Annotated in this window: 98 protein-coding genes and 1 other RNA gene (1 of these 99 running past the window's edge); 34 read left to right on the plus strand and 65 right to left on the minus strand. The window is 71.6% G+C overall.

Annotation, left to right across the window (positions count from 1 at the left end):
* Positions 1 to 266: 266 nt before the first annotated feature.
* From EDF48_RS05765 to dut, 6 genes are all read right to left on the minus strand, one after another.
* Entirely contained in the window at positions 267 to 1,001 is a 735-nt protein-coding gene (locus tag EDF48_RS05765) for a hypothetical protein (protein ID WP_123938168.1), read from the minus strand.
* A 68-nt stretch (positions 1,002 to 1,069) separates the two neighbouring features.
* Positions 1,070 to 3,001, minus strand: coding sequence for a 1-deoxy-D-xylulose-5-phosphate synthase (gene dxs, locus EDF48_RS05770; protein ID WP_123938169.1), 1,932 nt, complete (start codon positions 2,999 to 3,001; stop codon positions 1,070 to 1,072).
* A 200-nt stretch (positions 3,002 to 3,201) separates the two neighbouring features.
* A complete protein-coding gene (gene acnA / locus EDF48_RS05775) occupies positions 3,202 to 6,018 on the minus strand; it encodes an aconitate hydratase AcnA (RefSeq protein ID WP_123292691.1) in 2,817 nt (938 codons plus the stop codon).
* Positions 6,019 to 6,147: 129 nt separating this feature from the next.
* Positions 6,148 to 6,939: a DUF3159 domain-containing protein gene (locus EDF48_RS05780; protein WP_131878731.1), complete on the minus strand. Its 792-nt coding sequence runs from the start codon at positions 6,937 to 6,939 to the stop codon at positions 6,148 to 6,150.
* Positions 6,940 to 6,964: 25 nt separating this feature from the next.
* Positions 6,965 to 7,702, minus strand: coding sequence for a DUF3710 domain-containing protein (locus EDF48_RS05785; RefSeq protein ID WP_243698048.1), 738 nt, complete (start codon positions 7,700 to 7,702; stop codon positions 6,965 to 6,967).
* Positions 7,699 to 8,190 carry a dUTP diphosphatase gene (gene dut, locus EDF48_RS05790; protein WP_111086382.1) on the minus strand — a complete coding sequence of 164 codons (492 nt, stop codon included), beginning with the start codon at positions 8,188 to 8,190 and terminating at the stop codon, positions 7,699 to 7,701. Before dut ends, EDF48_RS05785 begins: the two co-directional genes overlap by 4 nt.
* Positions 8,191 to 8,256: 66 nt before the next feature.
* Between dut and EDF48_RS05795 the strand changes: the two genes are divergently transcribed.
* Both EDF48_RS05795 and EDF48_RS05800 read left to right on the plus strand, forming a co-directional pair.
* Entirely contained in the window at positions 8,257 to 8,694 is a 438-nt protein-coding gene (locus EDF48_RS05795) for a DUF3093 domain-containing protein (protein ID WP_123938171.1), read from the plus strand.
* Positions 8,695 to 8,723: 29 nt separating this feature from the next.
* On the plus strand, positions 8,724 to 10,826 hold the full coding sequence (locus EDF48_RS05800; protein ID WP_131878733.1) for an acyltransferase family protein: 2,103 nt from the start codon (positions 8,724 to 8,726) through the stop codon (positions 10,824 to 10,826).
* 99 nt (positions 10,827 to 10,925) lie between these two features.
* Here EDF48_RS05800 and EDF48_RS05805 read toward each other — a convergent pair whose 3' ends face one another.
* Entirely contained in the window at positions 10,926 to 11,225 is a 300-nt protein-coding gene (locus EDF48_RS05805; RefSeq protein ID WP_031263038.1) for a DUF4193 domain-containing protein, read from the minus strand.
* Between the two features lie 267 nt (positions 11,226 to 11,492).
* Between EDF48_RS05805 and sepH the strand changes: the two genes are divergently transcribed.
* On the plus strand, positions 11,493 to 12,527 hold the full coding sequence (gene sepH, locus EDF48_RS05810) for a septation protein SepH (RefSeq protein WP_123292687.1): 1,035 nt from the start codon (positions 11,493 to 11,495) through the stop codon (positions 12,525 to 12,527).
* Between the two features lie 28 nt (positions 12,528 to 12,555).
* Here sepH and EDF48_RS05815 read toward each other — a convergent pair whose 3' ends face one another.
* Positions 12,556 to 13,722, minus strand: a complete 1,167-nt coding sequence (locus EDF48_RS05815; RefSeq protein WP_131878735.1) for a nucleotide pyrophosphatase/phosphodiesterase family protein — start codon at positions 13,720 to 13,722, stop codon at positions 12,556 to 12,558.
* Between the two features lie 26 nt (positions 13,723 to 13,748).
* Between EDF48_RS05815 and EDF48_RS05820 the strand changes: the two genes are divergently transcribed.
* A complete protein-coding gene (locus EDF48_RS05820) occupies positions 13,749 to 16,235 on the plus strand; it encodes a DNA topoisomerase (ATP-hydrolyzing) (protein WP_131878737.1) in 2,487 nt (828 codons plus the stop codon).
* A 224-nt stretch (positions 16,236 to 16,459) separates the two neighbouring features.
* Here the strand turns inward: EDF48_RS05820 and EDF48_RS05825 are convergent, their stop codons facing one another.
* Entirely contained in the window at positions 16,460 to 18,586 is a 2,127-nt protein-coding gene (locus EDF48_RS05825) for a DNA topoisomerase IV subunit B (RefSeq protein WP_131878738.1), read from the minus strand.
* Positions 18,587 to 18,754: 168 nt separating this feature from the next.
* On the opposite strand from EDF48_RS05825, the gene EDF48_RS05830 reads away from it, so the two are divergent.
* Entirely contained in the window at positions 18,755 to 18,979 is a 225-nt protein-coding gene (locus EDF48_RS05830) for a hypothetical protein (RefSeq protein WP_071255055.1), read from the plus strand.
* Positions 18,980 to 19,116: 137 nt separating this feature from the next.
* Here the strand turns inward: EDF48_RS05830 and EDF48_RS05835 are convergent, their stop codons facing one another.
* The 5 genes from EDF48_RS05835 to EDF48_RS05855 all read right to left on the minus strand — a co-directional run bounded on the left by EDF48_RS05835 (position 19,117) and on the right by EDF48_RS05855 (position 25,000).
* On the minus strand, positions 19,117 to 19,890 hold the full coding sequence (locus EDF48_RS05835) for a hypothetical protein (RefSeq protein WP_131878740.1): 774 nt from the start codon (positions 19,888 to 19,890) through the stop codon (positions 19,117 to 19,119).
* Entirely contained in the window at positions 19,887 to 21,146 is a 1,260-nt protein-coding gene (locus EDF48_RS05840; RefSeq protein WP_131878742.1) for a MurT ligase domain-containing protein, read from the minus strand. Before EDF48_RS05840 ends, EDF48_RS05835 begins: the two co-directional genes overlap by 4 nt.
* A 4-nt stretch (positions 21,147 to 21,150) precedes the next feature.
* Positions 21,151 to 22,401, minus strand: coding sequence for an RNA polymerase sigma factor (locus tag EDF48_RS05845; RefSeq protein ID WP_123292681.1), 1,251 nt, complete (start codon positions 22,399 to 22,401; stop codon positions 21,151 to 21,153).
* Between the two features lie 193 nt (positions 22,402 to 22,594).
* Positions 22,595 to 23,914, minus strand: coding sequence for an MFS transporter (locus EDF48_RS05850; RefSeq protein ID WP_131878744.1), 1,320 nt, complete (start codon positions 23,912 to 23,914; stop codon positions 22,595 to 22,597).
* A 156-nt stretch (positions 23,915 to 24,070) separates the two neighbouring features.
* Positions 24,071 to 25,000 (minus strand): PAC2 family protein, encoded by a 930-nt coding sequence (locus tag EDF48_RS05855; protein WP_131879155.1) that lies wholly within the window; start codon positions 24,998 to 25,000, stop codon positions 24,071 to 24,073.
* Positions 25,001 to 25,075: 75 nt separating this feature from the next.
* Here EDF48_RS05855 and EDF48_RS05860 point away from each other — a divergent pair, with 75 nt between their 5' ends.
* From EDF48_RS05860 to sucB, 3 genes are all read left to right on the plus strand, one after another.
* On the plus strand, positions 25,076 to 26,554 hold the full coding sequence (locus EDF48_RS05860) for a leucyl aminopeptidase (protein WP_131846138.1): 1,479 nt from the start codon (positions 25,076 to 25,078) through the stop codon (positions 26,552 to 26,554).
* 154 nt (positions 26,555 to 26,708) lie between these two features.
* Positions 26,709 to 28,082 carry a dihydrolipoyl dehydrogenase gene (gene lpdA, locus EDF48_RS05865; RefSeq protein ID WP_123292677.1) on the plus strand — a complete coding sequence of 458 codons (1,374 nt, stop codon included), beginning with the start codon at positions 26,709 to 26,711 and terminating at the stop codon, positions 28,080 to 28,082.
* Positions 28,083 to 28,155: 73 nt separating this feature from the next.
* The gene (gene sucB, locus EDF48_RS05870) at positions 28,156 to 29,655 is read left to right on the plus strand and encodes a 2-oxoglutarate dehydrogenase, E2 component, dihydrolipoamide succinyltransferase (RefSeq protein WP_131878746.1); all 1,500 of its coding nucleotides are present in this window, start codon (positions 28,156 to 28,158) and stop codon (positions 29,653 to 29,655) included.
* 110 nt (positions 29,656 to 29,765) lie between these two features.
* On the opposite strand, the gene EDF48_RS05875 is transcribed toward sucB, so the two are convergent.
* Complete coding sequence (locus EDF48_RS05875) at positions 29,766 to 30,596, minus strand: hypothetical protein (protein ID WP_131878748.1); 831 nt, start codon at positions 30,594 to 30,596, stop codon at positions 29,766 to 29,768.
* A gap of 128 nt (positions 30,597 to 30,724) precedes the next feature.
* Here EDF48_RS05875 and EDF48_RS05880 point away from each other — a divergent pair, with 128 nt between their 5' ends.
* Positions 30,725 to 31,438, plus strand: a complete 714-nt coding sequence (locus tag EDF48_RS05880; protein WP_111087017.1) for a DUF4191 domain-containing protein — start codon at positions 30,725 to 30,727, stop codon at positions 31,436 to 31,438.
* Positions 31,439 to 31,622: 184 nt separating this feature from the next.
* Here the strand turns inward: EDF48_RS05880 and EDF48_RS05885 are convergent, their stop codons facing one another.
* Positions 31,623 to 32,078 (minus strand): RDD family protein, encoded by a 456-nt coding sequence (locus tag EDF48_RS05885; protein WP_123292673.1) that lies wholly within the window; start codon positions 32,076 to 32,078, stop codon positions 31,623 to 31,625.
* 142 nt (positions 32,079 to 32,220) lie between these two features.
* Between EDF48_RS05885 and glnA (EDF48_RS05890) the strand changes: the two genes are divergently transcribed.
* Positions 32,221 to 33,645 (plus strand): type I glutamate--ammonia ligase, encoded by a 1,425-nt coding sequence (glnA, locus tag EDF48_RS05890; RefSeq protein ID WP_111087015.1) that lies wholly within the window; start codon positions 32,221 to 32,223, stop codon positions 33,643 to 33,645.
* 356 nt (positions 33,646 to 34,001) lie between these two features.
* Here glnA (EDF48_RS05890) and EDF48_RS05895 read toward each other — a convergent pair whose 3' ends face one another.
* The 6 genes from EDF48_RS05895 to EDF48_RS05920 all read right to left on the minus strand — a co-directional run bounded on the left by EDF48_RS05895 (position 34,002) and on the right by EDF48_RS05920 (position 43,745).
* Complete coding sequence (locus EDF48_RS05895) at positions 34,002 to 35,429, minus strand: UDP-glucose/GDP-mannose dehydrogenase family protein (RefSeq protein WP_131878750.1); 1,428 nt, start codon at positions 35,427 to 35,429, stop codon at positions 34,002 to 34,004.
* The gene (locus EDF48_RS05900) at positions 35,426 to 37,045 is read right to left on the minus strand and encodes a glycosyl hydrolase (RefSeq protein ID WP_131878752.1); all 1,620 of its coding nucleotides are present in this window, start codon (positions 37,043 to 37,045) and stop codon (positions 35,426 to 35,428) included. Before EDF48_RS05900 ends, EDF48_RS05895 begins: the two co-directional genes overlap by 4 nt.
* Positions 37,038 to 38,639, minus strand: coding sequence for a glycosyltransferase family 2 protein (locus EDF48_RS05905; protein WP_131878754.1), 1,602 nt, complete (start codon positions 38,637 to 38,639; stop codon positions 37,038 to 37,040). The genes EDF48_RS05900 and EDF48_RS05905 overlap by 8 nt, the downstream gene beginning before the upstream one ends.
* Positions 38,640 to 39,142: 503 nt before the next feature.
* Positions 39,143 to 42,094, minus strand: coding sequence for a bifunctional [glutamine synthetase] adenylyltransferase/[glutamine synthetase]-adenylyl-L-tyrosine phosphorylase (locus EDF48_RS05910; protein WP_131878756.1), 2,952 nt, complete (start codon positions 42,092 to 42,094; stop codon positions 39,143 to 39,145).
* A 13-nt stretch (positions 42,095 to 42,107) separates the two neighbouring features.
* On the minus strand, positions 42,108 to 43,445 hold the full coding sequence (gene glnA, locus EDF48_RS05915; RefSeq protein ID WP_111087010.1) for a type I glutamate--ammonia ligase: 1,338 nt from the start codon (positions 43,443 to 43,445) through the stop codon (positions 42,108 to 42,110).
* A gap of 120 nt (positions 43,446 to 43,565) precedes the next feature.
* A complete protein-coding gene (locus EDF48_RS05920; RefSeq protein WP_111087009.1) occupies positions 43,566 to 43,745 on the minus strand; it encodes an SPOR domain-containing protein in 180 nt (59 codons plus the stop codon).
* A 149-nt stretch (positions 43,746 to 43,894) separates the two neighbouring features.
* Between EDF48_RS05920 and map the strand changes: the two genes are divergently transcribed.
* From map to rnpB, 3 genes are all read left to right on the plus strand, one after another.
* Positions 43,895 to 44,758, plus strand: a complete 864-nt coding sequence (map, locus tag EDF48_RS05925) for a type I methionyl aminopeptidase (RefSeq protein WP_123292854.1) — start codon at positions 43,895 to 43,897, stop codon at positions 44,756 to 44,758.
* 58 nt (positions 44,759 to 44,816) lie between these two features.
* Complete coding sequence (gene ppgK, locus EDF48_RS05930; protein ID WP_111087008.1) at positions 44,817 to 45,566, plus strand: polyphosphate--glucose phosphotransferase; 750 nt, start codon at positions 44,817 to 44,819, stop codon at positions 45,564 to 45,566.
* Between the two features lie 258 nt (positions 45,567 to 45,824).
* An RNA gene (rnpB, locus tag EDF48_RS05935) (RNase P RNA component class A) lies at positions 45,825 to 46,185 on the plus strand.
* 297 nt (positions 46,186 to 46,482) lie between these two features.
* Here rnpB and EDF48_RS05940 read toward each other — a convergent pair.
* The 11 genes from EDF48_RS05940 to EDF48_RS05990 form a co-directional block, all read right to left on the minus strand.
* Positions 46,483 to 47,217: a hypothetical protein gene (locus EDF48_RS05940; RefSeq protein ID WP_123340505.1), complete on the minus strand. Its 735-nt coding sequence runs from the start codon at positions 47,215 to 47,217 to the stop codon at positions 46,483 to 46,485.
* Between the two features lie 2 nt (positions 47,218 to 47,219).
* Positions 47,220 to 48,065: a Nif3-like dinuclear metal center hexameric protein gene (locus tag EDF48_RS05945; RefSeq protein ID WP_123938187.1), complete on the minus strand. Its 846-nt coding sequence runs from the start codon at positions 48,063 to 48,065 to the stop codon at positions 47,220 to 47,222.
* 71 nt (positions 48,066 to 48,136) lie between these two features.
* Positions 48,137 to 49,237, minus strand: coding sequence for a hypothetical protein (locus EDF48_RS05950; protein ID WP_131878758.1), 1,101 nt, complete (start codon positions 49,235 to 49,237; stop codon positions 48,137 to 48,139).
* Positions 49,238 to 49,355: 118 nt separating this feature from the next.
* Positions 49,356 to 49,958 carry an alpha/beta hydrolase gene (locus EDF48_RS05955; protein ID WP_131878760.1) on the minus strand — a complete coding sequence of 201 codons (603 nt, stop codon included), beginning with the start codon at positions 49,956 to 49,958 and terminating at the stop codon, positions 49,356 to 49,358.
* Between the two features lie 29 nt (positions 49,959 to 49,987).
* On the minus strand, positions 49,988 to 50,947 hold the full coding sequence (locus EDF48_RS05960) for an AraC family transcriptional regulator (RefSeq protein ID WP_131846150.1): 960 nt from the start codon (positions 50,945 to 50,947) through the stop codon (positions 49,988 to 49,990).
* A gap of 113 nt (positions 50,948 to 51,060) precedes the next feature.
* The gene (locus EDF48_RS05965; RefSeq protein WP_131846151.1) at positions 51,061 to 51,474 is read right to left on the minus strand and encodes an ATP-binding protein; all 414 of its coding nucleotides are present in this window, start codon (positions 51,472 to 51,474) and stop codon (positions 51,061 to 51,063) included.
* Positions 51,474 to 51,809, minus strand: coding sequence for an STAS domain-containing protein (locus tag EDF48_RS05970; protein WP_123292661.1), 336 nt, complete (start codon positions 51,807 to 51,809; stop codon positions 51,474 to 51,476). The genes EDF48_RS05965 and EDF48_RS05970 overlap by 1 nt, the downstream gene beginning before the upstream one ends.
* 60 nt (positions 51,810 to 51,869) lie before the next feature.
* On the minus strand, positions 51,870 to 53,078 hold the full coding sequence (locus tag EDF48_RS05975) for a multidrug effflux MFS transporter (protein ID WP_243698049.1): 1,209 nt from the start codon (positions 53,076 to 53,078) through the stop codon (positions 51,870 to 51,872).
* A 324-nt stretch (positions 53,079 to 53,402) separates the two neighbouring features.
* Entirely contained in the window at positions 53,403 to 56,060 is a 2,658-nt protein-coding gene (locus EDF48_RS05980; protein ID WP_131878764.1) for a phosphoenolpyruvate carboxylase, read from the minus strand.
* Between the two features lie 267 nt (positions 56,061 to 56,327).
* Positions 56,328 to 56,621: a DUF2470 domain-containing protein gene (locus EDF48_RS05985; RefSeq protein WP_207906707.1), complete on the minus strand. Its 294-nt coding sequence runs from the start codon at positions 56,619 to 56,621 to the stop codon at positions 56,328 to 56,330.
* Complete coding sequence (locus EDF48_RS05990) at positions 56,618 to 57,301, minus strand: biliverdin-producing heme oxygenase (protein ID WP_131878766.1); 684 nt, start codon at positions 57,299 to 57,301, stop codon at positions 56,618 to 56,620. Before EDF48_RS05990 ends, EDF48_RS05985 begins: the two co-directional genes overlap by 4 nt.
* 58 nt (positions 57,302 to 57,359) lie before the next feature.
* Between EDF48_RS05990 and EDF48_RS05995 the strand changes: the two genes are divergently transcribed.
* Together EDF48_RS05995 and EDF48_RS06000 are read left to right on the plus strand one after the other, a co-directional pair.
* Positions 57,360 to 58,205 carry a siderophore-interacting protein gene (locus EDF48_RS05995; RefSeq protein WP_131878768.1) on the plus strand — a complete coding sequence of 282 codons (846 nt, stop codon included), beginning with the start codon at positions 57,360 to 57,362 and terminating at the stop codon, positions 58,203 to 58,205.
* A 324-nt stretch (positions 58,206 to 58,529) separates the two neighbouring features.
* A complete protein-coding gene (locus EDF48_RS06000) occupies positions 58,530 to 59,096 on the plus strand; it encodes a GIY-YIG nuclease family protein (protein WP_131878770.1) in 567 nt (188 codons plus the stop codon).
* Between the two features lie 80 nt (positions 59,097 to 59,176).
* Here EDF48_RS06000 and EDF48_RS06005 read toward each other — a convergent pair whose 3' ends face one another.
* The 4 genes from EDF48_RS06005 to EDF48_RS06020 form a co-directional block, all read right to left on the minus strand.
* Positions 59,177 to 60,727, minus strand: a complete 1,551-nt coding sequence (locus EDF48_RS06005; protein ID WP_131878772.1) for a GMC family oxidoreductase — start codon at positions 60,725 to 60,727, stop codon at positions 59,177 to 59,179.
* Entirely contained in the window at positions 60,724 to 62,142 is a 1,419-nt protein-coding gene (locus EDF48_RS06010; RefSeq protein ID WP_131878774.1) for an alpha/beta hydrolase, read from the minus strand. The genes EDF48_RS06005 and EDF48_RS06010 overlap by 4 nt, the downstream gene beginning before the upstream one ends.
* Before the next feature lie 76 nt (positions 62,143 to 62,218).
* Entirely contained in the window at positions 62,219 to 63,187 is a 969-nt protein-coding gene (locus EDF48_RS06015; protein WP_131878776.1) for a hypothetical protein, read from the minus strand.
* Between the two features lie 49 nt (positions 63,188 to 63,236).
* The gene (locus tag EDF48_RS06020; protein WP_131878778.1) at positions 63,237 to 63,488 is read right to left on the minus strand and encodes a DUF4287 domain-containing protein; all 252 of its coding nucleotides are present in this window, start codon (positions 63,486 to 63,488) and stop codon (positions 63,237 to 63,239) included.
* 131 nt (positions 63,489 to 63,619) lie between these two features.
* Between EDF48_RS06020 and EDF48_RS06025 the strand changes: the two genes are divergently transcribed.
* From EDF48_RS06025 to EDF48_RS06035, 3 genes are read left to right on the plus strand one after another with little or no spacing between them, the layout of a single operon-like run.
* Entirely contained in the window at positions 63,620 to 64,813 is a 1,194-nt protein-coding gene (locus EDF48_RS06025; RefSeq protein ID WP_131878780.1) for an amino acid ABC transporter permease, read from the plus strand.
* On the plus strand, positions 64,813 to 65,586 hold the full coding sequence (locus EDF48_RS06030; protein WP_131846160.1) for an amino acid ABC transporter ATP-binding protein: 774 nt from the start codon (positions 64,813 to 64,815) through the stop codon (positions 65,584 to 65,586). The genes EDF48_RS06025 and EDF48_RS06030 overlap by 1 nt, the downstream gene beginning before the upstream one ends.
* Before the next feature lie 52 nt (positions 65,587 to 65,638).
* A complete protein-coding gene (locus EDF48_RS06035; protein ID WP_131878782.1) occupies positions 65,639 to 66,676 on the plus strand; it encodes a transporter substrate-binding domain-containing protein in 1,038 nt (345 codons plus the stop codon).
* 444 nt (positions 66,677 to 67,120) lie between these two features.
* On the opposite strand, the gene EDF48_RS06040 is transcribed toward EDF48_RS06035, so the two are convergent.
* The 13 genes from EDF48_RS06040 to EDF48_RS06100 form a co-directional block, all read right to left on the minus strand.
* Entirely contained in the window at positions 67,121 to 68,344 is a 1,224-nt protein-coding gene (locus tag EDF48_RS06040; protein ID WP_131878784.1) for an LLM class flavin-dependent oxidoreductase, read from the minus strand.
* Positions 68,341 to 69,987, minus strand: coding sequence for an ABC transporter substrate-binding protein (locus EDF48_RS06045; RefSeq protein ID WP_131878786.1), 1,647 nt, complete (start codon positions 69,985 to 69,987; stop codon positions 68,341 to 68,343). Before EDF48_RS06045 ends, EDF48_RS06040 begins: the two co-directional genes overlap by 4 nt.
* Positions 69,984 to 71,621: an ABC transporter ATP-binding protein gene (locus tag EDF48_RS06050; protein WP_131878788.1), complete on the minus strand. Its 1,638-nt coding sequence runs from the start codon at positions 71,619 to 71,621 to the stop codon at positions 69,984 to 69,986. The genes EDF48_RS06045 and EDF48_RS06050 overlap by 4 nt, the downstream gene beginning before the upstream one ends.
* The gene (locus EDF48_RS06055) at positions 71,618 to 72,511 is read right to left on the minus strand and encodes an ABC transporter permease (RefSeq protein ID WP_131878790.1); all 894 of its coding nucleotides are present in this window, start codon (positions 72,509 to 72,511) and stop codon (positions 71,618 to 71,620) included. The genes EDF48_RS06050 and EDF48_RS06055 overlap by 4 nt, the downstream gene beginning before the upstream one ends.
* On the minus strand, positions 72,508 to 73,563 hold the full coding sequence (locus EDF48_RS06060) for an ABC transporter permease (protein ID WP_131878792.1): 1,056 nt from the start codon (positions 73,561 to 73,563) through the stop codon (positions 72,508 to 72,510). Before EDF48_RS06060 ends, EDF48_RS06055 begins: the two co-directional genes overlap by 4 nt.
* Positions 73,560 to 74,582 carry an LLM class flavin-dependent oxidoreductase gene (locus EDF48_RS06065; protein WP_131878794.1) on the minus strand — a complete coding sequence of 341 codons (1,023 nt, stop codon included), beginning with the start codon at positions 74,580 to 74,582 and terminating at the stop codon, positions 73,560 to 73,562. The genes EDF48_RS06060 and EDF48_RS06065 overlap by 4 nt, the downstream gene beginning before the upstream one ends.
* Entirely contained in the window at positions 74,579 to 76,015 is a 1,437-nt protein-coding gene (locus EDF48_RS06070) for an NtaA/DmoA family FMN-dependent monooxygenase (protein ID WP_131878796.1), read from the minus strand. The genes EDF48_RS06065 and EDF48_RS06070 overlap by 4 nt, the downstream gene beginning before the upstream one ends.
* Positions 76,012 to 77,217 (minus strand): LLM class flavin-dependent oxidoreductase, encoded by a 1,206-nt coding sequence (locus tag EDF48_RS06075; RefSeq protein ID WP_131878798.1) that lies wholly within the window; start codon positions 77,215 to 77,217, stop codon positions 76,012 to 76,014. The genes EDF48_RS06070 and EDF48_RS06075 overlap by 4 nt, the downstream gene beginning before the upstream one ends.
* Positions 77,218 to 77,227: 10 nt before the next feature.
* Positions 77,228 to 77,614: a carboxymuconolactone decarboxylase family protein gene (locus tag EDF48_RS06080; RefSeq protein WP_131878800.1), complete on the minus strand. Its 387-nt coding sequence runs from the start codon at positions 77,612 to 77,614 to the stop codon at positions 77,228 to 77,230.
* Positions 77,615 to 77,891: 277 nt separating this feature from the next.
* Positions 77,892 to 79,169, minus strand: coding sequence for an NtaA/DmoA family FMN-dependent monooxygenase (locus EDF48_RS06085; RefSeq protein WP_207913227.1), 1,278 nt, complete (start codon positions 79,167 to 79,169; stop codon positions 77,892 to 77,894).
* Positions 79,166 to 80,002 (minus strand): LLM class flavin-dependent oxidoreductase, encoded by an 837-nt coding sequence (locus EDF48_RS06090; protein WP_165932328.1) that lies wholly within the window; start codon positions 80,000 to 80,002, stop codon positions 79,166 to 79,168. The genes EDF48_RS06085 and EDF48_RS06090 overlap by 4 nt, the downstream gene beginning before the upstream one ends.
* Before the next feature lie 171 nt (positions 80,003 to 80,173).
* A complete protein-coding gene (locus EDF48_RS06095) occupies positions 80,174 to 81,394 on the minus strand; it encodes an acyl-CoA dehydrogenase family protein (protein WP_131878804.1) in 1,221 nt (406 codons plus the stop codon).
* Between the two features lie 95 nt (positions 81,395 to 81,489).
* The gene (locus EDF48_RS06100) at positions 81,490 to 82,974 is read right to left on the minus strand and encodes a reverse transcriptase family protein (protein WP_131878806.1); all 1,485 of its coding nucleotides are present in this window, start codon (positions 82,972 to 82,974) and stop codon (positions 81,490 to 81,492) included.
* 62 nt (positions 82,975 to 83,036) lie between these two features.
* Here EDF48_RS06100 and EDF48_RS06105 point away from each other — a divergent pair, with 62 nt between their 5' ends.
* The gene (locus tag EDF48_RS06105; protein WP_131878808.1) at positions 83,037 to 83,597 is read left to right on the plus strand and encodes a histidine phosphatase family protein; all 561 of its coding nucleotides are present in this window, start codon (positions 83,037 to 83,039) and stop codon (positions 83,595 to 83,597) included.
* A gap of 201 nt (positions 83,598 to 83,798) precedes the next feature.
* On the opposite strand, the gene EDF48_RS06110 is transcribed toward EDF48_RS06105, so the two are convergent.
* Positions 83,799 to 84,608 carry a DUF1684 domain-containing protein gene (locus EDF48_RS06110; protein WP_131878810.1) on the minus strand — a complete coding sequence of 270 codons (810 nt, stop codon included), beginning with the start codon at positions 84,606 to 84,608 and terminating at the stop codon, positions 83,799 to 83,801.
* Between the two features lie 93 nt (positions 84,609 to 84,701).
* Positions 84,702 to 85,982 (minus strand): ROK family transcriptional regulator, encoded by a 1,281-nt coding sequence (locus tag EDF48_RS06115; protein WP_165932329.1) that lies wholly within the window; start codon positions 85,980 to 85,982, stop codon positions 84,702 to 84,704.
* A gap of 134 nt (positions 85,983 to 86,116) precedes the next feature.
* Between EDF48_RS06115 and EDF48_RS06120 the strand changes: the two genes are divergently transcribed.
* The 5 genes from EDF48_RS06120 to EDF48_RS06140 are packed head-to-tail and all read left to right on the plus strand — an operon-like array spanning position 86,117 to position 91,567.
* Complete coding sequence (locus EDF48_RS06120) at positions 86,117 to 87,115, plus strand: sugar ABC transporter permease (RefSeq protein ID WP_111085648.1); 999 nt, start codon at positions 86,117 to 86,119, stop codon at positions 87,113 to 87,115.
* 3 nt (positions 87,116 to 87,118) lie between these two features.
* Positions 87,119 to 88,063, plus strand: coding sequence for a carbohydrate ABC transporter permease (locus EDF48_RS06125; protein ID WP_111085649.1), 945 nt, complete (start codon positions 87,119 to 87,121; stop codon positions 88,061 to 88,063).
* A complete protein-coding gene (locus EDF48_RS06130) occupies positions 88,060 to 89,451 on the plus strand; it encodes an ABC transporter substrate-binding protein (protein WP_165932330.1) in 1,392 nt (463 codons plus the stop codon). Before EDF48_RS06125 ends, EDF48_RS06130 begins: the two co-directional genes overlap by 4 nt.
* A gap of 44 nt (positions 89,452 to 89,495) precedes the next feature.
* A complete protein-coding gene (locus tag EDF48_RS06135) occupies positions 89,496 to 90,500 on the plus strand; it encodes a Gfo/Idh/MocA family oxidoreductase (RefSeq protein WP_131878816.1) in 1,005 nt (334 codons plus the stop codon).
* A 44-nt stretch (positions 90,501 to 90,544) separates the two neighbouring features.
* On the plus strand, positions 90,545 to 91,567 hold the full coding sequence (locus EDF48_RS06140) for a Gfo/Idh/MocA family oxidoreductase (RefSeq protein WP_131878818.1): 1,023 nt from the start codon (positions 90,545 to 90,547) through the stop codon (positions 91,565 to 91,567).
* Between the two features lie 113 nt (positions 91,568 to 91,680).
* Here the strand turns inward: EDF48_RS06140 and EDF48_RS06145 are convergent, their stop codons facing one another.
* The gene (locus tag EDF48_RS06145) at positions 91,681 to 92,688 is read right to left on the minus strand and encodes a transporter (RefSeq protein WP_131878820.1); all 1,008 of its coding nucleotides are present in this window, start codon (positions 92,686 to 92,688) and stop codon (positions 91,681 to 91,683) included.
* Positions 92,689 to 92,767: 79 nt separating this feature from the next.
* Here EDF48_RS06145 and EDF48_RS06150 point away from each other — a divergent pair, with 79 nt between their 5' ends.
* On the plus strand, positions 92,768 to 93,994 hold the full coding sequence (locus tag EDF48_RS06150; RefSeq protein WP_131878822.1) for a cobalamin-independent methionine synthase II family protein: 1,227 nt from the start codon (positions 92,768 to 92,770) through the stop codon (positions 93,992 to 93,994).
* Positions 93,995 to 94,115: 121 nt separating this feature from the next.
* On the opposite strand, the gene EDF48_RS06155 is transcribed toward EDF48_RS06150, so the two are convergent.
* Positions 94,116 to 95,078, minus strand: coding sequence for an SDR family NAD(P)-dependent oxidoreductase (locus EDF48_RS06155; RefSeq protein ID WP_165901398.1), 963 nt, complete (start codon positions 95,076 to 95,078; stop codon positions 94,116 to 94,118).
* Between the two features lie 76 nt (positions 95,079 to 95,154).
* Here EDF48_RS06155 and EDF48_RS19015 point away from each other — a divergent pair, with 76 nt between their 5' ends.
* Positions 95,155 to 95,418, plus strand: a complete 264-nt coding sequence (locus EDF48_RS19015) for a hypothetical protein (RefSeq protein ID WP_123672725.1) — start codon at positions 95,155 to 95,157, stop codon at positions 95,416 to 95,418.
* Between the two features lie 45 nt (positions 95,419 to 95,463).
* Here the strand turns inward: EDF48_RS19015 and EDF48_RS06160 are convergent, their stop codons facing one another.
* Positions 95,464 to 95,667: a hypothetical protein gene (locus EDF48_RS06160; RefSeq protein WP_111085656.1), complete on the minus strand. Its 204-nt coding sequence runs from the start codon at positions 95,665 to 95,667 to the stop codon at positions 95,464 to 95,466.
* Positions 95,668 to 95,811: 144 nt separating this feature from the next.
* On the opposite strand from EDF48_RS06160, the gene EDF48_RS06165 reads away from it, so the two are divergent.
* Positions 95,812 to 96,810: an alpha/beta hydrolase gene (locus tag EDF48_RS06165; RefSeq protein WP_131878827.1), complete on the plus strand. Its 999-nt coding sequence runs from the start codon at positions 95,812 to 95,814 to the stop codon at positions 96,808 to 96,810.
* Here EDF48_RS06165 and EDF48_RS06170 read toward each other — a convergent pair.
* Positions 96,804 to 97,058 carry a Rho termination factor N-terminal domain-containing protein gene (locus EDF48_RS06170; protein ID WP_131878829.1) on the minus strand — a complete coding sequence of 85 codons (255 nt, stop codon included), beginning with the start codon at positions 97,056 to 97,058 and terminating at the stop codon, positions 96,804 to 96,806. The two genes, EDF48_RS06165 and EDF48_RS06170, sit on opposite strands and share 7 nt — an antisense overlap.
* Positions 97,059 to 97,113: 55 nt before the next feature.
* Positions 97,114 to 97,452: a DUF3140 domain-containing protein gene (locus EDF48_RS06175; protein ID WP_131878831.1), complete on the minus strand. Its 339-nt coding sequence runs from the start codon at positions 97,450 to 97,452 to the stop codon at positions 97,114 to 97,116.
* A gap of 108 nt (positions 97,453 to 97,560) precedes the next feature.
* On the opposite strand from EDF48_RS06175, the gene EDF48_RS06180 reads away from it, so the two are divergent.
* Positions 97,561 to 98,460 carry an SDR family oxidoreductase gene (locus EDF48_RS06180; RefSeq protein ID WP_131878833.1) on the plus strand — a complete coding sequence of 300 codons (900 nt, stop codon included), beginning with the start codon at positions 97,561 to 97,563 and terminating at the stop codon, positions 98,458 to 98,460.
* On the opposite strand, the gene EDF48_RS06185 is transcribed toward EDF48_RS06180, so the two are convergent.
* A complete protein-coding gene (locus EDF48_RS06185) occupies positions 98,450 to 99,193 on the minus strand; it encodes an alpha/beta hydrolase (protein ID WP_131878835.1) in 744 nt (247 codons plus the stop codon). The genes EDF48_RS06180 and EDF48_RS06185 overlap by 11 nt on opposite strands.
* Positions 99,194 to 99,223: 30 nt before the next feature.
* Here EDF48_RS06185 and EDF48_RS06190 point away from each other — a divergent pair, with 30 nt between their 5' ends.
* Entirely contained in the window at positions 99,224 to 100,189 is a 966-nt protein-coding gene (locus EDF48_RS06190; protein ID WP_165932331.1) for an isoprenylcysteine carboxylmethyltransferase family protein, read from the plus strand.
* Here the strand turns inward: EDF48_RS06190 and EDF48_RS06195 are convergent.
* Both EDF48_RS06195 and EDF48_RS19365 read right to left on the minus strand, forming a co-directional pair.
* Positions 100,170 to 100,586, minus strand: coding sequence for a VOC family protein (locus EDF48_RS06195; RefSeq protein WP_131846189.1), 417 nt, complete (start codon positions 100,584 to 100,586; stop codon positions 100,170 to 100,172). The two genes, EDF48_RS06190 and EDF48_RS06195, sit on opposite strands and share 20 nt — an antisense overlap.
* 149 nt (positions 100,587 to 100,735) lie before the next feature.
* Entirely contained in the window at positions 100,736 to 101,329 is a 594-nt protein-coding gene (locus tag EDF48_RS19365) for a DapH/DapD/GlmU-related protein (RefSeq protein WP_131878837.1), read from the minus strand.
* 200 nt (positions 101,330 to 101,529) lie between these two features.
* On the opposite strand from EDF48_RS19365, the gene EDF48_RS06205 reads away from it, so the two are divergent.
* From EDF48_RS06205 to EDF48_RS06215, 3 genes are all read left to right on the plus strand, one after another.
* Positions 101,530 to 102,363, plus strand: coding sequence for a mechanosensitive ion channel domain-containing protein (locus EDF48_RS06205; RefSeq protein ID WP_131878839.1), 834 nt, complete (start codon positions 101,530 to 101,532; stop codon positions 102,361 to 102,363).
* Between the two features lie 129 nt (positions 102,364 to 102,492).
* The gene (locus EDF48_RS06210; protein ID WP_131878841.1) at positions 102,493 to 104,835 is read left to right on the plus strand and encodes an arylsulfatase; all 2,343 of its coding nucleotides are present in this window, start codon (positions 102,493 to 102,495) and stop codon (positions 104,833 to 104,835) included.
* A gap of 1 nt (position 104,836) precedes the next feature.
* Positions 104,837 to 106,519 carry a SulP family inorganic anion transporter gene (locus EDF48_RS06215; protein WP_131878843.1) on the plus strand — a complete coding sequence of 561 codons (1,683 nt, stop codon included), beginning with the start codon at positions 104,837 to 104,839 and terminating at the stop codon, positions 106,517 to 106,519.
* An 8-nt stretch (positions 106,520 to 106,527) separates the two neighbouring features.
* Here the strand turns inward: EDF48_RS06215 and EDF48_RS06220 are convergent, their stop codons facing one another.
* Complete coding sequence (locus EDF48_RS06220; protein WP_131878845.1) at positions 106,528 to 107,481, minus strand: formylglycine-generating enzyme family protein; 954 nt, start codon at positions 107,479 to 107,481, stop codon at positions 106,528 to 106,530.
* Positions 107,482 to 107,652: 171 nt separating this feature from the next.
* Here EDF48_RS06220 and EDF48_RS06225 point away from each other — a divergent pair, with 171 nt between their 5' ends.
* The gene (locus tag EDF48_RS06225; protein WP_131878847.1) at positions 107,653 to 110,208 is read left to right on the plus strand and encodes a LuxR C-terminal-related transcriptional regulator; all 2,556 of its coding nucleotides are present in this window, start codon (positions 107,653 to 107,655) and stop codon (positions 110,206 to 110,208) included.
* A gap of 144 nt (positions 110,209 to 110,352) precedes the next feature.
* Entirely contained in the window at positions 110,353 to 110,553 is a 201-nt protein-coding gene (locus EDF48_RS06230) for a hypothetical protein (RefSeq protein WP_123292622.1), read from the plus strand.
* A 58-nt stretch (positions 110,554 to 110,611) separates the two neighbouring features.
* Here EDF48_RS06230 and EDF48_RS06235 read toward each other — a convergent pair whose 3' ends face one another.
* The 4 genes in view from EDF48_RS06235 to EDF48_RS06250 are tightly spaced (at most 51 nt apart) and all read right to left on the minus strand, a layout consistent with a single transcriptional unit that may run on beyond the window.
* Positions 110,612 to 112,249 (minus strand): solute carrier family 23 protein, encoded by a 1,638-nt coding sequence (locus tag EDF48_RS06235; protein ID WP_243692467.1) that lies wholly within the window; start codon positions 112,247 to 112,249, stop codon positions 110,612 to 110,614.
* Entirely contained in the window at positions 112,249 to 112,926 is a 678-nt protein-coding gene (locus EDF48_RS06240) for a GAP family protein (RefSeq protein WP_131878849.1), read from the minus strand. Before EDF48_RS06240 ends, EDF48_RS06235 begins: the two co-directional genes overlap by 1 nt.
* Positions 112,923 to 114,134, minus strand: coding sequence for an AI-2E family transporter (locus EDF48_RS06245; RefSeq protein ID WP_131878851.1), 1,212 nt, complete (start codon positions 114,132 to 114,134; stop codon positions 112,923 to 112,925). Before EDF48_RS06245 ends, EDF48_RS06240 begins: the two co-directional genes overlap by 4 nt.
* A gap of 51 nt (positions 114,135 to 114,185) precedes the next feature.
* Positions 114,186 to 115,343, minus strand: the 3' portion of a protein-coding gene (locus tag EDF48_RS06250; RefSeq protein WP_131878853.1) for a hypothetical protein. The gene runs 201 nt beyond the window's last position; 1,158 of the gene's 1,359 nt are visible here — the last part of the coding sequence; the start codon falls outside the window, past its right edge — the gene reads right to left on this strand; its stop codon occupies positions 114,186 to 114,188.

Here is a 115,343-nt window from a genome sequence, read left to right on the forward strand (position 1 = left end):
TACCCGTTCCAGGCCGGTGGGATCAGCCCCTACCTCGACCGCAGTGGTGCGTCCGAGCGCGTGTTCGGTGGGAGCTTCCACGACCCACTGATCGTCGGCCCGGTTTCCCGGTAGCCGGCGCGAGTCCCCCCCCCCCCCCCCCGCACAACCGAAGTCACCCCGAACCGCAGATCGCCGTGGTTCGGGGTGACTTCGGTTGTGCGGCACTGATGCGGGCCGCCGCCGCCAGCATCCCCGACGTCCGCCGCCTCCGACAGCGCCCGCCGTCAACCACCGACGCAGTCGTTGCTGCCGCTGAAGCACGGCGGGACCGACGGCCGTGGTGCCGGCGGCTCGGGCGGCTCGTTGTCGTACGACGTGAAGTACGCGGCGCTGTGCGTCACGACGAGCACGTAGTCCGCCCCGCTCGCCCGGACCGCGTCGTCGCGTCCGTCGACGCCGAGACCCGGTGCGGACTGCACGACGGACGACCCCTCCGACTGCCACAGTCCGAGTGACCCGTCCCAACCGCGGACCCGCACGACCGCGAACCGGTCCTGCCCGAGGTCGTTGCCGAGTGCGATCGACTGCCGCCCACCGATGTCGACCAAGTACGGTGTCGAGCCGTCCGGCTGGATCGCCTGTGCCACGAGGTCCTCGTCGGTCAGGCCGCCCGTGCGCAGCGCCGGTCCGGCGATGCGCACCGCGTCGACCGGTGTGGTTGCACCGTCGATCGTGTACACCGCTCCGGCGTCGATCCGACACGTCGTGCCCGAAGCGGGCTGGAAGAACCCGGAGTTGCTCGCGTGGCCGCACGAGTCCGTCCAGGTGGCATCAACCCGGTGGACTGCGGCGGTGCCCTCCCAGTCGACCACACGGTGCATCGTCTGTCTGGCGCCGACCCGGGCATCTGCACCGAGCTCCGGCGTGACCGTGCCGTCGTTCATCGCTGCGCACCCTGAGGACAGCGCCACCACCGCGAGACCGATCGCCACCGCCGTCGTCCTGAACCCCCGTCGCATGCGGCGATCCTGCCAGACGTCCCCGAGGGACATGCCCCTGTCGGCATGCGTGACCCTCCGCGACCCGCCTAGCGGTCGGCGGACTCCCGCGACCGCGCGGGCTTCGCCTGCGGCAACTTCGTCCCGACGACCTGGTCGATCACGTCGCGGGCGATCGCCTGCGCCGTCAGTCCGACGTCGGCGAGGATCTGCGACCGGGTCGCGTGGTCGATGAACTCGTCGGGCAGCCCCAGCTCGTTCACGCCCGTGTCGACCCCGGCGGCCCGCAGGTCCTGCCGGAGTCGGGTCCCGACGCCACCGACGCGCACGCCGTCCTCGATCGTGATGACGAGCCGGTGCGTCCGCGACAGCTCGATGAGCGAGCCCGGGATCGGGACCACCCAGCGCGGGTCGACGACGGTGACGCCGATGCCCTGCGCCTCGAGCAGCGCCGCGGCCTCGAGCGCCGTCGGCACCATGGAGCCGACGGCCACGAAGAGCACGTCCTCGACGCCGTCCGCAGCGGCGTGCAGCACTTCCACACCATCGTGGAGGCGACGGACGGCGGGGATGTCGGGCCCGACCTGGCCCTTCGACCACCGGAGGACGGTGGGGGCGTCGTCGACGGCGATCGCCTCGCGGAACTCCTCGCGCAGGGTTGCTGCGTCACGCGGTGCGGCGATCCGGATGCCGGGCACGACCTGCAGCAACGCGAGGTCCCACATCCCGTGGTGCGATGGTCCGTCCGGTCCGGTGATGCCGGCACGGTCGAGCACGAACGTCACGCCGGCCTTGTGCAGCGCGACGTCCATCAGCACCTGGTCGAAGGCGCGGTTGAGGAAGGTCGCGTAGAGCGCCACCACGGGGTGCAGGCCGCCGTAGGCGAGACCGGCGGCGGTCGTCACGGCGTGCTGCTCGGCGATGCCGACGTCGTACACGCGGTCGGGGTGCTGCTCCTGGAACAGGTGCAGTCCGGTCGGTCGGAGCATCGCTGCCGTGATCGCGACGACACGGGGGTCCGAATCGCCCACAGAAGCCAGGGTCGACGCGAACACCGAGGTCCACGACGGACCCGACGCGGCGTCGAGCGACTCCCCCGTCTCCGGGTCGATGTGCCCGACGGCGTGGAACTGGTCGGCCTGGTCGCGCAGGGCGGGTTCGAACCCGTGGCCCTTCTCGGTGATCGCGTGCACGATCGTCGGGGCGCCGTAGGCCTTCGCCTGCCGGAGCGCTGCCTCCATCGCACGCTGGTCGTGTCCGTTGACCGGCCCGATGTACTTGATGTCGAGGTTCGAGTACAGCGCTTCGTTGTTCGTGAAGCGCGACAGGAACCCGTGCAGCCCCCCGCGCATCCCGCGGTACACGGCCCGGCCGGGAGCACCGAAGCGATCGGCCACGGCCCGGGAGGTCTCGTACAGCGCCCGGTACTCACGCCGCGTGCGCATGGAGCTGAGGAACCGCGCCATGCCGCCGATCGTCGGAGCGTACGAGCGGCCGTTGTCGTTGACGACGATGACCAGGCGGCGGTCGTTGTCGTCCGAGATGTTGTTGAGCGCCTCCCACGTCATCCCACCGGTGAGGGCGCCGTCACCGACCACCGCGACGACGGTGCGGTCGGTCTGTCCGGTCTGCCCGAACGCGCGGGAGATCCCGTCGGCCCAGGACAGGGACGACGACGCGTGCGAGGACTCCACGATGTCGTGCTCGGACTCGCTCCGCTGCGGGTAGCCGGCGATGCCGCCCCGCTCGCGGAGCTTCGAGAAGTCTTGCCGCCCGGTGACGAGCTTGTGCACGTACGACTGGTGCCCGGTGTCGAACACGAAGGGGTCGTTCGGGGAGTCGAACACCCGGTGCATCGCGAGCGTCAGCTCGACCACGCCGAGGTTGGGCCCGAGGTGCCCACCGGTCTTCGCGACCTCGGCCACCAGGAACCTGCGGATCTCGGCGGCGAGTTCGGTCATCTGCACGTCGGAGAGACGCTTCAGGTCGCGCGGCGACGTGATGCTGCTGAGCAGGCTCACGGGCGCTCCTTTCGTGGGGGCTGTCGGCCCACTCTATTCTCGTGGACTCCCATTCAACCGACCTCGCAGGCTCGGTCGGCGCTGGCGCCGCGCGCCGCTGGCGCGTCGCATCATGCGGAGCGCGCGGGAGGCCCGTGGCGGGTTCGCCACGGGCCTCCAGTCCGTCCTGTGGTCGCGTCAGCGACCCGTGCTCGGCTCGCTCAGACGAGCGACCGGAGCACGTACTGCAGGATGCCACCGTTGCGGTAGTAGTCGGCCTCACCCGGGGTGTCGATGCGGACGACCGCGTCGAACTCGACCGGCTGCTTGCCGGCGGGCGAGTGCTCGCTCGGCGTCGCGGTGACGTGCACGGTCTTCGGGGTCCGGCCTTCGTTGAGCTCGGTCAGGCCCGAGATCGAGACGACCTCGGTGCCGTCGAGCCCGAGGGACTCGACCGTCTCGCCCGCCGGGAACTGCAGCGGGACGACGCCCATGCCGATGAGGTTCGAGCGGTGGATCCGCTCGAAGCTCTCGGTGATGACGGCGCGGACGCCGAGCAGGTTCGTGCCCTTGGCCGCCCAGTCGCGCGACGAACCCGAGCCGTACTCCTTGCCACCGAAGATGACGAGCGGGATGCCCTGCTCCTGGTAGTGCTGCGAGGCGTCGTAGATGAACGACTGCTCGCCGTCGGCGGTCGTGAAGTCACGGGTGTAACCGCCCTCCACGCCGTCGAGCAGCTGGTTGCGCAGGCGGATGTTCGCGAACGTGCCGCGGATCATCACCTCGTGGTTGCCGCGACGCGAGCCGTAGGAGTTGAAGTCCTTGCGGTCCACGTCGTGCTCGGCCAGGTACTTGCCGGCCGGGCTGTCCGCCTTGATCGAGCCGGCGGGCGAGATGTGGTCGGTCGTGACCGAGTCACCGAGCTTCGCCAGCACGCGGGCGCCGGAGATGTCGGACACCGCGTCGGGCTGCATGGTCATGCCCTCGAAGTACGGGGGCTTCCGCACGTAGGTCGACTCCTGGTCCCACTCGAAGGTGTCGCCCGTGGGGGTCGGCAGGTTCTTCCAGCGGTCGTCGCCCTCGAACACGGAGCCGTACTCGTGGGTGAACATCTCGGTGTCGATCGACTCGTCGATGACCTGCTGCACCTCGGCCGCGTCGGGCCAGATGTCCTGCAGGTAGACGTCGTTGCCGTCCTGGTCCTTGCCGAGGGCGTCCTTGTCGAAGTCGAAGTGCATCGACCCGGCGAGGGCGTACGCGATGACCAGGGGCGGGGACGCCAGGTAGTTCATCTTGACGTCGGGGTTGATGCGCCCCTCGAAGTTGCGGTTGCCCGACAGGACGGCGGTGACGGCCAGGTCGTTGTCCTGCACGGCCTGCGAGATCTCCTCGGGCAGCGGGCCCGAGTTGCCGATGCAGGTGGTGCAGCCGTAGCCGACCGTGTAGAAGCCGAGCTGCTCGAGGTAGGTCGTGAGACCGGCCTTCTCGTAGTAGTCGGTGACGACCTTGGAACCGGGGGCGAGCGTCGTCTTGACCCACGGCTTCGAGGTGAGGCCCTTGGCGGCGGCGTTCCGCGCGAGGATGCCGGCCGCCATCATGACGGACGGGTTCGACGTGTTCGTGCACGAGGTGATCGCGGCGATCGCGACGGCACCGTGGTCGATCGTGAACGGGTCGGCCCCGTCCATCGCGACCTTCGTCGGGGCCGAGGCCGTCGACGGGGCGCTCGACACGTAGACGTGCTCGTGCAGGTTGGTGTCCTCGTTGGTCGAGCCCGCGGCGATCGGGTCGGAGGCCGGGAAGGTCTCCTCCACCGCGTCGTCGAGGTCGGTCTGCTCGCTCGGGGTCGTGTAGTTGTTCAGGTCGACCTCGAACTGGTCCTTCGCCTTGGACAGTTCGATGCGGTCCTGCGGACGCTTCGGCCCCGAGATCGACGGCACGACCGTGGAGAGGTCGAGTTCCATGTACTCGGAGTACGCCGGCTCGACCGAGGCGTCGTGCCACAAGCCCTGGGCCTTGGAGTACGCCTCGACCAGGGCGATCTGCGCCTCGTCGCGACCGGTCAGGCGCAGGTAGTCGAGCGTGACGTCGTCGACCGGGAAGATCGCTGCGGTCGAGCCGAACTCGGGCGACATGTTGCCGATGGTGGCGCGGTTCGCGAGCGGGACGGCGCTGACGCCCTCGCCGTAGAACTCGACGAACTTGCCGACGACACCGTGCTTGCGGAGTTCCTGCGTGATGGTGAGCACCACGTCGGTCGCGGTCACGCCGGCCGGGATCTCACCGGAGAGCTTGAAGCCGACGACCTTCGGGATGAGCATCGACACCGGCTGGCCGAGCATCGCTGCCTCGGCCTCGATGCCGCCGACGCCCCAGCCGAGCACGCCGAGCCCGTTCACCATCGTGGTGTGCGAGTCGGTGCCCACGAGGGTGTCCGGGTAGGCGTAGGTCTCGCCGTCGAAGTCACGCGTGTAGGTGACCTTCGCCAGGTACTCGATGTTGACCTGGTGCACGATGCCGGTGCCCGGCGGGACGACCTTGAAGTCCTCGAACGCGGTCTGGCCCCAGCGGAGGAACTGGTAGCGCTCCCCGTTCCGCTCGTACTCGAGGTCGGTGTTGCGCTGGAGTGCGTCCGTGCTGCCGAAGAGGTCGGCGATGACCGAGTGGTCGATGACCATCTCGGCCGGGGACAGCGGGTTGATCTTGTTCGGGTCGCCGCCGATGTCCGCCATCGCCTCGCGCATGGTGGCGAGGTCGACGATGCACGGCACGCCCGTGAAGTCCTGCATGACGACGCGCGCCGGCGAGAACTGGATCTCGGTGTCCGGGTCGGCATCGGGGCGCCAGGAGCCGAGCGCGCGGATCTGCGCCTCGGTGACGTTCTTGCCGTCCTCGGTGCGGAGGAGGTTCTCGAGCAGCACCTTCAGGCTGTACGGGAGCTTCTCGTGCCCGGGCACCGTGTCGATCCGGTGGATCGCGTAGTCGACACCCCCAACCGACAGTGTGTCCTTCGAGCCGAAGCTATTGACTGCAGCCACCGTGCCGCCTCCCTACTGATCGGTTTGCCCTCATCATCGCGGGCCGTGGTCCGTCCCACCAGCAAGGCAAACCTAATCCCGCTGACGCCGGAGCGCCGGACGGGAAAGTCTCTTGATGTCGAGACAACTCTACACCGTGGCGGCGTCGTCCCTCCGCACGAACACGGTGCGGACCAGCAGCCAGGTGACCCAGAGCACGGCGGCGTAGAGCGGGACGCCGAGGATGAGCTTGAGGCCGGCGAGCAGCTCGACCTGCGCGGTGAGGTAGAGCGGCACCTCGACGGCCAGGCGGAGGGCGAAGAGCCCGACCCAGATCCAGGTGGCGACCGTCAGCACACGGCGCTTGACCGGGTCGGCGCGCCAGTCGACGTGCGAGCCGTCCTCGTTCGCCGGCAGCAGGAACCCGACGACGAGACCGATGAGCGGCCAGCGGACGGCCAGCGACACCAGGAGCCCGACCAACCACACCGAGTTGATGATGATCCCCGGGATGAAGTTGCTCTCGGCGCGTCCGGTGATGAGGGCGAGGCCGGCCGACACCGCGACGCCGAGGATCCCGGCGAAGGACATCGTCAGCGACTGTCGCTGCACCAGGCGGAGCACGACGAACACCAGGCCGACGACCACCGGGATCACGACGCTCGGCACGAGCTCCTTCGTGATCGCGTAGACGACGAGGAACGCGAACCCGGGCAGCACCGACTCGGCGAGCCCGCGGATCCCGCCGACGGCTCCGAGCAGCGCACGCCCGGAGGGCGCCTCGCCAGGAGCGACGCGGGCGATGCCCGCGTTCTGCACCGCGTCGCGGAACTGCGAGGAGAACGACGGCGCAGCCGACGCAGCGTCAGGGGTCCCAGCGGACGCGGGCAGGGCTTCGGACCCGGTCGTCTCGGGTCGGTGGGTGTCGTCGTGTTCCGGCACCGTGCCTCCAGGGCGGGTCAGGTCGTCAGATCGCGGTCTGCGTCGACTTCGGCATGTGCAGCGGGATGAGGTCGCGCGGCGGCATCGGCGTCGTGCCGCGCACGACGACGACGCTGCGGAACAGCTCCTCGATCTCGCTCGCGTCGTCGGGCTGCTCAGCGGCCTTGCCGGCGATCACGCCGCGCAGGAACCAGCGCGGGCCGTCGACGCCGACGAAGCGGGCCGGCCGGACGCCGGCGGTGCCGCCGTCACCGTCGACCGCGACCGGCACGGACGCGCGGAGCTCGGGGCCGAACGGGCCGTCGACCTCGGTCACGACACCGCCCTGGCGCTCGATCTGCTCGGCGATCTGTGCGCGGATCTCGTGCCACAGCCCCGTCGAGCGGGGTGCGGCGAACGGCTGGACCTGCAGCGTCGAGTCGTCGTAGTCGAGCCCGACCGCGACGACGCGCTGCGAGCCTTCCTCGACCTCGAGGCGCAGGTGCAGGCCTTCGCGCGGCAGGACCTTCACGCCACCCAGGTCGACGTACGGACGGACCAGGTTCGCCTCGGTCTCGTCGTGCGGGCCGTTCTCGGCACGGTCCTCGGGGGCGGACTTGTCCGTCGGGGCGACCCCGTCGACCTCGTCGAGGTCCGCGTCGGCGTCCGTCGCGATGTCGACCTCGGGGGTCGTGTCCGCGATCTCGACCTCGTCGGCGACGGCCTCGGCCACCTCGACCTCGGCCGCCTCGCCCTCGTCACGCTTGCGTCGACCGAACTTCATGCGCGCGTTCCTTCCTGAACATCATCGGCGGCGCCGGTCACGGCACCGCTCCGGTCACCGTAGCCGGACGAGCCGAAGCCACCCTGGCCCCGGACGCTGTCGGGGAGTTCCTCGACGTGCGTGTACGTCACCCGCGGCACGGGCATGACGATCAGCTGTGCGATCCGGTCACCCACGTGCACCTCGTACGGCTCGGACCGGTCGGTGTTGAGCAGCGAGACCTTGATCTCACCGCGGTACCCGGAGTCGACCGTGCCCGGGCTGTTGACGATGGTGATGCCGTGCTTGGCGGCGAGCCCGCTGCGCGGGACCACGAACGCGGCGTACCCCTCGGGGAGCGCGATCCGCAGCCCGGTCGCGGCCAGGTGGCGCTCGCCCGGCTGCAGCACGAAGGCCTCGGTCGAGACGAGGTCGGCACCGGCGTCGCCGGGGTGGGCGTGTCCGGGGCGGTTCTCCCCGGTCCAGAGGACGTCGACTGGTTCGGTCACGTGTCGAGGGTAGTGCAGAGACGTGACCCGACCGTGACCTGCCCCGAGTCGTGGTCGAATGGACCCGTGACCCTGTACCGCGAACGACTCTGGGCCCCGCCCGCCCTGTACCTGGCGACGGCGCTCGTCATCCCCGCCACCCTGCTCGTGTTCCTGCCCATCAGCGTGCTCGCCGGTGTGCTCGTGGCGATCGGCATGGAGCTCGGCGTCCTCGTGCTCCTGTGGGCACTCGCACCCACCATCGAGGTCACGGACAGCGAGTTCCGCGCCGGCAAGGCGCACCTCCCCCGCGCACTCGTCGGCAGCGTTGAGGCGTTCGAAGGCGCCGAGGCGACCACGCAGCGCGGCCCGAAGCTCGACGCACGAGCGTGGACGCTCTTCCGCGGCTACGTGCGCGGGGTCGTCAAGGTCGAGGTCCGCGACGACGCCGACCCGACGCCCTACTGGCTGGTCAGCGTCCGGCAGCCCACCAAGGTGGTCGAGGCCATGCAACATACGCGCTGACCTGGTATCTCACATGCCAGTCTGGGGTGATGGATCGTTCTCCACCACCCCGTACGAAACCACCCCGTACGAAACCACCCAGTACGAAGCGGATCGATGTCGAGGCCCTGCGCGGCGTCGCGGTCGCCCTGGTGATCGCCGAACACGCCCTCGGCACCCCTGCCGGCGGGTGGCTCGGAGTCGACGTGTTCTTCGTCCTCTCCGGGTTCGTGATCACGCGGAGCCTGCTCGCTGAGCACGTCCGCACCGGCCGCATCGACCTCGTCGGGTTCGCGGTCCGTCGGATCCGGCGTCTCCTCCCCGCCGCGCTCGTGGTCGTCGTCGTCACCGTGTCGGTCGCGGCGGCGCTCTGGTTCCGGCCCAGGTTCGTGTCCGTGCTCGGCGACGCCCTCGCGGCGCTCGTCGGCACGATGAACTGGCATCTCGTCCGGCAGGATGCCGACTACTTCACCGAGACCGCGGCCTCGCCGCTCCGGCACTTCTGGTCGCTGGCCGTCGAGGAGCAGTTCTACGCCGTGTGGCCGGTGCTCCTGCTCGCCGTCCTGGCGGTCTGCGGACGTCGGCGCGCTCGTTTGGTCCCTGTTGTGGTCGCCGCGCTCACGGCCGTCGGGACCGTCGTCGCCGTCGGCGCCGGTCCCGTCACGGACTCTGCCTACTTCCAGACCTGGGCCCGGGCATGGGAGCTCCTCCTCGGAGCGACCGTGGCGACGCTGCCGACCGTGGCGACGCGGTCGACCGTGACCGCGCACCCGACGCCGCGGGCACTGCCGACAGCCGTCACCGTCGGGCTCGGATCGGTCGGCGCGGGTGGCGTCATCATCGGGGTGCTCCTCGCCCCCGTGTCGCCGTTCCCGACGGTCCCGGTCGTCGTCGGGACCGCATTGGTGCTCGTGGCCGGCGACCTGCAGCTCCGGCTCACCGCGGTGCGGTGGATGGTCCGGCCCGTGGTCGCGCTCGGTCGGGTCTCCTACTCGGCGTACCTCTGGCACTGGCCGCTCTTGGTGTTCGCCGCCGTCGTCGCCCCCGGGGCGATGGGTACGGCGGCTGCGGTGACGGTCACACTCGTGCTCGCCACCCTCTCGACGCGGTACGTCGAGGAGCCGCTCCGGACCCGACGTCCCGTCGGGCACCGGCCACGACACCGACAGCGCCTCCGACGGCTCCGACGGCTCCCACTGGTGGTCCCGGCGATCGTGGTCACACTGTCGGTCACCACGATGACCGTCGGGGATCCGGCCTCCGCGGCGCGGCTGCTCGAGCGACCACCCACGAACGCCCCCGAGCGACTCCCGTTCGCGGACGCTCGCGCACTCCGCACCGCCGTGGCCGTCGACGGGCACCCGGACGCCACAGCACTCGCCGCCGGTGCCACCCGCGCCTCCCTGCCGCCCGCCATGCGGGACGGCGGCTGCCTCGTCGGCGTCGGCGAGCCCCTCCGGACGTGCGGCACGACGACCGGGGCCGATGTGCTCGTGGTCGGCGACTCCACCACCGTCGCGTGGTCGCCGACCGTCGTCGGAGCGCTACCGACGGGTACCGCCATCGGCGTGACAGGCGTGGCGAGCTGCAGCGCCGTCATCCCGACACGCGCGGTGCGGCACCGGTGGTCCGATGCCTGTCTGACGGCCAAACGGGCCCTCCACCGGGCGGTCACAGCGGCTGACCCCCGACTCGTGGTCATCAGCGCCGTCACGGGCGAGTACCGGGAGCACCTCGGCGACCTCCCAGCGGGCCGTGCAGCCGCGCTCTGGGAACGGTCGATGGCCGAGACGATCCGCGCGTTCCGCCGCGACCACCGCCGCGTGCTCGTGCTCAGCGCACCCCAGTACGGTCCGGACACATCCACGTGCCCCGACCGGATCCACGGGTTCGGACCGTGCGCCGCTTCGGTCACCCCGGACGCCCGAGCGAAACGCACCTCGGAGGCCGCCGCGGTCCGCTCGAGCGGGCCGGGCGCGGCGTACGTCGACATGGCCGCGTGGTCGTGCAGCAGCGACGGCTCGTCGTGCCCCGCGGTGATCGACGACACGCTCGTCCGGGTCGACCAGGTGCACACCACGAGAGCGTTCGCGGACCGCCTGGTCCCGGTGCTGCGTCGCGCAGTCGACTGGGACGCGTTGCTGCGACGCTGACACGCACAGCTGACGGGAGGCCCGGCGCGCGTCCGCACCGCACCGTACGACGAAGGCCCCGCATCCTGGAGGATGCGGGGCCTTCGGTCATCGGTGCGTCTAGAGCGCTGCGCATTCCGCGCAGACCGGCCCGAGCTTCGACTCGTGGTCGAGCTGGGAGCGGTGCTTCACGAGGAAGCACTCGACGCAGGTGAACTCATCGACCTGCGGGGGCAGCACCACGACGTCGAGGTCGACGTCGCTCAGGTCCTGCCCGGCGAGTTCGAAGCTGCCGGGGTTGTCCGAATCATCGTCGACGACCCCCGACATCTTGTCGGGAACGCGCTCCTTGAGGGCCTCGATCGACTCCGAATCGGAGTTGTCATCGGTCTTCCGGGGGGCGTCGTAATCGGTGGCCATGCCCATCCATTTCTCGTATCGAGAGGTCGTCGCCGGGTGATCGGCGGCGACAGTTTGCACTACGTCCCGCCAGAGTGCAAACCGAGATCTGCGGCGGGTCGTCACGGCGCTGCAACCCGTGACCGGATCGGGACATTCCCGACACCCGTCGCCACTGATGCGCAGACTCCGCGGCACGCCCGTGCGCCTCCGTGGAAACCGTCCGCGACCACTGCATACTCACGGGGTACGACGCACGACCGTACGCGACGCTGGGAAGGCTGGACCATGCAAGACGTGAGAGTCATCGGAGTCGAGGCAGGCGCACTCCTCCTGGCGACCGACGGCGGTACCGAGTTCCGGTTGCCCGTCACGTCCTCGCTGCCGGGGCAGGTGCGTCAGGCCAACCCGGACGCCGGTCCGCAGAAGCGGGTCTCCCCCAAGGACGTCCAGGCCCGCATCCGTGGTGGTGCCGACGCCGCCGACGTCGCGGCCGCGCTCGACGTCGACGTCGAGTACGTCCGACGCTTCGAGGGCCCGGTGCTCGCCGAGCGCGCGTTCGTCCTCGACGCCTCGCACCGCGTCCCGGTGACCCCGGTCGACGACGAGGCCCCCGACACGTTCGGCGCGGCGATCACCGCGAAGCTCGAAGCCGGCGAGGCCACCGCGATCAGCTGGGGCTCGTGGAAGCACCCGGAGAGCGGCTGGCAGGTCCGGGTCCGCTACACCGCGGCCGAGGTCGAGCACGACGCCCAGTGGCGCTTCGACCCGAAGACCTCGACGCTCGTGCCCGACAACGGCGACGCGCACCGGCTCTCGCACACCGACGACGAGGGCATCGCGCCCCGCCTGCGCGCCGTGGAGTACGAGCAGCAGGACGACGACGGCACCCGCTTCGACTCCGGCGCCTTCCGCGTCGAGGAAGAGGACGAGGCCGTCACGAACCCCGACGTCCCCGACCGCGCACCGCTCCGTGCACCGCTGCCCCGCATCGGCCAGGCGGCCGTCGAGGAGCGCGCACCCGGCAACGAGACCGCCGACCTGCTCGAGGCGCTCCGCCGCCGCCGTGGGGAGCGCGAGGCCGCCTCGTTCGGCGAACAGCGTGACGAGCCGGCCCGCGGCACCTCGATCAGCGTCGTCGACATCCCGCTGCAGGGGTTCGAGGACGAGCCCGAGGGCGACACCGTCCCGCCGTCGGCCGACGCCCGTCCGGCATCGGCGCCCGAAGCCGAGGGCCGTGCGGAGCGCAAGAAGCGCAACCGCCGGTCCATGCCGAGCTGGGACGAGATCGTCTTCGGCACCCGCCCGGAGGACCCGGCCTGATCAGCTCGGACTGACCCGCGGCCGGCTGCTACTGCGCGAACGCCCCGGCAAGCCGAAGCGGGACGAACGTCTCCTCGTCGGTCATCGCGCCGTGCTGACCGATCATGCGCTTCGGTACCTCGCCGTCCCGCAGCGCGCGGTCGTCGTTGAACGCCCACGACCCGCGTGCCACGACGATCACGTCGCCGATGCGCGGAACGACCTGTGGCGCGACCGCACCGAACCACCCGGCGGCGATCGCCTCGTCGCGGCTCGCGACGTACGCCTTCTTGCCGTAGCGCGCCCGGAACGCCCCGACCAGCCCGCGCACGTCGGTGCCCGGCGCCACCGTGAGCTGGCGGCACCGCGGATCGCCCGCCACCCCGACGACGTCCGTCAACAGGAGCGGGTCGATGGCGATGTTCGCGTGGTCGGGCACGTCGAGCACACCGTGGTCCGCGGTGACGAGGACGCCGACGTCCGACGCACCGCGGGCGTCGAGGCGGGCGAGCTCGCCGTCGAGCAGCTCGAGCGTCGCCGTCCACCGGTCGGACTGCCACCCGGACTTGTGGCCGATCGAGTCGAGCTCCGGCACGTACAGGTACACGAGCGACCGACCGGTGGCGGTCTCGGCCAGGGCAGCGTCGATGCGCTCCGGGATCGTGTCCGCCGACACGTACCGCGCGCCGCCGAGGACGTTCGCGGTCATGCCCGACGCCCGGTACCGATCGGGGCCAATGACGACGGGGTCGACGCTGAGCTCCGCGGCGCGGGTGAAGAGCGTCTCGGTGAGGAACCAGTCCGCGGGGACCTCGGTGTCCCACCCGCCCAGGAGGTTCATCACGGCGCCGGTGTCCGGGTTCCAGCCGCTGTAGCCGACGACGCCGTGCGTGCCGGGCGACCGTCCGGTGGTCAGGGTGCTCAGCGCCGCGGCTGTCGTGGTCGGGAACCCGCTGCGTAGCTTCTTCGCGGTGCCGGACCCCTTGGCGGCCGTGAGCCAGCGGGCGTGTCCGGCGCGAGCCGACAGCGCGACGCTCCCGAGGCCGTCGACCAGGACGACGATCGCGGAACGGGCGGGACGGAGGGCGATCCGGGCCTCCAGGCCGTGGTCACGCGACCACGCGCCGTCCGCAGCCCCGAGCGCCACGAGGCAACTCGGGAAGACGTCGGCGAGGTTCGCGGCGGCGTCGGGGGCCGTCGGTACGCTTGTTCCCATTCCAACGAGTCTTCCAGAAAGGTGCCATGGCACGCACGGACGCAGTCGGCCTGCCCGACGGTGAGCGCATCGAGGACGTCGACGTCTCCGAGGAGATGCAGGGCTCCTTCCTCGAGTACGCGTACTCCGTCATCTACTCGCGGGCGCTGCCCGATGCGCGCGACGGCCTGAAGCCCGTCCAGCGGCGCATCCTGTACCAGATGGCCGAGATGGGCCTGCGGCCCGACCGGGGGCACGTCAAGAGTGCCCGCGTCACCGGCGAGGTGATGGGCAAGCTGCACCCGCACGGCGACGGCGCGATCTACGACGCGCTGGTGCGGATGGCGCAGCCGTTCACGATGCGCGTGCCGCTGGTCGACGGCCACGGCAACTTCGGGTCGCTCGACGACGGTCCCGCTGCCGCCCGGTACACCGAGGCCCGCCTGGCCGAACCGTCGATGGCGATGACCGAGGGCCTCGGCGAGGACGTCGTCGACTTCGTCCCGAACTACGACAACCAGATCATGCAGCCCGGCGTCCTGCCCGCGGCGTTCCCGAACCTGCTCGTCAACGGTGCGTCGGGCATCGCGGTCGGCATGGCCACGAACATGGCGCCGCACAACCTGGGCGAGGTGGTCGAGGCCGCGAAGCACCTGCTGATGAACCCGCAGGCGACCCTCGAAGAGCTGATGGAGTTCGTCCCGGGGCCGGACCTGCCCTCCGGTGGCACCATCGTCGGGCTCTCCGGGGTCCGCGACGCCTACGCCACCGGGCGCGGCACGTTCCGGACCCGCTCGAAGGTGAGCGTCGAGAACCTCACCCCGCGCAAGGTCGGGCTCGTCGTCACCGAACTGCCGTACCTGGTCGGCCCCGAGCGCGTCATCGAGAAGATCAAGGACGGCGTCCAGTCCAAGAAGCTCGTCGGCATCTCGGACGTCAACGACCTGACCGACCGCAACCACGGGCTCCGGCTCGTGATCGGCATCAAGAGCGGCTTCAACCCCACCGCGGTGCTCGAGCAGCTGTACAAGCACACCCCGCTCGAGGACGGCTTCGGCATCAACAACGTCGCGCTCGTCGGCGGGTCCCCGCGCACGCTCGGGCTGCGCGAGCTGCTCGACGTCTACGTGCAGCACCGGCTGTCGGTCGTCACCCGGCGGTCGGAGTACCGACTCGCGCGTCGTCGCGAGCGGCTGCACCTGGTCGAGGGCCTGCTCATCGCGATCCTCGACATCGACGAGGTCATCCAGGTCATCCGCACCTCGGACGACTCCGAAGCCGCACGGAGCCGGCTCCGTGACGTGTTCGACCTGTCCGAGGTGCAGGCCGAGTACATCCTCGAACTGCGGCTCCGACGCCTGACGAAGTTCTCGCGCATGGAGCTCGAAACCGAGCGTGACCAGCTGCTCGCCGACATCGCTGCCCTCGAGGAACTCCTGGCGTCCGACGAACGGCTCCGTGCCCAGGTCGCGCTCGAGCTCACCGAGGTCTCCGACAAGTTCGCCACCCCGCGCCGCACGCTGCTCACCGAGGCCGACGCCCCCGTCAAGGGCGGTCGCAAGGCCGCGGTCGACCCGGAGTCGCTCCAGGTCGCCGACTCGCCGTGCCGCGTGCTGCTCTCGACCACCGGACGGCTCATCCGCGTCGACATCCCGACGTCGGAGCTCAGCATCGTCCGCGTGCCGAAGCGCTCCAAGCACGACGCCGTCCGGTCCGCCGTGGTGAGCACCGTCCGGGGCCAGGTCGGCGCGCTGACCTCGACCGGGCGGGTCCTGCGGCTCTCCCCCGTCGACGTCCCGGCGGTGCCGCCCGCCGCGGTCCGGCTCGACGCCGGCGTACGGGTCACCGACTTCCTGGTGCTCACCAAGGGCGAGACGGTCGTTGCACTCGTCGACCTGTCCGGCGCGTCGTCGGACTCCCTCGCCATCGGTACCGCGCAGGGCGTCGTGAAGCGCGTCGTCCCCGGAGCCTGGCCCGACAAGCCCGAGTTCGTCGCCATCGGCCTGAAGCCCGGCGACGCGGTGGTCGGCGCTGCCCAGGCACCCGAGTCCGACGACCTGGTGTTCATCAGCTCGAACGCCCAGCTCCTGCGCTTCCCCGCGTCCGGCGTCCGTGCCCAGGGCTTGCCGGCCGGCGGTGTCGCGGGAATGGCGCTGGCGTCCGGGTCCTCGGTGATCTGGTTCGGGTCCGTCGCCCGGTCCGAAGACGCCGTGGTCGCCACCGTGTCCACGACCTCCACGGCACTGCCCGGAACGGACTCCGGTCGCGCCAAGGTCTCCGCCCTGTCCGAGTTCCCCGCCAAGGGCCGGGCGACCCAGGGTGTCCGGGCGCACGCGTTCCTGAAGGGCGAGGACGGGCTCACCGTGGGCTGGGCGGGCATCGCTCCCCCGCACGCGGTCGGCGCGGATGGCGCCGCGCGGACCCTGCCCGACTGGCTGTCGAAGCGTGACGGGTCGGGGGCGCCGCTCGAGGCGGTCATCGGCTCGATCGGTGGCAGTGCTGCGGCGCTCGACGGCACCGCTGGCGACGCGTAGCGCGCGGCAGCCCCTCCCCGCGAAAGCGACAGTGTCCCGCGAACAGTTCGCGGGACACTGTCGCTTCGGCGGCACGGACCGCGCACGGTGGCGGCACCGTGTCGCGCTGGCGGCACCGAGACTCGGGCTGAGCGACCGAACTCGGGGCCCGCAGCCCGAGACGAGTCGCTGAGGCCGAGACTCGGCCCAGCGCCGGCGAGACTCGTGCCAGCGCCGCCGCGCGGCTACGCGTCGATGCGGTCGCGGTCCAGACCCTCGCCGGCCAGGATGAACTCCTTGCGCGGGGCGACGTCGTTGCCCATCAGCAGCTCGAACACCTTCGCCGCGCTCTCGGCGTGCGTGATGTTCACCCGCCGCAGGGTCCGGTGCGCGCGGTCCATGGTGGTCTCGGCGAGCTGGTCGGCATCCATCTCGCCCAGGCCCTTGTACCGCTGGATCGGCTCCTGGTACTTCTTGCCGGTCTTCTCGAGCTTCTTCAGCACGGTCTGCAGTTCCTGCTCGGAGTACGTGTAGAGCGTGTCGTTCGGCTTGCCGCGGTTCACCACGACCACCCGGTGCAGCGGCGGCACGGCGGCGAACACCCGGCCCTGCTCGATCATGGGTCGCATGTACCGGAAGAACAGGGTCAGCAGCAGCGTGCGGATGTGGGCGCCGTCGACGTCGGCGTCGGACATGATGATGACCTTGCCGTAGCGTGCTTGGTCGATCTCGAACGTCCGGCCGGAGCCGGCACCGATGACCTGGATGATCGACGCGCACTCGACGTTCGACAGCATGTCCGACACGGACGCCTTCTGCACGTTCAGGATCTTGCCGCGGATCGGCAGCAGCGCCTGGTACTCGCTGTTGCGGGCGAGCTTCGCAGTCCCCAGGGCCGAGTCGCCCTCGACGATGAAGAGCTCGGTGCCCTCGGTCTCCTGCGACCGGCAGTCCGCGAGCTTCGTCGGCAACGAGGAGTTCTCGAGCGCGTTCTTCCGGCGCTGCGTTTCCTTGTGGGCGCGGGCCGAGATGCGGGTCTTCATCTCGGCGACGACCTTCTCGAGCAGGGTCGCGACCTGGGCCTTCTCGGTGCGTTGCGTCGACGTCAGGATCTCGGTGATGCGCTTCGACACGACCTGGTCGACGATCTTGCGCACCGCCGGCGTGCCGAGGATCTCCTTCGTCTGCCCCTCGAACTGCGGCTCGGGCAGTCGGACGGTCAGCACGGCGGTCATGCCGGCGAGCACGTCGTCCTTGTCGAGCTTGTCCTGCCCGACCTTGAGCTTGCGGGCGTTCGCCTCGACCTGTGCTCGGACGGCCTTGACCAGACCGGACTCGAAGCCGGCCTGGTGTGTGCCGCCCTTCGGCGTGGCGATGATGTTGACGAAGCTGCGGAACACCGTCTCGTAGCCGTCGCCCCACCGCAGCGCGAGGTCCACCTCGCAGGAGCGCTCGACCGAGGTCGACACCATGTGGCCCTTGTCGTCGAGCATCGGGACGGTCTCGGTGAAGGTCCCGGTGCCCTGCACGCGCCAGACGTCGGTGACGGCGGTGTCGGCCGCGAGGTGCTCGACGAACTCGCCGATGCCGCCCTCGTAGCGGAAGCGCTCGACGACCGGGCCGGCCTCGACGGCGGTCCCCGTCGCCTCGGCACGCGCAGCTGCGGCCTCGATCGAGGACACGCGCTCGTCGGTGATCGTGATGCCGAGTCCGGGCACCAGGAACGCCGTCTGCCGTGCCCGGGTGACCAGGTCGTCGGTGCTGAACCGCGCATCGGCGGTGAAGATCTGCCGGTCCGCCCAGTACCGGATCCGGGAGCCCGTGACGCCCTTCTTCACCTTGCCGACCACCCGAAGCTCGCTGCCCGAGGTGAACGGGCTGAACGGGGCGTCCGGACCGATGCCCTCGGCGTCGTCGAACGTGCCGGGCTCGCCGCGGTGGAACGACATGGCGTAGGTCCTGCCGCCGCGGTCGACCTCGACGTCGAGGCGCTCGGACAGGGCGTTGACCACCGAGGCACCGACGCCGTGCAGTCCGCCGGACGCCGCGTACGACCCCGACCCGAACTTGCCACCGGCGTGCAGCTTGGTGAACACGACCTCGACGCCGGTCAGTCCGGTCTTCGGTTCGACGTCCACCGGGATGCCACGAGCGGTGTCGCGGACCTCGACCGAACCGTCGGCGTGCAGCACGACGCCGATCTCGTCGCCGTGCCCCGCCAGGGCTTCGTCGACGGAGTTGTCGATGATCTCCCACAGGCAGTGCATGAGCCCACGGGAGTCGGTCGAGCCGATATACATCCCCGGACGCTTCCGGACCGCCTCGAGCCCTTCGAGGACGGAGAGATGGCGTGCGGAGTAGTCGGAGCTCACCGTCCGATGCTACCGAGCGGCACCGACACCCTCGGCGCGGACACTCGCACTGGGGACAACCGATCCGCGCTCAGCGAAACAGCGCTGCACAATGCATCGTTCTCAGGCATCACGTGTTGAAATGGTGCAACCACCCGGCACCACCTGCGATCCGTGAGGAGCACAGCAATGACCCAGACCGTGCAGGACCCCTCCATCGACGAAGTCAGCAACCACCAGCTGACCGCCGCCGACCGTTGCGACAGCTGCGGAGCGCAGGCCTACATCCGAGCCACCATGTCGAGCGGCGAGCTCTTCTTCTGCGCGCACCACGGCGCCGAGTTCAAGGACAAGCTCGCGGCGACCGCCATCGAGTGGCACGACGAGAGCAGCCGACTCTACGAGTCGAAGTAGCGCGCGAAGGCGCGAGCACAGCAAGACGGGAGGCCCGGTGCCAGCTGGCACCGGGCCTCCCGTCTGTCTGTTGCCCGTCTCAGAACGCGCGGAGACGACGAAGGCCGGGTCCCGTCGGGACCCGGCCTTCGTGAGCGTCACGCGATGCGCTTGAACGCCTTGTCGACGTAACGATCGACCGTCGCGCGCGCCTCGCGTGCGTAGCGGTCGATGGTCGCCGTCTGCTCCGGGTCCGGCGAGTACTCGCGGCCCAGCCGTGCGGCGGCCGCGGCGAGGACACCATCGGTCAGCTGCGGGTTGAGCGGCAGGATCGGACCCTGCGTGTGCGTGCCGAACGACGTGCCGACGATCGCACCCTCGACCGGGGCGCCCGCCTGGTTGCCGCCGCCGGACACGACGTCGGCGAAGGGGGTGACCCCGGCCGCGAGCTCGATCGTGGTGGCGTGGTCCTCGAAGCCGGCGAGCCGCTTCGACGCACCGGGGAGCAGCGGGTACCGGGTCTCGAGGACGAAGTAGTTGACCCGACGTTCGGCACCACGGACGGCTCGTGCGTCGAACACGCCGAACCCGGCGAGCGGAGCACCCTCGGTGGGCACGACCTCGTTCGTCGCCAGGTCGAACCCGCCGCCGACGGCGATGACCGGCACGCCGTCACTCGCGAACGAACGGAGCGGAGCACCGATGCGGGCGACGTCGGCACCGAGTGAACGCATCGCGCTGAGCGGACCGTTGCCGATGACCACGACGTCGGCCGCGGCGGGCAGGTCGTCGCCGGGCGCGTACTCGAGCACCTCGGTGTCGAGGCCGGCTGCGGCGGCACGGCGGACGAGGGCCGCGACGTTGCCGCGGTCCCCCGAGACGCCCATCTGCCGGGGGTAGACGTGCAGGATGGTCAGCCGATCGGCCGTCATGCGGTCTTCTCCATGTCCGGGTGGCCGAGGGCCCTGCGGGCGATCATCATGATCTCGTAGTTGACGATGAAGTTCTTCGTCCCGCTGGTCGTCGACCCGAGCTGCTCCATGTGCTTGATCGCGGCCTCGACGTCGGGGTCGACCCGGCCGATGCGGACACCGGCGTGCTCGAGGGCGATCGCGATCTGCCAGGCCTTGTCACCGGAGACGACGTCCACGTGGTCGAGCTTCGAGAAGTCGATGTCGTAGATCCAGGAGATGTCCGGCGTGCCCTCGTCGATCGCCATGAGGACCTGCTCGGGGCGGTCCGGCAGCGCGTCGAGGTTGAGCTGGAGGCTCGCGGCGTTCTTGAACATCGTGAACTCGGCGGACTCGCCGGCGATCGGGAGTCGCTCCCCGCGGCCGTACGCCGGCTTCATCGTGCCGAAGGCCTTCGTGACGGCGTCGGCGCGGAACTGCGTGCCGAGTGCCGCGCTGGCCGTGGCGGTGGCAGCAGCAGCGTCGACCGCGTAGTGCAGGCCGCGTGCGGGCAGGCGCACCGCGATGTCGGCACCGTCGAACCGGATCGTCGCACCGTCACCGGTGTTCACGACGACCTCTGATTCGGCGACGTTCGGCTGGGCGTCCTGCCGGTCGAAGTCGTCGGCGTTCTGCAGGCCGTTCGGTGCGGCGGCGACGACCTCGGCGCTCGCACCGAAGCGCAGCACCCGCTGGCCGGCCCGCGCTGCGTAGGCATCGAGGAACTGGTCGTCGCGGTTCGTGATCACGTTCGCCGTGGACAGTGCCGCGGTGTCGAGCATCATGTCGGCGACGCGCTCGGTCTCGAAGAACCGGTACAGCTGGTCGACCTGCACGTTGAGCATCGTCACCGTGGACGGCGACAGGATGCCGGCGAGCTCGACCGCGAAGGCCTCGTCGACCTCGAGGATGCCGATGTCCGCCTTCAGGCGACCAGTCAGCGACACCTCGGACAGCAACGCCGACGCGATGCCCTGCGGCAGGTTCGCCCCGGACGGGTTCGTGAAGACACGGAGCCCGTGCGCCCGGACGATGTCCGAGATCATGTGCGTGGTCGTCGACTTGCCGTTCGAGCCGAGCACGAAGACGACGCCGTTCGGGAACTGCTTCGTCACGTGCTGCAGGAAGTCCGGCACGAGCTTGAGCACGATGAAGCCGGGGTACGCGGATCCCCCGCCCCGCGCTCTGGCGAGGGCACGGAGGATCCGCCCGATCAGGATCGGGATGAAGAACCGCATCGGCCTACTCGAGGTAGTCGCGCAGCGACTGCGACCGCGACGGGTGGCGGAGCTTCGCCATCGTCTTGGACTCGATCTGACGGATGCGCTCACGCGTCACGCCGAACGTGTCACCGATCTGGTCGAGGGTCTTCGGCTGGCCGTCACCGAGGCCGAAGCGCATGCGGATGACGCCCGCTTCGCGCTCGGACAGGGAGTCGAGCAGGCTCTCGAGCTGCTTCTGCAGCATGGTGAAGCCCACTGCGTCAGCCGGCACGACCGCCTCGGTGTCCTCGATGAGGTCACCGAACTCGGAGTCGCCGTCCTCGCCCAGGGGCGTGTGCAGGGAGATCGGCTCGCGGCCGTACTTCTGCACCTCGACGACCTTCTCCGGGGTCATGTCGAGCTCGCGGGCGAGCTCTTCCGGAGTGGGTTCGCGACCGAGGTCCTGCAGCATCTGGCGCTGGACACGAGCGAGCTTGTTGATGACCTCGACCATGTGCACCGGGATGCGGATGGTGCGGGCCTGGTCGGCCATGGCGCGGGTGATCGCCTGGCGGATCCACCACGTCGCGTAGGTCGAGAACTTGAAGCCCTTGGTGTAGTCGAACTTCTCGACCGCACGGATCAGGCCCAGGTTGCCCTCCTGGATGAGGTCCAGGAACTGCATGCCACGGCCGGTGTAGCGCTTGGCGAGCGACACCACGAGGCGGAGGTTCGCGCCGAGCAGGTGCGACTTGGCGCGCTGGCCGTCGCGGGCGACCCAGCGCAGCTCACGCTCGGCCGGCTTGGTCAGCCCGGTCGAGTGCTGCAGCTTGTCCTCGGCGAACAGGCCGGCCTCGATGCGCATCGCGAGCTCGACCTCCTGCTCGGCGTTGAGCAGGGCGACCTTGCCGATCTGCTTGAGGTAGTCCTTCACCGGGTCGGCGGTCGCACCCGTGATGGTCGTGGAGTAGACCGGGGCTTCGTCGTCGTCGGTCTGCGAGATGACGAGCGCGCCAGCGGCGACCGCAGCGGCGGCGTCGGGCTTGATCGCCTTGTCGTCGGTGTCCTCGACGTCCTCGGTCGGCTCGTCGGTGGCTTCGTTCGCCTCGTCGACGGGGTCGACCTTCTTCGCCTTCGGGGCGGCCTTCTTGGCCGGGGCCTTCTTGGCGGGGGCCTTGGTGGCGCGCTTCTTCGGCGCGGCGGTTCCCTCGGCGTCCGTGGCGTCCTCTGCCACAGCACCTTCGGGCTGAGTGTCCTTCGTGGGATCGATCGTCGTGCTCCGGGCAGCCATGCGATCACCTCTCTCGTCGTGCCACGTTCGTGGGGTCGTGGCCTCCCTCGCCGCCCAGGGCCCGAGCCGCAGTCCCCCGCGTCGTCGAGTCCTACCGTTCCGGGCAGCACTAAGACCCATGTCAAGTCCCCCGGGTTGATCGGCGCTCCGAAGTGCTCCGACAGGATGGGGGTCCTGAGTGGGTCCGTGATCATTATTGCACGTGCCGCTTCCGCAGGCGCGCAACGAGTGCAACCCAGAGCGGTCCGACGCGTATTCCCTCCTCCGCGTGGAGCACCCGGCGCGTGCGGTGCCGGGCGTGCAGGAGCATCGCGACACCGAACCCGACCACCAGGTACTGCACCGTGAGGGCCACGCGGAAGTTGTCCCAGGCGAACACGGTCTCACCGGTGACGCGGGACATCACGTCGAGCAGCAGCCCGATCAGGTACATCATCACGAAGGCCGCCAGGAACCCGCCGACGTTGACGACGCCGTTCGCGGACCCGAGGGAACCCACGGGGTTGAACGTCCGGGCGAAGTCGAACCCGATCAGCGAACCGGGGCCGCCGATGCCCATCGCCACGACGAGGAGCACGAGCAGCCAGGTCGGCGGGTGGCCGGGCCAGAGCAGGATCGCGGTCCACACCACGGCGAGCAGCACGACCACGCCGAGCACGAGGTTCGAGCGGCGCATCGGGAACCGCGCGCACAGCAGCCCGAGCACCGGCCCGGCCACGAAGCCCACGGCGACGATGATCGTCAGGAAGCCGGCGGCCTCGGCGGGGCCGTACCCGAGCCCGCGGAGCATCGGGACGCCCCACAGCAGCGAGAACACCGTGCCGGACGACTGCGTCACGTAGTGGGACCAGAACCCGAGCTGCGTGCCCGGCCGACGCAACGCGTGCCCGAACGTCCGGAACGCGGCGCCCCACGAGTGCGGCAGCGGGATCGTCCCGGTCCGCACGACCACGGGGCCGTTGCGGACGAAGACGAACGCCAGGACGAGCCCGACGGCACTCGCGGCGGCGGCGACCCCGAACGCGGGCGTCCACCCCGCGGCGTGCAGGAGCACGGCGAACGGGAACGCCGACAGGATCTGGCCGATCTGCCCGAGGTTGCCCGTCCACTGCGAGATCTGCGGCAGGATCCGGCCGCTGAACCACATCGGCACCAGGCGGATCACCGAGATGAACGTCATCGCGTCGCCGGCGCCCACGAGCACCCGGCCCGCGATCGCCGGGCCGATCGTCGGCGAGAAGGCCACGACGGCCTGGCCGACCACGAGCAGCGCGGCGCCGAGCAGGACGAGCTTGCGCGGCCCCACCCGGTCGAGCGCGACGCCCACCGGGATCTGGAGTCCGGCGTACACGGCGATCTGCACGACCGCGAGCGTGGACAACACCGCCGCCGAGACGGCGAACCGGTCCTGCGCGTCCACCCCGGACACCCCGAGCGAGGACCGCTGCACGACCGCCAGGACGTAGGCGAGCACCGCGATGCCCCAGATCAGGTAGGCGCGACGGGAGTTCACCCCGACAGGCTACCGATCCGGCGGAGCCGGATACGCGACGTGTGTCGCCGACGCAGGTGACGGCCTGGTCGCGACCGGACGACCGACGGGAGGGACGGTGCGGGCCCGCCCCGGGCCTCCAGGCCGCCGTTCCGGACCGTCCAGGGCCCGACCCGGCTACTCGCCGCCGTCACCCTGGGTGCGACGATCCGCCAGGAAGCGCTCGAGCTCGGCCGCGATCGCGTCCGCGGTCGGCACCTCGCCGTCGACGTCCGTGAGCGGCGACGCGACCGGGTTGCCCTCCATGTACGTGTCGTGGCGTTCCTCGAGCACACCGACGAGTCGCTGCAGCTCGGCGTTGCCGGCGACCTGCTCCTCGACCCGGGTGAGGAACTCGCGACCCGCCTCGCGCAGGGCGTCCGTCGGGAAGATGAGGCCGGTGGCCGCGGCGATGCCGGACAGGGCCGCGACGGCCGCGTCCGGGAACTCGGTGTCCGACAGGTAGTGCGGGACGAGCAGGACGAGCCCGGTGACCTGCGCACCGGAGGTCGCGAGCCGGTGCTCGACGAGGTGCAGGACGTTCGCCGGCGCCTGGGTCTCGGGCTTCCAGACGCTCATCTGCTCGACGAGGTCGGCGCGGGTGCCGGAGACGGTCAGGCTGATCGGGCGGGTGTGCGGGACCGGCATCGGGATCGACTGCACCCAGGTGGTGTCCGCGACCTGGAGCTGGGCGGCGAGCCCGGTGACGGCGTCCACGAACCGGTTCCACTGGAAGTCCGGCTCGTACCCGGACAGGAACAGGAACGGCTGGCCGATCTCGTCACGCACGAGGTGCAGCGCCAGCCGGGGCGGCTCGACGGCGGCGATGTGGTCGTGCTCGAAGGTGATGACGGGCCGGCGTGCACGCCAGTCGAGCAGCACGTCGGGGTCGAACTCGGCGACGAGCTGGGTGTCGAGGTCCTCGAGCACCGACGTCGTGACCTGGGCAACGGCCGAACCGGCGTCCGCGAAGCCGGTGAGCCCGGCGACCAGGTGCAGCCCGGCCGGGACGGTCGGGGCGGCCTCGTCGAACGTGTAGAGCTCCTCGGGGTGGTTCACCGTCCCCATGCTAGGCGGGGCCACCGACGCCCCCGCGCGGGACGACCACGCCGACAGCGAACAGTGCGTGGATAGGGTTGGAGCATGGTCCGACCGACGCTCTCCACCGACTCCTCCGCCCCCTCCTCGATCTCCGCCGACGTCCTCGTGGTCGGCGTCCGGCCCGGTGCCGACGGTGCCCCCGCGACGATCGCCCAGCCGGCCACGACACCGTTCTCCGCGCTCGACGACCTCGACCTCGCGGCGATCGGCGCGACGGGCGCCAAGGACCAGCTCGTGCGCATCCCGGCCGTCGGCGTCGACGCCGCGAGCATCGCGCTCATCGGGCTCGGCACCGGGACCGACGCGGCCGCGTACCGCTCGGCCGCCGGCAGCGCCGTCCGCCAGCTGCCGCACGCCGCGTCGATCGCCCTCGCGCTGCCGACCGACACCGACGCACTCGTCGAGGCAGCGCTCGAAGGCGCGGCGCTCGGTGCCTACGCCTTCACGCGGCACAAGGGTGCCGGCACGACCGGGCCGACGCGCGGCGACCAGCGCGTGACGGTCCTCGCGCCGTCCGCCGCGACGGACGCCGCGGTCCGTCCGGCGATCGTGGCCGACGCCGCGTCGCTGGTCCGCGACCTCGTGAACACCGCCGCCGGCGACCTGGGACCACAGGACGTCGCCGACGTGGCGACCGGGCTCGCCTCGGACCTCCCGCTCACCGTCGAGGTCCTCGACGAGCAGGCACTCGAGGAGCAGGGCTTCGGCGGCATCCTCGGCGTCGGCCGTGGTTCGGCGCGTCCCCCGCGCCTGGTCGTCGTCCGCTACGCACCGGAGTCCGCCACGAAGCACCTCGCCCTCGTCGGCAAGGGCATCACGTTCGACTCGGGCGGGCTCTCGCTCAAGCCGGCGGCGTCGATGCTCGGCATGAAGACCGACATGACCGGCGCCGCCACGGTGCTCGCCGCGACCGTCGCCGCCGCACGCCTGGGCCTCGACGTGCGCGTCACCGCCTGGCTCGCACTCGCCGAGAACATGCCGTCGGGCACGGCGACCCGCCCGGGTGACGTCCTCACCCTCAAGAACGGCAAGACCGTCGAGGTCACGAACACCGACGCCGAGGGCCGCCTGGTGCTCGGCGACGGCATGGCCGCTGCTTCGCTCGAGACGCCCGACGCCATCGTCGACGTGGCCACCCTGACCGGCGCGCAGGTCGTCGCGCTCGGCGACCGCACAACCGGCCTGATGGGCAGCGACGACCTCGTCGCGAAGCTCCGTGCCGTGGCCGAGGGTGTGTCGGAGCCGATCTGGCCGATGCCCCTGCCCGAGGAACTCGACGCCCGGCTCGCCAGCGACGTCGCCGACATGGTCAACGCCACGGTCGGCAACCCGGCCGGCGGCATGCTGCTCGCGGGCAAGTTCCTGGAGCGCTTCGTCGGCGAGGACATCCCGTGGGCGCACCTCGACATCGCCGGTCCGTCCGAGCACAAGGGCGGCGGCTACGGGTGGCTCGGCAAGGGCGCGACGGGTGTGATGGTCCGCACGCTCATCGCGCTCGCAGAAGACCTCCAGTCCGAGTAGTAGGTTTGGTACCGGTGGGACGGGGCATCGACGCGCCTCCCACCGGTACTGCACGGGACGGGACCGGAACCACGCGGTCCGACCGTCGGACGCCGCCCCCGCGGTGTCCACGTAGGGCCCGATCGGCCCGACACGCACGAGGGAGTTGCACCAGGTGACGGAACAGACTTACGACGTCGTGGTCCTCGGTGGCGGGAGCGGTGGCTACGCCGCTGCGCTCCGGGCCGCCGAACTCGGCATGAGCGTCGCGCTCATCGAGGGCGACAAGCTCGGAGGGACGTGCCTGCACCGTGGCTGCATCCCCACCAAGGCGCTGCTGCACGCGGCCGAGGTCGCCGACGCGACGCGCGACGCCGAGAAGTACGGCGTGATCGCGGAGTTCGCCGGTGTCGAGGTCCCGAAGGTCATCGAGTACCAGCAGGGCGTCATCACCTCGAAGTACAAGGGCCTGCAGGGCCTCATCAAGGCCCGCGGCATCACCGTCGTCGAGGGCTGGGGTCGACTCACCTCGCAGAACACCGTGCAGGTCGGCGACCAGAACATCGTCGGCAAGAACGTCGTGCTCGCGACCGGCTCCTACTCGAAGTCCCTGCCCGGGCTCGAGATCGGCGGCCGCGTCATCACCTCCGAGACCGCACTGCGCATGGACTACGTGCCGAACAAGGTCGTCATCCTGGGCGGCGGCGTCATCGGCGTCGAGTTCGCCAGCGTCTGGAAGTCCTTCGGCGCCGAGGTCACGATCGTCGAGGCGCTCCCCCACCTCGTCCCCGCTGAAGACGAGTCGATGTCGAAGCAGCTCGAGCGTGCCTTCCGCAAGCGCGGCATCGAGTTCTCGCTCGGTGTCCGGTTCCAGGGCGTCGAGCAGCACGAGAACGGCGTCGTCGTGACGCTCGAGGACGGCAAGACCTTCGACGGCGACGTCCTGCTGGTCGCGGTCGGTCGTGGCCCGGTCACGCAGAACGTCGGCTTCGACGAGGTCGGCGTCGCCATGGACCGCGGCTTCGTCACCACGAACGAGCGCCTCGCCACCAACCTGCCGAACGTCTACGCGGTCGGCGACATCGTCCCCGGCCTGCAGCTCGCACACCGCGGCTTCCAGCAGGGCATCTTCGTCGCCGAGGAGATCGCCGGCCTGAACCCGGTGATCATCGAGGACAAGAACATCCCGAAGATCACGTACTCCGACCCCGAGGTCGCCTCCGTCGGCCTGTCGCAGGCCAAGGCCGAGGCCGAGTACGGCGCCGACAAGGTGGACTCGTACGAGTACAACCTGGCCGGCAACGGCAAGAGCCACATCATCGGTACGTCCGGTTCGGTCAAGGTCGTCCGCGTCGTCGACGGCCCCGTCGTCGGCGTGAGCATGATCGGCGCCCGCGTCGGCGAGCTCATCGGTGAAGCCCAGCTCGCCGTGAACTGGGAGGCGTACCCGGAGGACATCGCTCCGCTCGTGCACGCGCACCCGACGCAGAACGAGGCCCTGGGCGAGGCGTTCATGCACCTCGCGGGCAAGCCGCTGCACGCGCTGTGACCCGCACGAGTCCGCGCCCTGTGACAATGACATCCACAACAACTGCAACCCCCCGCGAAGAGGAGTCCACCCGATGAGCGAATCCGTCAGCCTCCCGGCGCTCGGCGAGAGCGTCACCGAGGGCACGGTGACCCGATGGCTGAAGAACGTCGGTGACCGGGTCGAGGTCGACGAGCCGCTGCTCGAGGTCTCGACCGACAAGGTCGACACCGAGATCCCGTCGCCCGTCGCCGGCGTCATCGAGGAGATCCTCGTGCAGGAGGACGAGACCGTCGAGGTCGGCACCGCGCTGGTGAAGATCGGCGACGGCTCGTCCGACTCCGGTTCCTCCGACTCCGGTTCGTCCGACGAGTCCTCGAACGAAGCCGCTGCCGAGGCAGAGGCCCCCGAGGCCGAGCCGAGCACCGAGCAGGAGTCCGAGACCCCCGCCCCGGAGCCCACCGAGCCCGAGCCGGCCCCCGCCGGACAGACGCAGCCCGCGGCCCCGCAGGCCCCGTCCGCACCGCCCGCGGCCGCTCCGGTCCCGCAGGCCGCTCCGGTCCCGCCGCCCGCCGCCGCACCGCCGGCCGCCGTCCCGGCGCCGGCAGCTGCTGCACCCGCACCGGCCGCGCCGAGCGCGACCACCGCCGCCGCGGTGCCGAACCCGACGCAGGACGGCGCAGCCTCCGGCTACGTCACGCCGCTCGTCCGCAAGCTGGCGAACGAGCAGGGCGTCGACCTGTCCACCGTCACCGGTTCCGGTGTCGGCGGGCGCATCCGCAAGGAGGACGTGCTCGCGGCCGTCGCGAAGGCCCCGGCCGCCGGTGGTGCAGCTGCACCCGCCGCCGCGTCCGGTCCGTTCGTCGCCGAGGTCTCGCCGCTGCGCGGCACCCGCGAGAAGATGACCCGCCTGCGCAAGGTCGTGGCCGAGCGCGCCGTGCAGTCGATGACCTCGACCGCACAGCTGACGAGCGTCGTCGAGGTGGACGTCACGAAGGTGGCGCAGTTCCGCGACGCCCACAAGGCGGAGTTCCTCGAGAAGACCGGTTCGAAGCTCTCGTTCATGCCGTTCTTCGCCCTGGCGGCGTCCGAGGCGCTCAAGGCCCACCCGAAGATCAACTCGACCGTGGAGGGCGACGAGATCGTCTACCCGGAGTCCGAGAACGTCTCCATCGCGGTGGACACCGAGCGCGGCCTGCTGACCCCGGTCATCAAGGACGCAGCCTCGCTCGACCTGGCGCAGTTCTCGAAGTCCATCGCGGACCTGGCGGAGCGTACCCGGAACAACCAGCTCAAGCCCGACGAGCTCGCCGGCGGTACGTTCACGCTGACGAACACCGGTTCGCGTGGCGCGCTGTTCGACACCCCCGTGGTGTTCCTGCCGCAGTCGGCGATCCTCGGGACCGGCATCGTCACGAAGCGTCCCGCGGTCGTGAAGGTCGACGGCCAGGAAGCGATCGCGATCCGTTCGTTCGTGTACCTCGCGCTGTCGTACGACCACCGGATCATCGACGGTGCGGACGCCTCGCGCTACCTGGTCGCGGTCAAGAACCGCCTGGAAGCGGGCAACTTCGCGCCCAACCTCGGGTACTGACCCCAGCACCACGGCCGACGGCCCCCGTTCCCCCTCGTGGGGAGCCGGGGCCGTTCCCGTTCCCGCTCCGGTTCGTCGGCGTCCGGGGCGTCCGGGGGTGTCCGGGCGCGTCAGCCACCACCACCCGCACCGGTCCCGGTGTCCGTTCCGGCACCGAGCACGGACACCGCGGCGACGACCGTACCGATCGCGACGACGACACCGACCACGGCGCGGCGGAGCGGCAACCGCCGACCAGCACCGAGCGGGATGCCGCGCTCGACGACCTCGCGCAGTCGAGCCGCCGGGCCCGTCGTGTCGAGCGGCGGGTCCGCCTCGACGAACACCAGGTCGGCTGGCGGTGGGGCCCATCGGAACGGCCGCGGAGGCGCCGCACCCCGGACCGTGTCGAGCGCCGCGCACACGGTGCTGCGGTCGCCGTCGAGCGCCGCGAGGAGCGCAGCGTCCACCTCGTCGCGACTCGGATCGCGCGGGTCGACACGGTCCCAGACGACCCGGGCAGCGAGTACGAGGACCCGTGCAGCATCGTCACCGGGCAGCTCCGTGCCGTCGCGGACGGCTCCAGCCGGGCGATCGCACAGCACCACGGCGCCCGCGTCGTCCACCAGGACGTCGTCGATCCCGGCGACGCCGAGCCGCACCGCGCCGTCCACGGCCGCGACGAGGAGCTCGAGCAGCGGCACGCAGAGGGTCACCGCGACCCCGGTCGTCGGGGTGCCGAGACGGTCCAGCGCCACCGGGAGCGGCGTGCCGCGTGGGCGGTCGAGCAGGGTCACGAGCCCGCCGGCCCCGGTCCGGCCCACCGCCTCGACGGGCACCAGGTGCCGGTGTCCGGTGGCGCACCGGTCCGCGATCCAGGCCGCCACGGCAGCGTCGTCGGCCGGCGCGACCCAACGGTCGCTGCGGGCGTCGTCGACGCTCTGGTCGGTGCTCGGGTCCATGGTGACGAGCGTGGCGGAGGCGAGCCGGGCCTCCTGTCCGTCCTGCCCGGTCTGTGGACAACGCGTGTTCGCGCACAGCCGGACCGACTGCGGTCTCCCCCGGACCGCGGAGGCCGTATCCTGTCAGCATGGCACGCAGCACTTCCACAGACACGAAGGCGAAGGAGCCGGGGCGTCTCAAGCAGATGTTCCAGGTCTTCCAGATGACCCGACGGGCCGACCCGTCGTCCGTCTGGTGGTTCGCCCTCGCATTCGTCGGCCCCGTCGTCCTCGGCATCGTGCTGGCGCTGGTGCTCCCGGGCCAGAACTGGCTCGCGATGATCCTGTGGATCGTCGCCGGTGTCCTGATGGGCGTGCTGCTCTTCCTCATCGTCCTCGGCCGGCTGGCCGAGCGGGCGGCGTACTCGCAGATCGAGGGCCAGCCCGGCGCCGTCGGTGCGGTGCTCTCCAACTCGCTGCGTCGGCAGTGGCGCTCCAGCGAGATGCCCGTCGCCGTGCACGGTCGCTCGCAGTCCGCGGTCTACCGCGCGGTGGGGCGTCCCGGCGTCGTCCTCATCACCGAGGGCCAGCGCGGCAACCTGAAGCGTCAGGTCGACGAAGAGCGTCGCAAGGTGCAGCGCATCGTCCCGAACGTCGCGGTCCACGTGGTCAGCGTCGGTGACGGCGACGACACCCTCACGCTGCACAAGCTCCCCCGTGCCATGAACAAGTTCAAGAAGTCACTCAACCGCAACGAGGTCCTGGCCGTCGCGAACCGCCTCGACTCGCTCACGCAGAGCCCCGCCGCGGCGATCCCGAAGGGCATGGACCCGATGCGTGCCCGTGCCGGACGTCCGCGCTGACCCGTCCACGAACCACCACGCAGAACGCCCCCGACCGTGCCAGGTCGGGGGCGTTCTGCGTGCGTGCGTTGCGGTCGCTGGTGGCGGCAGGTGGTGCGAGGTTGTTCACTCGGTGCGAGGACGGAACGACGCACGGAGTGATCAACCTCGCACCGTGCGTGCGACCGGTGGCGCGGGGCGCCGGTCAGCGGCGGACGAGCACCGTGCCGGCGATGCGGTCGTGGGCACCGCGGCTGTCCCGGTCGATGATGAGCGCCGGCACCACCAGGCAGAGCAGGACGGTCCGGACGACCGGACGCCACACCCCCACGTAGCCCCCGCGCATCGGCACGACGCGCAGCCCGACGCAGATGTGCCCGAACGAGCCGGACAACAGGCAGATGAAGAGCACCTGGAGCGCGGCGAAGATCGCCAACTGCACCCACGAGTGCGCGATGTCCCCGGAACCGTTCACCGGCGACCAGACCCCGGTCACGTAGGCGATGAGGTCGGCGAGGGCACCGTCGATGAGCAGGGCGACGATCCGCCGTCCGATCCGCCCGACGCTGCGGGGTCCTTCCTCCGGCAGACCGAGGTCCTTGCCCGGCCAGCCGTCGGGGTGCTCGGAGGGCGCGGACGGACTGGAGGAGCTGCGGGCCATGCCCCCAAGCGTAGGCGACCTGCCGCCCGTAACACGCCCGAAACAATTCAGTCACGTCCGGGAAACCCCGTGTCAATAGCCTCGTCGGAGGTGCCTTGATCGGTACCTCCGACATCACCCAACCCATTGGAGATCGGCCCCCATGTTCAGCGATTCCTCCGAGGTCCTGGCCTTCATCAAGGACACCGACGTCAAGTTCCTCGACATCCGATTCACGGACCTGCCGGGTGTGCAGCAGCACTTCAACATCCCTGCCTCGACCGTCGACGAGGACTTCTTCTCGGTCGGCCAGCTCTTCGACGGCTCCTCGATCCGCGGGTTCGCGTCGATCCACGAGTCCGACATGCAGCTGATCCCCGATGTGACCACCGCCTACGTGGACCAGTTCCGCGCCGAGCGCACGCTCATCATGATCTTCGACATCTACAACCCGCGGAACGGCGAGATCTACGGCCGCGACCCGCGCCAGGTGGCGAAGAAGGCCGAGAAGTACCTCGCGTCGACGGGCATCGCGGACACCGCGTTCTTCGCCCCCGAGGCCGAGTTCTACATCTTCGACGACGTCCGCTACTCCGTCACCCAGAACGAGTCGTTCTACGCGGTCGACTCCGAAGAGGGCGCCTGGAACACCGGTCGTGACGAAGAGGGCGGCAACCTCGCCAACAAGACCCCGTACAAGGGCGGCTACTTCCCCGTGTCGCCGGTCGACAAGACCGCCGACCTGCGCGACGACATCACCCTCAAGCTGATCGACGCGGGCTTCGAGCTCGAGCGCTCGCACCACGAGGTGGGCACCGGCGGCCAGCAGGAGATCAACTACAAGTTCGACACGATGGTCCACGCCGCGGACGACATCCTGAAGTTCAAGTACATCGTCAAGAACACGGCGGACCAGTGGGGCAAGGTCGCCACGTTCATGCCGAAGCCGCTCTTCGGCGACAACGGCTCGGGCATGCACACCCACCAGTCGCTCTGGTCGGACGGCAAGCCGCTCTTCTACGACGAGAACGGCTACGGCGGCCTGTCCGACCTGGCCCGTTGGTACATCGGCGGTCTGCTGAAGCACGCTCCGGCGCTGCTCGCCTTCACCAACCCGTCGATCAACTCGTACCACCGCCTGGTCAAGGGCTTCGAGGCTCCGGTCAACCTGGTCTACTCGGCCGGTAACCGTTCGGCTGCGATCCGCATCCCGATCACGGGCACCAACCCGAAGGCCAAGCGCATCGAGTTCCGCGCGCCGGACGCCTCGGGCAACCCGTACCTCGCCTTCGCCGCGCAGCTGATGGCGGGCCTCGACGGCATCCAGAACCGCATCGAGCCGCACGAGCCCGTCGACAAGGACCTCTACGAGCTCCCGCCCGAGGAAGCAAAGGGCATCCCGCAGGTCCCCGGCTCCCTCGACGAGGCGCTCGACTTCCTCGAGGCGGACCACGAGTTCCTCACGAAGGGCAACGTCTTCACCGAGGACCTCATCCAGACCTGGATCGACTACAAGCGTGAGAACGAGATCCTCCCGCTGGCACAGCGCCCGCACCCGTTCGAGTACGAGCTGTACTTCGGCGTCTGATCCTCGCTGAGACACGAAGGCCCCGCACCGTCAGGTGCGGGGCCTTCGTGTGTGTGTCGCGACAGCGACAGTGTGCCGCAAACCATCCGCAGGATTGTGTCGCTTTGGCGGGGGGCGGACGCTACCGCCTGGAGGCCCGGTGCCGGTCCGGCGGGCCGGCACCGGGCCTCCCGGCTGGTCGCGACGCACGTTCCTTCCCATCGCACCCGGACTGGGAAGCCGAATCGGGCGTACCTGGTCGAAAGTTCCGACCAGGTACGCCCGTTTCGACCACCTGTGCTCGATCCGACCCGGCACCGCACACACGGGAACGGGGCCCGTGCCGCCCGGCACGGACCCCGCTTCGCGAACGGTGACTAGCGAGCCGTGGCCAACGAGTCGTTCGTCCCCGCTGCGACGCTCACGGGTGCACCCGTGACCGGCGTGGGCCGCCCCAGGGAACGGACGGTCCACCCCGCTTTGACCCAGTCGTGGACCGGGAGGCAGTTGCGCGCGTCGATCACGACGCGGCGACCGACGAGGTCACCGAGGACGACCGGGTCGGCGGTGATGATCTCGTCCCACTCGGTGAGCACCAGGACGACGTCGGCGCCCTCGATCGCGTCCGCCATCGACGCGGCGTAGCTCAGCGTCGGGAACGAGCGCTTCGCCGGCTCCATCGCCTCGGGGTCCCAGAGGGTGACCTGGGCGCCGCGCAGGTGGAGTGCAGCGGCCACGTTGAGCGCCGGGGAGTCCCGCACGTCGTCGGTCAGGGGCTTGAACGCGGCGCCGATCACGGCCACGCGACGGTTCAGCACCGATCCCCCGGCCGAGTAGATCGCCATGTCGATGACCCGCTGCCGCTGGCCCATGTTGATCTCGTCGACCTGCTGCATGAGGCCGACGACCTGGCCCGCGCCGATCTCGTTGGCGCGGTACATGAGCGCTCGGATGTCCTTCGGCAGGCACCCGCCGCCGAACCCGAGGCCGGCGTTCAGGAACTTCCGGCCGATGCGGGCGTCGTGCCCGAGGGCGTCGGCGAGCGTCGACACGTCGGCGCCGGTGATCGCGCACATCTCGGAGATCGCGTTGATGAACGAGATCTTCGTGGCGAGGAACGCGTTGGCGCTCACCTTGACGAGCTCCGCGGTGGCGAGGTCCGTGGTGATGACCGGTGTGCCCTCGCCGATCGGCGCGGCGTAGACCTCGCGGATGACGTCGTCGGCAGCTTCGGACGCGCCGCCCCAGACCAGCCGGTCCGGGTGCAGGGTGTCCTCGACGGCCTTGCCCTCGCGGAGGAACTCCGGGTTCCAGATGAGCTCGGCGTCGATCCCCGAGGGGGTGAACTCGCGGACGATGCCGCGCAGTCGCGCCGCGGTGCCGACCGGGACCGTCGACTTGCCGACGATGAGTCCCGGGTGGGTGAGGTTCTCGGCGACGCCGCGGGTGGCGCTCTCGACGTACGCCAGGTTGGCGGCGTGCGAGCCCGCCTTCTGCGGGGTGCCGACGCAGACGAAGTGGACGTCCGCGGCGGCGACGGCCGAGGCGATGTCCGCCGTGAACCGGAGCTTGCCGCTCGCGACGTGCTTCGTGATGAGCTCGGGCAGGCCGGGTTCGAAGAACGGGACCTCGCCGGCGGACAACGCGGCGAGCTTCGCCGGGTCGACGTCCACGCCGATGGTCTCGAAGCCCATCTCGGCCATGGCGGCCGCGTGGGTGGCACCGAGGTAGCCGGTGCCGATGACGCTGATGACGGGTGCGGGACGGGTGTCGGCCTGGTCGGGCGACTTCTTGGACGCGGTCATGGCGTGACCTCCTGCAGGTCGTAGTCGATGTCGTTGCGCTTGATGCCCTCGGCGAAGGCCGCCAGGGAGTCGGCTCGCGAGTTGAGTCGCCAGTCGTTCGTGGTGCGTGTGCCGTCGACGATCGTGGTCGCGGTCTCGCTGAAGTACGCGAAGCCGATGATGTCCGAGTTGGCGGGGTCGGCCAGGGCGTCGAAGAGCGAGTTGATCCACTGGGTCTTCTGGGGGTTCGAGACGCTGCCCCCGGTCTCGGTGGCCCCGATCTCGTTGAGCACGATGCCCTTGCCCGGCGCGACCTGCCGGATCTGGGCGAGCGTCGCACCGAAGGTGTTCTCGAAGGTCGGCTGCTCGGTGGCGTCACGGTAGTAGCCGCTCATGCCGACCCAGTCGACGTACTCGGCGCCCGGGTAGTAGTTCTGCATGTACTCGAGCGTCTGGTACTTCGCGTTGCCGAGCTTGTCGATGCGCGACGGCGACCAGTCCCAGATGGCGTACTGGTTCGCACCGTTGGCCTGGAAGACGTTCCAGACGTGCTGCCACATCGCGGTGTACGAGCCGGCGGCGTTCTGCTGCTTCGCCGATTCGGACCAGTTGTACCACTGGCCGTTCATCTCGTGGTCGAACCGGATGACGAGCGGCTGGCCGTTCGCCGCCAGGGACTTGGCGTACTGCGTCAGGTAGGCGTCGAACTTGCCGGAGATGACGTCCTCGTTGGTGTAGCCCTCGACGTACGGCTCGTCGTTGCCCGTCTTCGCGGGCACCGACTCCCACGTCATCATCGGCAGACGACCGTTCGCCCACGAGCGCTGGACCGCGTTCTGGTTGAAGTCCTGGTCGAAGCCCTGGAAGAAGCCGACCATGTTCGTCGCCTTCCCCACCTCTTGTGAGACCTGGTCGTACTCGGACCAGTTGAACGGGGACTGCGCCGTGTACAGGCCGTACCAGCGGGACTGCTGCGCGAGGATGTCCGCCTTGGTCGGGACCGCGACGGGCGTGGTACCCGGGTCGGTCGACGGGCCGGGGTTCGGGTTGGTGACCCCACCGGAACCACCACCCGAGCCGCCGGAGCCACCGGAACCCGACCCACCGGCCGAGGTGCCGCCGGAACCGGAGCCGGAACCCGACCCGTTGTCGGAGACAGCGGACCCGCCGGACCCGCCGGACCCGCCGGACCCGGAACCCGATCCGGAGCCCGAGGTGCCGGCCCCGTTCGCACCGGAACCCGACGCGTTCACGGAGGACGAGCCTCCCGAGCCCTTCGCGGAACCGAGCTGGGACTGGAGCGACGCGACCTGCGCCTTGAGCTCCGTGATCTGGTCGCCACGCGAGCCGGCCTGGGCGGTGCGGGAGTCGAGCTTGCCCTCGAGCGCCCAGATGCGGTCCTGGGCAGCGTCGAGCTGCGTCTGCAGTTCGGCGGCGGACACCTTCTTGGCCTTCGGGGCGGTGACCCCGAGGGCCTGGTGCACGGCGGTGGAGACGGGGCCGGCCGGGGAGACCCAGACCGACCAGGTGATGAGGGCGAGGGCGAGGACGATGGCGGTCGTGCCGACGGCCGTCCAGCGGGCGTGCTTGCTCGACTGCGCCCACCAGGTACTGGAGGAGCGGATGATGTCAGACAATGAGGAAGGCCTCCAGGACGAAGATCGCGATGCCGATGCAGTACGGGATCGCGGCGTACGGGTTGTACCGGCGGGCCTTCACGGGGGCGGTCCGTGGGGCTGTGGGCTGCACTGCTGCTGCGGCAGCGGCCTCGCGCCGGGTCGCGAGCACGGTCGTGGTGGAGTTGGTGGTGGCGTCGGCCCCGAAGAGCTCGTCGAACGCGCGGTCCACGGCCACCTGGTCACTCCCGAGCGGCACGCGTCCGTCGACGGCCCGGGCACGGTCCGCGGCGTCGATCGGGCTGACCGGGGTCTGGGTGCCGAAGAACGACGGCTGCGCGGCGTCGGACGGGTCCTCCTGCATCGGACCGCCGGCATAAGCGCCGGCGCGGGTCCCCCAGCCGGACGCGTGCGCCAGGCGGAAGAAGCCGATGAGCCGGATCGGCATGAGGAAGAACGTCGACACGATGATGAACATCGGCAGGCGGAAGAAGTCACTCGGCTTCTCGGCCAGGTGGCGCATCTGCCGGATGGCCATGCTGAGCACCGACGAGACGACCATCAGGGCGGCGACGTAGACGAAGCCCGTCGAGAAGCCGTACTGCGACAGGATGCCCTGGTACAGGTTCTCGCCCTGCCCGGTGAAGGCACGGTAGATCCAGCCGGCGATCACGCCGAAGAGCATGAACGGCAGGATGATGTCGGTGATGAAGAACGCCGCGAGCACCGGGGCGTGGCCGAGCATCCACGGCAGCATGCGCAGCGTGTTGTACTGCGAGCCACGGGCCCAGCGGAGCTGCTGCTTGAACAGCTTCTTCACCTGCAGCGGAGCGTCCGTGTAGACCAGCGAGGTGTACTGGTAGACGGTCCGGTACCCCTCCTTGAGCGTGAGGTTCGTGAGCGTGCGGTCGTCGGAGACCTCGAGGAACACACCCATGAACTTCTCGTGCATGAACTTGTCCATGACGCGCATCAGGATGCTCCGCCGGAAGGCGATCGTGCGCCCGGGCAGGCAGCCGATCTGCCCGAGGACGCTCTGCGCGGGCATCGAGTAGAGCGCTCGCGAGTTCTCGAGCCAGTCGGCCCAGCGGGTGATCCAGCTGCGCTCGGGTTCGAGGATGCGCTGCCGGGTCGTGACACCGCCGACAGACTCGTCGGCGAACGGCTTGAGGAGTTCCTCGAGCGCGCCGGGGGTCCAGACGGTGTCCGAGTCGACGAGCACCGTGATGTCGCCGTTGGACATCTCGGTGCCGACCTTGACGGCGTTGCGCTTGCCCGGGATGGGCGTGTGGGTCCAGCGGACGAGCGGGGCGAACTCGTCGCAGACGGCTTCGAGCGCCTCGTTGCGGGCGCCGTTGATGACGACGATGATCTCGCCGGGTCGCTGCTCGACCATGCGACCGATGACGTCGCGGAACAGGTCGAGCGGTTCGTCCACGACGGGGACGACGACGCTGGTGGTACCGACGAAGGTGCCGGTGAACGGGCGGTAGCGGGCGGAGATGACGACCTTGACCAACCAGAGCAACCAGATCACCGCGGAGTACACGGCGAACAGGTAGAACTCGGGGTGGCCTTCGACCATCTGCCTGATCTGCAGAATGAAGGTGAACACTGATCCCTGCTTCAACGTTCGAGGTGGAGATTCCGCGACGTTGGGGAATCAGGGTCGGTTCGGGTGACCCCATTGACGCAGAAACCTGAACCCCCGCGCAACGCGACCCCCGTCCGGGGGCGTTTCGAGCGCGTTACGGGGTACACACTTGTCCCCATCTCCACCGGGACCGGTGGTCCCCCCTCGTGCTGACAGCACTCCTGCGGACCGCGTTCACCCTGTCACTCACCTTGGTGGGCGGCGAACACTGCCGGGAGGCGCGGATCACCGCACCGGGAAACCCCTGTTCACGACAGGGTCACCGGGCGAGTCGGCGCGGACCTCTGGCACGTCTGCCGGCGGCCCGGGGCGTGGTGGTCACGGCGAAGTAACGACGGACCCGTCTGTCCGGATCGGGGTACAGTCCGAAACGAACGGGGGACGGTGCGCGACACGGGGAATTAACCTGCGACGACTCGTCATCTTCGCGTCCGGGGAGCACGCCCGGGCGTGTCGGTGCCGCGTCAGGCGCCGTAGAACTCGCGCTCGAAGACCTGCCGTGCACGTCGGGTGACGCCGAGGTAGTCCTCTTCGAGCTCGCTCGCCGAGCCGGGCGGGTACTCCATCAGCCGCGCGACGCCCTCGAGCTGGACTCGGTCGACGGGCAGGACGTCGGTGGTCTTCCCCGACCAGAGCACCAGCGCACTGCGCGTCCGCGAGGCGAAGCGCCAGGCAGCCCCGAGCCGCTCGCCGTCGTCGGCACTGACGAACCCGGCAGCTACGGCACCGTCGAGTGCCTCGAGCGTCGAGGTCGTGCGGAGCGCGGGGAACTCGAGGGCGTGCTGCAGCTGCAGGAGCTGGACGAACCACTCGACGTCGCTGAGCGATCCGCGCCCGAGCTTCAGGTGGCGAGCCGGATCGGCCCCACGTGGCAGTCGCTCGGACTCGACACGGGCCTTGATGCGTCGGACCTCGCGCACCTCGTTCTCGTCGATCCGCTCCGGGTAGCGCGTCCGGTCGGCCAGGTGCTCGAAGTCCCGGAGCAGCTGGGCATCCCCCACGGCGCCACGGGCACGGAGCAGCGCCTGCGCCTCCCACGTCAGCGACCACCGGGCGTAGTAGGCGCCGTAGGACTCGAGCGTGCGCGCCACCGGGCCGTTCTTCCCCTCGGGGCGCAGGTCGATGTCGAGGTCGAGCGGGTGGACGGTGTCCTCGGTGAGCCGGTTCAGCTCGCGCACGATGGTCTGTGCCGTCCGGGAGGCCACCTCGGTCGCCAAGTCCGGCGCGCGGTACACGTAGAGGACGTCGGCGTCGGAGCCGAAGCCGAGCTCACGCCCGCCGTAGCGGCCCATCGCGATGATCCCGAACTCGAAGTCCGCGGGGGCGTCCCGCCGGGCGAGCGCGAGGGCCCCGGCGAGCGTCGCCTCGGTCACGTCGCTGAGTGCAGCACCCAGAGCGTCCACGTCGAGGTGGCCGAGCACCGCAGCCATGCCTAGGCGCAGGGTCTCGCGGCGGCGCGCCGAGCGCAGCAGGCTGGCCGCACCGTCGACGTCGTTGCCGTGCCGCGCGGTCGTCGCGGTCATCTCGGCGAGCAACGAGTCCATCGGGCGGGCACGCAGGAGCGACTCGGGCTCGTCGAGCCAGGCGACGGCCTCCGGGAACCGCTCGAGCAGACCGGACAAGAACGCCGACTCCGACAGCACGGTGGTCAGCGAGTGCGCAGCCCCGGACGAGTCGCGGAGCATCCGGAGGAACCAGCTGGACTCCCCCAGGGTGTCGCTGAGCCGTCGGAACGCCAGCAGGGCCCGGTCCGGCGCCGGCCCCTCGGCCATCCACCGCAGGAGCACCGGCAGCAGGTTGCGCTGGATCGCCGCACGCCGGCTCGTGCCCTGTGTGAGCGCCCGGATGTGCCGCAGCGCACCGGGCGGGTCGACGAACCCGATCGCGCCGAGCCGGTCGACGACCTGGTCGTCGGTCAGCACGATCTCACCCTCGGTCGTGGCGACGGCGGACAGCAGCGGACGGTAGAACAGCCGCTCGTGCAGGCCGCGGACCTCGAGCTTGACCGCACGCCACCGGGTCTCGAGGGCCGAGGCCGAGGTGGCCAGACCGCTCGACCGGGCGAGGACGCGGAGTTCTTCCTCGTCGGTCGGCATCAGGTGCGTCCGCTGCAGTCGGCGGAGCTGGATACGGTGCTCGAGGACCCGGAGCAGCGCGTAGTCCGGACCGAAGTGGGCGGCCTCGGCGCGTCCGACGTACCCGGCCGCGGTCAGGGCGTCCATCGCCTCGAGGGTGGAACGGACGCGCACGGACTCGTCGTCACGACCGTGCACGAGCTGCAGGAGCTGCACGGTGAACTCGACGTCGCGCAGGCCGCCCGGACCGAGCTTGAGCTGCCGGTCGACCTCGCCGTCGGGGATGTGGTCGGTGACGCGCTCGCGCATCCGCTGCACCGACTCGACGAACCCGGGGCGCGCCGACGAGCTCCAGACGAACGGTGCGACGGCCTCGGCGTAGCGCGCGCCGAGGTCGGCCGAGCCGGCGATCGGCCGGGCCTTGAGGAGCGCCTGGAACTCCCACGACTTCGCCCAGCGCTCGTAGTACGCGACGTGCGAGTCGAGCGTGCGGACGAGGGCACCGTCCTTGCCCTCCGGTCGCAGGTTCGCGTCGACCTCCCACAGACCGGGTTCGGCGGCCAGGTCGGTGATCGCGTGGGTCGCGGCGATCGCGATCCGCGTCGAGATGCGGACGGCACGGTCGGTGCCGATGTCGTCGGTGGCCTCGGTGACGAAGATGACGTCGACGTCGCTGACGTAGTTGAGCTCGCGTGCACCGGCCTTGCCCATCGCGATCACCGCGAGCGGGGTCGCAGCGACGTCGGCGGCCGGGAACGGCACCTCGCGCCGGGCGACGTCGACCGCGGCGTCGAGCGCTGCCCCGGCCAGGTCGGCCAGTCCGGCAGCGACGGCCGGGAACGCCTCGGTCGGCGACGAGTGCAGCACGTCGTACAGGGCGATCTGCGCGAGGTGCCGGCGGTACCGCACCCGCAGGCACATCCGTGCGTCCTCGCCGGTGGCGCCGTCGATCGCCTCGAGCAGGGACGCCGTGTACCGCTCCTGCGACCACGGCGCGACGACGGGCTCGAGCAGCAGTGCGAGTTCGGCAGGACGACGGTGCAGGAACTCGCCGAGGCCGACCGAGGCGCCGAGCAGGCGGATCAGCCGCTCCGTCGCCGCCTCGTCCGTCAGGACGGGGCGGAGCTCGTCCGGAGCACGCTCGAGCAGCCGTTCCAGCAGCCGCAGCGCGCCGTCGGGATCCGCGGTGATGCCCCAGAGCGCCGGGGTGCCGCTGACCGGCAGCGGCACGACGGAGCCGAACCGCGCCTCCAGGTCAGCGATCCGCTCCAGGCTCTCCGACAGCTCGGCGAAGCCCAGGCGGGCCAACTCGGAACGCGACGACGTCGTCCGACCGGTCATGTGGTGCGCTCGCTCAGAGGGCGCCGAGGTTGGTGTCGAGCTCGAACGGCGTGACCTGATCGCGGTAGCGCTTCCACTCCTGGCGCTTGTTGAGGAGCACGAAGTTGAACACGTGCTCGCCCAGCGTCTCGGCGACGAGCTCGGAGTCCTCCATCAGGCTGAGGGCGTGGTCGAGGCTCGACGGCAGCTGGCTGTACCCGAGGGCACGACGCTCGGCGTCGGTCAGGCTCCAGACGTCGTGCTCCGCCTCGGCCGGCAGCTCGTACTCTTCCTCGATGCCCTTGAGCCCCGCAGCGAGCAGCAGCGAGTACGCCAGGTACGGGTTCGCCGCCGAGTCGATGCCGCGGTACTCGATGCGCGAGGACTGCCCCTTGTTGGGCTTGTACAGCGGCACGCGCACGAGCGCCGAACGGTTGTTGTGGCCCCACGTCACGAAGGACGGGGCCTCGTCGCCGCCCCAGAGGCGCTTGTACGAGTTCACGAACTGGTTCGTCACCGCGGTGATCTCGGGTGCGTGCTTGAGCACACCGGCGATGAAGTGCTTGGCGGTTCGGGACAGCTGGTACTCGCCGCCGGCCTCGTAGAACGCGTTCTGGTCGCCCTCGAAGAGCGAGACGTGCGTGTGCATGCCCGAACCCGGCTGACCCGAGATCGGCTTCGGCATGAACGTCGCGTAGACGCCCTGCTCGATCGCGACCTCTTTCACGACCGTGCGGAAGGTCATGATGTTGTCCGCCATCGTCAGTGCGTCTGCGTAGCGGAGGTCGATCTCGTTCTGGCCAGGCCCGGCCTCGTGGTGGCTGAACTCCACCGAGATGCCGAGGTCCTCGAGCATCCGGACGGAACGGCGACGGAAGTCGTGGGCGCTGCCGCCGGGGACGTTGTCGAAGTAGCCGGCCTGGTCGACGGGCTGCGGCCCGCCGTCCTTCCACTCGCGGCTCTTGAGCAGGTAGAACTCGATCTCGGGGTGCGTGTAGAACGTGAAGCCACGCTCGCTCGCCCGGGCCAGCGTGCGCTTCAGCACGTTGCGCGGGTCGGCGACGGCGGGCTGGCCGTCCGGCGTCGTGATGTCGCAGAACATCCGCGCGGTCGGGTCGACCTCGCCGCGCCACGGCAGGATCTGGAACGTCGAGGGGTCCGGGTGCGCGAGCACGTCGGCCTCGTACGAGCGGGACAGGCCCTCGATCGCGGAACCGTCGAACCCGATGCCCTCGGCGAAGGCGCCCTCGACCTCGGCCGGGGCGATCGCCACCGACTTCAGCGTCCCGATGACGTCCGTGAACCAGAGTCGGATGAACTTGATGCCGCGCTCCTCGATGGTGCGGAGCACGAAGTCCGTCTGCTTGTCCATGCACGACCTTTCCGTGTATCGGGTGGCCGCGGGCGGGCCTCGTCCCAGGCTAGTGGTCCCGCGGCGTGCGCGGGGCCGTGCGACGCGTCAGTGGTCCGTCACCGTGCCGTCACCGGTGCGTCACTGGTCGTCGGCGTCCCACTTCTCGTTGTTCGCCGCGATCCGGTCGAGCGCGTGCTGCGCTTCCTCGCGCGTGTCGAACGGGCCGATGCGGTCGCGCTGCGGGGACTGCGGACCCTGCTCGACCTGGCCGGTCTTGTCGTTGAACCACCACTGGGACTCGATGCGTTCGTCGCTCATGTCGCCCACCGTACCCAGGTGACGGCCTGGAGGCCCGGTGCCGGCCCGGCGGACCGGCGCCGGGCCTCCAGACGGTCACGCCCACCCCGTCGGGCCGCACCGTGGGGCGGTTGCGCTCGGCGCGTCGCGCCGCGGCTAGAGTGGTCGGCATGCCCCGGGACGAACACGGACACCTGACCGCCGGCCGCGTCTCCCCGCTCCGGACCGTCCCGAAGGACATCGAACGCCCGGAGTACGTCGGCAAGGTCGAACCGCACGAGCACGGCCTCGGTGACACGTACTCCCCCGACGAGGTCGAGCGCATCCGCACCGCCGGCCGCATCGCGTCCCAGGCCATCGACGCCGTCGGCGCGGCGATCCGTCCCGGCGTGACCACCGACGAACTCGACCGCATCGGCCACGATTTCGTCGTCGCACACGGCGCCTACCCGTCGACGCTCGGGTACCGCGGGTACCCGAAGTCACTGTGCTCGAGCCTCAACGAGGTCATCTGCCACGGCATCCCGGACGACACCGTCCTGCAGGAGGGCGACCTCGTCAACATCGACATCACCGCCTACAAGGACGGGATGCACGGCGACACGAACCGCACGTTCATCGTCGGGCAGGCGTCGCAGGAGGTGTCGGACCTGGTGACGCGGACCGAAGAGGCGCTCCGACGCGGCATCAAGGCCGTCGCCCCCGGCCGGCAGGTGAACGTCATCGGCCGCGCCATCGAGGCGTACGCGAAGCGCTTCGGCTACGGAGTCGTCCGCGACTACACCGGCCACGGCGTCGGTCGTGCCTTCCACTCCGGCCTGATCATCCCGCACTACGACGCGCCGCAGTACGACGACGTCATCGAGCAGGGCATGGTGTTCACCATCGAGCCCATGTTGACCCTCGGCGGGATCGAGGCCGACATCTGGTCCGACGACTGGACGGTCTCGACGCGCGACAAGTCGTGGACCGCACAGTTCGAGCACACCCTCGTCGTCACCGAACGCGGCGCGGAGCTCCTCACCGTCTCCTGACCGGACACCCCTTCCTGACCGGGCACTCCGGCAGGCAACCGAAAGGCACGACAACCTCATGACCTCCCTCGCAGTCGGCGTCGACATCGGTGGTACGGGCATCAAGGGCGCGATCGTCGACGTCGCGTCCGGTGAACTGACCACGGACCGCATCAAGAAGGCCACCCCGGAAGGCGGGAAGCCCCACGACATCACCGCCGTCGTCGCCTCGATCCTCGACGAACTCGCACCCGCGGCCGACGTCCCCGTCGGCGTGTGCTTCCCCGCGATCGTGCGGGACGGCAAGACCATGTCGGCCGCGAACGTCTCGAAGAAGTGGATCGGCTTCGAGGCCGAAGCGCTGTTCGAGAAGGAGCTCGGCCGCGCGATCCACTTCGTCAACGACGCCGACGCCGCCGGGTTCGCCGAGCAGCAGTTCGGCGCGGCGAAGGGCAAGGACGGCCTGGTGATCGTCACGACGCTGGGCACCGGGATCGGCAGCGCGCTCATCAACGACGGCGTGCTCATCGTGAACTCGGAGCTCGGACACCTGGAGATCGACGGGCACGACGCCGAGTCGCGCGCGTCCTTCGCTGCCAAGGAGCGCGACGACCTGTCGTGGAAGCACTGGGCGAAGCGCCTGCAGACCTACTACTCGACGCTCGAGGCCCTGCTCTCCCCCGAGCTCTTCGTCGTCGGTGGCGGCGTGTCGAAGCAGTACGAGGAGTTCCTGCCGCTGCTCGACCTGCAGGCGGAGATCATCCCCGCGACGCTGCGCAACAACGCCGGCATCATCGGCGCCGCGACCCTGGCTGCCCGGAGCGCCTGACCCGGCGGTCGGACGGTCGGACGGTCGGACCTGCACTGGCCTGCACCGTGCGGCGCGGGAGGTGTTCGGTGCGGTTCGACGCGCCCGGCCGCTGGCGCCGAGGTTCCACGACTCGCCGTCTGCGGTGCGCCGAGGTTCGACGGAGCCCCCTCGTGCGCGCCGACATGCCGAGATTTCGGAACCTCGGGGCACGGGAACGGACACGGGCGCGGGTGGGGGCGGGCAGGGACGCGGGGCCGGTAGACTCGGACCTGCGAATGGGTCGGTGAGACGGTCGCGTCACTCCCCCGGGAGTGCCGAGGAACGTCCGGGCTCCACAGAGCAGGGCGGTGGGTAACACCCACCCGGAGCAATCCGCGAGACAGTGCCACAGAAAGCAGACCGCCGGCGGCAACGTCGGTAAGGGTGAAACGGTGGTGTAAGAGACCACCAGGGGTCCGGGTGACCGGATCCGCTCGGTAAACCTCGCCCGGAGCAAGGTCAGACAGAGGACGCTGAGGCTGCTCGCCGAGTCCTCGGGTAGACCGCTGGAGGCCGACGGCAACGTCGGTCCGAGAGAGATGGCCGTCACCGCCGTGCAAGCGGCGGGACAGAACCCGGCGTACGGCCGGCCCATTCGCCCCACGTGCAGCACTCGCGATCCCGTGCGAGGTTGACCACTCCGTGCGCCGCAACAACGCCGCACCGAGCGTGCAAGCTCGCACCAGGCGAGAGACCCCGCACCGTGCACCGCCACACCCCGAGCCCGCGCCTGCGCCGACAGACCCGCACGGTGCGACGTTCGCGACCCCGTGCGAGGTTAACCACTCGGTGCGCCGCAACAAGCTCGCACCGAGCGTGCAAGCTCGCACCAGGCGACAGACGGGAGGCGCGGTGCCAGCTGGCACCGCGCCTGCCGTCGACAGCGTGCGAGCGCCTACAGACCGGACTCGGCCGTGCGCACCAGGATCGCGTCGCTGTCCGGGCACAGCACCACGTCGTCCGGCGCGGCCCGGCGGATGTCCTGCAGGTCCGAGTTGTTCAGCGCCACGCCCGACGCCGTCGACACCCCACCCTGCAGCAGCGACGCACCGAAGCCGTAGCGGGCACGCTGCCGGTCGTAGAGCGCGAGCAGCTCGGCCGGCACCTTCGCGGCGACGTCGGCCCGGGCCTGCTCGGCAGAGGCGCGGTCGGACGACAGGCGCGCGATCTCGGCGTCACGTTCGGCGACCAGGCCGGAGCGCGCGGCTTCGACGTCGGCGAGCTGCGCCTCGATGTCGCCGACCCGGGCGCGGAGCCCGTCGAGGTTCTCCATGACCTCGAGCTCGGCGGTCTCGAGGCCACCGATGCGGCGCTGCAGCGACTCGAGCTCGTTCTGCAGGCCGGTCGCGTCCTTCGAGTTCGACACGTTCTGCAGCATCGTGGTGTCGCGCTCGACGCGGGCCTGCGCGGTGGCGGTGTCGGACTCCAGGCGGGCGAGTTCGCGTTCGGCGTCCTCGACCAGGCCGGTCGCGGCGACGAGTTCGCTGCGCAGTCCGGCGGCCTTGGTGCCGAGTCCGGTGAGCTGGTCGCCCTTCTGCAGCGACGTGATGCGGTGCGCGATGCGGGTGACGTCGTTGTCGAGTCGTTGGACGTCGAGGAGGATGACCTGGTCCTCGGGTGCTGCCTTCATGGTCAGACTCCTTCAGTGGGGGTGGTGGGTTCGGCCGCCGGCAGGACCGCGAAGTCCCACGGGTCGGTGCGGAGGTCGCTCACGGTGACCCGGACGCCCGCGGCCTGGCGCAGTTGCGCGGCCGCGACGTCGAGCCAGAGCCACTCGGTGGCCCAGTGCGAAGTGTCGATGAGGGCGGGACCGCCGCCGAGCAGTGCCTGTTCGCGGAACTCGGACGCCGGGTGGTGGCGGAGGTCGCTCGTGATGTACACGTCGGCAGCGAGGACGGCGGGGTGGCCGAGCAGCGAGTCCCCCGCGCCGGCGCACAGTGCCACGGTGCGGACGGGCTGGTCGAAGTCGCCGGACACCCGGACCCCGGTCGCGGTCGGTGGCAGCAGGTCGACGAGCTTCCGTGCCAGGGCGCCGAGGGTCGTGCCCTCGGCGAGGACCCCGACGCGGCCGATGCCCGTCGCGGGGTCGGTGCCGGCGTCGAGCGGTCGCTGGTCGGTCAGGCCGATCCGGTCGGCGAGCACGGCCGAGGTCCCCGTGGTGACGACGTCGGCGTTGGTGTGGGCCGCGATCAGGGCGCTGCCACCGCGCACGAGGGTCGCGAGGACGCTGCCCTTGTACGTCGACTCGGCGATCGTCGTGACGCCGCGCAGGAGCAGCGGGTGGTGCGTGAGCAGGAGCCCGGCACCGAGCTCGACCGCTTCACGTGCGGTCGCGGGGACGGCGTCGACGGCCAGGTGGACGTGCTCGACGGTGGCGTCCGGGTCGCCGGCGACCAGTCCGACGGCGTCCCACGACTCGGCTCCTGCGGCGGGCCACAGGTCTTCGATCACGGCCTGGAGTTCGCGGAGCGTCGGCATCCGGTCAGTCTACCGAGCCGACCGCGTCGGCACCGGCAGCCGGTCCGCGCAGGGTGATCCGAGCCTCCCGGTCAGCGGCGACCGAGCGCACGGAGCAGGCCGGCGACGAGTCGCGACCACCAGCCGGGCCGGGCCGGCTCGTCGGTGCCGGTTTCGGTGTCGGTGCCGGTTTCGGTGTCGACGCTCGCCGGGGCGGCCGTCGCGACGACGGGTACGGCGATCACGTCCGGCAGCACGACGGGCGTGCTCGCGGTCGTGCCCTGGTGGGCGGTGAGAGCGGCCGCGAACGCGGCACGGTCGATGACCGTCGGCCCGGTGGCGGGCTGGACGAGCGGCGTGGGTCGCGTGTTCGCGGACACCGGCGACACGGCCGGGAGGCCCAGCACCGGTCGCACGGGCTCGTCTCGTTCCGGGGCGACCAGCGCCACGGCCGGTGTCGCCGTGACGACGTCGGCTCCCGGTGCGGCTGCTGCCGCCGGTGCGGGGCGGACCACGGCCACCGTGGGAGCGGGGGCGACGCCGGTCACGACGGCGACCGGAGCGGTCGCGGCACGGCGGGCGGCTGCACGGTCGCGACGGTCCGACTCGGCGGCGGCGTCCTCGAGCAGGTCCGCGAAGACGGTCTGGGCGAAGGCGCGGGCTGCGGTGACCTCCGGGTCGTCCGCGCCGTCGACGGTGGCCTCCCAGGCGGCGAGGCGGGCGAGGTCCTCGTCGCGGCGACGGACCTCGTCCTCGAGCAGGACGATCCGCTCGATGGTGCTGCGACCGGTGGACGACGAGACCTGGATCGCGAGGTCCTCGATGCGCAGGGCGAGGCGCTCCGGCGGTTCGGGGAACGACGGTGCGCAGACGGCGGCGTGCCGGGCGCGGTCGCGGCGGAACGCGGGAGCTGCGGGCGCGGTGCTGGCTTCAGGCGCGGTGCTGGCTTCGGGCGCTGCGACTGCTGCAGCCGCGGTGCTGGCGTCCGGCGTCCGGACAGCGGTGGCGTCCGGCGTCTGGACAGCGGTGGCGTCGGCCACGGCGCCGGGGCGCTGCACCGGGCCGGTGACGGGCGGGACCACGAGGTCCGCCACGTACGGCGTGCGCGTCGCCGGGGCGTCGCGGAGCCACTCCTCGACCTCGCGACCGAACGGGTCGACGAGGGGGGTGCGTGCACCGGACTGGGTCTCCATGTCCGAAGGATAAATATCGCGCGCGCCGAAACTCGGGACATCCGCGGTGTGTCGCAGCAATCCCTGCCATATCGCCCCGAACGTGAACGGCGTGTCGCCCGTCGCCCCGGGGGTCGGGTCAGAGCGTCCGCTCGAACGCGCCGAGGAGCTCCCGACCGGCGGGCCAGGCGCCGACACCGCTGGCGACGTTGACGTGGCCGAGCGGGCCGACCCGGAGCACCGCGGCCCCCATCGTCTCCGCGAACGCCAGAGCACGGTCGGCGGTGCAGTACGGGTCGTCGTCGCTCACCACCAGGCGAGTCGGAACGCGGGCCGCTGCGGTGCCGGCCGGGATCGGGCGGGGCGCGGGGAACCCGGAGGCGGCCGCGGGGAAGCCCGGTGCCGCGGGGTCCGGCGGCGCGACGAGGAAGGCGCCGGCGGCGGTGGGGCCGGCGGCGCCCGCGACGGCTGCGGCGTCTGCAGCGTCTGCGGCGGCGGCGACGAGCCAGTCGGCGACGGCGAGCACGCCCAGGCTGTGCGCCACGAGCACCGGCGGTTCGGCGCACGACGCGACCGCGCGGGAGATGGCGTCTCGCCAGTCCCCCGGGTCCGGCTCACCCCACGACGCCGGTGCGATGCGGACGGCGTCGTCGCCGCGCTCCCGCTGCCAGACGGACTGCCAGTGCTCCGCGTCGGAGTTCCAGATCCCGGGCACGATCACCCACGGTCGAGGTCTGCTCACCCGGGCAGCGTAGCGAACCCCGGACGGACCTAGCGCTGCAGTGTGTCGCGCGGGTACTCGGAGAAGCGCGCTGCGTACGCCGCCGAGAACCGACCGAGGTGCGCGAAGCCCCACCGCATCGCCACGCTCGCCACGGTCAGGTCGCCCGTCGACGCACGGCGGAGCTCCTCGCGCACCCGGTCGAGACGGATCCCGCGGAGCATCGCGTTCGGGGCCGTGCCGACCTGCCGCTGGAACGCCTGCTGCAGGCCGCGGACGCTCAGCCCGACGTGCTCGGCGACGTCGGTGGTCGAGATCGGCGTGTGCGCGAAGGCGTGCATGTACTCGACGGCCTCGCGGACACGGCCCGTGGCGCCCTGCGGCAGGGGGACGTCCGGGGCCAGCAGCTTGTGCGGGAAGGTCCGGAGCAGGGACCGGGCGGTGTCCCGTGCGACCTCGGCCAGGGCGAGCGAACTGACCGACGCCCGACCGAGCACGACCGCCGCGGCACGCTGGACCTGCACGTTCCAGCCCCGCAGGTCGGCCGTGCGCGGCGTCGCCGTGTGGTCGAAGACGAGTGGGCCCGGCTGCGCACCGTGGACCTCGGCCGCGACGCGCTCCAGGGCGGTGCGGTCGAACTGCACCAGGCTCTGCCGGACGTCCTGCAGGTCGAAGGCGAAGGGACGGCCGGTCGGGAACATCATCGGGGTGGCGGGCGTGAACGCGACCTCTTGCCGGCCGATGTCGACGCGCCCGCCGCCGTCCGTGATCCACATGACGACGTACTCGTCGCGGACGTCCAGCTCACCCTGCATCCGCGCGTCGAACCGGGTCGACCGGAACGACATCACGTCGTCGCCGACGACGCGGAAACGGTACGCGAACGGACGCTCCGTGCGGGTCGCGGTGAAGCCCACACTGGCGTAGGCGTCCTCGTACATGTGCACGGCAGCGTCGAGATCGGCCCCCGACGTCTCGAAGCTGATCCTGGGATCCGGTTCGGCTGTCATCGCGCGAATCGTGACACGGCGGCCAGGAACCCCGGGAATCCCCCGCGGCACCTTGCGGATTGTGGCCCACGGAGTGCGCGAGACGGACGAAGCGACGGGTCGCGTGGTGGCGGTCAGTGACGGGCGCGCAGGACCGTCCACCGGTTCTCGTCGGCGACCCGCTCGTACCGCAGGTCGTCCACGACCATCCGGACCAGGGCGAGTCCGCGACCGCTCTCGGCGAGTCCGTCGGGCAACTCGGCCGACTCGGTGTCCACGGTGGCGGCGACGCCGTCATCGGAGAGCAGTGCGGCGAACCGGTCCGCTCCGATCTCGAGGCGCAGACGGCAGGAGACGCCCTCCGGGCGTGTCCCGTGCTCGATCACGTTCGAGGTGAGTTCGACGATCGCGAGCTCGAGGGCCATCCGGTCCTCGACGGAGACCGAGGGTTCGTGCTGCCACACGCCCGCCAGGAACTCGTGCACGGCGGACACGTCGTCCGGCGGGCACGACAACGCGAGCGTGTGCTCGGCGGCCGAGGCGGTCATCACCAGTCGGTGACCGCAGCGTCCCCGTCGGGGTACGTGCGGAGGATCTTGTCGATGTTGGAGAGCTGCAGGACCATCTGCACCTGCTCGGACGGCGCTGCGATGCGGAGGTCGCCGCCCGCCTGCCGCGCGGTCTTCAGGCTGCCGACCAGCGCGCCGAGCCCGGACGAGTCCATGAACTCGACACCGGAGAGCTCGACCACGACGCGGGCACGTCCGTTGTCGACGACCTTCGCGACCGCCTCGCGGAACTCGGGGGCGGACACCATGTTGAGGCGCCCGCTGCACTCGAGTACCGCGGTGTCGGGCTGCGCTTCGTGTACGACGATGTCCATGCCGGGTGGTCTCCTCTGATCGGTGCGCCTTGCAACCAGCAACCTACCGGCTCCGCCGCGTCAGGTCCCGCTGCGGTCCCGACGCGTCGCGGTGACCTGCACCACGACGGCTGCGGCCATGAGTGCCGCCATGACCCCGCCCATCGCCAGCGCGGTCCCGCCGAGCGCGCCGGCGAGCGGTGTCCCGAGGCCGCCGATCCCGAACGTCAGGCCGCCCTGCAGGGCCGCGGCCGTCCCCGGGTGCGCCGCCCCGACGTGCTGCGTCCGGGTCATCGCCGCGGGCAGCACGAAGCCCCACGCACCCGTGACGACCGCGAGGGCGCACCAGACCGGCACCGGACCGAGGTCGAGCAGCGCCGAGACGAGGACCGCCGCCGCGCCCGCGGTGCCGACGAGCAGTCCGACGGTGAGCAGGCAGTCCTCGGAGAACCGTCCGACGACCCGGCCGAACACCAACGTGGTGACGATCATCATCGAGGCGTTCGTGGCGAAGACCAGCGTGTACATTCCCTCGGAGAAGCCGAACTGGGTCTGGAACACGAACGAGCTGGTCGCGATGTACGCGAAGAACCCCACGGTGGACAGCACCCCGCTCAGCACGTAGGCCCGGAACCGCGGGATCGCCAGCAGTTCGCGGATGCGTCGACCGTTCGCGGCGAAGCCCACGCCCCCGCGTCGCTCCGGCGGCAGGGTCTCGCGGAACCGCAGCACCACCATCGCGAAGAACAGCGCGCCGAGCACCGCGAGCACGACGAACATGATCCGCCACGTGCCGAACGTCAGTACGGCCCCTCCGGCCAGCGGTGCCACGACGGGGCCGATCGCGTTGATCGCGGCGAGCGTGCCGAAGACCTTCGCCATCCGGGTCCCGCTCGCCACGTCCGACACCATCGCCCGGCCGGCGACCGCTCCGGCCGCCCCGCCGAGCCCCTGGGCGATGCGGGCGAGGACGAGCGTGACGACGTCCGGCGCGAGGGCGCACCCGACCGAGGCGAGCGCGAACACCGCGGTGCCGACGACGAGCATCGGCCGCCGACCGACCCCGTCGCTGACGGGTCCGACGAGCAACTGCCCGACCGCGAAGGCGACGAGGAACGCCGTGAGCGACAGCTGCACGGCACCGGGGGTCGTGCCGAGGTCGCGGGCGATCTGCGGCAGCGCAGGGATGTACATGTCGGTGGCGAACGGCGACACCCCGACGATCAGGGCCAGCGGCACGATCGGCGGCAGGGTGGTCGTGGTCGGTTTCCGGGTGCGCTCCGTCGTCACGACCGACACGCTACGCGCACCCGAATCGATTCGACGGGCCCTGCGCGCCGCTCACGTCCGCCGACTGGTCGCGAACCGTCGCGCGGCGACCGGGCAGCCGACGTCGCGTGACCGCTCGACGGTGCAGCCCTGGACGTGCGCGGTGGCGGACGGGAGGCCCGGGACAGCGCCGCCACGGGCCTCCCGTCCGCCACCGCGAGCGGTCACGGCGCGCCGCTCACGTCCGCCGAGTGGTCGCGAACCGTCGCGCGGCGACGACGGAGCCGACGGTTCGTGACCACTCAGCGGTGCGGAGCCGGGCCGGCCGGGGCGGACCGTCCGGCGTCAGCCGGTGTTCTGCAGGCCGGCGGCGATCCCGTTCACGGTGAGCAGGAGCAGACGGTGGTCGGCGTCCGTCGGGTCGGTGCTGCCCGTCGTCCGGATGGACCGGAGCGCGCGGAGCTGCAGGTGCGACAGGGCGTCGACGTAGGGGCTGCGCAGGCGCACGGCCCGGGCCAGGACCGGACGGTCCTCGAGCACGTCGCTGCCACCCGAGATCCGGAGCACCCAGTCACGGGTCCGCGTCATCTCGTCGAGCACCTTGGCGGCGAGGTCGTCGCGGTCCGCGAGCTCGAGGTACCGGCGGGCGATGTGCTCGTCGGTCTTCGCGAGCGACATCTCGACGTTCTTGATCATCGCGCCGAACAGCGGCCACTCGGCGTAGGCGGCACGCAGGACGTCGACGTCACCGACCGCCTCGAGCGCGGAGCCGAGCCCGTACCAACCGGCCAGGTTGATCCGCGCCTGGGTCCACGAGAACACCCACGGGATCGCCCGGAGGTCCTCGAGCGACTCGACCGACAGCCCGCGGCGGGCCGGGCGGGAGCCGAGCGGGAGCAGCCCGATCTCCTCCATCGGGGTGACCCGAGCGAACCACGGAGCGAAGCCGTCCGCCTTGACCAGGTCGTAGAACGCGACGCGCGAGACGTCGTCCAGCTGCTGCGCGAGGTCGGCGAACCGGGTGGCCGCAGCGGCCGTGCGCGCCTCGTTGGACGGCGATGACGCGAACAGGGTGGCCGAGGCCATCTGCTCGAGGTGGCGGGCCGCGATGTCCTGGTCGCCGTACTGCGCGAAGATGACCTCGCCCTGTTCGGTGAGCTTCAGGCGACCGTCGATCGATCCCGGCGGCTGCGCGAGGACGGCCTCGTTGGCCGGCCCGCCACCGCGACCGAGCGAACCGCCGCGGCCGTGGAACAGGGTGAGCTCGACCTCGTTGTCCCGCGCCCAGTCGGCGATGCGCGCCTGGGCGTCGTAGAGCGCCAGGTTCGCGGAGACAGGACCGACGTCCTTCGACGAGTCCGAGTAGCCGAGCATGACCTCGAGCCGACGGCCGGTCGCGGCCAGGCGACGCTGGAACGTCTCGGTGCGGACGGCCTCGTCGAGGATGTCGACGCTGGCGTGCAGGTCGGCGAAGGTCTCGAACAGCGGGATGACGTCGAGCACCGGCGCGGCCTCGGGCGAGCCGAGTGCGGCGACGGCGAGCTCGTGCACGTTCGCCAGGTCCGCCGCCGACTGCGTGAAGGACACGATGTACCGGCTGGCGGCGCGGACGCCGTAGCGGTCCTGCAGGTCGGCGATGGTCCGGAAGACCGCGAGGACCTCTTCGGTGGTCTCGCTCAGCGCGCCGCCGGCCCGGATCTCCGCCAGGGCCGTGCGGTGCACCTGCGAGTGCTGCCGGACCTCGAGCTCGGCCAGGTGGAACCCGAAGGTCTCGACCTGCCAGATGAGGTTCTGCAGCTCACCGTTCGCCGGCCGGATCGCGCCGGCGGCGACGAGCGACGCCTGGATCGTCCGGAGGTCGGCGAGCAGGGCGTCCGGGCCGTCGTACGCGAGCGGCGTCGTGCCCTGGCGGGTGGCCTCGATGCGCGCGGCGGTGAACAGGAGCGCGCGACGGTGGGTCTCGTTCGGGGCGCGGACGCCGATGCGCTCGGCGATGCCCGGGTCGAGCGACTCCTGCGCCGCCACGAGCGCGGCGAGCCCGGCGTCGGCCGGGGTGTCGCTCGCGTCGAGGGTCAGGGCGCTACCGATGCGGGTGGTGGCGCGGGTGAGCCCGATCAGGATGTGCTCGGCCGCGATCTCCGCAGCCTGGCGCGTGATGTCGGCGGTCACGTGCGGGTTGCCGTCGCGGTCGCCACCGATCCAGGTGCCGAACCGCACGAACGCGGGTGCCGTCACCGGTGCGCGACCGGCGTCGTCGCCCTGCAGCCGGTCGTCGAGCAGGCGGTAGACCTGCGGGACGATCTCGAACAGCGTCTGGTCGAAGACGCTCATGGCGGTGCGGACCTCGTCGAGCGGGGTCGGACGGGTCGTGCGGAGCGGCGAGGTGCGCAGGAGCGTCGTGATCTCCTCGAGCAGCCGTCGCTCGTTCTCGGCACGTGCCGTGGCGTTCTTCGAGCGGTCGCGCTCGTCGATGAGGTCCGTGATGCGCCGCACGCCCGTGGTGACCGCACGACGGCGGGCCTCGGTCGGGTGTGCGGTCAGCACCGGGTGGAACCGCAGCGTCCGGAGTCGCTCGGCCGCCTCGGCCTCGCCGACCTCGGCCACGAGTTCCGCGTAGGTCGCGGGGAACGAGTCACCGGCCAGGCCGCCGTCGTCGCCGCGCTGCCGGAGCACCCGCACGCGGTGGTGCTCCTCGGCCAGGTTCGTGAGGTGGAAGTACGTCGTGAAGGCCTGCGCCACCGCTTCGGCGCGCTCGGCCGACATCGCGGACACGAGGGTCTGCGCGCGGGCAGCACCCTCGGCGTGGTCGCCCTCGTAGGCGTCGATCACGGCCGCACGCAGCGACTCCACGTCACGCAGCAGCTCGTCGCCACCGTTCTCGCGCAGCACCCGGCCGAGCAGGTTGCCGAGGTAGCGCACGTCGGCGCGCAGGTCACTGTCGACCGCGCCGCTGACGTCGTCCCGAGCGCGCTCATGGCGCGCCGATCCGTCGATCGCCGTCATGGGGTCCTTTCGGGGTCGTCCGGGAACACCGTCCCGGCTCCGAGCAGCGTATCGGCCCGTGGCCACCCGTGACGTCGACCGTCCGGACGGACCAGCGGGCAGGGTGCCCGGAACGCGGACGCGCGCGCAGCGCGGGCATGCAGGGGGGACGCCGGGATCGCGACGCGTGGCGGGAGCACCCCTGCAGTTGCGACGCGGTCCGCGATCCCGGCGGGTCTGTGGTCGGCGCGGATCGGCTCGGATCAGCGCGGATCGGATCGGCTCGGTTCAGCTCGGTTCGGCGAGCTGGGCCTGCGCGGCGGAGTGGACCTCGACGATCTGCACCCGCGCCGAGCGGCGGTCGGTCAGCGGCGACGTCCAGGGCACGATGACCTGTTCCTCGTCGCCGTCGTCGAGCCGGGCGAGCCAGACACCGGCGATCGCATCGATCTCGGTCATCGTCGCGGCCACCGCGGTCGCGGCCCCGTTCGCGCGGACGATCGCCAGGTTGTCGACCGCGTGGTCGACGTTCATGTGCCGGAGGATCGCTCGGCGCGCCTCGTCGTCGAAGGGCTCGGTCACGCGGTCACCGCCACGTCGCCGGCGCCGTCGGTCACCGGGCGACGCCGGGCGTCGAGCCCCTCGAGCAGGCCGTTGTTGAGCGAGTACGCCAGTTCGACCTCGGCGATGACCCGCTCCTGCTCGTCGGCCGTCCACGGCGCCGCGTCGAGCTGCGCACGGTAGGTGTCCTTGAAGGCACTCGGGTCCGCGACCTGGTCGAAGATGTAGAACAGGACGCCGTTCGTGTCGAAGCCGAACTGGTCGGAGAGCATCCGACCGATCATCTGCCCGCCGGACAGATCGCCGAGGTACCGCGTGTAGTGGTGCGCGACGAAGCCGCCCGGCCACTCGGCCGCGACCTCGTTGAGCCGCCGCACGTACGCCGTCGTGGCGGGGAGCGGGCAGACCAGCTCGGACCAGTCCGGGCCGATCAGGTACTCGAGGTCGGCGCGGATGGCCGGCATCCGGGTGAGCTGCGAGGTGACGAACGGTGCCGCCACCGGGTGGTCCGCCATCCGTTCGGCTGCACGTTCGAGGGCGTCGTAGACGAACGAGTACTGTCCGAGCAACGCCGCGTAGTCGGCGACGTCGCACTTCCCGCCGAGCAGGTCGTGCATGAAGCCGTTCCCGGCCGAGGAACCGTGCGAGCGACGCGTGCGCTTGCGCAGCAGCTCGGAGAACGGGATGACGGTCGTGTCCATGAGGTAAGGCTAACCTTAGTTCGACAAACGTCAAGCAGGAGAGAGGACGCTCGTACCGATGAGCTCCAAGCCCAAACGCCCCCAGCACGTCTTCGTCGTCGACCGGACCGAGCGACTGTCGCCCCACATGGTGCGCGTCCACCTCGGTGGCCCGGCCTTCGACGACTTCGTGGGCACGGCCGACCCGGACAAGCTGGCCGCCACCGACAAGTACGTCAAGCTCCTGCTCGCCAAGCCGTCGCTCGGCCTCGAGCCCCCGTACGACCTCGAGGAACTGCGCGAGACGCTGCCGAAGCAGGACCGACCGGCCCGCCGGACGTACACGGTGCGGGCCGTCGACCACACCGCGAAGACGATCGCCGTCGACTTCGTCGTGCACGGCGACGACGGGCTCGCCGGGCCCTGGGCCGCAGCGGCGCAGCCCGGCGACAAGCTCGCGCTGTCCGGTCCCGGCGGTGGCTACGCGCCCGTCGACGACCCGGACGTCACCCACGTCCTCCTCGGCGACGACAGCGCCCTGCCGGCCATCGGCGCCGCGCTGGAGTCGATGTCCGACACGGCCACGGGCGTCGCCCTGGTCGAGGTCGCCGGCCCTGCCGACGAGCAGGAGATCGCGCACCCGGCCGGGGTCGACCTGCGGTGGCTGCACCGCGACGCCACCGGCGCCCAGCCGGGCACGCTCCTGCTGGACGCGGCCCGGGCGCTGCCCCGTGCCTCCCGGCCGGTCCAGGTGTTCGCACACGGCGAGCGGACCGCGATGAAGGCGATCCGTCGGCTGCTGCAGGACGGCTGGGGGCTGGAGAAGCGCGAGATGTCGCTGTCGGCCTACTGGGCGCTCGGCCGCGGTGAGGACCAGTTCCAGGAGGAGAAGCGCGAGCCGGTCGGCGTGATCTTCACCGACTGACGGGTCTCGGCCTGCACGGTTCTTCCCAGAGCGGTTGCGGTGGGAAGCGGGAACGGGCGTACCTGGTCGTTCCAACCGACCAGGTACGCCCGGTTTCGGCAGGTATGCACCGGTCCGGCTCGGGCGCGCCCCGGTCCCGGTAGGTGCGCCCGGTCCTTCCCAGAGCGGCTGCGGTGGGAAGCGGAAACGGGCGTACCTGGTCGTTCCAACCGACCAGGTACGCCCGTTCCCGGCAGGGACGCACCGGTCCGGCGCGGGTGCGCGGGTGCGCAGGGCGGCCGGGAGGCCCGGGGCACGTCGGTGGGTCCGGCTAGCGTTCCGGGCATGGTCACCTCGTCGTGCTGCGTGCCGGGTTGCGCGGGCCCCGCTGCGGACGCGCTCACGGGCGTGCCCCTGTGTGCGACGCACGTCACGCTGGTGACGGAGTTCGCGGCCGAGCACGTCGGCGTCGAGGACACCCTGCCGGGGCCGTGCCCGGTGTGCGGAGCCCGCGTCGGGGTGCGGTTCCCGACGGCGTTCGTCTGCGCACGGTGCGAGTGGCGGTGGGGCGACGTGCCCGACGGCGACCTCGCTCCCCCGCGGGTCGACGTCGTGTACTACCTGCGGATGCGCGACGACTTCGGCGACCGGGTGAAGATCGGCACCACGATGAACCCGAGGCAGCGACTGGCCGCGATCCCGCACCAGGACCTCCTGGCGTTCGAGCGGGGCGATAGGACGCTCGAACGTCGGCGGCACGCGCAGTTCGCGACCACCCGGTACCCCGGCACCGAGTGGTTCCGAGCGACACCGGAGCTGCTCGCGCACGTCGACGCCGTCGCCGCCGGGGTGGACGACCCGTGGGACCTGCACGCCCGGTGGACGAGCGAGGCACTCGCCCTGCGCGGCTGACCGAGCGGGCCGGAGCGCGTCCGCGCCGGCGGCCCGCCCACGTCGGCAGCCCGCCCACGTCGGCAGCCCGCCCAGGCCGGTCAGGCCGCGCGGAGCATCCGGTCGGCGGTGCGCAGGGACAGCGCCATGATCGTCAGCGCCGGGTTCGCGATGACGGCGCTCGGGAACACCGAGTTGTCGGCGATCCACAGGTTCGGGACGTCCCACGAGCGGCCGTCCGGGTCGACGACCGAGGTCTCGCGGTCCGCGCCCATGCGTGCCGTGCCGATGGTGTGTGCGGTGCGCTCGAGGACCCGGACGTCCTTGCCGCCGGCGGCCTCGACGATGGTCGTCATGGTGCGGACGGCGTGGCGGCGGATCGCGTCTTCGTTCGTGCCCGGGGTGAACGAGACCTGGGCGCGAGGCACGCCGTGCTCGTCGACCTCGTCCGCGAGGACCAGCCGGTTGTTGTCGTACGGCAGGCACTCGGCGTTGATGCCGACGCCCGCGGAGTGCGGGTAGTCCTGCAGCGCCCGCACGAGCTCGGCGCCGCGCAGGCCGCCGCCCCGGATGAGCGTGTTGGCGAAGGTCTGCGGCTGCACGCCGAGGCTCTGGATCAGGTACCCGCCGGCGAAGTCCGCGTCGGCGGGGCGGACGAAGTCCTCGGTGATGATCGACGACGGGTAGCCGCGGTAGGAGCGCATCGACTCGTCGAACCGTGCCCAGACCTGGGTGGCGCCGTGCGCGGTGAAGTTCCGGCCGACCTGGTCGTTGCTGTTCGCGAGCCCGGTGTGCAGCAGCAGGCGCGGGGTCTCGATGCCGCCGGCGGCGAGCACGAGGGCCCGGCAGCGCTGCCGGTGTTCGCGGCCGTCGTGGGTGTACAGCACGGCGCTGACCTCGCCGGAAGCATCGAGCTCGATGCCGTGCACGAACGAGTCCGGCCGGATCTCGGCGCCGAACGCCACCGCGGCGGGCAGGTAGGTGGTGTCCATCGAGACCTTCGCGCCGTTGCGGCAGCCCTGGTGGCACGAGCCGCAGGAGACGCAGGCGTGCCGCAGGCCGTGGTGCTCCTGGTGGCGGTCCTCGGTGGTCAGCCCGACGGGGGCGTCGGTCGCGGTGATGCCGGCGGCCGCTGCCCCGCGCATCATCATGTCCGACGAGGCGTTGCGTGCCGGCGGACGCATCCGGTACCGGCGGGACGGGTCCCACGGGTAGTGCTCGGGTCCGGCGACCCCGACGTCGTGCTCGACCTGCTCGATCCAGCCGGTGAGCTCCGAGTGGCTGATCGGCCAGTCCTCGCCGACACCGGACGCGGAGCGCAGCGACAGGTCGTGCGTGCTCGGACGCGGGGTGAACGCGCCCCAGTGCAACGTCGAGCCACCGACCCCGGTACCGCTGTTGTTCGGGCCGAACGCCGTCGGTGTGCCGCCGCCGCTCAGCCGCTCGTCCATCCAGTTGATGTCCCCGGGGGCGGCGACCTCGTCGGGCACGTGCTCGCCCGGCTCGGTGTTGCGACCGGCCTCGAGGGCGACGACCCGCAGGCCACGTCGGGCCAGGGAGGCCAGCAGGGGCGCTCCGCCGGCTCCGGTGCCGACGACCACCACGTCGACGACGTCGTCCGTGCCGTACGTGCGCTGTCCGTCGAGTCTCATCGTGCTGCTTCCGTCGTCGTGGTGCCGTCGTGCGTGTCCTCGTGCGTGTCGTCGCGGGTGCGCTCGCGGCGGTCGGGTGCCGCTGGCTCCCAGGCCTCGCGCTGGTCGGCGGCGAGCAGCTGGAAGCCCTGCTTGCGGACGCCGTCGCCCCCGTTCGCGAAGCCGTCGAAGTCGATCGCCGCCATCGTCGCGGGGTGCGCGAGCCAGTGCTTCACGAGGTCGACGCTGGCGTCCTCGTACCAAACCCGCAGCTGTGCTGCATCCATCACGGCGTCGAGCACACCGTCGGCGCCGTACCGACCGGCGGCCACGTCCTGCAGGGCGCTGTCGAGCACGCCGTCCTGCGCCGGCCCGGCGAGCACGTCGAGCGCTGCCCGGTACGCCTCGAGGTCAGTGGGCATGCCGTCGACGCGCCATCCGTCACCGAGCCCCGCGGCGAGCTGGTCGTCGACGCGCAGGGCGAGGTCCACCTGACCGTCGCCGGGCTGCGGCACGACGATGCGCGCGATCGCACGGAGGGTGTCGAGTTGCCGAGCAGTGAGCGCTCGCGGTTCGGCGGTCGGGTCGTCGGGCAGCGCGCGGGCCGCCAACAGGGAGCGCATGCGCGCGCTGACCCGCGGCGAGGCGATCACCCGTGCCTGCTCGACGGGCACGACGGGCGCCCCGGTGAACCGGCGGGTCCAGAAGTCGCGGATGCGGTCCGCCACCGCCTCGGGCTGCTCCCACGGCAGCAGGTGGGCAGCACCCTCGACGACGTGGAGCTCCGAGTCGGGCCAGTGCGGCAGCGTCAGGCGCCGCTGTGCCTCGGCGTCCAGATCGCCGTCCTCGGCACCGGCGAGCACGAGAGCCGGCACGGGGTTCGGGGCCGCGTCGGACCAGTCCTCGCGGCTGCCGCGTGTGAGCCACGCCGTCCACGCACCGGGATCGGCGCGCTCGACGTCCTGCACGGCCGTCGTGTGTCGCTCGGGCGCCAGGGTGGACGCGGTGTTCGCGTCGACGAACTCGGCGGCGTGCGCCGCGCTGATCGGGCCGTCCGCCGCCCAGGAGAGCATCGCGGCGCGGCGGTCGTCGTCCATCGGTTCGGGCGCCAGCGGCGAGGCCGCGAGCAGCACCACGGCGCGCAACCCGAACAGGCCGTTCGCGCCGGACATCGTGCGGTCGGCGACGACCGTGGCGACCTTGCCCCCCATGGAGTGACCGACCAGTACCCACTCGCTCGCGCCACTGGCGCCGATCGCGCGCTCGACGAGGACGGCCATCTCCTCGACGGTGGTGCCGGACGACGCCGGGCTGCGGCCGAAGCCGGGCAGGTCGATCCCGATGAGTTCGAGGTCGTCGCGGATCAGGGCACGGCGGAGCAGGGCGAACTCCTCGGAGCTCGCCCCCAACGCGTGGAGGCAGAACGCAGGGGTCACTCCTCTTGCCTACCGGTCGCTCCGCGGTGGACCCAGGCGGGGTGTACCCCGTCGGCGAATCCTGTACCCCGATCGGTCACCGTGCGTACGCGTTGACGAAGAGGTCGCCGCGGATCTCCCGCAGGGTGTCGGCGAGCCGATCGACGGTCCGGCCGGAGATGCCGGACACCTGCAGGTCGTACGGCCCGAGCGCCGGCAGGCGTCCGGTGCGGATGCGGACGACCTCCCAGCCGACGGCGCGGACGGCGCGGTCCTTCCGGCGGTCGGTGTCCTGCCGCGGGCCGACGTGCTCGAGGCCGTGGCGGCCGGTCGAGTCGTACTCGATCGCGACGCGCAGCTCGGGCAGGATGATGTCCGGCCAGACCTCGACGTGGTGGAAGAACGGCCGGTCGAGGCGGATCGCGGAGTGGTCGTAGGTGAACGCGAACCGGTCGGACAGCGCCGCGCGGAGCTCTGCCTCGACCGCGGAGGCCGTCGCCGGGGCGCAGACGCTCGTGAAGGACTCGCCCGAGGGCAGCCGCGGGGTCTTCGGGCAGATCGTGCGGGGCACCGGCTGACTCGGACGTCGCGGCGTGCCCGGCGCCGGTCGACGTGCGCGGGTGCGGCTCGAGGCGACAGCACCGGCCGGGGTCCCGCGGGAGGGCGCGGCCGGCAGGGTCTGGCGACCGGTGGCCCGGACCACCCGCTGCGGGACCGGCACCTGCGACGGCCAGTCGGACGGCAGGACCGGCCAGCGCTGGGGTTGCGCCTGCACCGCGCACTCCGGGCACCACACCGAGCGTCGGCGTTCACGACCCGGCCGGGAGCGCTGTTCGGACGGCGTGGCGACGAAGACGTGGCCGACGTCGCACTCCCACGTCAGCAGGACCTCGGCCGCCGGCGGGACCTGGGTCAGGACGACGCCGTGGTTCCAGTCCGGGTGGTACTGCCGGATGAGCACCGGGTACGGCGCCCAGTCGGCGCGGAACTGCCCGACGGCGTACGGCACCGCCTCGCCGCGCGACCACTGTCGGCGGCGCCACCACGCGTCGACGGGTTCGGCCACGTCCACACGCTAGGCACCGCCACCGACACTGCGGGAAACCGGGGTGCACTCAGCCCGCGAGGGCCTGCTTCGCGTACGCGACGAGCGCGTTCGCGTGGCCGTGGCCGAGCCCGTGCTCGGTCTTCAGCCAGGCGACGACCTGCATGTGCGGGTGGTCGTCGAGCTGCTCGGCGACCAGGTCGAGCCACTCCTGGACCGGGCGGCCGGACGTCTTCTCGATGCTCGGGAAGTACGACGCCGGCCCCTTCGCCGTGCTGCCGTCCGCCGGGGGCGCTGGAGCGGTCACGCGGTGCGCTGTCATGGCAGAACAGTACTGCGCGCCCGGCGTCACGGAACGTCATGCGCGCGGCGACTGTGACGCAGCGTTCCGCCCCGTAGCGGTGTGTTGCACGGTGCGTTGTCCAGGCACCGCGACCCTTCTACGGTCGCGACATGACCGACACCAGAACGGGACTGCCCCGCGACGCGACCAGCGCCGTCGCCGGCACCGACGGGGTCGACGCGACCGACGTCGACCACGCGGCCGGAGCGCCGGACGCACCACGGGCCTCCCGGCCGACCGTCGCGAGCAACGCGACCGACGCAACCGACGCAACCGACGCGACCGCCACGTCCGTGGATGCTGCCGGACGCGCCGCGCTCGACCGACCCGTCCTCCCGCTGCGGCACCCGCTGCGCTGGATCGCCGCGGCCGTCGTGCTGGTGGTGCTCCTGAACTTCGTCGAGACACTGTTCACGAACGAGTCGTGGGGCTGGCCGGCCGTCGGGAAGTGGCTGTTCAGCCCGGCGATCCTGACCGGCCTGCAGCTCACGCTCCTCGCGACGGCGCTCAGTGCGGTCATCAGCTTCACCGGCGGCATCGTCGTCGCGATCGCCCGGCTCTCGCACAACCCGGTGCTGTCCGGGTTGGCGTGGGGCTACGTCTGGCTGTTCCGCTCCGTGCCGCTCATCCTCGTGCTCGTCTTCCTGTACAACCTCGGGTCGCTGTACCCGACGATCGGCATCGGGATCCCGTTCGGGCCGCAGGTCGAGGTCACCACGGCCAACGTCCTCGGCGACCTGGCCATCGGGGTGATCGGCCTGAGCCTGAGTGAGATCGCCTACGCCTCCGAGATCGTCCGCGCCGGCGTGCTCGCCGTCGACCACGGCCAGCACGAGGCCGCGCAGGCCCTCGGACTCCCCCGACGACGCCAGTTCGTGCGGGTGATCCTGCCGCAGGCACTGCGGTCGATCGTGCCGGCGTTCGTGAACCAGGTCGTCGGGCTGCTCAAGGCGTCGTCGCTGCTGTTCTACGTGTCGCTGCTCGACCTGTTCGGGGTGGTGCAGAACCTGTCGAGCACCTACCCGACCGACATCATCCCGCTGCTCGTCGTCGCGACGCTCTGGTACCTCGCGCTCACCAGCGCGGTGTCGGTCGTGCAGTACTACGTCGAGCGGTGGACCGCCCGCGGCTCGGTCCGGGCGTTGCCGCCCACGCCGTTCCAGCGGGTGCGGGCCGCCGTGCGTCGCGGTTCCGGACGTGGGTCGGGACGGCCTGGAGGCCCGGATCGCCCCCGGCAGGCCGCCTCCGCCGCGCGCGTGGTCGCGTCCGGCCCGGCTTCCACCATCGACGACAGGACCATCTGATGAGCGCAGCGATCAGCATCCACGGAGCCGTCAAGGCGTTCGGCGACACGGTCGTGGTCGACGGCGTCGACCTGTCGCTGCCGTCCGGGAGCGTCACCGTGGTGCTCGGCCCGTCGGGGTCCGGGAAGTCCACGCTGCTGCGTGCGATCAACCACCTCGAACCGCTCGACCGCGGCGTCGTCACGGTCGGCGGCGAGACGATCGGCGTCCGGCTCCGGACCGGGCGCGACGGGGTCCCCCGCTACAAGGAGCTGCCCGAGCGCCTGATCCTGCGGCAGCGGTCGCGGATCGGGTTCGTGTTCCAGCACTTCAACCTGTTCCCGCACCTGACCGCGCTCGAGAACGTGGCCGAGGGGCCGATCGCCGCCGGGGTCCCCCGTGCCGTGGCGCGCGACCGTGCGGCGGCCCTGCTCGAGCGCGTCGGACTCGGCGACCGCGGCGACACCCGGCCGCGGCAGCTCTCCGGCGGCCAGCAGCAGCGCGTGGCCATCGCGCGGGCACTGGCGCTCGAACCGTCGGTCGTCCTGCTCGACGAACCGACCTCGGCGCTCGACCCGGAGCTCGTCGGCGAGGTGCTCGGGGTCATCCGGGGGTTGGCGGACACGGGCACCACGCTCGTCATCGTCACGCACGAGATCGCCTTCGCCCGCGAGGTCGCCGACCACGTCGTGTTCCTCGACCACGGCCGCGTCGTCGAGCAGGGCTCCCCCGCCCAGGTGCTCGACGATCCGCAGCACGCTCGCACGCGGGACTTCCTGTCCCGCGTCCGCTGACGCCGTCCCCTCGACGTTCCTTCTTCCCCTTCCGCCCGATCCCAGGAGAACCATGTCCCCCACCACCCCCGCACGCTGGCGGAACCGCGCCGGCGCCCTCATCCTCGCCACCGGAGTCGTCGTCGCCCTCGCCGGGTGCGCCACGTCGGCGTCCGCCGGCTCTGGCTCTGGCTCCGGCTCTGGCTCCGGCGCGTCCGACGGCACGGTCACGATCGGCGCCGCGTCGAACGGTGCCGCCACCGAGACGAAGGTCACCGTCGACGCGGACGAGAAGCTGCACGACGAACTCCCGGCGTCGATCAAGAAGTCCGGCAAGCTCGTCGTCGGCATCGGTGCGCTGCCGGCCGGGTTCCCGCCGCTCGCGTTCACCGGCGACGACCAGAAGACGCTGACCGGCTCCGAGCCCGACCTCGGTCGTCTCGTCGCCGCGAAGCTCGGCCTCGAGGCCCAGGTGCAGAACGCCACGTGGGACAACCTGTTCGTCGGGATCGACGGCGGCAAGTACGACGCCGGGTTCTCGAACATCACGGTGACCGAGCAGCGCAAGGAGAAGTACGACTTCGCCTCGTACCGCCAGGACAACCTCGCGCTGCAGGTGCCGGAGGACTCCTCGTTGGCGTTCGACGGCGACCCGTCCGTGCTCGCCGGCAAGACGGTCGCCGTCAGTTCCGGCACCAACCAGGAGCTCATCCTGCTCGGCTGGAAGGCCGACCTCGCGAAGCAGGGCAAGACGATCACGATCAAGTACTACCCGGACGGCAACGCCGTGAAGCTGGCGCTCGACTCCGGCAAGATCGACGCCTACTTCGGGCCGAACCCGACGGTCGCCTACCAGAACACGTTGAGCGCGGACGGCGCGAACCCCACGAAGACGGCCGGCACGTTCTCCGGCGCGGGCGGGGACCTGCAGGGGCTCATCGCGGCGACGACGAAGAAGGACAGCGGGCTCGCCGAGCCCATCGCGGACGCCATCGACGAGCTGATCGACGACGGCACGTACGCGAAGTGGCTCAAGTCGTACAACCTGTCGAACGAGGCCGTGGAGCACTCCGAGGTCAACCCCGAGGGGCTCGCGCTCGACGCGAGCTGAGCCGGGTCCGAACGACTCGGAACGACTCGGAACGACTCCCTCGATGTCGCACGACGTCGAGGGAGTCGTTCTGTGCGCGCGCGGGTGGTCGGCGCCGATGCGGAACGACATCGTCGACGTCGCACGACGACCACGATGTCGCTCGTTGCGCGCGCATCGTCCGACATTCCACGAGGCGATCGACGCGTGCATCGTCGGAACATGCACACGCACTCGATGCATGCGCATAGGACGACGATCCACCTGACGATCGACGGGTGGATCGTCGGAACATGCACGCGCACGGACCGCACGCGCACCGACCCCGAACGACATCGTCGACGTCGCACGACGACCACGATGTCGCTCGTTGCACGCGCCACCGGTTGCACGCGCGCACGAACGACGAGCCCGATGTCGTGCGACATCGAGCTCGTCGTTCCGGGTCGACACGGACCAGTTCGGTCAGCGCACCCCGGCACCCACGCCAGCCCCGGCACGCGCAGCACCAGCACCGGCACCGGCACCGGCACCAGCACGAGCACCCGCACGCGCAGCACCAGCACCCGCACCCCGCGCCGCCCACTCCGCCGCGAGTAGCTCGTACGAACGCACCCGGGCGTCGTGGTCGTGCGTGATCGTCGTCACCAGGAGCTCGTCCGCGCCGGTCGCCCGCTGCAGGACCTCGAGGCGGTCCGCGACGGCCGCAGCGTCGCCGACGAACCGGGTGGCGAGCCGATCGGCGACCGACGCCGCCTCTGCCGCAGCGAGCGGCGCAGCTCGTGCCGCGGACGGCGTCGGGTACTCGATCGCCCCGACGCCGGAGCGGATCGAGTGCACCCACTCCGCGTACCCGAGCGACAGCTCCGCGGCCTCGGCCTCGGTGCGCCCGACGACGACGTCCGCCGACACGATGACGTGCGGTGCCTCGAGCACCCCCGGGCGGAACGCGTCGCGGTAGGCCTGCACCGACGCCAGGACCGTGCCGGGCGACGTGTGGTAGTTCGCGCCGTACGGCAGTCCGAGTGCTCCGGCGACCCGGGCGCTCTCACCGCCGGTCGACCCGTGGATCCACAGTTCGACGGACGCTCCTGCTGCCGGCGGCGCCTCGACCACGGTGCCGTCCCGCGACCAGGTGCCGGCGAACAGCCCCCGGATGAGCGACAGTTCGCCCTCGAACCGGTCGACGTCACCGGGGACGCGTCCGAGCAGCTCCCCTTGCAGGGCGAACCGGCTGCCCGGTGCGATGTGGAAGTCGAACGGTGCGGGCACGAGCAGTCCGTCGACGACCTCGTCCGAACGGGGCGCGAGCGACGGCGGCTTGGGGGTGCCGGGTGCCGGCGCCCCGGAGCGGCCGAGCCCGAGGTCGATCCGCGGCCCGTACAGCGCCGCGAGGGTGCCGAAGGTCTCGGCGATCTGCAGCCCGCGGACGTTGCCGACGAGCGTCGCCGCACTGCCGACCCGGATCGTCGACGTGGCAGCGGCGACCGCCCCGATCACGATGTTCGGCGCGCTGCCCGCGACACCGGGGTTGAGGTGGTGCTCCGCGAGCCAGTAGCGGGCGTACCCGGCACGTTCGGCAGCGACGGCCAGGTCGACGGTGCGGTGCAGCGCCGTGGCTGCGGACGACCCGGCGGTGACCGGCACCAGGTCGAGCACCGCGAGCGGGACGGAGCGAGCGGCGCTCACGAGGCGTCCTTCCACGCGCCGGTCAGCTGGTCGAGCCGGGTGTCGGCCCCGAAGACGATGCCGTGCACGTCCGTCGCCGGCGCGATGATGCTGGTGAGTTCGTGCACCGGGACGAAGTCGACCTGGGACGCGATGCGCTGCTGGATCTCCCCGAAGGTGGCCGACCGGTCGGACGCCGACGACTGCGACAGCTCCTTCGTGAAGAGCGCGTCGAGCGTCTTGTCCGACGCACCGATCGACTGGGCACCCGAGCTGGAGAACTTCGACCGCAGGACGTCACCGTCGGCGCGCGAGCTGTTGTCCCACGACAGGTCCCAGTCGCCGCTCGTCAGGTTGGCGAGGTACTGCGGCACGGTCCCGCTCTCGAGCGTGACGCCGACGCCGACCTTCTTCAGCTCCTGCTGGATCAGCTCGAGGGACGTCTGGTTCGGTCCGAAGTTCGTGATCCAGACGAGCTTGAGCTGCAGCTTCGTGCCGTTCTTCGAGCGGATGCCGTCGGAGTCCTTCTCCCACCCGGCGTCGTCCAGGGCGGCCGCCGCGGCCTTCGGGTCGTACGCGGACGCACCCGACGACGTGGACGAACCCGACGACGTGTCCGCGTACCCGGGCGTCGTCGACCCGAGGACCGAGTCCGCGACCTTGAACAGGTCGTTCAGCGAGGTGTCGCGGACCGCCTTCGGGTCGACGGCCTGTGCGATCGCCTTCCGGACTGCGAGGTCCGACACGATCGGCCGCTTCTGGTTGAACGTCAGCCCGAACACCTGGCCCGGGTTGGCCCGGGTGACGAGGTCGTACTGCGCCTGCAGGGTGTCGACGTCGCTCGGCTGCACGCTGCTGATCGCGTCGAGCTGCCCTGACTGCAGGCTGCCGGTGCGGACGCTCGCCTCGGGCACGACCTGGAACGTGACCTTCGACAGGTGCGCCGCCCCGGAGCCGCCGCGGGCAGCGGGACCCCAGTCGTAGTCCTTTCGCTTCGTCAGGATCGTGGACGTGTTCTTCGTGTACGACTGCAGCGTGAACGGTCCGGTCCCGATCACGGCCTTTCCGTCGGCGCGGTCCTCGAACGGGGTCTCGGTGGTCGTCGGGGCGACGATGCCGAGGGCGACCGACGACGTGGCGTTCGGGAACGCGGCGTTCGGCGTCGAGAACTCGACCTCGACCGTGTCGTCGTCGACGACCTTCGTCCCCTCGTAGCCGGAGAAGTACGCGGCGGCCGTGCTGGATGCGCCGGCCGAGGCGATGTCGTCGAAGGTGTCCTTGACGGCCGTCGCGTCGAACGCGGTGCCGTCCGAGAACGTGACACCGGAGCGCAGGTCGAACGTGAACTCGGTGGCGTCGGCGTTCGCCGAGTACTTCGTCGCGAGCCACGGCTTGAGCGAGCCGTCGGACGGGTCCTGCCAGAGCAGCGAGTCGACGAGCTGCCGCGTGATCGCGAGCGTGTCGTTGCCCGCGCCGGTACCCGTCGGGTTGAGCGTGATCGGGTCGTTCGCGATGGCGTAGGTGAGCGAGCCGCCGTCGACGGGCTTCGACGACGAGGACGTCGACGCGGTACCGCCCGACGAGCAGCCCGCCATGACCAGGGCCGCCGCGGTGCCGGCCGCGATCGCGGCCACCAGACGGAACGGGGTGCGGTGGGTGGTCATGAGACTCCTTCGGTGGTGGGGACGCGCCGGGATCGTCCCGGGATCGCGTCGAGCAGTGCGCGCGTGTACTCGTGCTGCGGGTCGTGCAGCACCTGCGCCACATCGCCGTGCTCCACGACGCGGCCGCCCCGCAGGACGGACACCTCGTGCGCGATGCGACGGACGACGGCGAGGTCGTGCGAGATGAACAGGTAGGAGACGCCGAGCGTCGACTGCAGCTCCGCGAGCAGGTCGAGGATCTGCGCCTGGACGGACACGTCGAGTGCGGAGACGGGTTCGTCGAGGACGATGAACGACGGGTCGAGTGCGAGCGCGCGGGCGATCGCCACACGCTGCCGCTGTCCGCCGGACAGCTCCGCCGGTCGACGACCGAGCACGGACGACGGCAGCGCGACGAGGTCGAGCAGCTCCGCCGCCCGAGCCGTACGGGACCGCCGGGTGCCGATGCCGAAGGCCGCGAGCGGGTCCGCGATCACCGCCCCCACCGACAGCCGCGGGTGCAGCGCCGCGTACGGGTTCTGCTGCACGATCTGCGCCTGCCGCCGGTACGCCCGCAGCGCCGCACCGCGGGCTCCGCCCACGTCGGCACCGTCGAACCGCACGCGGCCGGCGTCCGGGCGTTCGAGTCCGAGCACGAGGCGCGCGGTGGTCGACTTGCCCGACCCGGACTCCCCCACCAGCGCCAGGGTGCGGCCCCGCGGGACGGTCACGTCCACCCCGTCGACGGCGGTCACGCGGTCGAAGGACTTCCGCAGTCCGGTCGCGACGACGAGTGGGTCGGGGCGGTCGGACGGGAGGCCCGTGGCAAGTCCCACGGACGCGGTCACGTCGTCGAGACTGGGCGCCGCTGCGATCAGCGCGCGCGTGTACGGCTCACGGGGTGCGCCGAGCACCTCGGCCGGGGTGCCCTGCTCGACGATCCGCCCCTCGGACATCACGACGATGCGGTCGGCCCGGTCGGCGGCGACCCCGAGGTCGTGCGTGATGAACAGCACGCTCGTGCCCCGTTCGGCGACGAGCCGGTCCAGGTGGTCGAGGATCGTCCGCTGGACCGTGACGTCGAGCGCGCTCGTCGGTTCGTCCGCGACGAGCAGCTCGGGGTCGCCGATCAGGGCGATCGCGATGAGCACCCGCTGCCGCATCCCGCCGGACAGCTCGTGCGGGTACTGCCGCGCGCGGAGCTCGGGACGGTCGATGCCGGCACGGCGGAGCTCCTCGACGGCGCGTTCCCGGGCCTCGGCGCCCGTGGCGAGTCCGTGGATCCGGAGCACCTCGGCGACCTGGGTGCCGATCCGCGTCACGGGGTTGAGCGACACCGTCGGGTCCTGCGGCACGAAGCCGATCCGGACGCCGCGCACGGACCGCACCTGGCGGTCGGTCGCGGTGACCAGGTCGAGGTCCCCGGTTCCGTCGGCCGCCCCGGAGAGCCGCACCGTGCCTCCCGTCAGGTCCGCCGCTGCGGGCAGGAGCCGGAGGACCGCGTGCGCCGTCGTCGACTTGCCCGAACCGGACTCGCCGACGATGGCGACGCGCTCGCCGCGGCCGACCTCGAGCGAGACGCCGTGGAGGGCGGTGCGCGCACTGCTGCCGCGGCCGTAGGTGACGGTCAGGTCCTGGATGCTGAGCAGGCTCATCGGACGGCCCTCCGTTCGGTGTCGAGCGCACGGGCGACGCGGTTGCCGGCGAGCACCGTGACGGCGATCACCAGGCCGGGGATGGTCGTGAGCCACCACGAGGACGCGATGTAGTCGCGCCCGGTGGCGACGAGGGAACCCCACTCGGGCTGCGGTGGCTGCGCGCCGTAGCCGAGGAAGCTCAGGCTGGAGACGGCGAGGATCGCGGTGCCGAACTCGAGGGCGGCGAGCACCAGGACGGGACCGGCCGCGTTCGGCAGCACGTGCACGAGCAGCACGCGCCACCAGCGGTTGCCGTTCGCGCTCGCGGCCTCGACGTACGGCGCGGTGCGGACCCGGACGACCTCGGAACGCATGATGCGGGCGATCGTGGCGATGCTCGCGACGCCGACCGCCACCGCGACGTTCACGGTGCCGAAGCCGAGCACGGTGACGATCGTCAGCGAGAGCAGCAGGCTCGGGATCGCGAGCAGGACGTCGGCGACGCGCATGAGCACGGCGTCGACGACCCCGCCGACGAAGCCGGCGACGAGGCCGATGAGCGAGCCGCCGACCAGGCCGATGACGATCGCGAGGACCGCGGCCTGCAGCGTGAGCGCGGTGCCGTGCACGACGCGGGCGTACAGGTCGCGGCCGAGCTGGTCGGTGCCGAACCAGTGCGCGGCGTCGGGAGCGGTGAGCTTGGCGGCCGGATCGGCGGCGAGCGGGTCGTGGTGGGTGAGCGCTCCGGGCAGGAGCGCGGCGAGGACGACGAGGGCGAGCCAGACGATGGCGATGGTGAGCGTCGGACGGGCGACGAGCGCGCGGAGCGCTGTCGTCGTGCTGCCGGGGACGCGGTCGCTGACGAGCGACGCGGGGCGGCCGATGGCGAGCTGCGTGGTCTCGGTCATGCGGGGACCGCCTTCGGTTCGGTGGCGCTGGACGGGGTGGCGCCGGGCGGGGTGGTGCCCGGCGTCGCGCCGGGCGTCGATCCCGGTGTCGCTCCGTCGTGGTCGCGGAGCTTCCGACGGCTGCCGGCGACGACGACGCGCGGGTCGAGCAGCGGGTACACGAGGTCGACGACCAGGTTCACGACGACGAAGACCGCGGCGGCGAGCAGCACGATGCCCTGCACGACGGGGATGTCCTGCTGCTGCACGGCGGTGGCGGTGACCCGGCCGAGGCCCGGGCGGGAGAACACCGTCTCGGTGACGACGGTGCCGGAGAACAGCTGCCCGACGATGAGTCCCGTCACGGTGAGTGCGGGCAGCGCAGCGTTCTTGAGCGCGTGCCGGAGCTGCACCCGCCAGCGCCCGGCACCCTTGGCGTACGCGGTGTCCACGTACGGCTCGCGGAGCGTCTGGACGAGGGACTTCGACAGCAGCTGGGCGATCGTGGCACCGGTCGGCAGCGCCAGGGTGATCGCCGGCAGGACGACCGATGCCGCGCCCTCGCCACCGAACGCCGGGAACACGTGCAGCCCGAACGAGAACCACTGCACCAGCAGCAGCGCGAACCAGAACCCGGGGACCGCCACGCCGATCGGGGGCAGCTGGAGCAGGAACTGGCCGAGGGCTCGGTTCCGGGTCCACGTCGCGAGGACCGCGATCCCGCCGCCGAACACGATCGCGAGCACGAGGCCGGCGACCGCGATCTGGGCGGTCGGCGCGATCGCTTCGCCGATGACGTCGGCGACCGGTCGACCGACGCCGATCGAGCGGCCGAGGTCGCCGGTGAGCAGGGCGCCGAGGTGCTGGACGTACTGCACGAGCACCGGCTGGTCGAGGCCGTACTGGTGCCGGAGCGCGTCGAGCTGCGCCGCCGTGACGTCGGTGGCGTCCGGGCCGACCATGATGCGGGCCGGGTCGCTCGGCAGCACGTAGAGGACGAAGAACGAGATCGTCCACGCCGCCCAGAGCACGAGCACGGCCTGGCCGATGCGGGAGAGCACGTAGCGGGTCATGCAGCCACCGCCGTCCGGGCGCGCGTCCACCCGAGCGCCGGTGCGACCTTCGCCACGACGTCCGAGACGATCTGCTCGTACTCGTCACCGGCGAACTCGTAGGGCAGCTCGACCCGGAACTCGTCGACCTCGGCGAGCGTGGCGTCGTGCACGAGCTGCTCGACGATCTGCTCGGCGGGCCCCACCAGGTCGGCCGAGAACAGGGTCCGCCGCGGTCCCTGGGGCGCGGTCTGCCGTGCGAGACGGGACTCGTACCAGGTGCGGTACCGCTCGCGCGAGACCCGGTCGGCCGAGTCGGTCGGCACGACGCACCGGCCCCAGGCCACGCGGGGCGTGCGCCCGGTCGGCAGCGCGGCGCGGTACGCCGCGAGCTGGTTCCGCTGGGCGGTGCCGTAGTCGTCGGTGCCCTCGCCCGAGGTGAGGTTGCCGAGCAGCAGGTTGAGCCCGGAACTGCCGGCGAAGGCGGCCGACCGGAGGGACCCGCCGCCGTACCAGACCCGGTCGACCAGACCCGGCGCGTACGGCTGCAATCGGGGGCGCTGGAGGTTCCCGGGGCTCTGGATGACGGTGTCGTCCGCGCCGAGGAACGCGCCGCGCAGGTTCTCCACGAACCGGGACACCCGCCCGTACCCACGGTCGAAGGCGCGCCAGTCGCCGTCGAACACCAGGTCGCCGAGGATCTCGGCGTGCGGCGACCCGGTGGACAGCCCGACCTGCAGCCGACCGTGCGCCAGGACGTCGGCGAGCGAGAAGTCCTCGGCCAGGCGGAAGGGACTCTCCCACCCGATCGGCACGACGGCGACGCCGAGCTCGATGGACGTGGTGCGCTGCGACGCCGCCGCCAGGAAGACCGCGGCCGAGCCGATGCCGTGCTCGAGGTGCCGGTGCCGGACCCAGGCGCCGTCGACGCCGAGCCGCTCAGCCGTGGCGAAGAGGTCGAGGGTGGCCTCGAGACCGTCGACGGGGGCGTCGTCCTCGAAGTTGCCGGGGACGAGGATCGCGAGGCTGGAAATGGTCACGCGAGCACCCCGGCGGACGCTGCCGCACGCGCCGGACCCGCCGCAGCGGCCGTGCGTGCGGCGGCCGAACGGTCGCGGATCGTGCCGGGCAGGTCGAGCGTCTGCCGGAGGGTCGCCCCCTCGTCGTAGGACTGCCGGTAGACACCGCGCTCCTGCAGCAGCGGGACGACCGTGTCGACGAACTCGTCGAGGCCGTAGGGGTTGGTGTGCGGCACGACGACGAACCCGTCGGTGGCGCGCTCCTGCACGTACCGGTCGATCTCGGCGGCGATGTACGACGCCGTCCCGACGAACCCGCCGCGGGTCGAGGCGCGGATGACGAGGTCGCGGATGGACAGGTGCTCGGCCTCGGCCAGGTCCCGCCAGGACCGTACCAGGGCGGGGACGTCGCGGGTGTGCCGTGCGCGCCCGCGGGTGATCGCGGTGCCCTCGTAGTCGGGCTCGATCGTCGGCAGCGGGCCGTCGACGTCGTACGACGACAGGTCGCGGTTCCAGACCTGCTCGAGGAACGCGATCGCCGTGGCCGGACTGACCTGGGCACGACGGATGGCGTTCGACCGTTCTTCGGCGTCCTCCGCCGACGACCCGATCACGAACGTCGCGCCGGGGAGGATCTGCAGCTCGTCTTTCGACCGTCCGACCCGTTCGAGCCGCTCGGTCACGTCGCGGTAGAACGCCTGCGCGTCGTCGAACTCGGTGTGCAGCGAGAAGATCACCTCGGCGTTCGTGGCGGCGAGGTCGCGCCCCTCGTCGGAGTCACCGGCCTGCACGATCACCGGGTGCCGCTGCGGACTGCGGGGCACCGGGAACGTGCCGGTGACGTCGAACTGCGCGCCGTGGTGGTCGACGTCGCGGATGCGCGACCGGTCGGCGAACACGCCGTCCGCCAGCGCGCCGCCCGCGGCGGTGCCGGCGACGACGGCGTCGGCCTGCCACGAGTCCCAGAGTTCGCGGGACAGCGCGATGAACTCGGCGGCGCGCGTGTACCGGTCGGCGTGGTCGAGGAACCCGCCGCGGCGGAAGTTCGCGCCGTGGAACGCGTCCGAGCTCGTCACGACGTTCCACCCGGCACGGCCGTCGGTCAGGTGGTCGAGCGTGGCGAGCTGCTTCGCGAGCTCCACGGGCTCGTTGAACGTCGTCTGCAGGGTGCCGACCAGACCGATGTGGTCGGTGACCCCGGCCAGGGCGGCCAGGACCGCGAGGGTGTTCGGGCGCCCGACGACGTCGAGGTCGTGGATGCGCCCCTTCTGCTCGCGGAGCCGCAGGCCCTCGGCGAGGAACAGGAAGTCGAAGAACCCGCGCTCGGCGTTGCGGGCGAAGTGCTCGAACGACGAGAACGCGATCTGGCTCTCGGCGCGGTCGTCGCTCCAGATCGTGGTGTTGTTCACGCCGGGGAAGTGGGCGGCGAGGTGGACCTGACGCTTGGTGCTCATGCTGAGACCTCCACAGAGACGGAACCGGCGGGTGCGGACGCGTACCGGCTGACCGCCGGGGCGATGCCGAGCCGCGTGCGCAGGTCGGCGGTGGGACGGGACGTCACGTCGGCGCGGAGCCCGGCGGTGACGAGGGCGGGGACGAGCTGCCTGGCGATGGCGGTGCTGTCGATCGGGATGCGCAGGGGGCGGAGCCGGACGCCGGCGAAACCGAGGCCCCGCAGGTCCCCGATCAGCGACACGAGTTCGGGCACTGTCGTCGCGAGCACGGACGTGTCCGAGCCGGAGCCGACGGCGTACGGGGCACCGGCAGCGGCGTCGAGCGCGGCGAGCTCGTCGGCCGCGGCAGCGGTCGAGGACCCGATCAGCACCGCGAGGTCGGCGAGGACCGGACGACGGACGTCCGACCCGGCCACCTGCTCGAGGTGACGGACCTCGTCCAACAGGTCCCGCGCCTCCCGGCCCTGGTACCCGGGCGTGACGAGCACGACGTCCGCAGCGTCCACGGCGAACGCGGCAGCGTCGGCGCGGTGGGCCAGAGCGAAGACCGGCGGCCGGCCCTGCGGCGACCGCGGCACGATCGACGCGCCGTGCACGGACAGGTGACGGCCCGCGTACTCGGCGTTGTGGATCCGGTCGCGGTCGATGAACCGGCCGGTCGTGACGTCGCGGATGATCGCGTCGTCGTCCCAGCTGTCCCAGAGGCGCGACACGACCTCCGCCGCCTCGCGGGCCTCGTCGAACAGGTCCGCGGCGGTGTCGCCGCCGGGGCGGCGGCCGAACAGGGCCGCCTCGCGGGTCGTCGGGCTCACCTGGATCCGCCACCCGGCTCGCCCGAGCGAGACGTGGTCGAGGGTCTGGAGGCCCGTGGCGACGTGGAACGGTTCGGTGTGCGTCACCGAGACGGTCGGCACCAGACCGACGGCGCGGGTCGCGGGGGCGACCGCGTTCGCGACGAGGAGGGCGTCGAGCCGTCCGGCGACGGTCGTGGTGTCGAGGTCGTGGTCGGCAGCCGTCGGGCCCGCGGTGAACGAGTCCTCGATGGTGACGGCGTCGATGCCGAGCCGGTCCTGCTCGACGACGACGTCGCGCCAGTGCCGGAGGCTCGACAGGCGCTGCGCGGCCGGGCCGGCGACGCGCCAGGCGGCGGGGTGCCAGCCGGCGCCCTGCAGCGCGGTGACGAGGGTGATGCGGTCGGGCATGGCAGTCCTCCTAGTGGGTGTGCGCGGCGTGGTCGGCGGCGGCCGGTGCGGGGTCGGCGGGGGCCGCGCCGGCGCCGAACTTGAAGCCGAGCCGGCCGTGCGCGAACCCACCGCCGGCGCGGATGGCCGTGGCGACCCAGGCGGCCTCGGCGAGTTCAGCCTCGGTCGCACCGGCCGTCACGGCGCGCTGGCTGTGGCCGTCGATGCAGTAGGCGCACTGCGTGGTGATGCCGACGGCGAGGGCGATGAGCTCGCGGTACTTCAGCGGGATCGCGCGGCGATCGGCCTGGAACACCGACTCGTCGAACTGGACGAAGGCCTTGAGGATGTCCGGGGTCTGCTGCTTGTAGACCTTCGTGAAGGTCTTGTCCTGTTCGCGGTCGAGGTAGTCGGTCATGTCGGCGACGCTAGGGCGGTCGGGGCCCCGAGGCGACGGGTGTTGCGGACCGTGACCGGCGGTGTCGCCGTGTGACACGGTGCCTCCGGCCGGCCGTCACACGGCGTCACGCGCGGCGCGGGCGCGGCCGCGCGGCGGCGGCGGCGGTCGGCCGGCGGCGGGGTTGGCCGGCGGTGCGAGGTTGATCACCTGGTGCGGGGCTGCAAGCCCGCACGGGGTGACCAACCTCGCACCGTGCGGCAGCGCGGCCGTACCGCGGACCGCGCACCGTGCGGCGTCAGAGCCCCCGGGCGCGCGCCGCGAACCGCCCGCGCAACGTTACGTCCTCGTACGACCGGTGGAACACCCCGCGGCGCTGCAGGATCGGCACGAGTTCGTCCACGACGGTCTCGAGGCCCCGCGGGAACTCGTCGATCATCAGGTTGAAGCCGTCGGCGGCACCGGTGCGGTACCAGTCCTCGATGGTGTCGGCAGCCTGTTCGGGCGTGCCGACCACGATGCGGGCGCCGTACCCGCCGAAGCCCCGCAGCACGTCCCGCAACGAGGTGTTGTTGGCCCGCACCCACCGCACGACCGTCTCGTGGTAGCCGAGCGAGGGCCCGTAGGTGACCGGGTCGACCTCGCGGTCGAGGACCGCCGACGGGATCGGCGCGTCCGGGTCGAGCCCCGACAGGTCGGCGTCGAGGTGCGTCCCGAGCGCCCGGACCGAGTAACCGTCCGGCGCGAGGGCCTCGAGCTCGTCGAACCGGCGCTGCGCCTCGGCCTCGGTGCTGCCGAGCACGAGCGACAGTCCGGGCACGACGGCGACGTCGGCCGAGCTCCGGCCGTACGTCTCGGCGGCGACCTTGACCGCACGCAGGTGCTCGCGGGCGGGTTCCGGCGTCAGCTCGACGGCGAAGACGCCCTCGGCGACCCGCGCCGCCAGGTCACGACCGTGCGGCGATCCCCCGGCCTGGAACACGACCGGGTGCCCCTGCGCCGACGGTGGGACCCGGAGCACGCCCTCGAGGTCGAGGAACTCGCCGTGGTGGACGACCGGCTCCCCCGTCGCGGCGGACCGCCAGAGCGCCGTCACGAGGTCCACGAACTCCCCCGCGCGGGCGTACCGCTCGGGCCGGTCGGGGTTCGTCGCGACACCGAAGTTGGCGGAGACCGAGCGGTCGTAGGTGGTGACGGCGTTCCAGGCGACGCGCCCGCCGGACACCGTGTCCAGCGACAGCAGCCGCTCGGCGACGTCGAACGGGTCGTTGTACGTCGTCGATGCGGTGCCGACCAACCCGAGGTGGCTCGTCGCGTCGGCGATCGCCCCGAGCGCCACGAACGGCTCGAGCAGTCCGTAGGCGCGGACGTTCGGGTCGCCGAACGCCGGGTGGTCGGCGAAGAAGACCATGTCGAGCAGCCCGCGTTCGGCGGTGCGCCCGAGGTCGCCCCAGAACTCGGCCGTGAGCAGGTCGGTCGGGTCGACGTCCTGGGTGCGCCAGGCCGCCGGACGCTGCCCGAAGCCCTGCAGGTTCACGCCGAGGATCAGGCCGGCGTCGCCGCCAGCGCCCGTCACGCGGTCACCGCCGCGGCGTCCGGCACGGCCAGCCCGAGCAGGGCGCGGAGCGTCGGACGTGTCGGTCGCGTTGGTCGCGTCGGTCGTGGAGGTCGCGTCACGGTCGACCGGGAGGCCCGGTGCGACTCCGCCCCGTCCGTCGCCCCCGGCAGCGGTGCGAGCGGGTGCGCCGCGCCCCCGAGCACGAGGTCCGCCCCGGGCACGTCGACGTCGTGCCAGACCGCGAGGACGGGTTCGCCCTGCCGGCTCGACGGCGTCGTGAGCGGTCCCCGGACGCGGTAGCCGTCCGGCCCGCCGTCGTGGTCGAGCGGTCGGATCCGGTCGGTGTGCGCGAAGAGCCCCGACGTGCGGTCCCCGACGATGCTGTCGAGCGGCCAGGTGCGCCACAGCCCGCGGAGCACCCGGGCGAACTCGGCAGGGTCGTGCGGTGCGCCGGCGCTCGGGGCTCCGGTGCTCGGGGCTCTGGTGCTCGGTGCGCCGTGGTCCCGGGCGCCGACGACGATGCCCACCCGGCCGTCCAGGACGTGGTCGAGCGAGAGCACCCGACGGGCGACGTTGTACGGGTGCTCGCGGGTCGGTGCCACGGCGACGAGGAACCCGTGCTCCGGCAGGGCACGGCCGAGGGTGAGCGCCGCGGTCGTCGGGTCGAGTCGGTGGCCGGTGCTCGTCGCCGCGTCGAGGCGATCGGTGCCGATCGCCACGACGGCGGCTCCGGAACCGACGATGCGGACCGAGAGTCGGGCGATGCCGCCGGGTGTGGCGGCCGCCGCTGCGAGGTCCGCGTCGGGCACGGCGACGATGAGCGGTGCGGGGGTGCTGGGCGCGGTGGTCACGGTGGTCCTCCCGTTCGAGGTGCGCAGAACGGCCCGCCACGGTCACCTCCCCAGCGTCCGTGGCGAGCCGGTGCACCGACCGTAGGTGCTCACCTCGGCACGCTGCACGCAGGTGTCGGCGGGTTGCGCCCCGTTACGGTCCGTTACGGCGGAGCGCTCAGCGGTCTGCCGTCAGCGGTCGAGTGGACTCGCACCGTTGACGAGCAGGTCGGCGACGATGCGGCGCTTGTGCACGCGCGGGTTGTGCGACGCCAGGGTGCGGGCGTTCCGCCAGTGCCGGTCGAGGCCGAGCGAGCGGAACGTCCCCGAGGACCCGAGCGCGTCGAACACCAGCGTCGTCGCGTCGAGCACCGCGTCGGTGACGATGGTCTGCGCGCGCGCCACCGCGACCCAGCTGCGCTCGAGCGCCGCACGCAGCGCCGGGTCCGTCGACGGGTCCGCACCGGCCGCACGCAGGGCGGTGTGCCGGTCGACAGCCGCGTCCACCGGGCCGAGGCTCGCGGCGAACGCGGCGTCGGCGGCGTGCACCCGGGCATCGACGGTGCCGATCACGCCCAGCAGCTCCGGATCGTGGGTCGGATCCGCCGCGGTGCCGTTGTGGTGTCCGCGCGCCCGGGACCGCAGCGCCTCGACGCCCTCGCGCAGGGCAGCGCGGCCGATGCCGACCAGGATCGCGTGCATCACCGTCTGGTAGTACTGCTCCTGGTACGGGTACCGGGTCGCGTACGGCAGGACCCGCTCGTCGGGCACCGGCACGTCGGTGTAGGTCACGCTCCCGCTGCCGGCGATCCGCTGGCCGAAGCCGTCCCAGTCGTCGCCGATCAGCACCCCGGGGTCGGAGGCGTCGACGAGCGCGACGGACTTCGCACCGGTGTCGTCGACCGCCAGCACCGTGATCCACCGGGCGTACACGCTGCCCGTCGAGTAGAACTTCCGACCGGTCAACCGCCAGGACCCGTCCGGGTCACGGACGATCCGCGTGGTGAGGTCGACCCCGGTCGTGTTCGGCGACTCGCTCCACCCGCCGCCGACGAACTCGCCGTCGCCGAGCCGCGTGACGATCGCACGGTCGAAGGCGGTGCCCTCGGCGTGCACGCGGTCCTCGACGAACGAGAAGTGGTTCCGCCACACGTGCGCCAGGTTCGGGTCGACCTCGGCGATCTCGGCGATCGCCCGGAAGACGTCGGACAGACGGGCACCGACGCCTCCCCACGCGACCGGCGTCCGCCACCGTGCGAAGCCGGCATCGACGAGCCAGCCGAGCTGTTCCGTGGCGAGACGCTCCTCGCGTTCCCGCTGGCGGGCGTCGAGACCGATCCGCTCGATCACGGGCCGGAGCGGCGCGATCAGCGCGTCGTAGCGGTCGTCGGCCGGGAGCTCACTCGGACACATGGCGGCACGCTACCCAGGTGCGCACGGCGCGCGGCAGGGCACCGCAACGCGGGGCAACCGAGCGCAACCGGACGTCACACGGTGCGCCGACGGCCTCACCACACGATGCGCGCGAACTCCTCGCGGAGCCGTCGGGCCCGGCCCGGGTTGACCTGCTCGACCCACCCGATGCGCCCGAGCAGGTGCGCCCGGAACTCGGGGTGTCCCGCACGGTTCTGGGAGGCCGGCCCGTGCACCGCGGCGTTGTGCAGGACGGCGTGCAGCCGCTCGACCTCGCGGCGCCCGGGCGAGGTCCGCTCGTTGACGACGACGCCCGTGACCGACTGCTGGTCCCCGCGGCGCCGCACCCGGGTCTTCGACGGGTTGAGGCGGTGCCCCTGCTCGGTCACGATCCGGTCGACGCCCCGCAGGAACGCGTCCGGTCGCGCGGCGAGCTGGTCGCCCCCGCTGAACGTCAGGTCGTCGGCGTAGCGGGTGTACACCGCGCCGACGGCGCCGGCCCACCCGGCCAGCCGGGTGTCGAGGTGCCGGAGCGAGGTGTTCGCCAGCGCGGGCGACGTCGGTGCGCCCTGGGGCAGGTGCGCCGTCGCCAGCGCCTGGCGGAGCGCGTGGCGTTCCTCCGGCGAGCCGCCGGCGGGCATCGCGCTGAGCACGTGCACCGGAACCCGGTGGGTGCACAGCCCGGTCAGCACGTGCGCGAGCGGTTCAGCGAACCCAGCGGCCCGGAAGACGCCGTAGACCGTCGGGGCGCTGACGCTCGCGAAGAACGTCGTGAGGTCGGCGGTGACCACGACCTGCTGGCCGGTGTGCACGGCCGCTCCCGTGACGACGCTCCGCCCGGCCACGAACCCGTGCGCGGCGTCGTGCACGGGCAACATCGTCAGGAGTTCGTCGAGGATCGTCCGTTGCGTGCGGCGGAGCATGTCCATCGGCTTCTCGAGCAGGCGCGGTGCTCGACCGGGTCGGGTGATCCACTCGTGCCGGTAGTGGTGGAGCGGGCTCGAGGGCCCGGAGCGACGGTTCCACGCGCGGGTGTCGGCGAGCCAGAGCAACCGGCCGACGGTGAGGTCGAGGGCCCGGGCGAGCTCGGGCAGGGTGTCGACGAGCAACGGGCTCGCGGTCTCCGGACGGGCACGCACCGCGGTGGCCCGGCGCACGAGCACACGGACCGGCCGGCGGTCCTCGCGCGACCGGTGCAGCGCCACGAGCCGGGGTGCGACGGCGAGCACGGCGGCGAGCTGGCGCGGAGCGTCCACCGGTGGCCGGGGGTACGCCTCGAGCGCAGCGGCGACCGCGAGCCCGACGTACGCGCGCTCGACGCCGACGACCACGTACCCGGCGGCCGCCAGCTCGTCCGCCGCCCACCGCTCGGCGGTCAGGAACGCATCGGCCAGCGCCGCGGTGACGACGGAGCGGGGCGTGGGGTTCCCGGAGGACCTGTCGGTGCCTCCGTGCAGCGTCGCGCGCGGAGCGCGCTCGCCTGCTCGGGGCGTGTCGTCCTGCTGGTCCTGCGTGCCCCGGGGTGACCCCGGAGAGGTCGACGCGTCACGCGCGCCGGCCGCCTCCCCCGGGAACTCCACGCGCTCACCCTACGGCTGGCCCCCGACGCGCGCACCACCCCGGTCCGTGCCAGGATCGCCGGATGGTCTCGTACTTCCTGAGCCACGCCGAGGTCGTCGTGGAACCCGCCGAGCCGATCGAGTCGTGGGGGCTCTCCGCCGCGGGACGCGCACGCGCAGCGCGGTCGGGTCCGCTGGCCTGGGATCCGGGCGTCCGGACACTCGTGTCGAGCACGGAGCGCAAGGCCGTCGAGACCGCCGAGCTGCTCGGGGCCGCGGTCGGGCTCGTGCCCGCGCAGGATCCCCTGCTCGGCGAGATCGACCGCAGCGCGACGGGCTACCTGCCGCCGCAGGAGTTCGAGGGTGTCGTCGACCGGTTCTTCGCGGAGCCGACCCGATCGGTCCGCGGATGGGAGCGGGCCGTCGACGCCCAGGCGCGCATCGTCGGAGCGGTCCGGCGGCGCACTGCGGCGGGCGACGCGACCATCGTGTCGCACGGTGCGGTCGGGGCGCTGCTCCTCGCCGACCTGACGGGAGCGCCGGTGTCACGCGCGCTCGACCAACCCGGCATGGGCAGCGTGTTCGCGTTCGATGCGCGGGCGTGGCGGGCGACGAGCACCTGGCAGCGCGTGCCCTCAGGCTGAGGCGCACGCCGGCCGGTGCGCGTGCATGTTCCGACGTTCCACTCGTTGATCAACGGGTGGATCGTCGTCTCTTGCGCACGCATCGAGTGCGCGTGCATGTTCCGACGTTCCACGAGTCGATCACCTCGTGGAGTGTCGGACGATGCACACGCAGCGAACGACATCGAGGACGTCGTACCGCGTCGTACCGCGGCGGCGGCGTCAGACGGGCAGCCGCTCCCCCGCCTCGACCGCGACGTCGAGCCGGTTCTCGGCCGGTGGCAGCGGGCACGTGGCGTGCGCGGTGTACGCGCACGGCAGGTTCGTGGCGCGGTTGAAGTCGATCCGGGTCGCGCCGGCGGCATCCGGGGCGGCGATGTCCAGGCTCCGGTTCGCGGCGTAGGTCGTGACGCCACTGGTGCGGTCGGTGAACAGGACGTGCAGACCGTCGCCGTGGCCGTTGAACGCGAGGAGCGACCGCGGCCCGTCGAGGTCGAAGGTGAGCACGCCCGGCGCCGAGTACACGTGCTGCAGCCCGTCGACGACCGAGCCGACGGTGACCTCACGCGGTTCGTCGAACGGTTCGAAGTGCGCGTCGACGACGAACCGGTCCGACGGCTCGTACGTCGGCGTGCCGGGGTACTCGGTCCGTGTCGGGTTGCCCGGGTGCCGGGGCCGGATGACGTCACTGCCGCCACGACGGGCGACCTCGATCACGACGGTCTCGTCGCCCTCCTGCCACACGACGTTCGTGCTCGAGCGCTCGGGCAGTGGTCCGAAGCGGTGGGTGCCGGTGACCTGCTGCCCGTCGACCGTGATGGTCTCGCCGTCCGCGAGCTCGACGACGGGGCCGTCCTCGCCCGTCGACCACGTGCCCGGGGCGTCGTCGAACCGCTCGGGCGTGCTCGTCAGCCACCGGATGCTCGTGATGGCGAGGAAGCCGTGCTCGCTCGCCCGGGCTCGTTCGTGGGCGTCGTGCCAGGCCGCCCACTCGGTGGCGGAGTCGGGTGCGGTCGGCGTCGTCGTGCTCATGCCCCCGACGCTACGACGCCCGGGCCGCGAACGCGACGTCCCCGTCGCGCGACGTCACGCGCACGGCCGACCCGAGGCCCTGGACGCTCCCACTCACCAGGGGTGGGCGATGCTGCGGACGTGCACCGGGCCTCCCGGTCGACGCCCCGCACCGACGCCGGCGCCGCGGCCGACGGGGGCAGGCACGGCGAGGTCGGCCTGCAGCACCGCGCAGGCGGCGCCACGGGCCACCGAGGCCTCGCCGAAGGCGGTCGCCGCGACCGTCGGGAACGGCCCGTTCGGCAGGCGGACCGCGAGCCGGTCCCGGACGGCCGCGATGAAGACGTCGCCGCCGGCGAGGGCCGCGCTGCCACCGATCACGACGCGTGGCACGTCGAGCAGCTCGACGACGTGGGCGAGCGCGGATCCGAGGGCGGCGCCGGCCTCGGCGACCAGCGGCGCTGCGGTCGGCGTCGCGCAGAGCCGCTCGAAGGCGTGCCGGACGTCGCTGGCGCGGTCGAGCGGGATGCCCGTGGGGAGCAGCCCGGCGTCGATCCCGCGCCGGACCTGTTGCAGGGGCTGGCAGGCTTCCCAGACCTCGGTCCAGCGGCCGTGCGCCTCGACGGGCATGCCACCGAACTCGCCGGCGTTGCCGGTCGCGCCGCGGACCACCTCGCCAGCGGCGACCGTCGCGGCGCTGATGCCGTGGCCGAGGAACACGGAGACCAGGTCGTCGGCACCGGCATCGGACCAGACCTCGCCGAGGGCGCTCGCGACGCCGTCCTTCTCGAGCCGCACGGGCAGACCCGTCCGGGCGGCGAGCTCGTCGGTGACCGGCAGCGACCACCAGGCGGGCAACTGCGCGGGGGTGCCCATCCGGACGCCGTCGGGGTCGATCGAGCCGGGGACGGCGAGGCCGATGCCGGCAGGGGCGGGCACGCCCGTGCGCGAGCGGGCCCGACTGCCGTCGCCGCGGACCCGGTGCACCGCCGCCGCCATCGTGTCGAGCGTCCGCGCCGGGTCGTCCGTCGCGTCCAGGTCGACGTGCTCGACGGCCAGCACGGCGCCGGTCAGGTCGGTGCGCACGACGACGAGGTGCGCCGGGTCGAGGTGGACCCCGATCGCCGACCGCGACCCCGCGACGACCTCGAGTCGTCGTCCGCCGCCCGGTGCTTCGCGCACGAGTCCCGCTGCCACGAGTCCGGCCGCGATGTTCGACACTGTCTGCGCGCTGAGCCCGGTCGCACGCATCAGCTCGGCGCGGGCGAACGGTCCCCGGCGACGGACGAGATCGAGCACCAGCGCACGGTTCTGGACCCCGACGCGCACGAGGTTCGTGCCGCCCGTTCTGCCCTGCACCACGGTGTCAGGAAGGGGTTGACGCGGCTCGGACATGGTCCCTAGCATCTCTGGTCATACGAATTTGTCAATCAATTGGATTGAAACCGCGACGGTGCGATCGGTTCGCCCGTCCGACGACGGATTCGCCCGTGCCACACCGGCGTGGCACGGGGTCGGAAGGGACGCTCGTGACGACGACCGCACGATCCGGAACCACTGCACCACCACGGACGCGCACGGGCGGTGACGTCGCGGTCCGTCGACGACCACGCGAGAAGCATCCGTGGACCCCGGCCGAGAAGCGCCGGCTGCGCGTCGGCATCGCGTTCATCTCGCCGTGGATCCTCGGCGTGCTGGTGTTCATCGCCTACCCCCTGATCTACTCGTTCGCGATCAGCCTGACCCGGTACTCGGGCATGGCCGACATCACCTGGGTCGGGTTCGCCAACTACGTCGCCGCGTTCATCGACCCGCTCGTGCACACCGCGGTCGGCAACACCCTGTTCTACGCCGTCATCGCGGTGCCCGTCGGGATCGTCATCGCCATCGTGATCGCCATCGCGATGAACCAGGACGTCCGCGAGATCGGCTGGTACCGGACGGCCCTCTACATCCCGTCGCTCATCCCGACCTTCGCGCTGGCGTTCATCTTCGTGGTGCTCGTCAACCCGCAGACCGGCCTCGTCAACCAGGTCATGAAGCTCGTCGGGATCCCGGCGACGAACCTGCTCGGCGACCCGACCACGGCGAAGCTCGTCATCGTCGCACTCGCGCAGATGGGTGCCGGCAACGCGGCACTGATCTTCCTCGCCGGGCTGCGCGGGATCCCGAAGACCCTGTACGAAGCCGCTCGCGTGGACGGGGCCGGACCGCTCCGGCAGTTCTTCGCGCTGACGCTGCCGCTGCTCTCCCCCGTGATCTTGTTCAACCTGATCACCGGCATCAGCAACGGTCTGCAGGTCTTCACCGAGGCGTACGTGATCTCGTCCGGCACCGGAGGACTCGGCAGCCCGGACAACGGGACCTTGTTCTACATGCTCTACCTCTACAAGAACGCGTTCAGCTACGCGCAGCTCGGGTTCGCCAGCGCCATGGCCGTGCTGCTGTTCCTGGCCGGCATGATCCTGTCCGGGCTCGTGTACTGGCTGTCCAAGCGCTTCGTCAACTACGACGTGACCGGGGAGTGACCGATGACACTGCGCACTGAACGACACCCGGACCGCGACACCGTCACCTCGTCGATCGAGTCCGTCCGGCCCCGCGGTCGCAAGGGGGCCGACGACCGCTCCCGGAACGCCGACGGCTCGATCCGCTCACCGTGGTCGTCCGTCCTCGCCCGCGTGCTCCTCATCGCGATGAGCCTGCTGTTCCTCATCCCCATCTACTGGATGGTCATCTCGGCACTGAAGGGCAACTCCGAACTCGGTGCCTTCCCGCCCACCTGGTTCCCGCAGTGGCTCGACTGGTCGAACTTCGGCAAGGCGATCGACGCGATGCCGTTCTTCACGTTCTTCCGGAACACGCTCATCATCACGGTCTGCGTGACGCTCTTCTCGATGGTGTCGAACCTCGTGATCGCGTACGGGTTCTCGTGCCTCGAGTGGCGCGGCCGCGACAAGGTGTTCTACGTCGTGCTCGCCACGCTGTTCATCCCGTTCCCCGTCACGCTCATCCCGATGTTCGACCTGTACGCCCGACTCGGCTGGATCAACACCTTCCTGCCCCTGATCGTGCCGAGTCTGTTCGGGTCCGCGTTCTACGTGTTCCTGCTCCGCCAGTTCCTGCTGCAGATCCCGAAGGACCTGCTCAACGCAGCGCGGATGGACGGCGCCTCCGAGTGGGGCATCCTCTGGCGGATCGTCTTCCCGCAGGCCAAGGCGGCGCTCGTCACGGTCGGGATCTTCGCGGCGGTGGGTGCCTGGAACGACTTCCTCGGGCCGCTCATCTACCTGCAGGACGAGAACGTGCAGACGCTGTCCATCGGCCTGCAGATCTTCCGCCTCAACAACTCGCAGGACTTCCAGTTCAACCAGCTGATGGCGGCATCGGTGCTCATCATCCTGCCGCTCGTGGTCCTGTTCTTCGTGTTCCAGCGGACGTTCATCAAGGGCGTCCAGATCGGGAGCTTCAAGTGAGCAGCGCATTCGACCGACGAACGTTCCTGCGCGGTGCGGCCGCGACCGGCGGTGCGGGGGCGCTCGCGCTCCTCGCAGCATCGTGCGCCTCCGGCTCGAGCGGCCGGAGCAACCCGAACCAGGTCACGATCTGGGGTGTCACCGGTACGTTCGTGCCGTTCCAGACGAAGGTGATCAAGGACTTCAACGAGATCCACCCCGAGGTCGACGTCAAGGTCAACGTCGTGCCGTCGCAGGGCACCGGCGACGCCACGAGCATCATCACCGCCGTGCGCGGCGGCACCGCCCCCGACCTGTGGCTCCTCGACCGGTTCAGCGCGGCGCAGTACGCGGCGATCGGCCTCATCGAACCGATCGACGACATGATCGAGGAGTTCGAGGACCAGCCGAAGGACGAGTTCCTGGCGCAGTGGCTCGGGTTCACGATCGGCGAGGTCACGTACCAGGGCAAGACCTACGGCCTCCCCCACGACACCGACGCCCGCGGCATGTTCGTGAACCGGAAGATGCTCACCGGCGCCGGGATCGACCCCGACGAGTTCGACTGGGAGCACAACGGCCCGGTGAGCATGGACCGGATGTGGGACGTCAGCGAACGCATCACGAAGAAGTCCGGTGGCAACTACACCCACATGGGACTGCTCCCCTGGTACGGCGAAGGCTGGCCGTTCACGTGGGGGCTCGGCCTGGGGGCGTCGTACTTCGACCAGCAGGACTCGAAGATGACGATGGACTCGAAGAGCGTCCGCAGCATCTTCGAGTTCTACGAGGACTGGGCGAAGCGGTACGGCTACAAGGACGCCGACACCTTCATCGCGACCTACGAGCCGACCGGGCACCCGCCGGGACAGACCGCGTTCATGGCGGACCGGATGGCGTTCATGGTCAGCGTCCCCTCCACCATCCAGACGTTCGACAACTACGGCCCGAAGGACCTCGACTGGGGCACCGCGTACCTGCCGACCCAGCAGGACGGCGGCGACAAGTACACGTGGTCCGGTGGCTTCGCGCTGTGCGTGCCGAAGGGCTCGAAGAAGAACAAGGCCGTGTGGGAGCTCATGAAGTACTTCACGAGCAAGCAGGGCCAGGAGACCTACATGGTGCCGGCCACCAGCGTGCCGTCGAACATCGCGGCGCTGAAGGACCCGAAGGGCTCCGCGAAGTCGATCCGCTTCTTCACCGAGTCGATCGGCGCGTCCACCTGCCGCCCGCCGCTGCCCGTCGGCGGCGCGTGGTGGGACTCCCTCGCCGACGCGCGGTCGAGCGTCCTGCTCGGCACCGCGAGTCCGCAGGAAGCCGTCGAGCGGGCGCAGAACCGCGTCGACCCGATGATGCAGACCTACTCGCCGTTCAGGCTGCCGAAGGACTACGACAAGGTCCAGATCTGAGCGGGACCGCTCTGGTCGTCCCCCACGAAAGGAACCACCGACACATGCCCTCCACCCCCTTGCGCGTCGCCGTCCTCGGCTTCTGGCACGTCCACGCCGGCGACTACGCACAGCAGACCGTCGACCACCCCGGCACCGAGCTCGTGGCCGTCTGGGACGACGACACCGAGCGCGGCCGAGCCGGCGCCGAACGGTTCGGCGTCGAGTACACCGACGACCTCGATGCGCTGCTCGCCCGCACCGACGTCGACGCCGTCACCATCACGACCTCGACCGACGTCCACCGCGACGTGATCGAGCGCGCGGCAGCGGCCGGCAAGCACGTCTTCACCGAGAAGCTCCTCGCCCCCACCGTCGAGGAGTGCGACGCGGTCATCGCCGCCTGCGACGCGGCCGGGGTCACGCTCGTGGTCTCGCTCCCGCGGCTCTACCACGGCTACACGGCCGCGATCCGGCGCGAGCTCGACGCGGGCCGCCTCGGCGACGTCACGTACTCCCGTGTCCGACTCTCGCACGACGGTGCCGTCGCACCGTGGTTGCCGGAGCGGTTCTTCGACCCGGCGACGGCGATCGGCGGCGCCCTCACCGACCTCGGCTGCCACCCCGTCTACCTGACGCAGCTGTTCCTCGGTGCCCGCCCCGACACCGTCGAGGCCGTCTACCGCTCGTACACCGGCCGCGCGGTCGAGGACCACGCCGTGGTCACCGTCGGCTACGCCTCGCAGGCGATCGGCGTCATCGAGGCCGGCTTCGTCGCGGGCACACCGTTCACGATCGACGTGGCCGGCACCCGGGGCTGGCTCGCCTACTCCGACCAGGAGGCCCGGCTCACCGCCGGCGGACCGGCCTACGGCGACGAGCCGGTCAACCTCGACGTCCCCGCCGACGCCCAGGACGCCTTCGGTCAGTGGGTGGACCACATCGCCGCCGACACGCGTGCCGACGACAACCTCGCCCGCGCCGTCGAGCTCACCCGCCTGGTGGTCGCCGCGAACGACGCCGCGGGCCAGCCTGCGACGAGCGACGCCCTCGTCGGCGCACCCGCCTGACCGTCCCAGCAGTCCAGCACCTCGAACCAACCACAGGAGTCACCATGTCCAGCGACATCATCCGCGTCGGCCTCATCGGCGGGGGCGGCATCGCGTCCGCGCACATCGCCGGCTACGCCGAGCACCCCGACACGATCCGCATCACCGCGGTCGCCGACGCGTTCGCGGCCACGGCCGAGGAACGCGGGGCGGAGCTCGGCGTCCCGTTCTTCACCGACTACCTCGCCATGCTCGAGCAGGCGGACATCGACGCCGTCGACATCTGCCTGCCGCACCACCTGCACCGCGACGCGATCGTCGCCGCGGCGAAGGCGGGCAAGCACGTGCTGTGCGAGAAGCCGCTGTGCCTGAGCCCCGACGAGGCCGCCGACGTGCAGCGCGCGGTGTCCGAGTCCGGCATCACCCTGATGTGCGCGCACAACCAGCTGTTCATGCCCGCGGTCGCCAAGGCCAGGGAACTCATCGACGGCGGGGCACTCGGCACCGTCTACGAGGTCCGCACCACCGACTCGTTCCGCAACGAGTTCGACCCGACGAACATGGGGTGGCGCGCCCACGCGTCGACGAGCGGCGGCGGTGAGCTCATCGACACGGGGTACCACCCGAGCTACCTGCTCATGCACCTGGCCGGTGGTGTCCCCGTGCAGGCCACCGCGATGCTCTCCACGCACCGGTTGGCGTTCATGGAGGGCGAGGACTCGGCGCAGGCCCTGTTCCGGTTCGACAACGCCGCCGTGGGCCAGCTCGTGACGAGCTGGGCGTACGACCCGGCCGCCGGCACCGAGCGGTTCAGCGTCGTCGGCGAACACGGCGCCCTGACGAGCGACGGCACCACGCTGCGGTGGGACCTGCGCGACGGCACGAGTGAGTCGGTCACCTTCGACGAGGTCGACACCTTCGCGGCCGAGATCGGCGCGTTCGGGGCGTGCCTGCGCGACGGCACGCGGCCGATCCACACGGAGCGAGAGGGCATCGCGGTGCTCGGCATGATCCTGGCGGCGTACGAGGGCGCCCGGACGGGGACCATCGCCCCGGTGCTGACGGCGGACGAGACCGTCAGCGCCTGATCCGCGCGGATCGCGTCGCACTGCGCACCCGTTCTGCGACGACCCACGAGTCGTTCGACGCGTGGTTCGTCGCAGAACCGGTGCTGACGCACCGCGCCACCGTCACCGCCACGTCAGTGCGTCGCGGGTGCCGCGTCCTCGTCGTCGGCGGCGTGCAGCGCCGACTCGGCCTGCCCGAGCAGGTGCCGCGCGGCCAGGCTCAGCGACCGCGCCCCGACCACGACGACGAGCAGGGTGAGCAGCACGAGCAGCACGGTCGTGGGCACCCACGCCACCGGCAGGTCGAGCACCCGGAACCACTCGATCGCCGCCGTCGCGACCGCCGCAGCCGGGAACACGAACGACCAGAACCCGAGCGAGAACCCGAGCCGGACGTACCGGGGCAGCAGGGCGAGCTGCACGAGGAGCATGAGGACCCCGAGGCCCGCGATGGCCTGCACGGGCAGGGTCCGGGCGTCGTCGGTGAGCGCGAACAGGGACACCGTCGCCACCGCGGGCGGAGCCACGAGGATCGCCATCGTGGGGACGAGCGGGTCGGGCAGTGCGGGGCGGAACGACAACCGGATGAGGAGCAGTCCGGTCATCACGCCCCAGAAGAACACGCCGACGCCGAAGCACGCCCAGGACAGCCAGCCCACACCGACCTCGTGCGTGGCGACGGAAGCGACGAGGGCCGCGGCGACCGTCGGCAGCAGGTAACCGCCGTGCACGGCCTCCAGGGTCAGGCGCCCCTCGAACCACGTGCTCAGCAACCACGCCGCGAACCCGGCGGCGACCGCCACCGCGAGCACCACGAGGACCTGTCCCCCGATCTCCCAGAACCGCGCGAGGTCGACGCCGAGGAGCATCGCCGTCGCGGGGACCAGGGCGGCGATCGGGCCCTGCGCCGGGTGGCGGAGCTGGTCGACCAGGCGTTCGTCGACCCGGACGCCCCGCAGGACGTGCGCGCCGAGCAACCACGACCAGGCCACCGCCGCGACCACCCAGAACACCTGCGGGACGACGGGCGGCACGCCGAGGACGGGTGCCGCGTACGACCACGTCTCCGCGAAGCCGGCCAGGCCGAACGGTGCGGCGAGGGTGTTGAGCGGGATGCGGGAGGTCGGGCGTGCGCTGGGCATAGGGGTTCCATTCTCCCCGGCTCGCGTCGCGCCGCGTAACGCCCCGGCCACCGTGACGCCACCGTGGCAGATTGGGCCGATGCCCTTCGAGAACAGCGACCACGTCCAGGCCACCACCGCCGGGTCGCTCCCGCGCACGCCGGAGCTCATCGCCGCGAACGCCGCCCGCCCCGTGGGCGCCGACGGCTTCACGCTCGAGACCACCGACGAGGTCCGCGCGATGACGAGCGCGGCCGTCGACGACGTCGTCGCCCGCCAGACCGCCCTCGGCATCACGCAGCCGGGTGACGGCGAGTTCGGCAAGGCGATGTCGAACAGCGTCGACTACGGCGCGTGGTGGGGCTACTCGTTCCAGCGCGTCAGCGGACTCTCGCTCACGGACGCCGACATCTTCACGCAGGAGCCGGTCCGCTCGAGCCCGGGCAACGTGCAGCTGACCAGCTTCCCGGACCGTCGCGACTGGACGATCTTCCGCGAGGCCTACACCGACCCGGCGTCGGGCATCGGCACCGGCAAGAACGCCACCGCCTTCCCCACCACGACCGGCCCGATCGCCTACACCGGGCACGAGGCCGCACGCACCGACGCCGCCAACCTCGGGCACGCCGTCGAAGCGGCCGGTGCCGAGAACGGCTTCATCACCGCGCTCTCCCCCGGCTCCGCGGCCCGGGTCGCGAACGAGTACTACGCCACCGACGAAGAGCACATCTGGGCCTGGGCCGACGCCCTGCGCGAGGAGTACCGGATCATCCTCGACGCGGGCCTCGTGCTGCAGATCGACGACCCCTCGATCGCCGAGAACTGGGACCAGATCAACCCGGAACCGAGCCTCGAGGACTACCGCGCCTTCACCCGCATCCGCGTCGAGGCGCTCAACCACGCGCTCGAGGGGCTCGACACCAGCCGCGTCCGCTTCCACCTGTGCTGGGGCTCGTGGCACGGCCCGCACACCACCGACATCGAGCTCCGTCACATCGTCGACCTCATGCTCGACATCGACGCCGGCGCGTACTCGTTCGAGGCCGCGAACGCCCGCCACGAACACGAGTGGACCGTGTGGCAGGACGTCACGCTGCCCGACGGGAAGGTGATCGTCCCCGGCGTCGTCAGCCACGCCACGAACGTCGTCGAGCACCCCGACCTGGTCGCGCAGCGCATCGAGCGGTTCGCCTCGGTCGTCGGGCGCGAGCGCGTCATCGCCGGCACCGACTGCGGCCTGGGCGGCCGCATCCACCCGCAGATCGCCGCGGCGAAGCTCCAGTCGCTCGGCGAGGGGGCACGCCGCGCGAGCGCGAAGCTCTTCTGAGCCGCACGTTCCTTCCCAGAACGGCTGCGGTAGCAAGCGAGAACGGGCGTACCTGCCACGAAGATCACGGCAGGTACGCCCGTTTCGGAGCGGTACGCCCGGTTTCGGCAGGCCTCAGGGGCTACCGCCGTGCGCGGCCGAGGACGATCGCGCCGACCGCGGCAGCGCCCCCGAGCCACACGAGCGGACGCGTGACACGCCGTCGCTTCGCGACCCAGCCGCCGTTCGTGGCGTTGCCGGCGTCCGCCGGGGCGTAGAGGTTGCCGTCGGTCGGGTCGCCCTTCCCGCGCAGCGCGAAGGTCTCGACCATCGGCTTCGTGATCTTGTGGAACAGCCCCGGGAACACGTACTGCAGCGGGACGAGCGACGCCTGGATGCGGCCGACGTAGCGGTACCGCTTCGGGTGCGTGGCGGCGGTCACGACGGCACGACCCGCGCGCTCGACCGAGACCGTCGGCGGCAGCGGGTGCGAGTTCTTGCCGGTGTAGTTGGCGCCGTTCTGGTAGATCGGGGTGTCGATCGTCGACGGCAGCAGCGTGGTGAAGCGGATGCCGGTGTGCGCGAACTCGTCACCGAGGACGTCGACCAGGCCGAGCGCCGCGTGCTTGCTCGTCACGTAGGCCGACTGGTAGGGCGCGGACAGCAGCGACTGGATCGAGCCGACGAGCACGTACGTGCCCGTGCCGCGCTGCTTCCAGTGCGGGAGCAGGTGCGTGATCGCGTTGAGGTGGCCGTAGAGGTTCGTGTCGACGACCCGCTTGAACGCCTCGGTGGGGGTCTGCTCGAACAGGCCGTAGACGAACAGGGCCGCGTTGCCGACGAAGACGTCGATCCTCCCGTGCCGACTCGTCACCGTGCCGATGAGGTCCTTGACCTGGTGCTCGTCGGCGACGTCCGTCGGGATCGCGACCGCGTCGGCCCCGAGTGCGCGGCACTCGGCGGCGGCGGCCTCGAGGGAGTCGTGGCCGCGTGCGGCGAGCACGAGCGTGGCACCCTGTCGGGCGAACTCGTGCGCCGCGGCCCTCCCGATGCCGCTCGATGCTCCGGTGACGACGACGATCTTCCCGCGGTACCGATGTCCCATGCGTCCTTGGTACGCGCCTGCTGGTCCGTTCCCGCACAGACGGGCCGTACCCCTCGCCCCGGTGCGAGGATGGAGCATGCGCAAGGACGACCTGACCGTCGACGAAGCCACGGTCATCGCCGAACACGCCCGGTCCGGTGCCCTCGAGCTGGACGACCCCGAGGTCCGCAAGGTCGTCGAGCAGGCGAACCGGGTGCTGGTCCGTGCACAGATGTGGGGCGAGGAGCGGAGTCCGAAGCTGCGTCGTCGCCGTCGGTTCATCGCGATCGGTGCGCTCGTGATGGTGCTCGTCTGGGTGGCTGGCTTGCTCGTGCCGCTCGCGCTGCGCTTCGGCGTGTAGCCGGAGCCGAGCCGAGACCGGAGACGAAGCGTCGGCCCCCTCGGTTCAGCGGCCGGTGCGGGCGTTCCGGGCGAGCAGCCAGAGGTACGTGCTGTGCCCGACGAGCGCCAGGCCGAAGAAGATCGCGGCGACGGCGTAGACGCGGTCGAGCTTTCCCTGCCCGATGACGAGCATCACGATGCAGAACGCCACGGCGATCGCCAGCACGCCGACCTGCACGGTCGACCAGATCCGTCGGAAGCGCGGCATGCCCGTCTCGTTCACCCGGCCATTCTCCCCCATGCCGAGCCGGTGCCGATGTCGGCCGACGTCAGCCCGCGGTACGACGCGGGCGAAGCACGTCGGTACCGTGCTCCGATGTGCGGCGGTCCGCGCCGGACCTAGCGTGCAGGCATGGACACGCACCACCCCACGGCCACCCCCACCAGCACCCCGGCCCGCCCTGCACGCCGACGCCGTCGCCCGCTCCGGATCATCGGCTTCTCGCTCATCGGGCTCGTCGGCCTCGGCGTCCTTACGCTCGGCGGCACGGCTACCTACGACGCGATCGCGACGGCGGCGGAACGGGACGACATCCGCCCGTACGGCGAACTCGTCTCCGTCACGGGCGGCCGGGTGAACGTCGCCGTCACCGGGTCCGGGGCGTCGACCGTCGTGCTGCTGCCAGGCTTCGGCACGGCATCCCCCGTGATCGACTTCGCCCCGCTCGTCGACCGGCTGCAGGACACGCACCGGGTGGTGGTCGTCGAGCCGCTCGGGTACGGCCTGAGCGACGGCACCGACCGGTCCCGGACCAGCGCGAACATCGTCGACGAGGTGCACCAGGCGCTGTCGACCCTCGGCATCGACCGCTACGTGCTCGCGGGGCACTCGGTCGCCGGGATCTACGCGCTCGAGTACACGAACACGTACCCGGACGAGGTGCAGGCGTTCGTCGGCATCGACACCAGTGTGCCGACGCAGCCCGGCATCGACGAGGCCGTCGGGTCCGGCCTGTTCCGCTTCGTGAAGGCCACCGGGCTCGCCCGTGTGCTCACGGCCGTGTCCGGCGACGCGTACGCCGGGTTGCCCTACACCGATGCGCAGAAGGAGCAGATGACCCTGCTGTCACACCGCACCAGCATGCGCGCGACGTACCTGGACGAGTACGAGCACCTCGGCGCGAACTTCCGGCACGCCCGCAGCCTCGCGTTCCCCGCCGATCTGCCGATCCGCCTGTTCGTCGTGGGCGACGACCCGGAGGTGCCGGGGTGGGAGCGCCTGCACCGTGAGCAGGCGGCGTCGGTCACCGACGGCCAGGTCGTCCTGCTCGACGGCGGGCACTACCTGCACCACACGCACGCGGCGGAGATCGCCGAGGGGATCGACACGGTCGCCGACCTCGGTCAGTGATCCCGGAGCGCCTCGACGAGCTCGGCCTTGCGCTTCGACGAGTACCCGGTCAGTCCGAGCTCCTTCGACCGCTTCCGGAGGTCCGCGACGGTCCAGTCGTCGTAGGAGCCGGACTCGCCGCCCTTCTTCCCGACGGCCTCCTCGCCGCGGGCCGCTGCGGCGTTGCTGATCCGCGCGGCCTTCTCCTTCGAGTTGCCCTCCTTGCGGAGCTCCTCGTACATGTCCGGCTTCTTGAGTTGGTTCGGCATGGTGCGTCACGGTACGCGCGCCGGCCCGGCGTCGTTCCGAGCCGGCGGCGGCGGCTCAGCGCTTCTCGGGGTCGTGGCCCCAGTTCATCAACGACCACCGCCACGGGGTGTCGCGCACGTCACCGTCCGGCCGCTGCTCCGAGTGCCGGGCGACGTAGCCGACCACCTTCCGCATGTGGGCGTGGTCGTCGTCGGTCCGGTCCGCCTCGTGCTTCTCGAGGATCCGGATGACGTGCCGCCCGCTCTCGTGCCCGGTCGACTCACCGCCGCCCGGGGGCTTCTGCCCGACGTGCTTCGACTCGTCGGTGTCGAGCCACTCGCGGAGCTCCGACGGGGTCATGTTCACCGCGTCGGCGAAGTCGCGCTCGGTCTGCTGGTCGTCGTCGTCACTCATGGTCCCGAGGCAACCCCGCGGTCCTGGACGGGTGCGCAGGGCGGATGGCGCTCCGCCGCCGTCCAGCCGGGACGGGTTCCGTGGAGGCACGAGCAGGAAGGAACTCGCATGCCCACCGACCAGTACGAACACGGCGACCCGCGCACCCGCTACCCCGACGTCAAGCCGGAGCCGCAGACGCAGGACGAGCCGGGCCTCCAGTCCGCCATGGACCCGGTCCCCGACCTGGGCGAGACGAGCTACCGGGGCACCGGCCGGCTCGCCGGCCGCAAGGCCCTGATCACCGGCGGCGACTCCGGCATCGGCGGCGCCGTCGCGATCGCGTTCGCCCGCGAGGGCGCCGACGTCGCGATCGCCTACCTGCCGGAGGAGCAGTCCGACGCCGACCACGTGCTCGAACAGATCCGTGCCGCCGGACGCACCGCCGTGGCGATCCCGGGCGACTTGCGTGACAAGGCGTACGCGCAGGAGCTCGTCGACCAGGCCGTCGCCGGACTCGGCGGTCTCGACGCCCTGGTGAGCGTCGCCGGCAAGCAGCGCTGGCAGCCGGACGTGCTCGACATCACCGACGAGCAGTTCGAGGCGACCTTCGACGTGAACGTCTTCGGGCTGTTCCGCCTCGTCAAGGCGGCGCTGCCGCACCTGGAGCCAGGCGCGACGATCACCACGACGGCGTCCATGGAGGCGTACAAGCCGGCACCCGACCGGCTCGACTACGCGGCGTCGAAGGGCGCGATCAACAACCTGTCGAAGGGGCTGTCGCAGCTGCTCGTCGAGCGCGGCATCCGCGTCAACGTCGTCGCTCCCGGGCCGACGTGGACGGTCCTGCAGCCGAGCGGCGGCGTCGACCCGTCGACGCTGCCCGAGTTCGGCAGCAGCGAGTCGCCGATGGGCCGCGCCGGACAGCCAGCCGAACTCGCACCGGCCTACGTGTTCCTGGCGTCGGACGAGTCGAGCTACGTCGCCGGCGAGACGCTCAACGTGAACGGCGGCATGGTCACGCCCTGACCTGCGGATCCCGCCTCCGTGGTGCGACGCCGTCCGTCTTGTCCGCCACGTGGAAGTCGCGCAGGAGCGCTGCGACGAGTGCGGGCTTCTCGACGATGAGGCCGTGGGTGGCCCGCGGGACCACGGCGAGCTCGGCGTCGGGCAGCACGTGGAGTGCGGCGGTGACGTGGTCGATCCGGACCTCGTCGTCGTCGCCGTACAGCAGCAGCACGGGGACCGCGAGCTCGGCGAGCTCGCGGTTCCCGAACGCGGGCTCGGTCTCGTGCAGCGCCCGCGACTTCTCGGTGACCTCCGCCCAGTGCGCGGCTCCGTCCGGCGACACCTCGGCGTACGCGTCGGCCATGAACTGCGGCGGCACGCCGTCGAGCACACCCGGGTACCACCCCGTCACGTCGAACGGTGCACCGCCGTGCACCAGCGTCCGCACCAGGTCGGGTCGGGAGAGCGCCAGGCGCAGTCCGACGAGTGCGCCGTCGCTCCAGCCGAACACGTGGACCGGACCGACACCGAGCGTCTCGATCACCACGGCCATCTCGGCCGCCGCGTCCGCGAGGTGCCAGGGGCCCTCGACGTCGGCGGTCCGACCGTGCCCGGCGCGGTCGGCGAGCACGACCCGGTAGCCGGACAGCGCGTCAGCGAGCGGCTCCATCGCCCGCGAGTCGGTCCCGCCGGGGTGCAGCAGGAGCAGGACGGGGCCGGTTCCCCCGCGGTCGGACGTCCAGGTGTGTCCCATGCGTGAGTCTCCCACTGCTAGCGTGCAGACGTGTCCTGGGGCCGGCTCTACTTCGCACTGCAGGCCCTCGGCGGCGCGGTGTGGTGGATCACCGTCGCGACCGTCCCCGCCGTCCGGACGCTCACGCTCGGCTCACTGGACCCGGTGGTCGTCGCCGCCCTCGACGTCCCGCTCTTCGTCGTGGCCTCGGCGCTCGCGGCGGTCTCCGCAGGCGCGGTCGGGCGGGTCTCGGCAACGGTCGCCACCGTCTGGACCGCGCTCGTCCTCGCCGGGCTCGCCGTCTGGGCGACCGGCACCGGCGAGGCCGGCTGGGGCGTCGTCGTCATGACCGCGGCGACCGTCGGTTCCGTGCTGGCCCTCGCCCTCGTCCTGCTCGGTCGGGTACCGACCGAGTGGTTGACGTCCGGTCCGCTGCGGTTCCGCACGGCCGACCCGGGTGCTGCGACGGCACGGCACGTGGTCGCGACGACCGTGCAGATCGTCGTCTTCTGGGGGCTGTTCCTCGGGGTGTTCCCCGTGGCCATCGCCGTCGCCGAGCACCGCTGGCGGCTGCACCCCGCACTGCCCGGACCGGTCGTGACCGCGCTGCTGGTGGTCGGGCTCGTCGTCCTCGCGCTCGCCAGCGCGCTCGGCATCGCGTCGGCGGCGGCGATGTCGACCAAGGGCGCTGGCACCCCGCTGCCGTCCGCCAGTGCGAACCGGTTGGTCGTCGCCGGCCCGTACCGCTCGGTGCGCAACCCGATGGCACTCGCCGGCATCACGCAGGGCGTCGCCGTCGGGCTGATGCTCGGCTCGTGGATCGTCGTCGTCTACGCGCTCGCCGGGTCGGTCGTGTGGAACTGCGTGGTCCGGCCGCTCGAGGAGGCCGACCTCGAGGCCCGCTTCGGCGAGGACTTCCGCCGCTACGCCGCCCGTGTCCGGTGCTGGGTGCCGCGGTGGCCGATCGCGGCGAGCGTCGGCGGGGTCCCGGTCCCCCTCAGCTCGCCGCGCCGGTGATGTTCACGAGCCACGTGACCCGGAACCGGTCGGTGAGCATCCCGAACATGTCGCCCCACGGGGCCGTCGTGAGCGGTTCGATGATCGACGCGCCCTCGGCGAGCCCGTTCCAGTAGCGGGTCAGGGCCTCGTGGTCGTCGCCGCTGAGCGACAACGAGATCGTGCTCTCCGACGGCGTCTCCATGCCCGTCGGCGCGTCCGAGGCCATCAGCAGCAGGCCGTTCTCGCCCTCCAGCTGCCCGTGCATGACCTTGTCGGCATCGGCGGGGTCCTGGCTCATGCCGGCTTCGCCGAAGGTGCCGATCGTGAGCTCGCCGTGGAACACCGAGTGGTAGAAGTCGAGGGCTTCGCGGGCCCCCGAGCGGAAGCCGAGGTACGGGTTGAGACGCACGGACATGGTGGACTCCTCACGACGGGCGGGCGTCGTCGCCCGCTGCGCGCCCATCGTCGCAGACGCGACGTGCCCGCGGAAGGGCACGGCGCCTTGGACGGGCGTGCGATGCGGCCTGGAGGCTCGTGGCGGCGCCGCCCCGCGCCTCCAGGCCGTCAGGCGGTCGCTCTGCGGTCCGTGGCCGGGTCTGCCCCGGCCAGGTCACGGATGCGCTTCGCCGGCACGCCGGCGTAGACGCCGTGCGCCAGCAGGCGCCCGGTGACGACCGCGCCGGCCGCGACGACCACGTCGTGCTCGATGTGCGCGCCGGGCAGGATCGTCGCACGGCCGCCGATCCACACGCGGTCCTCGATGACGACCGGACGGCCGGTCGCGGTGTCGCTCCACCGGCCGTCGGCGTCGATCGCGTGGTGGCTCGTCATGATGAGGACCTGCATGCCGATCGCGGCGTTCGCACCGATGCTGACGGGGGCGATGGCCTCGATGGTCGTCGCGCGGTTGAAGTAGACGCCTCGCGCGACCGACAGGTTGCGCGGGTCGCCCGTGAGCGAGAAGCCGACGCCGGGGGCCGACTCGGCGTGCGCGCCCGCGGCGTTCAGCAGCAGCCGTCGCACGACCCGCGGCAGGAACGGCGAGCCGAGCAGGGCTGTGAGCAGGACGTGCTCCCGGGCGTGCGCGACGTCCTCGCGGAGGCGTCGGGAGAACGTGGAGGGGACGGGGACGGGGACGGGGACGGCTGGCGTGGCCATGCGGCCTCCTGGGTTCGGGGGACGGTGCGGGGTCGCACAGCCGAAACGTAGGCGCTGCAGGGCCGCTCGACAACGGACGCACTGGTGGTTGCGCGATCCTTGCGGTATCGCCCGCCGGCCGGCACGACGGCGATCTCACCCGGTCGGTGCGATCCGCGCAGCGCCCGTGCACGCCTACCGTGCTGCGGCTGGGAGGCGACATGCAGGAATTCGTGAGCGGTCTGGTGCAGAACTCGTCCTTCGGCGCCTGGGACGTGGTCCTCGCCGTCGTCGTCCTGGTCGTCGGGTGGTTCGTGTCCGTGTGGGCCCGGCGGGGCGTCGTCGTGGCGCTGGCGAAGTGGAGCGGACTCGGGCCGAGCGGGACGAACCTCGCGGCGCGTCTCGTGCGCTACTCGGTCCTCCTGCTCACGATCGGCATCGTCCTCACCGTGCTCGGAGCGCCGTTGCAGCCGGTGCTCGCCGCGGTGATCATCATCAGTGCGGTCGCGTTCCTGGCCCTGCGCGGGATCGCGGCCAACTTCGGCGCGGGGCTGGTCATCCAGGCCCGACGACCGGTGCGGATCGGCGACTCGATCGAGGTCGAGGGCGTGGCCGGCCGCATCGTCGAGTTGACGGGGCGTTCCGTCCTGCTGGCTACCTCGGACGGCAGGACGATCCGGATCCCGAACACCATGCTGCTCGAGAACCCGCTCTGGAACGCCAGCGAGTCGGGGGCGGTCCGGAGCGAGGTCCGGGCGCGGCTGCACGGGTCACCGGACCTCGACCGGATCTGCCCGGTGCTGCTGGACGCGGTGGCCTCGGTGTCCTCGGTGTCCTCGGTGTCGTCGACGGATCCCGAGGTCTTCCTGCACACGATCACGCCGGCCTGGGCGGACATCACCATCCGGTTCTGGTCCGCGTACGACGACCGCGAGGCCGCCCGGTCGTCGGTGGTGCGCGCGGTCGCGGTGGCGCTCGGCGGGGCCGGCCTGACCTGCTCGGTGTCGTCGGACGGACCGCGGTTCCTGACCGCGCTCGTCGACGCCGTGGACTGACGGTTCTGCCGGGTCGTGCGGGGTCGTGCGGGATCGTGCGGGGTCGTGCGATCTCACCCGTTCCGGGCGTGCACGTCGACGCGCCGGGCGGTGAGGCTCGTCGCGCAGACCAACGAACAGGAGCGGACCATGGCCAAGCAGTTCTCCGGCAAGATCGAACTCGACGTGCGCGACTCCGTCGCCGACTGGGACGCGTTCATCCCGTCGAAGGCGCCGACGGGATCCCCGAACGTCCTCGTCGTGCTCTACGACGACACCGGGCAGGCAGCGTGGTCACCGTACGGCGGCCGGATCCAGATGCCCACGATGGAGCGGCTCGCCGCGAACGGCCTCACCTACTCGCAGTGGCACACCACGGCGCTCTGCTCCCCCACGCGGTCGACGTTCCTGACCGGCCGGAACCACCACGCGAACGGGTTCGCGTCGATCTCGGAGTCGTCGACCGGGTTCCCCGGCTACAGCTCGCACATCCCGCCCGAGAACGCGACGATGGCGAACGTGCTCCGCGACGCCGGGTGGTCGACGTTCTGGGTCGGCAAGAACCACAACGTCCCGATCGACGAGTGGACGGCGGGCGCCTCGAAGAAGAACTGGCCGCTCGCGCAGGGCTACGACCGGTTCTACGGCTTCATCGGCGGTGAGACGAACAACTGGTACCCCTCGCTCGCCGAGGACAACCACTACATCGACCAGCCGTCGCTGCCCGAGGACGGCTACCACCTGTCCAAGGACCTCGCCGACCAGGCGCTGAAGATGATCCGCGACACGAAGCAGACCGAGCCGGACAAGCCCTGGTACCTCTGGTTCTGCCCGGGTGCGAACCACGCGCCGCACCACGCCCCGCAGGAGTACATCGACAAGTACAAGGGACAGTTCGACGACGGCTACGAGGCCTACCGTGAGTGGGTCCTCCCCCGGATGATCGAACGCGGGATCCTCCCGGAGGGCACCGAGCTCACGGAGCTCAACCCGATGACCCCCGGCACGTTCTCGGACTCCGACGTCGTGCGTCCGTGGGACGAACTCGACGCTGAGGAACGCGCGATGTTCAGCCGGATGGCCGAGGTCTACGCCGGGTTCTCCGAGTACACCGACGCGCAGGTCGGCCGCATCGTGGACTACCTCGAGGAGTCCGGGCAGCTCGACAACACCATCGTCGTCTACTGCGCGGACAACGGCGCGTCGGGCGAGGGCAGCCCGAACGGTTCGGTCAACGAGGGCAAGATCTTCGGCGGCTACCCCGACGACCTCGCGCAGAACCTGACGATGGTCGACGAGCTCGGCAGCCCGGACACCTACAACCATTACCCGACCGGATGGGCGGCGGCGTTCTCGACTCCGTACCGGATGTTCAAGCGGTACGTGTACCAGGGCGGGATCTGCGACCCGCTGGTGATCTCGTGGCCGGCCGGCATCGCCTCCCGCGGCGAGGTCCGGAACCAGTACCACCACTCGACCGACATCGTGCCGACCATCCTCGACGCCTGCGGCGTGACGTTCCCGGACACGTACGCCGGCGTGGAACAGCGACCACTCGACGGGGTCTCGATGCGGTCGTCCTTCGACGCAGCCGACGAGCCGACGTCGAAGCACACGCAGTACTACGAGATGTTCGGCAACCGCGGCATCTGGCACGAGGGCTGGAAGGCGGTGACCGAGCACGGACCGGGAGCCGGGACGAGCGGCTTCGACAGCGACCGGTGGCAGCTGTTCCACACCGACGTCGACCGCTCCGAGTCGCACGACCTCGCCGCGGAGCACCCGGACAAGGTCGAGGAACTCGTGGCGCGCTGGTTCGCGGAGGCGAAGGCCAACAACGTGCTGCCCCTGAACGACCTGCAGATCCTGGGGAACCCCGAGGACTTCGAGACCTTCATCACGATGGAGTTCAAGGTCCCCGTCCCGCCGAGCGGGCAGTACACGTACTACCCGGGCACCACCGAGGTACCGGAGCGTTCCGCGGCCAACGTGCACGGGGTGTCGTACAAGATCGTCGCGGACGTCGACTTCACGCCGGACACCGAGGGCGTCGTGTTCGCGCACGGATCCCGGTTCGGCGGCCACGCCCTGTACGTCAAGGACGGGCAGCTGTCCTACGTGTACAACTTCCTCGGCATCCCGCCCGAGAACGTCGTCTCCACCCCGGCTCCCACCTCCGGACGGCACCTCGTCGGGGTCTCCTTCACGAAGGAGGGCACCGGGGAGTACCGCGAAGCCACCGGACCGCTCGCGCTCTTCGTCGACGACGAGCAGGTCGCCGAGGCGCCGATCAGGACCGTGCTCGGGCACTTCTCGCTCTGCGGCGAGGGACTCTGCATCGGCTACGACAGCGGCGACGCCGTCACGCAGGCCTACGCGGGCGAGCGGTTCGAGTTCCACGACGGCACGATCCACAAGGTCGTGTTCGACATCGCCGACGACGCCTACGTCGACCTCGAGGCGCACCTCGCCGCCGCGATGTCGCGCGACTGAGATGGCGACCCGGCAGGTGGGGGCGGCACCGGCGCGCAGCCGGACGTGGTTCGCCCCCACCCTCCGGGGCTACGACCGCCGGTGGCTCGGGCGCGACGTCCTCGCCGGCCTGAGCGCCGGCGCGGTCGTCGTCCCCCAGGCCATGGCCTACGCGAGCATCGCGGAGCTGCCAGCACAGGTCGGGCTCTACACGTGCATGGCGCCGATGGCCGTCTACGCCCTGCTGGGCGGGTCGCGCGCGATGAGCGTGTCGACGACGTCGACGATCGCGACGCTCAGCGCCACGACGTTCGTCTCCGCGGGCGTCGCGGTCTCGTCCGACGACGCGCTCCGCGCACTGTCGACCCTCACCCTGCTCGTCGGCGTCGTCCTCGTCGTCGCCCGGCTGCTCACCCTGGGCTCGCTCGTCGAGAACATCAACAAGTCGACGCTGATCGGCGTCCAGATCGGGGTCGGCGCGACCGTCGCGGTCGGGCAGATGCCGAAGCTGCTCGGACTCACCGACGACCCGACCGGCACAGGGTTCATCCGCTCCGTGGTGGCGGTCGTCGAGGCGCTCCCCCGTGCGCACGGCCCGACGGTCGCGCTGTCCGTCGCCTCGGTCGCCGTGCTCCTGCTGCTGCGCCGGTTCGTGCCCGCGGTGCCGGGTCCGCTCGTCGTGGTCGCCGGTGGCATCGCGGCCTCGGCCGTCCTGCACCTGACCGATCTCGGCGTCGAGGTGATCGACCCCGTCCCGAGCGGTCTCCCGGTGCCCGTGCTGCCCGACCTGAGCCTCGTGCCGGCGATGCTCCCCGGTGCCCTCGGCATCGCGATGATGGCGTTCCTCGAGTCCGCAGCGGTGGCACGTGGGATCCGACAGCCGAGCGAGCCGCCGATCGACAGCGACCGCGAGCTGCTCGCGGCCGCCGCGGCGAACCTCGCCGGCTCCCTGACCCAGACACTGCCCGCCGCCGGCGGGTTCTCGCAGAGCGCGGTCAACCAACGGGCCGGCGCACGCACCCAGGTGTCGACCCTGGTGACCGTCGCGCTCGCGGTGCTGGTCGCGCTCGTCCTCGGACCGGTCCTGGCCCTGATGCCCACGGCGACCCTCGCCGCCCTCGTCGTCACCGCCGTCGTCGGACTCATCGACGTCCCCGCGCTCCGGCGGCTGGCCCGCATCAGCCGACGCGACTTCTGGCTCGCCGTGGTGACCGCAGCGGTCGGACTGACCGCCGGACTACTGGCAGCCGTCGTCGCCGGGGTCGCCGGGACGTACTTCCTGGTCCTCCGCGAACTGCAGCGCGTCCGGCTGGCCCCGGGCCCCGTCGTCGGCACGACGATCAGCGCACGGATCGAGGGCGCCGTGTACACCGCGAACGTGCTGGCGTACGAGAACGCCGTCCTCCGGCTCGCCGACGACGCGGACGCGGCCGACGCCGTCGTCCTCGACCTGTCGCGGATGCACGAGGCGACCGTCACCGTCCTCGACGGCCTCGCCGACCTCGATCACGAGCTCGCGCAACGCGGCGTCGTGCTCCTGCTCGTGGGCCTGCCCGGGTCGGCTGCGGAGACGGCGGCGCGGACCGCGTGGTTCCGCGGCCTCGTCGACCACGGCAGGGTGCTGCCGACGGTCGACGCCGCGATGGCCGCGCGGACGGCACGGGCGCCACGGGCGTCTCAGGCGGGGAGGCCCGACCAGGGCTGAGGCCGGGATCAGCCGTCCCAGACCACCCGGAAGCCGATGTGGGTGGCGGCGGAGTCGCTGGTCTGCGGCGAGCGAGCCGCCGGCCGGTACCGCAGGCAGTACTCGGGCGCACACAGGTGCGACCCGCCCTTGAGGACCCGCGTGACGGTCGACGGTGTCGCCGGGGCGGCGTCGTGGTGGGTGTCCGTCGGGCCGCAGCCGCAGTGCGCGGACGACTCGGTCGCCCGTGCCTCGGCCGGCGGCGTCGGGGTCGTCGACGGGTCGTGCCGCTCGGTGTACCGCGAATCGGTCCACTCCCACACGTTGCCGATCATGTCCGCCAGACCGAGCGCGTTCGCGGGGAACGAGCCCACGGGCGACGTCCCCGTCCACCCGCGGGCTCCGGTGTTGCGGTACGGGAACGCCCCGTGCCACGTGTTGGCCATCGTCCGCCCGCCCGGGTGCGCCTCCCTCCCCCAGGCGAACGGCCACGACGGGTCACCGCCGGCGCGCGCCGCGTACTCCCACTCGACCTCGCTCGGCAGTCGCCCACCGACCCACGCCGCGTACGCCGACGCATCGCCGTGCGAGACCTGGACCACCGGGTGCTCCTCGCGTCCGTCCACCGACGACGTCGGCCCGGCCGGGTGCCGCCAGTCAGCACCCGGACACCAGGTCCACCAGGCCCGCCAGTCGCCGAGGTCCACCGGTCCGGTCGTGGGCGCGAACACCAGTGACCCCGGAGCCCGGTCGGCCGGCGCCAGGTCGGGGTACTGCACGGGGTCGAGCGCGCGCTCGGCCTCGGTCGTCCACCCGGTCGCCGCCACGAAGGCGGCGAACTCGGCGTTGGTGACGGGGTGCGCGGCGATCCGGAACGCGGCGACCGTGCGTTCGTGCACCGGCCCCTCGTCGGGGTAGTAGCGGTCCGAACCCATCAGGAACGCACCGCCCGCGACGTCCACGGCCTCGAGCAGGGTCAGCATGCACCCGATCCTCGGGCGTCGGGACCGCGGGCCGCCTCACCCGGAGCGGATGAGGCGGCCGCCCTCACCCGGATGGGGTGAATGTCCTCAACGCGCACGACGATCCCTCGCCTCAACCGCCCGCCGCACCTATCGTGAGCAACGCAAGCCTTTTCAGGGAAAGGCCTCCACATGCACACCTTCCAACAGACCAGGAGCAGCGGACAGCGCACCGGCACGGGGACGCCGGTCGGGTCGGACCCGACCACGACGGTCCCACCCACCGATGCGTTGGAGCGACCGCGGCTGCTCGACCACCTCCGACGGTTCCGCCGCTCCGACCGACGCCTGCTCACCATGTGGGCGCCGGGTGGTGCCGGCAAGTCCACCGCGCTCGCCGCGTGGGCGGAAGTCCTCTCGGCGGACGACGTCGTCGTGCGGTGGCTCGACGCGGACACACTGCTGCAGGAGGACCCGCCGCAGACCGTGCACGACGACACCGAGCAGTGGCTGTTCCTCGACGACGTCGACCGTCTGCTCGGCGGGCTCGGTGTCCCGCCGCTCATCCGACTCCTGCGCGCGTGCGGTCCCCGAACCCGCGTCGTCGTCGCCGGACGCTTCGAGCCGAGCGGGTTCGCCGCCGTCACGCAGGCGGCAGGCGGGCGGCTCGTCGTCCCGACGCAGGACCTCGCGTTCAGCGTCGAGGACACGCTGGCCCTCGCGCTCCGCTTCGACCTGGTGCTGCCGATCCAGGATGCCGAAACGCTCACCCACCGGACGGCGGGGTGGGCTGCGGGGCTCGCGCTGGCGATGCCGTACCTGCTCGAGCAGTCCAACCGCGGCGCAGCGGTCCGCCACTTCGGCGGCGACCAGCACCAGGTCGCCGACTACCTGGTGGCACGGGTCCTCGACACGCTCGACGACGACCACCGCGACGTCCTGATGCGGACGGCCGTCGGGTCCGAGGTCCCGCTCGCCCTCGCCGTCGAGCTCACCGGGCGTGCCGACGTCGGCACGGTGCTGCAGCGGCTGAGCGCCCGGAACGTGCTCGTGACCACGAGTGCCGACCAGGACGGCTTCCGGTTCCACCCGATCCTCGCCGGCTTCATGCGCGCCGAGTTCCGTCGCCGCGACGAGTGCGGCGCGGTCCGCAACCACGTCGCGGCGGCCGGGTGGTACGAGTCCAGGGGCCTGCACGTCCTCGCGCTCGAACAGGCACTGCTCGCGCGCGACCAGTCGGCGGTGCGCGGGCAGCTGGAGCGGTCCGGCGGTGTCCTGCTCATGGAGGGCCGCGCCGCCATCGTGGCGACGGCTCTGCGAGCGCTCCCACCGAGCCAGGACTCACTGGCCACGCTCACGATCCGCATCGGCATGGACGCCCCGTCGTTCCCGGACCGCATCGGCACCGAGGAGCGGTTCGCCCAGGCCGCCGTGCAGCTCGCTGCCGCGACACCCGACGAGGCACGGGCCTGGCGGCCCGTGGTCGAGGCGCTCCGGTCGTTCACCGTCGAGGACCCCGACGACGCCTCGGCGCGGTTGCAGGAACTCGGCGCGTACCTGCGGCAGACGCCCGTCGAGTCGCTCGACGTCGCGCTGCTGCTCCGGGCTGCGGTCGCCTGGTGCCTCGTCGTCGCCGGCCGCCGCCGCGACGCCGACCAACTGCTCCGCTCGATCCAGGCCGCCGCCGCGCACGCCGGGTTCTCGTGGGTCTTCCTCATCGCCTGCGACACCGCCGCGACGCTCGCCGTCCGCACCGGCGACTGGCGGACGGCCTGCGAGTACGAGGCGCGGATGGGCGCACTGCCCTTCGACACCGCACCGCCCTACAACCGCGCGACCGCCCGCGCACTGCTGCTCGCGACGTCACGCGCCTACCTGCGCTGCGAACCGGTGTCGTTCACCTCGTTGCACCGCATCGACCAGGCCGACCCGACCGGCAGCGAGCTCGGGCTGCTCTTCCAGGTGCGCGCACTGCTCCTCGTCGCGGCGATCGACGCCTCGCCCGCCCCGCGGGAGGCCCTCGCCCGGCTCGTGCAGCTCGTCCGCTTCGACGGCCGTGACCACCCGCGGGTGGTCGCCGGGGCCGCGACGCGCCTGCACGCCTGGTCGAGCACGCTCCACGGCGCACCCGCAGCGGCCGAGGTCCGCCGCATCGTCGCCGACGTCCTCGGCACCGACTCCCTCGAGGTGAACACGCTCCGGCTGCTGGCCGGCGGGCGGACCGACCACCTCGTCGAACGCGACCTGGCCGCGGCGGTCGACGGCGACGACGCGGCGTGGTCCGGCACGAGCATCGTGAACGCCCACCTCGCCCTCGCCGAGCACGCGTGCACCCACGGCCGGCCCGCCGAGGCGGCCGAGCGGATCCGCCGCGCGCTCGCCGTGAGCGAGGAGTTCGGGTACGCCCGCGAGTTCCTCGCCTGCCGGGGTGCGGGCGCGCAGCTGGTGTTCCGGCACCACGGGTCGTACGGGGCGCTCGAACCGTACGCCGACCACGTCCTCGCGCTGGCGGAGCACGAGCGGATCGGCGTCGGGCTGGAACGTCCGGAGGCCACGGTCCCGCTGACCCCCAAGGAGCAGGAGCTGTTGCTCGAGCTTCCGGCGCACCAGACCGTCGCCGAGATCGCGGCGAAGCACCACCTCAGCGTGAACACGATCAAGACCCACCTGCGGAGCATCTACGGCAAGCTGTCCGCCGCGGGGCGCACCGAGGCGGTGCAGGCCGCTCGTCGGCGCGGCCTGCTCTGAGGCAGTCCGACCGGGGACCCGGCACGCTCGGGCCGGACCCCCGGCGTGCTGCGGACACGACGGAGACCTCACCCGGATCAGGGGAACCCCGCACCGGCCCCCGCGCGGGATGATCGTGGCTCCACGACGAGCAGGAGGCCGACGATGAGCCGCTACGAGGTCCGTCTTCCCTACGCGATGTCGGAGACCCTCGTCGCCGCGTTCCCGGAGTTCTCGCTGGTGCAGATCGGCCCCGGCGAGACGCTGCTCGTCGGCGACCTGTCCGACCAGACGCAGCTGCACGGGCTGCTTGCCCGGATCGCCGACCTCGGGCTCGACATCGCCGAGCTCCGGCAGCTGCGCTGACACCGGACGGGCGCACGCGGCCTCGGGGGCTTCGGCGCACTCAGCGGGCTCAGTGACCTCAGCGGCCGAGTTCGGCGACGGCCGCCCGGTTGCTCGGGAAGAAGCGACTGCCCCCGACCAGGTCGAAGTGCTCGAGGTCGGCCCGCGTCGCCGCCCGTGCTCGCGAGAAGCCGACCTCGACCCCGTTGGCGCGGGCCCAGTCGAGCGCCTCGCCGGCGACGTCCGCCGCGGTCGTGTCGATCCCGGTGACCGCGCTGCAGTCGAGCACCAGGGCGTGCACCGGGACAGCCTGGTCGTCAGGGGCGAGCACGGAGCGGACCGCCGATGCGAAGCGCTGGGCGTTGCCGAAGAAGAGCGGTCCGGAGAACCGGAGGACCACGACGCCGGGTGCCGACGAGACGCTGCCGTCTCGGGCAGCCCGGAACACGTCGACCGGGTCGCCGCTCGGCACCAGGACGTCGGCGGGCGGGTTCGCGGCGGACCGGATGACGTTGACGAGCGACAGGACGAAGGCGATCGCGATGCCGATGATCGGGCCGAGCAGCAGCACCCCGAGGAAGCAGACGGCGGCGACGGCGAACTCGAACCGTCGGAGCCGCCAGAGCCGGGCGAAGTCGCGGAGGCCCAGGAGCGGCACGACCGCGACTGCGACGATCGCGCCGATCGCCGGCGAGGGGATGTCCTGCAGCAGCGCGGTGCCGAAGCAGACGACGAGCAGGGTGAGCACCGCGGCGATCAGCGACGGCAGCTGGGTCCTGGACCCGCTCTGGTCCATGGCCGCCGTCCGCGAGGCCGACGAACCGACCGTGAACCCGCCGGTGAGGCCGGAGCCGAGGTTCGCTGCACCGAACGCCCAGAGGTCGCGGTTCGCCCGGTCCGTGTAGTCGTGCGCTTCGGCGTACCGGCGGGCCACGAGCAGCCCCTCGGCCATCGCGACGAGGGTCAGGGCGACGGCGCTCGGGATGACCTGGACCCACTGGTGCCACGAGATCTGCGGCCACGTCAGGGTCGGTGGTCCGGCGGGCACTTCGCCGAGCACGGCCACGCCGGCGTCGTCCAGCCGGAACACGATCAGGACGACGGTCGTCAGGACGAGCACGACGAGTGCCCACGGGATCGCTCGGAACCGACGGCCGATGACCAGCACGGCCACGGACCCGACGGACAGGCACACCGACCACACGTTGAGGTGTCCGAGCCCGGTGACGAGTTCCCCGAACCGCGGGAGGAACTCGTCACCGCTGTTCACCTTGACCCCGAGCATCTTCGCCACCTGGCTGAGCAGGATGTCGAGCGCGAGCCCGCCCACGAACCCGACCAGGATCGGCGCGGACAGGAAGTTCGCCAGGAACCCCAGCTTCAGGACGGCGCACAGGGCGAACACGACGGCGCCGACGAGTGCCTGCGCCAGTGCGAGCTGGACGTACGACGCGCTGCCCGTCGCCGCGAGCCCGGCGAGCGAGGATCCGACGAGCGCGGCCGCCGCGGCGTCGGGCGACGCCACCAGCTGTCGACTCGACGCGAGCAGGGCGAACAGCACCGCCGGCACGATCAGGGAGTACAGCCCGGCGGTCGGTGGCAGACCGGCGATCTGCGCGTACCCGATGTTCAGCGGGATGGCGATCGCCGCGAGGGTCACGCCGGAGAGGGCCTCCGTGCGCCACGAGTGACGGTCGAGCCCGGCCAGGATGCGCATCAGAACGCACCGAGGCCCTTGCCGATGGTCGTCACACCGATGACGAGCAGCAGGACCGCCATGATCGTGGCGTTGTTGGCGGTGAGCCAGTCGCGCAGCGCCCCGAGCGCTCCCTGCACCCGGGTGCGGGCGACCAGGTAGCCGACGACGGGGACGGCGATGCTCAGCGAGGCGAGGACGACGAACACGACGAGCGCCCAGACGACCGACCCGGTGTCCGCGCCGCTGGTACCGACGGTGACGCCGGCCGCCACGGCCATCATGAGGTTCTTCGGGTTGACGGCGGCGAGCAGGAAGGCCAGTCCGGCGGCGCGCACCGGTGTCATCGAGTCGATCGCGGACATCCACTTCGGGGGCGTCGCCGTGGTGCCAGGGGCCGGCCGTGCCCGCCACTGCCGCACGGCGAGCAGCACGAGCAGCACGCCGAGCACCAGCTTCACGGCACCGGCGACGGGTTGCGACGCGTCGGGGTCACCGGCCGGGATCAGGGACGACAGCAGGGTGACGACCACGACGGCCACCGCGATGCCGACGACCCAGCCGACCAGGAACGCCGTCGCGACCGACCTGGCGCGCGGCGCGAGCAGCATCAGGATCGCGGCGATGATCGGGATCGGGCTGATCGCGATGGTCACGGCCTGCGGCAGGAGCTCGCCGATGAGCGGAGCGGTGTTCACGGGGTGCCCTTCGTCGTCGTGGTGCCGCCGGGAGCGGTCGGTGCGCGGCGTTCCGTCCGCCCAGTGGGGGGCCCGAGGCCGGTCACGTCGCCGAGGACCGGGCGCATCCACCGCGCGTCCGGGTTCGCGTCGACCAGGACCGCGCGGACCAGCAGGGTCAGCGGGATGGCGAGGACGGCACCCATCGGCCCGAGCACGGCCGACCAGAAGACGACGGACAGGAACGCGATGGTCTGGTTGAGGGACACCGCCGACCCGACGATGTGCGGCTGCAGGCCGGACTGGATGACCCCGTTGATCACGGCGTAGACGACGATGACGACGATCGCGTTCTGCCAGCCGTTCGCGAGCAGGGCGAGGATCACCGGCGGGATGATGCCGATCCAGTACCCGATGTTCGGGATGAAGCCGGTGATGAAGGCCAGCAGGCCCCAGAGCGCCGCACCGGGGACCCCGAGCAGGACCAGCGCGAGGGCGTCGAGCGCGGAGACCGCGGCGCCGAGGACGGCCGTGACGACCATGTACCGGCGGACACTGACGGTGAACCCGGTGAGTGCTTCGACGAGCTGGGGGCGGACCGGCCGGAGCCGGTCGGCGATGAGTCGACCCCACCCTGCGTCGAGGGTCATGAAGACGATCAGCGCGAGGACGACGACCAGGCCGACGCCGAGGCCGAAGACGCTGCCGACCAGGTCCGACACCGCGCCGATGACGGTGCCGGGGCTCAGCCCCGCCAGCAGTCTCTGCACCTCCTGCTGCCCGACGCCGAGCGACGTCAACCACTGCCCGAGCTGGTCCTCCACCGCGTGCATCTGGTCGGCGTACTGCGGGAACAGCGTGGCGAACTGGGCGACCGAGACCACGAGCGCCAGCGAGAACCCCACCAGCAGGACCAGGATCACCACGATGACGACCGCAGAGGCGAGGCTCCGGGCGAAGCCGAGTCGTTCGAGGAACACCCGGGCCGGCTGGACGCAGATGGTGACGACGAGGGCGAGCGCCGTGGGAGCGATGATGCCGGCGAACCGGGAGCAGCCGACGGCGATGACGACCGCTGCGGCGAGACCGAGCATGATGCGCAGCCCGCGACCCGACCCGACCGTGGCTGCCGGCGCGGCGTCGGGACCGGCGTCGGGCCCGGCGTGGCTCGGCGTCGCCGGATCGGCGGGTCGGCGCGGTCGGTGCGATCGGCGCTTCCAGAGTGACATCGGGGCCTCGTCTCCCTCGCGGCCCCGGTCCCCGGATGCCGTGCTCGGACGCTAGTGCGCTGCGGAACCGACGGGATCGTCAGTTCCGGGTGAGACCCCGGCGTCGCCGCGAGCCCCCTCCGGACGCTGGATCACCTCGAGCACGGCGACGAGGACGAGCGCGCCGACCAGGGTCCACACGACGAGCGCCGGTTCGAGCGGGCGGCTGAGCACGATGACGGTGGCCGCACCGAGCGCGACGAGGGTGCGGATGACGACCCTGCCCCGGTACAGCTGCACCCCGACCCGCCCGGTGCCGATGCCGAGGGCGTCGCCGCGGCGGCGGAGTGCCCCGGCACCGCGGACGGCGAGCCTCCGCAGACGTCGGGCTGTGTCGGACGAGCCGGCGAACCACGCGACGAGGGCCACGCACGCCGCAAGGACCGCGCCGGCCACGGCGGCGTGCGCGGCGAAGGCGACCACGGTGTCGTAGACGGCTCGAGCTGCGTTGCGTGGCATGAGGTCCGGCGCCAGCGCCCGCACCGCGAACACCCGTCCGATCCCGATCCCGGCGAGCGTGGCGAGCATGGCGAGGGCGACGCCGACCGCGGCGAGGGTGAGCGCCCGGGCCCGACGTCTGGCCATGACGACGCCGACGGCGATGCAGGCGACCAGGAGCCACGGCAGCCACACGGCGGACACCTGCAGCAGGGTGTACCCGGTCTGCGCCCGGACCACCGCGTCGGACGTCGCGATGACGATGGTCCGGTCGACCGCGGGGATCCGTTCGGCGAAGGTGAGCCCCCGGTCGACGAGCCGCTCCTTGACCTCGGCGACCACCGGCCCGAGCTGGATGCCGATCGACCCGTCCGCCCCGATCGCGACCGCTGCCCGTCGGTCGCCGCTGAGCGACGCCACCATCTGGGTGTGCCCGGTGCGGAGCAGTTGCTTCCACAGGTCGGCGAACTGATCGGACGCCACGAACCGGTCCACGGTGCCGGAGACCAGGTCCTGGATGCCGGCGGTCGCCGGTGCCTCGAGCGCCGAGAGCGCGGTCTTGGCCCGGGGTGGCAGGTCCAGCCCGCGGATGCCGTCGAAGAGCGCTCCCGTCAGCCCGGCGACGTCCAGTTGGTCCTCGATCGCGCCGACCGTGCGGTCCGCGACCAGCGTCTGGACCGCCCGGTCGCGGGCGAGCGGCGCGAACGTCGCCACGAAGGCCTCGGTCGAGGT

It is taken from the genome of Curtobacterium sp. PhB191 (assembly GCF_004346515.1).
In the GTDB taxonomy this organism is placed as follows: domain Bacteria; phylum Actinomycetota; class Actinomycetes; order Actinomycetales; family Microbacteriaceae; genus Curtobacterium.

Bases quoted from the DNA above. Each gene is read 5' to 3' on its own strand.
- EDF48_RS05765 (WP_123938168.1), bottom strand. From the start codon at position 1,001: ATGCGACGGGGGTTCAGGACGACGGCGGTGGCGATCGGTCTCGCGGTG.
- EDF48_RS05785 (WP_243698048.1), bottom strand. From the start codon at position 7,702: ATGAAGTTCGGTCGACGCAAGCGTGACGAGGGCGAGGCGGCCGAGGTC.
- EDF48_RS05800 (WP_131878733.1), top strand. From the start codon at position 8,724: ATGGATCGTTCTCCACCACCCCGTACGAAACCACCCCGTACGAAACCA.
- EDF48_RS05805 (WP_031263038.1), bottom strand. From the start codon at position 11,225: ATGGCCACCGATTACGACGCCCCCCGGAAGACCGATGACAACTCCGAT.
- sepH (WP_123292687.1), top strand. From the start codon at position 11,493: ATGCAAGACGTGAGAGTCATCGGAGTCGAGGCAGGCGCACTCCTCCTG.
- EDF48_RS05815 (WP_131878735.1), bottom strand. From the start codon at position 13,722: ATGGGAACAAGCGTACCGACGGCCCCCGACGCCGCCGCGAACCTCGCC.
- EDF48_RS05820 (WP_131878737.1), top strand. From the start codon at position 13,749: ATGGCACGCACGGACGCAGTCGGCCTGCCCGACGGTGAGCGCATCGAG.
- EDF48_RS05830 (WP_071255055.1), top strand. From the start codon at position 18,755: ATGACCCAGACCGTGCAGGACCCCTCCATCGACGAAGTCAGCAACCAC.
- EDF48_RS05835 (WP_131878740.1), bottom strand. From the start codon at position 19,890: ATGACGGCCGATCGGCTGACCATCCTGCACGTCTACCCCCGGCAGATG.
- EDF48_RS05840 (WP_131878742.1), bottom strand. From the start codon at position 21,146: ATGCGGTTCTTCATCCCGATCCTGATCGGGCGGATCCTCCGTGCCCTC.
- EDF48_RS05845 (WP_123292681.1), bottom strand. From the start codon at position 22,401: ATGGCTGCCCGGAGCACGACGATCGATCCCACGAAGGACACTCAGCCC.
- EDF48_RS05855 (WP_131879155.1), bottom strand. From the start codon at position 25,000: ATGGGGACGGTGAACCACCCCGAGGAGCTCTACACGTTCGACGAGGCC.
- EDF48_RS05860 (WP_131846138.1), top strand. From the start codon at position 25,076: ATGGTCCGACCGACGCTCTCCACCGACTCCTCCGCCCCCTCCTCGATC.
- sucB (WP_131878746.1), top strand. From the start codon at position 28,156: ATGAGCGAATCCGTCAGCCTCCCGGCGCTCGGCGAGAGCGTCACCGAG.
- EDF48_RS05875 (WP_131878748.1), bottom strand. From the start codon at position 30,596: ATGGACCCGAGCACCGACCAGAGCGTCGACGACGCCCGCAGCGACCGT.
- EDF48_RS05880 (WP_111087017.1), top strand. From the start codon at position 30,725: ATGGCACGCAGCACTTCCACAGACACGAAGGCGAAGGAGCCGGGGCGT.
- EDF48_RS05885 (WP_123292673.1), bottom strand. From the start codon at position 32,078: ATGGCCCGCAGCTCCTCCAGTCCGTCCGCGCCCTCCGAGCACCCCGAC.
- glnA (WP_111087015.1), top strand. From the start codon at position 32,221: ATGTTCAGCGATTCCTCCGAGGTCCTGGCCTTCATCAAGGACACCGAC.
- EDF48_RS05895 (WP_131878750.1), bottom strand. From the start codon at position 35,429: ATGACCGCGTCCAAGAAGTCGCCCGACCAGGCCGACACCCGTCCCGCA.
- EDF48_RS05910 (WP_131878756.1), bottom strand. From the start codon at position 42,094: ATGACCGGTCGGACGACGTCGTCGCGTTCCGAGTTGGCCCGCCTGGGC.
- glnA (WP_111087010.1), bottom strand. From the start codon at position 43,445: ATGGACAAGCAGACGGACTTCGTGCTCCGCACCATCGAGGAGCGCGGC.
- EDF48_RS05920 (WP_111087009.1), bottom strand. From the start codon at position 43,745: ATGAGCGACGAACGCATCGAGTCCCAGTGGTGGTTCAACGACAAGACC.
- map (WP_123292854.1), top strand. From the start codon at position 43,895: ATGCCCCGGGACGAACACGGACACCTGACCGCCGGCCGCGTCTCCCCG.
- ppgK (WP_111087008.1), top strand. From the start codon at position 44,817: ATGACCTCCCTCGCAGTCGGCGTCGACATCGGTGGTACGGGCATCAAG.
- EDF48_RS05940 (WP_123340505.1), bottom strand. From the start codon at position 47,217: ATGAAGGCAGCACCCGAGGACCAGGTCATCCTCCTCGACGTCCAACGA.
- EDF48_RS05945 (WP_123938187.1), bottom strand. From the start codon at position 48,065: ATGCCGACGCTCCGCGAACTCCAGGCCGTGATCGAAGACCTGTGGCCC.
- EDF48_RS05950 (WP_131878758.1), bottom strand. From the start codon at position 49,237: ATGGAGACCCAGTCCGGTGCACGCACCCCCCTCGTCGACCCGTTCGGT.
- EDF48_RS05960 (WP_131846150.1), bottom strand. From the start codon at position 50,947: ATGACAGCCGAACCGGATCCCAGGATCAGCTTCGAGACGTCGGGGGCC.
- EDF48_RS05965 (WP_131846151.1), bottom strand. From the start codon at position 51,474: ATGACCGCCTCGGCCGCCGAGCACACGCTCGCGTTGTCGTGCCCGCCG.
- EDF48_RS05970 (WP_123292661.1), bottom strand. From the start codon at position 51,809: ATGGACATCGTCGTACACGAAGCGCAGCCCGACACCGCGGTACTCGAG.
- EDF48_RS05980 (WP_131878764.1), bottom strand. From the start codon at position 56,060: ATGACGGCGATCGACGGATCGGCGCGCCATGAGCGCGCTCGGGACGAC.
- EDF48_RS05990 (WP_131878766.1), bottom strand. From the start codon at position 57,301: ATGGACACGACCGTCATCCCGTTCTCCGAGCTGCTGCGCAAGCGCACG.
- EDF48_RS05995 (WP_131878768.1), top strand. From the start codon at position 57,360: ATGAGCTCCAAGCCCAAACGCCCCCAGCACGTCTTCGTCGTCGACCGG.
- EDF48_RS06000 (WP_131878770.1), top strand. From the start codon at position 58,530: ATGGTCACCTCGTCGTGCTGCGTGCCGGGTTGCGCGGGCCCCGCTGCG.
- EDF48_RS06005 (WP_131878772.1), bottom strand. From the start codon at position 60,727: ATGAGACTCGACGGACAGCGCACGTACGGCACGGACGACGTCGTCGAC.
- EDF48_RS06020 (WP_131878778.1), bottom strand. From the start codon at position 63,488: ATGACAGCGCACCGCGTGACCGCTCCAGCGCCCCCGGCGGACGGCAGC.
- EDF48_RS06025 (WP_131878780.1), top strand. From the start codon at position 63,620: ATGACCGACACCAGAACGGGACTGCCCCGCGACGCGACCAGCGCCGTC.
- EDF48_RS06030 (WP_131846160.1), top strand. From the start codon at position 64,813: ATGAGCGCAGCGATCAGCATCCACGGAGCCGTCAAGGCGTTCGGCGAC.
- EDF48_RS06035 (WP_131878782.1), top strand. From the start codon at position 65,639: ATGTCCCCCACCACCCCCGCACGCTGGCGGAACCGCGCCGGCGCCCTC.
- EDF48_RS06045 (WP_131878786.1), bottom strand. From the start codon at position 69,987: ATGACCACCCACCGCACCCCGTTCCGTCTGGTGGCCGCGATCGCGGCC.
- EDF48_RS06050 (WP_131878788.1), bottom strand. From the start codon at position 71,621: ATGAGCCTGCTCAGCATCCAGGACCTGACCGTCACCTACGGCCGCGGC.
- EDF48_RS06055 (WP_131878790.1), bottom strand. From the start codon at position 72,511: ATGACCGAGACCACGCAGCTCGCCATCGGCCGCCCCGCGTCGCTCGTC.
- EDF48_RS06060 (WP_131878792.1), bottom strand. From the start codon at position 73,563: ATGACCCGCTACGTGCTCTCCCGCATCGGCCAGGCCGTGCTCGTGCTC.
- EDF48_RS06070 (WP_131878796.1), bottom strand. From the start codon at position 76,015: ATGAGCACCAAGCGTCAGGTCCACCTCGCCGCCCACTTCCCCGGCGTG.
- EDF48_RS06075 (WP_131878798.1), bottom strand. From the start codon at position 77,217: ATGCCCGACCGCATCACCCTCGTCACCGCGCTGCAGGGCGCCGGCTGG.
- EDF48_RS06080 (WP_131878800.1), bottom strand. From the start codon at position 77,614: ATGACCGACTACCTCGACCGCGAACAGGACAAGACCTTCACGAAGGTC.
- EDF48_RS06095 (WP_131878804.1), bottom strand. From the start codon at position 81,394: ATGTGTCCGAGTGAGCTCCCGGCCGACGACCGCTACGACGCGCTGATC.
- EDF48_RS06105 (WP_131878808.1), top strand. From the start codon at position 83,037: ATGGTCTCGTACTTCCTGAGCCACGCCGAGGTCGTCGTGGAACCCGCC.
- EDF48_RS06110 (WP_131878810.1), bottom strand. From the start codon at position 84,608: ATGAGCACGACGACGCCGACCGCACCCGACTCCGCCACCGAGTGGGCG.
- EDF48_RS06115 (WP_165932329.1), bottom strand. From the start codon at position 85,982: ATGTCCGAGCCGCGTCAACCCCTTCCTGACACCGTGGTGCAGGGCAGA.
- EDF48_RS06125 (WP_111085649.1), top strand. From the start codon at position 87,119: ATGACACTGCGCACTGAACGACACCCGGACCGCGACACCGTCACCTCG.
- EDF48_RS06135 (WP_131878816.1), top strand. From the start codon at position 89,496: ATGCCCTCCACCCCCTTGCGCGTCGCCGTCCTCGGCTTCTGGCACGTC.
- EDF48_RS06140 (WP_131878818.1), top strand. From the start codon at position 90,545: ATGTCCAGCGACATCATCCGCGTCGGCCTCATCGGCGGGGGCGGCATC.
- EDF48_RS06145 (WP_131878820.1), bottom strand. From the start codon at position 92,688: ATGCCCAGCGCACGCCCGACCTCCCGCATCCCGCTCAACACCCTCGCC.
- EDF48_RS06150 (WP_131878822.1), top strand. From the start codon at position 92,768: ATGCCCTTCGAGAACAGCGACCACGTCCAGGCCACCACCGCCGGGTCG.
- EDF48_RS06155 (WP_165901398.1), bottom strand. From the start codon at position 95,078: ATGGGACATCGGTACCGCGGGAAGATCGTCGTCGTCACCGGAGCATCG.
- EDF48_RS19015 (WP_123672725.1), top strand. From the start codon at position 95,155: ATGCGCAAGGACGACCTGACCGTCGACGAAGCCACGGTCATCGCCGAA.
- EDF48_RS06160 (WP_111085656.1), bottom strand. From the start codon at position 95,667: ATGCCGCGCTTCCGACGGATCTGGTCGACCGTGCAGGTCGGCGTGCTG.
- EDF48_RS06165 (WP_131878827.1), top strand. From the start codon at position 95,812: ATGGACACGCACCACCCCACGGCCACCCCCACCAGCACCCCGGCCCGC.
- EDF48_RS06170 (WP_131878829.1), bottom strand. From the start codon at position 97,058: ATGCCGAACCAACTCAAGAAGCCGGACATGTACGAGGAGCTCCGCAAG.
- EDF48_RS06175 (WP_131878831.1), bottom strand. From the start codon at position 97,452: ATGAGTGACGACGACGACCAGCAGACCGAGCGCGACTTCGCCGACGCG.
- EDF48_RS06180 (WP_131878833.1), top strand. From the start codon at position 97,561: ATGCCCACCGACCAGTACGAACACGGCGACCCGCGCACCCGCTACCCC.
- EDF48_RS06185 (WP_131878835.1), bottom strand. From the start codon at position 99,193: ATGGGACACACCTGGACGTCCGACCGCGGGGGAACCGGCCCCGTCCTG.
- EDF48_RS06195 (WP_131846189.1), bottom strand. From the start codon at position 100,586: ATGTCCGTGCGTCTCAACCCGTACCTCGGCTTCCGCTCGGGGGCCCGC.
- EDF48_RS19365 (WP_131878837.1), bottom strand. From the start codon at position 101,329: ATGGCCACGCCAGCCGTCCCCGTCCCCGTCCCCGTCCCCTCCACGTTC.
- EDF48_RS06205 (WP_131878839.1), top strand. From the start codon at position 101,530: ATGCAGGAATTCGTGAGCGGTCTGGTGCAGAACTCGTCCTTCGGCGCC.
- EDF48_RS06210 (WP_131878841.1), top strand. From the start codon at position 102,493: ATGGCCAAGCAGTTCTCCGGCAAGATCGAACTCGACGTGCGCGACTCC.
- EDF48_RS06215 (WP_131878843.1), top strand. From the start codon at position 104,837: ATGGCGACCCGGCAGGTGGGGGCGGCACCGGCGCGCAGCCGGACGTGG.
- EDF48_RS06220 (WP_131878845.1), bottom strand. From the start codon at position 107,481: ATGCTGACCCTGCTCGAGGCCGTGGACGTCGCGGGCGGTGCGTTCCTG.
- EDF48_RS06225 (WP_131878847.1), top strand. From the start codon at position 107,653: ATGCACACCTTCCAACAGACCAGGAGCAGCGGACAGCGCACCGGCACG.
- EDF48_RS06230 (WP_123292622.1), top strand. From the start codon at position 110,353: ATGAGCCGCTACGAGGTCCGTCTTCCCTACGCGATGTCGGAGACCCTC.
- EDF48_RS06235 (WP_243692467.1), bottom strand. From the start codon at position 112,249: ATGCGCATCCTGGCCGGGCTCGACCGTCACTCGTGGCGCACGGAGGCC.
- EDF48_RS06245 (WP_131878851.1), bottom strand. From the start codon at position 114,134: ATGTCACTCTGGAAGCGCCGATCGCACCGACCGCGCCGACCCGCCGAT.